Origin of the sequence: Thermovenabulum gondwanense, from assembly GCF_001601575.1 — a bacterium.
Classification (GTDB): domain Bacteria; phylum Bacillota; class Thermosediminibacteria; order Thermosediminibacterales; family Thermosediminibacteraceae; genus Thermovenabulum; species Thermovenabulum gondwanense.
In genome coordinates this window covers 1-115,343 of the sequence record NZ_LOHZ01000025.1, presented here as the reverse complement: position 1 = coordinate 115,343, position 115,343 = coordinate 1, and the positions used below count along the sequence as shown (strand labels likewise).

Here is a 115,343-nt window from a genome sequence, read left to right as displayed (position 1 = left end):
TAGCAGGAGTACTAAATCCAATATTACTTTTAGGGAAAAGATTAACCATTTCTTCCTTTAAGGCCGATTTTAATTCATCTGCATCTTTTATCTTATTGGCTTTCACTTTATCTTTGAGTTTTTGAATTAAATCCTCCGTGGCCTTCACACCAATATCTGCTGTAATAAGCGCCTCTTCGAGTTCCTCCAGAATGTCATCATCAATTTTTACCGATAACTTAAATATCCCCTCTAATTTATTTACCAGACTGTTCCTGGTTTTTGAAAGACTCTCTTTAATTTTATTGAAAAAACCCATAATACACCTCCTCAAACCTTTAAAGACACCACTTTTGAAACGGCGGTTTCCTCCATGGAAACTCCGTACAGAGCATCCGCTATCTCCATTGTACCCTTCCTATGGGTAATAATAATAAATTGAGTATTATCGGACGCTTTTTTTACGTAATTGGCAAATCTTTCAATATTGGCATCATCTAAAGCGGCTTCAATCTCATCCAAAATACAAAATGGAGTAGGTTTAACATTTAAAATGGCAAATAGTAAAGCTATTGCCGTGAAAGATCTCTCTCCACCTGATAGTAGATTTATATTTTGGAGTTTCTTCCCCGGGGGTTGGGCTACAATCTCAACCCCCGTCTCCAGCGGTATAGATTTATCTATTAGATAAATATCGGCCTTGCCTCCTCCAAATAGTTCAACAAATACCTCCTGGAATTCCTCTCGTATTTTTTCAAATGTCGCCAAAAACATTTTTTCCATTGTTTTTGTGATTTCTGCAATCAAATTAGTTAATTTTTCTTTTGCATTTATCAAATCCTGCTTCTGGGAAATCAAAAATTCCTGCCGTGATTTAATTTTTTCATATTCTTCTATTACTCCCAAATTTACTTGTCCTAATTTAGAAATCTCCTCTTTTACATTATTTAACATTTCCTGAAGCTGTTCGATCTCTCCTAATTCTTTTTTCAATTCTAAAGCTTGGGCGGGAGTTAACCTGTATTTTTCGTAAAGGTGGTTCTCCAGGAAATTTTTTTCCATTTCATGTGATGCTTTTTTTATCTTTATATCATTTACCGAAGTATCACATTTCTCTATTTTTTTCCTATATATCAAAATCTCTTTTTGTAAACTTTTTATTTCATTCTCAATTTCTATAAAATTTGTCCTTAATTCCTCATATTCTCTATCCACAAGATTTTTTTTTGAAGATATTTCAACTAAAAATTTTTCTCGAGCCATTTTCTCATTTCGAATACTTTCCTGTAACTCGTACAGTCTTGATAATTTTTGATTGTACTCCAAAGCCTCATTTTTTATTAAATCCATACTTTCCTGTAAATGTTGTATTTCTAACCTTAGACCATATTCCTCATTGTTAATTAAGGAAAGCCTATTGTTAAGTTCTTCTAATTTCTTCTCTTTTTCTTCTTTTTCTGCAAAAACAGCCTGCATTCTATCTTTTATTTTTTTAATTTCCTGCTGGTTCTCACATATTTTTTTATTTAGTTCATCTATATCTTTTCTGGCTACTATAATCTCGGCATCTAATTCCCTTAAATCCTTTTCTACCTGGTCAAGCTCCAAGCAAAGGATATGTATCCTATCTTTTCTTTCCTCCAAAACCTTGTTTTTCTCGGCTTTTTCCTGATTGAATTTAACTACTTCTATAGTTAGTTTTTCTAAGCTTTTCTTAAGGTAATTTAATGCATAATTTTTTCTTTCTATTTTTTTATTAACCAAGAACATTTCATCTTTGATTAATTCTATTTCTTTATTTATTTTGTAAATATCGCTGTTCAATAAGTTAATTTCTCTTTTTCTGCTTAATAAAGATAAGGATTTTTTAAAGCTTCCCCCGGTTATCGAACCCGAAGGATTTATAATCTCTCCATCTAAAGTAACAATTTTAAATACAGGATTCTTTCTAAAAGCAATAATCGCAGAATCCATATCTTCAAAAACAATTACCCTGCCGAGTAAATTTAAAATGCAGTTTATATATTTTTTATCATATTTTACAAGGGATTCTGCAAGTCCTACAAATCCACTGGAAGTCTTGAATTGTAATAGTTCCTCATCTTTTATAATCTTTGGCTTCATCAAAGTTAGTGGAAGAAATGTGGCTCTTCCTAAATTATGCTTTTTTAAGTATTCCACAGCTTTTTTCGCGGAATCTTCATCCTTACATAAAATATCAATAAGAGAACCTCCTAAGGCCGCTTCAACAGCTAATTCGTATTCTTTTTCAACATAGATAAGTTCGGCTAAGGAACCGTATATACCTTCGATATTAATCTTTCCGTTTTTCAAATCTAATAGTAGATTCCTTACACCTACCGGATAACCCTCATAATTATTTTCAAGTTGTTTCAGTGCTTTTAATCGTGAATTAAGTTCGTTGTATTTCGCCGCCTTATCCGATAGCATCTTTTGTAAATCACGTAATTTGTCTTCTAACAATGATATTTCTTTGCACAATCTATTTAAACCAGATTTTAAAATCGCAGAATTACTATCAAGCATTTTCACTCTTTTTTCAATAGCTTCGATTTCCTGAGAGGTAATCTGGTTTGTTCTTTGTAATCGTTCTACTTCCCCAATAATCTGTTCTTTCCTTTTCTTTAAGGAATCATTCATGGTGTTAAGGCTTGACAATATGTTTTTTCTTTCAGCTGTGGAGTTTAATAAATCTATTATATTAGATTTTAAATCTTCAATCCTTTTTTCTTCTTTTAAGATTTTATTCTTTATTTCTTCAACATTTTCTTTAAGCCTGGATATTTGACCTTCCACCGAATTCCTCTCTAATTTTTTCCCTTCTAAAAGCAATATTTTTTCCTTTATAATATTTTTACAGTTTGATTTTCTATCCGACAGTCCCTCAATTTTTACCAATAATTCTTCCTTTTGAGTTTGATAATCCCTCAATTTTTCCGTATAAAACTCTATATCCTTTTTTAAATTAGCAATCTGAACATTTTTTTCCTGGGATTCCTCTCTTAATTTCTCTAATTTGAAGGATTCTTTTTCATATTGTTCATTTTTATTTTTTAATTTTTCTTCAGCTATGAAGAGTACATCTTTTAATCTTTTTAATTCCTCTTCATTCCTTGCCAGTTCTTGTTCATAGTTTTTTATTTTCTTTTCCACGTTGTGCAATTTTATCAAAATTAAATTTACCTCAAGTTCTTTTTCCGCTTCAGAGAGCTTTTTATACACCAGAGCTTTTTCCTTTTCTTCATACAAGGACTCTAATTGATACTCCAGCTCATTTATCAAATCATCCAGTCTTGAAATATTCATAGAAGTTTCTTCCAGCTTTTTTTCTGACTCTTTTTTCCGCGCCTTATGTTTTGTAATTCCGGCGGTTTCTTCAAATATCAACCGTCTTTCTTCAGGTTTTGAAAGTAAAAACTCATCTATTTCTCCCTGGCTAATAATTGAATAGCCATCCTTACCTATGCCAGTATCCATCAAGAGTTCCTGTATATCCTTTAATCTGCATGGCACCTTATTTAAGTAAAATTCGCTTTCGCCAGAGCGAAATACCCTTCTTGTTATAGAAATCTCAGTAAAATCAAGAGGCAAAAAATGGTCTTCATTATCCAGTACCACCGTTACTTCAGCCATACCGAGGGGTTTTCTTTTTAAGCTTCCGGCAAAAATAATATCTTCCAATTTGCTGCCTCTTAAACTTTTAACGCTTTGTTCTCCCAAAACCCATCTTATGGCATCAGTAACGTTACTTTTCCCGCTTCCATTAGGTCCAACTATGGCATTTATTCCTGGTTGAAACTCTATTTGTATCCTGTCGGCAAAGGATTTAAATCCCTGTATCTCTATCTTTTTTAAAAACATCTTGCTCCCCCTACCGGTATAAAACCTTAAACATACAGTAATAAAATTTTATCATAAAACCGACTAACATAAAACCGACAAAAAATAAAAATACCTGTCTATAAAAGACAGGTATTTTACTTCACTGCAGTTTAACGGGGTTCAACGATAAATTTTATTGCTGTTCTTTCTTCTCCATCGATTTCAATCTCTGCAAAGGCAGGAATAGCTACTAAATCTAATCCATTTGGAGCAACAAAGCCTCTTGTAATTGCAATGGCTTTAACAGCCTGGTTTACAGCACCGGCACCCACTGCCTGAAGTTCAGCAACTCCTTTTTCCCTCAGAACAGCTGCCAGTGCCCCAGCAACAGCTTTAGGTTTTGATTGAGCTGATACTTTTAGTACTTCCATTACACATGTACCCCCTCTAAAGTATTTTTATTATTTTATATTCTATGAGACTTATAAAATTCCTTCTTTATCTATAAAATAATTACCAAAATTTATAATTTTTATCAAGTTGATCTATTGCTTCCTTTGCTGCTCGTTGTTCCGCTTCTTTTTTGCTCTTACCCTTTCCGCGCCCCAGCACTCTATTTTTCCACTTTACTTCGACGTAAAAAGTTTTATCGTGATCAGGACCTTCCTCTTTTACCACATTATACATTATCCTATCCTGAGATCTCTTCTGTAAAATTTCCTGAAGGGTGGTTTTATAATCCGCAACAAAATTCCCAGCCTTTAATTTATTTATTATTCCTTTAAATTTACTTATTACAAATTGTCTAACTTTTTCTAAACCTTGATCAAGATATATAGCACCCAGTACTGCTTCAAATGTGTCAGCAAGAATTGATATTTTTTCTCTGCCCCCGCTTAATTCTTCCCCTTTACTCAAAATTAAATAATCTCCCAGGGATAACTCCTTTGATATTAAAGACAAGGTTTCTTCACATACCAAAAAAGCTCTGATCTTTGTCAATTCGCCTTCTGAGTGCTCAGGAAATTCTTCAAAAATCCACTGACTAATTACAAGTTCCAGCACCGCATCACCTAAAAATTCCAGCCTTTGATTGTTTTCTTCCAATTCGGAACGCTTTTCATAGGAAAAAGAAGGATGAACCAATGCTAGATTGAGTAATTCTAAATTATAAAAGCTTATCCCGAGTATTTTTTGAAGCTCATCGAGCTTGGCTTTTCTTTGTTCATCCATTTTTTACCTTCCTTAAACATAATAATTTATTATTTTTTATCATCCCGGTATTTACCAAATATCACACTGGCATTATGTCCTCCAAAACCCATTGAATTGGAAAGTGCAAAATTAACTTTTGTTTTAACGGATTTATTAGGAACGTAATTTAAATCACATTCGGGATCTTCGTACTCATAATTTATTGTCGGATGGATTTCATCGCTGTATACCGATAAAATAGTAGCTATGCCTTCAACAGCTCCTGCTGCCCCAAGAAGATGACCCGTCATGGACTTAGTAGAGCTAATATAAAGTTTATAGGCATGTTCTTTAAATACCCTTTTTATAGCAATTGTTTCGAATTTATCGTTTAAAGGAGTTGATGTGCCATGAGCGTTAATATAATTTATATCCTCGGGTTTTATATTGGCATCCCTTATAGCAATCTCCATGGCCTTAGCTGCACCTTCCGCATCGGGTGCAGGCTGTGTTAAATGATAAGCATCTGCGGTAGAGCCGTAACCTAAAACCTCCGCATAAATCCTGGCATTTCTTTTTAGAGCATTTTCCAGAGTTTCAAGAACCAGCACCCCGGCTCCTTCTCCCATTACAAAGCCATCCCTTTCCCGGTCAAAGGGTCTTGAAGCTCGCTCGGGTTCGCTATTTCTGGTTGATAAAGCTTTCATTGAAGAAAAACCTGCAATGGAAAGAGGTGTAATTGGTGCTTCCGTTCCACCGGCTATTATTACTTCAGCTCTACCATCCTGCAGCATTTTAAAGGCCTCTCCTATCGCAGTAGTGCCCGATGCACAAGCCGTAACCGTAGTTATATTTGGACCTTTAAAGTTAAACTCCATTGAAATTTGTGCTGAAGCCATATTGGCTATCATCATCGGGATAAAAAAGGGGCTAACCCGTTTTGGACCTTTTTCCATAAGTATTTTATGCTGTTCTTCCCAGGTAATTACTCCTCCTATTCCTGAGCCCAGAACTACACCTATCCTCTCCCTATCTACTTGGTCTATGTTTAATTTTGCATCTTCAATTGCCATTTTCGCAGCAGCAATAGCAAATTGCGTAAATCTATCCATTTTTTTTGCTTCTTTTTTGTCTATAAATTCCTCCGGATTGAAATCTTTTATCTCTCCACCGATTTGAACCGGTAAATCAGATGTATCCAGGGACTCAATTCGGCTTATCCCTGATTTCCCATTTATTAATGAATCCCAAAACTTATTAACTCCTATCCCAACGGGTGATACAACTCCCAGTCCGGTTACTACTACCCTTTTTTTCATCCAATAATCTCCTCCAAATAAATTCTTTATACTATTTTAAAGAAAGTCCCGTAGATTTCCACGGGACTTACTGATGTTCTTTTCTATTTTACATAATGACAAATTAACCGATACGATTTTTTATGTAATCCACCACATCCTGCACGGTTTTAATTTTTTCTGCATCCTCATCAGGGATTTCCAAATCAAATTCTTCTTCAAAAGCCATTATGAGTTCTACAATATCCAGCGAATCGGCTCCCAGATCATCTATAAAAGAGGCATCGGGAGTAATATCATCCTCATCCATTCCAAGCTGATCGGCAATAATCTTTTTCACTCTGTCTAGAATTTCCATCACTTCACCTCCCTTCAGATATAGGTTCTCTTAGTTATAATATTATACTACTAAAAATTTATTCTAATATTCAATAATAAGATTATTACAAAGTTAAACCACCGTCAATAGCAATAACCTGTCCGGTAATATATGAAGCCTCATCTGAAGCAAGAAAAGCAACTAAATTTGCCACATCCTCCGGGAGACCGATTCGCTTTAGAGGAATTCTTTCTATTATTTTTTCTTCTGTTTCTTTTTCGATAATTGGTGTGGTCATGTCGGTTTTTATAAATCCTGGAGCTACTGCATTTACTGTAATTCCTCTGCTTCCCAGCTCTTTTGCCAAAGATTTGGTAAATCCTATTATACCTGCTTTTGCAGCGGCGTAATTTACCTGTCCTGCATTACCGTAAATCCCAACGATTGAGGATATATTTATTATTCTTCCAAAACGTTTTTTCACCATATATTTTACCGCAGCTTTTGTTACGTTAAAGGTTCCTTTTAGATTTGTATCTAAAACTTTGTCGAAATCTTCTTCTGTCATTCTCAAAAACAGCGTATCTTTTGTAATTCCCGCGTTATTTACCAATATATCAATATTATTAAATTTTTTATATACTTCTTCAATCAGCTCCTCTGCTTCTTTAATTTTTGATACATCTTTTTTTACCAGATATGCACTTTGGCCCATATTCTCAATTTCCCTTGCAACTTCAAGGGCAAAAGATTCGTTTTTTACATAATTTATTACTACATTACAACCTTTCTCTGCCAGCTTCATACAAATACTTTTTCCGATTCCTCTTGATCCACCTGTAACTATAGCAATTTTACCCTGCAGATTCATATAGTATTCCTCCTAATTGATTCAAAGTTTTTTCTAAGCTCGCTATATCTTCTACGTTTAAGACTTCTGCGTTCCTATCTATTTTTTTTACGAATCCGCTCAAAGATTTTCCAGGGCCTACTTCAATAAAGATATTTACTCCCTTATTTGCCATCCTCTTTATACTATCTTCAAAGAGAACGGGTGAACTTACCTGTTTTATCAATAATTCTCTAATTTTTTGAGGTTCATCTTCACTATCGGCTGTTACGTTAAAAACCACCGGAATTTTAGGAGCTTTTATATTTATCCTTTCAAGATCATATTTCAGCTTTTCTCCTGCCCCAACTAAAAGACTTGAATGGAAAGGTGCGCTTACGTTTAACATTGTAACCTTTTTTGCCCCAAACTCTCTGGCAAGTTCCACGGCAAATTTCAGTGCAGCAATTTCTCCCGATATTACTATTTGTCCGGGGCAGTTAAAATTTGCTATTTCCACTACACCTTCCTTTGAAGCCGTTTTTATTAATTCCTGAACCTGTTCCCGGGTAAGTCCCATCAAAGCAGCCATACCACCGGTGCCAATGGGAACTGCTTCCTGCATATACTTTCCACGTTTTTTTACTATTGAGACAGCATCCTCAAAAGAAAGGGCATCTGCTGCTACCAGCGATGAATACTCGCCCAGGCTAAGACCACAGGTAATATCCGGATTTACACCGTAGGATTTTAATATATTAAAGCAGATAATACTATGAACAAGGATTGCAGGCTGTGTGTTTTCAGTTTCCCGCAATTTTTCTTCAGGTCCCTCAAAACATAACCTTGAGATGGGCAATCCTAATACTTTCTCGGCTTTATGGAATAGCTCTTTTGCTATAGCAAATTTTTCATATAAATCTCTTCCCATACCGACATACTGGGCTCCCTGCCCCGGAAATATAAAAGCTATTTTTGACATACTTCCCACAACCTTCCTGAGTTAATAGATCTCACAATTTCATCCGCTTCGCAAATAATATCTTCTATTATTTTTTTAACCGGCTTTATATCCTTGATAAGCCCTGAAATTTGTCCTGCCATTAAAGAACCGTACTCGATATCTCCTTCGACCGCAGCTTTTAATTTGCCCGTCCCCAGAGCTTCATAATCCTCTATCGGAGCGCATTTTTGTTCCAAAATTTCAAATTCCCTCGATAATTTATTTTTCAAAACCCTGACAGGGTGTCCTGTAGGTCTCCCCGTAACTACAGTACTTCTGTCTTTTGCTTCAATAATAGCTCTTTTATAATTATCATGGACCTTACATTCCTCCGAACAAATAAAGCGCGTTCCCATCTGTACACCTTTAGCCCCCATAATTAGCGATGCTAAAAAGCCTCTTCCATCCCCAATGCCCCCGGCTGCTATCACGGGTATTTTAACGGCATCAACGATCTGGGGTAATAAAGCCATGGTGGTGATTTCTCCTATATGTCCTCCGCATTCCATTCCTTCCGCTATTACAGCATCTACGCCTATCCCTTCAAGCCTTTTTGCAAGAGCCACAGATGCTACTACAGGAATCACTTTAATACCCGCTCTTTTCAAAGAATCTATATATTTTCCGGGATTTCCTGCTCCCGTAGTAATTACTGGAACTTTTTCTTCTATCACTACTTTAATAACCTCATCAACAAAGGGTGACATAAAATAAACATTTACTCCGTAAGGTTTATTTGTTAATTGTTTTACCTTAAAAATTTCTTCTCTTAATCTCTCCGGTGGCATGTTCCCTGCCCCTATTATTCCAAGTCCTCCTGCATTGGAAACTGCTGCAGCAAGCTCTGCTGTCGCAACCCATGCCATGCCCCCCTGGATAATGGGGTATTTTATGCCCAAAAGGTCGCATATTTCGGTATGAAACATAGCCTCTCCTCCCTCCGGCAATCAACTGTAAAAAACTACCCCTATTACTCCCGGTCCGGTATGAGTACCAATTACCGGTCCTAAATTAGCAGTAATTATCTCTTTTACTTGAAATTCATTCAACATCAGGTTTTTTAATTTATCCGCATCGTCAGGAGAATTTGAATTCATAATAGCCACATGTAGCGGTCCTGCTATATTTTCCTGTTTTACCAATTCCAATAACCGGCTATATACCCTGTCTTTTCCTCGGACTTTGTCTACAGGTACAATTACGCCTTCTTTCAATGTCAAAATGGGTTTTATATTTAATAAACCACCCAGGAATGCTGCTGCCTTTCCTATTCTTCCGCCTTTTTGCAGATATTCCAAGGTATCAACGGAAAAATAAATTTTCATTTTTTCTTTTAAGCTATAAATCAATTCAATTATTTCTTCCCTTGATTTTCCCTCAAGAGATGCTCTTGCAGCTTCCCTTGCGATAAAACCTACCATAATTGAAGCCCCTTCTGTATCTATAACATCCACAGGTATATCCACCATTTTTTTTGCTACTAATGCCGAATTATATGTACCGCTTAATTTGCTGGAAATATGGATGGATATAATTCTATCCGCTTCACTTTTTAAACTTTTGTAACATTCCAGAAAATCATAGGGTGATGGTTGGGAAGTTCGCGGGTGATAGGGTGAAGTTTTTAGCATCTTATAAAATTCTTCAGATGTAATATCAATGCCATCCCTGTACTCTTCTTCTCCAAAATATACTTTGAGGGGAACCGATGTAATTTTGTATTCTCTTAACGTTTCCGGGTCTAAATCACAGGTACTGTCGGTTACAATTTTTATCCGTTCCATTAAAATCACTCCTTTTTAAATACCCCATTCTATCAGGGCTCCACCCCAGGTCAATCCTGCCCCAAAACCCAGAAGCATAATTTTATCATTCTTTTTCACCTTTCCAGACTTCACTACTTCATCTAAAGCTACCGGTATCGAAGCAGCAGACATATTACCGTATTTATCAAGATTAACAACCACTTTATCTATCGGTATATTCAACTTTCTAAAAGCCGAATCTATAATTCTCATATTCGCTTGATGTGGTAAAAAATAATCAACTTCTTCAACCTGACAACCGCTTTCTTTTGTTATCCTTTTAACCATTTCTTCAATTATCGATACAGCAAATCTAAATACTTCTTTTCCATTCATTTTAATATAATGTTTTCTATCTCTTATGGTGTCAATAGTGGCCGGTTCTTTCGAACCCCCTGCCGGAATATATAAAAGTTCCGATTTTGTTCCATCAGCTCCTAACAATTTATATATAATACCTCCTTCATTAACTCTTCCAATCACACAGGCGCCCGCGCCATCGCCAAAAAGAACGCAGGTATTTCTATCTTCCCAGTCCACTATCCTTGATAAAGTTTCTGAACCGAAAATTAAAACATTATTGTACATACCGCTTTTTATAAATTCATAGGCACAGACTAATGCGTAAATAAAACCCGTGCAGCCTGCTGATAAATCAAAACACGCAGCGTTTTTTGCCTTCAATTTTTGTTGCACCAAACAAGCGGATGAAGGGAATAACATATCGGGGGTAACCGTTGCTCCTATTATTAAATCTATCTCTTCAGGCTTCAAATTTGCCATTTTTAAGGCTTCTTTTGAAGCCTCATAAGCCATATCAGATGTGGCTATATTTTTTTCTGCAATTCTTCTAAAACTAATACCGGTTCTTTCCTTTATCCATTCATCGGAGGTATCTACCATTAATTCCAGGTCAAAGTTTGATAACACCTTATCCGGTAAAAAAGAACCAACTCCTAAAATGCCTATTTTATCCGTCAATCTTTTACCTCCTTTAACCCAGAGAGAGCTTCTTTCATTTTAGATGTAATATCATTCTCAACAAAATTCAATGCAGCTCTTATTCCGTTGAAAATGGCCTTGCTATCAGATGACCCATGGCATTTAACCAGCACTTTATCAAGTCCTAAAAGGATTGCTCCACCGTATTCGCTGTAATCCAATGAATCCTTTATTCGCTTTAAAGCAGGTTTTAGTAATAACCCTCCAACTGAATAAGTAAAACTTTTCTTTATTTCCAACTTCATTTTGTCAAAAAGAAATTTTCCAAAACCTTCTATTGTTTTTAAGAAAATGTTACCGGTGAATCCATCACATACAACTACATCAAAATCTCCTTTAAAAAAGTCTCTGGCTTCAACATTTCCTCTGAAGTTTAAATTATTTACCTCCTTTAACAGGGCGTATGCGCTTTTGACCACAATATTTCCTTTTTCTTCTTCAGTGCCTATATTTAAAATTCCCACTTTTGGATCTTTTTCTTTCATTGCTACTTTGTAAAACTCACTTCCCATTACGGCAAATTCCACCAGGTTTTTTGGTTTTACATCGCTGTTTGCTCCCACATCCAGCAAAAGAACCGGTTTTTTCTCCGTGGGTATTAAAACCGCTATAGCCGGTCTTTCAATCCCGGAAAGCCTACCGAGAATAAAAAGCCCTCCTGCCATTAAAGCTCCGGTGTTTCCTGCTGAAACAAATGCATCTCCTTTTTCTTCTTTTAAAATTGTAAGCCCTTTTACAATTGAGGAATCCTTTTTGGACCTTATAGCTTTAACGGGAGATTCATCATTGGTAATAATCTCATCGGCATTTACTATTTCAAACTTTCCTTTAAAATCTCCCATTTCTTTTTTTATAATCTCTTCCCTGCCTACCAATATTATTTCACAATTAAATTCCATTAAAGCTTTGATTGCCCCTTTGACCACTTCCCGGGGAGCAAAATCCCCTCCCATAGCATCAACAATGATTCTCATGAGCTCACCTCTCCATCTAATGAAACTAAAATAAATTTTCCTCGGAAAACCTCTTTTTCTTTATGAAAAACCCTGACAAACACAAAGTGCTTATTTCCTCTAACCCTGGTCACTTCAGCCTTTGCTACAAGCTTCTGTCCAGCGACTACAGGATACTTATACTTAATATTCGCAACACCGGTTAACGCTACATTCGCATCTATAACAGCTATTGCTAAGGAATTAGCAAAAGCAAAAATATACTCACCTTTTATTATTTTTGTTTTTTCAAAGGTCATATCGTCCGTGGTTTCTAAAATGGATATTGCCCTTTTCCCCAGTTCTAAATCTACCAGTTCTCCAACTATCTCCCGGGCGCTTAATGCTCGGACCTTTGAATAATTTTTTTGAGCTACACTTTTTATGCGTTCCCGGAGTTCCGGAATCTTTAATTCCAGCCGATCAAGTCTTATTGTTTGAATGCTTACATCAAAAATATCTGCTAATTCTTCATCGGTCAAAAACGGGTCATTTTCCAGTAAATTTTGAAGCTCCTGCTGCCTTTCTTTTTTAGGAAGATTTTTTTTGTTCAATCTTCTCACCTCAAAATTATTAACAACAATTATGAGTTGGTACTAATATTTTATACTATTAGTAGTTAAAAATCAATAAAAAATAAAAGGAGAGAACAAAATTATTCTCTCCTTTTATTCGATATTCTCTTATTCAGCTTCTACCTTCATCACCTGACGGTGATTGTAATAACCGCAATTTGGACATATCCTGTGAGGCATTTTCTTTTCATGGCACTGAGGGCATTCCATCAAGTTTGGTGCGGTTAATTTCCAATTAGCTCTGCGTTTGGCTGTCCTTGCTTTCGAAAACCTCCGTTTCGGATTGGCCATAAATACACCTCCTATAACCGTTACTTGTTGTAGTATTTTTCCAGAGCGCTCAGCCTTGGATCTACAGCGCTTTTAAAACAATCGCAATTGCCTTCATTTAAATTTTTTCCGCATTTTTCACAAATACCCTTGCAGTCAGGGCTGCATAATATTTTTGCTGGATAGTTCAGGATAATTTCATTTTCGATTAATAAGTCTAAATCAATATTTTCACCGATAATTGGGTATATTTCATTTTCCGATTCATCTAAATAGGGTTCTTCATAACTTGACCTTACATTTTCTCCAAATCGAAAAGAAAAATCTACATCCAGCTGTACATGGGTAACTTTCAAACACCTGTAGCAATTATCCTCTATGGAAGCTTTAATGTTACCTTCTACCAGATAAATCTTTTTACCCAGATTCGTTATTTTCCCTTTTACCAGCACCGGCGAAGTGAATTTTAAAGTTTCGCCTTTGTAATCAATCCTTTTAACATCGTATTCAAACTCAAATTCAAGGGAAGCTCCAACCTTATTTTTAATTTCCGATATACTTATCTGCAAGTGTTCCACCTTCATCAAAAAATTGTCTTTTTTATTATAAGGTTATTAAAAGCTTATGTCAATATTTATTTGATAAGGGCTACTGTATCTCTTGCAATCATCAATTCTTCGTTTGTTGGTATGATTAACACCCTTACCCTGGCATCCTCTGCAGAAATGTCAGTTTCTTTACCCCTGACGTTATTTTTATTTTCATCGATCTTTATTCCTAAAAAGTCCATGTTTTCGCAAACCATCTTTCGAACCAAACTGGAGTTTTCGCCTATTCCTCCTGTAAACACTACAGCATCCAGGCCGTTCATTGCAGCTGCATATGCCCCTATATATTTTTTTGCTTGATATGTGAATACTTCCAATGCGAGCTTTGCTCTCTTATTTCCTTCCTGTGCAGCCTGTTCAATATCTCTAAAATCGCTGCTAACCCCCGAAATACCCAAAACGCCGCATTTTTTATTTAGATAGTCGTTTATTTTATCCAAACCTACCCCTTCTTTTTCCATAATGAAAACGGGTATATAAGGGTCCACATTCCCGCATCTTGTGCCCATAGGTATTCCTTCTAAAGGTGTAAAGCCCATACTGTTTTCTACCGATTTGCCGTATTTAACCGCTGAAATACTGGAACCATTCCCAAGGTGTAAGGTAACCAGTTTAATATTTTCTATCGGTTTGCCTAAAAATTGTGCCGCTCTAAGAGAGACATACCTGTGGGATGTACCGTGAAAACCATATCTTCTTACTCCATATTTTTGATAAAGCTCATAGGGTACTCCGTAAATATAAGCGTATTCCGGAATTGTTTGATGAAACGCGGTATCGAAAACTCCTACCATTGGCACATCCGGTAAAATCTCTTTAACAGCCTCAATGCCATAAATGTTTGGCGGGTTATGTAAAGGAGCAAGGTTTATACACTCCTTTAATACGTCCATTACCTTATCATCGATAATCACAGATCCTGAAAATTTTTCTCCTCCATGTACAACTCTATGCCCAACAGCAGAAATCTCTTTAATATCTTCAATAACACCGTATTCTTTGTGTACTAAAGCTTCAAGCATAACTTTTATTGCAACTTTATGATTAGGAATTTCTGCCGAAATCTCTACCTTGTCCTTTCCTGCCGGCTGATGCTTTAACATAGAACCTTCTAAGCCAATTCTTTCTACAAGACCTTTTGCCATAACCGATTCGTCTTCCATATTAAACAGCTGATATTTTAAAGAAGAGCTGCCACAATTGATCACCAGTACTTTCACCAAATAACACCCTTTCTTTTCTTTTATTTTACTCTTTAATTTTTGTTTTATAATTTATTTTACTAAATTCTGTGCCTGTAATGCGGTTATAGCCGCTACATTTACGATATCATCACTGCTGCATCCCCTTGATAAATCATTAATCGGCATTGCAAGCCCCTGGCTAATTGGTCCTATAGCTTCCGCCTTTGCCAGGCGCTGTACCAATTTATATCCAATATTCCCTGAATTCAAATCGGGGAATATCAGGATATTAGCTCTTCCAGCTACCTCGCTACCCGGGGCCTTAGTTTTTGCTACCTTTGGTACAAGGGCTGCATCTGCTTGCAGCTCGCCGTCCACTTTGATTTCCGGCGCTTTTTGTCTTAAAATATTAGTTGCTTCAACTACCTTGTCCACCGTTTCATGCTGTCCACTTCCCTTTGTAGAAAACGAAAGCATTGCTATAATTGGCTCTTCATCCATTAAAGCCTTCCAGGTTCTCGAAGAAGCTAATGCAATCTCTGCTAATTGCTTTGCATCGGGGTTTGGGTTTATTGCGCAATCCGCAAAAAGTATAATGCCGTTAGAACCGTACTCACAATTTGGAACCACCATTATAAAAGCACTGGAAACTACACTCACTCCTGGAGCTGTTTTTATTACCTGAAAAGCCGGTCTAAAAATATCAGCGGTGGCGGTTATAGCCCCAGCAACCATTCCATCCACATCACCATTTTTTACCATTAAGGTGCCGTACCAAATAGGATTTTTAGCAAGTTCCATTGCTTTTTCTTCCGTCATACCTTTGTCTTTTCTGAGCTGATACAAAAGTTCAGCATAATCCCTGGTTTTTTCCGAAATTTCCGGGTCAATAATTTCAATCCCCGAAAGATCAATTCCTCCTGCTATTTCTTTAATTTTCTCTTCCCGTCCTAATAGTATAACCTTTGCTATTTTCTCATCCCTGATGGTTACTGCTGCTTTGATTACCCTTTCTTCAATTCCTTCTGCAAGAACAATAGTTTTATTGGTGGCTTTCGCCCTTTCTCTTATTTTTTGAATTAAATCCATATGTAAATCTCCTTTCAGATTATTATTTAATCCAACCAAAAATAATAATATATCATCTTGGATACTAAATACAAGTGATTTAAATCACAGATTAATAGATTCTATAAAAAATTTGATTTTCCTGCTGAATAATTTTATTATTTTAATTGTAGTAAAAAATCCATTTGCCTCAGGAGGTAAATAATGAAAATAATCGGAATTGTTGCTGAATACAACCCTTTTCATAACGGGCATTACTATCATTTGAATAAAATAAAAGAAGAATTTAACCCGGATGCAATAATAATTGCAATGAGTGGAAATTTCGTCCAAAGAGGAGAACCAGCGATTTTTGATAAATGGGCAAGAACTTATATGGCTTTAAAAGGTGGAGCAGATATGGTAGTAGAATTACCGGTAATATTTTCTGCAAGCACTGCTGAAATTTTTGCCGAGGGTGCCATCAATTTATTGGGAGAAATGAAGATAGTTAATTATTTAAGTTTTGGAGTGGAGGAAAAAAAAGAAAAAGAATTAATTAAAATTGCAGAAATCCTTACAAATGAGCCCCCACCCTTTAAGCAGGAATTAAAAAGCAATCTAAAAAAAGGGTTGTCCTTCCCATCTGCAAGAGAAGCCGCTTTAATTGAATTACTGAAAGATGAATTCCCCAAAAATGATCTTTCAATTTTATTGAAGAAGCCAAATTTTATACTTGGAATTGAATACTGTAAAGCTATTTTGAAAAATGGTTATACCATTGACATTCTTCCCGTTTTACGAAAAGGCTCATCCTACCATGAATTAGAAATAAAACCTATTCCCAGCGCTACTGCTGTAAGGCGATTTTTAAAAGAAAATCCAAATATCCAAAATATTGATGAAAACCAGGAATTAAAAAATTCTCTACCTTATTTTACCTTAGATATCATAAAAAATGAAATTGAATTAAAAAGAGGACCGGTGTTTTTTGAAGATTTTGAGGAGATAATATTCGCAACACTTTTAAAAATGTCCCGGGAAGATTTCAATTTGTATTTTGATGTCAAAGAAGGCCTCGATAGAAGAATTCAAAAAGCCGTTAAGAAATCAAAAAATATCCTCGAGTTAATAGATAATATCAAGACTAAAAGATATCCCGAAACCAGAATAAGGAGAATTCTCACTCAAATACTTTTAAATATTACCAAAAATGATTTAAAATACCGTAAACCTAATTATATTAGAATTCTCGGTTTTTCCAAAAAAGGTTTTTCTCTAATTAAAGAAATTGAAAAAAGCTCTTCTTTGCCAATCGTCATTTCAGCTAAGGATATAAATAAATTGAAAGATGAACAAAAGAAACAAATAGAAAAAGATATTTTGGCATCAGATATTTATTCGCTGGCAAGACCTTCCAAAGAGCAAAGAATTTTCGGTTTAGATTATTTCAAAAAACCTATAATAATTTAATAAACCTTATTTTCACATTGATCTTAAATAATTCAATACTTCATCTATATTATTCACCGGAATAATTTTTATATTTAAGTTTTTTGCTGCTTTTTTAGCATCTTCAGCATTTTTAACGGGCACAAAAAATATTTCCGCTTTATCCCGGTAAGCTGCTAAAACCTTTTGTTTTACTCCGCCTATTTCTCCAACAGTTCCATCCAAGCTTATAGTACCCGTTCCGGCTATTTTTTTACCTTTTGTTAAATCCTCAGGTAAAAGCTGGTTTAATATTTCCAGAGTAAACATTAAACCTGCCGACGGGCCACTTATTTCACCTGTATTTATAATAATTTTTTTTGGCAATATAGGCTTCCAATCCATGGTGGTAATTAGAAGTCCTACCATTGCTTTACCTTTTTCCGTTTTACTCTCAATAGTGGGAATCGTTATAACCTTTTTCTCACCTTCCCTGTCAATTTCTAAAGTTACGGGATCCCCCACCTTTCTATTTGAAACTTTTTTTATCATTTCTTCCGCTATATTTATTTTCTCCCCATCAACTTTTTTCACTACATCTCCGGGAAATATTTTCCCCTTAGCCGGGCTATCTTCAATTACTTCCACTACCTTTGCTCCATTTCCTAAAATTTGTGGATTATAACCGGCTTTTTTAAGAGCCACTACCTCGGCAATTTTTTGACTTTCTTCCATCCACTGCTTCATATACTCGATGTATTTCTTCATATCCCAGCCCGGAGGTATTATATCTTCTTTTTTTTCTATCTCTACAGAAGGACTTAAAAAAGCATAAAGGAAAAGAGGAATATTTATATCCCTTGTAGAGACTGTAGTCAAATAAAATGCCCCTTTTTCTTCTTTGTCTCCTCCTTCAACAGAGACAATCTGTTTTAAATCAACGGTAATTCCAGGTGCAATAATAGAATAATTTTGACTTAAATAAAAGTTTAAAGCAAAAAGTATTACCAAGGTAATTATTAATTTCTTTAAATTCCTCTTTAAAAAATTATTCATAGCTTTTTTCCTCCAGCAATGATAGTATACGGGGAATTGCTTCTAAGGTAGCTCTCTTCCCTTCTTCTATACAATATTCGGGTTCCCCAAAAGCCATAGGATTCACTTTTTCTAAACGAGGGGTAATTAAAACATCACAATCATACCCTTTTAAATTTTGAATTTCCCTGCCCATTATATCAAAAGTTTCAAACAATATATCGTATATCGTATTTAAATTCTTTCGTTCGCTAAATCCCAGTTCCACACCGATCACGATATCAGCACCCATTTCTCTGGCCGCTTTACCCGGTACCCTTTCTAAAACCCCGCCATCAACTAAAATTTTTCCATCATGAGTAAAGACAGGGTTAAAAATACCCGGTATGGATATGCTGGCTCTGACTGCGAAAGCCACATTGCCTTCCTGTAAAATTAAAAGTTTTTTTGATTTCAGTTCCGTTACTGCAACGCCCAGGGGGATTTGAAGCTCTGAAAAGTCTTTATCCTTTGTAAGCAATCTTAACATCTCGTATATTTTATTGCCAGCGACTAATCCCGAGCGCGGTAGAGTAATATCAAGAAAATGGCGTCTTTTTATATTATATGCTAAACCTTCAATAATTTTAATATTTATTCCTGAAGCATATAATGCCCCGATTAAACTTCCTATACTTGAACCTGTAATTATATGTACAGGTATTTTGTATTCCTCCAGAACCTTTAATACACCAATATGGGCATATCCCTTAGCAGCTCCTGAACCCAGGGCAAGGCCTATTTTTTTTTCCAAAATTTTTCCCCCTTATAAACGAATATCGTAAAAAATACAAAAATATATATTTCTATATAAAATAAAGTTCACTTATCATTAAATTTTTTTAGGAGGCATTACTTATGCGTTTTAAAATACAAAAAAGCCGCTTATCTAAAATAAGCCAGCTAATATTACCGCTAATTGCTGTAGTGATTACCGTTTCTATAGTTCGATACCCCGAAGAAGCCTTTAAAGCTGCTTTTGAAGGATTAGATGTATGGTTTAATATTGTTCTTCCGGCTCTCCTTCCATTTTTTATAGGTTCCCAACTATTAATGGGACTGGGTGTTGTTCATTTCATGGGAGTACTTCTTGAACCAATGATGAGGCCTATTTTTAATGTCCCCGGTGCCGGTTCTTTCGTCATGGCAATGGGTTTAGCCAGCGGTTATCCCCTCGGAGCAATGCTTACAGGAAAGTTAGTAAAGAAAAAAATTTGTAACACTTATGAGGCGGAAAGGTTAATGTCATTTACCAACACTGCAGACCCTCTTTTTATGGTAGGTGCCGTAGCCGTTGGAATGTTTAAAGATGTTCGATTAGGTTCAATAATAGCATTATCTCATTATATTTCAGCATTAATCTTAGGGATAATTTTAAAGTATTATGCTTTCAATTCTCCCAGAACCGAATCTATCGGATCTGTTAAAAAAAAGGAAAACATACTATTAAAAGCTGTAAAAGAGCTCTTAAGAGCGAGAAAAGAAGACGGGAGACCAATTGGAAAAATGCTCGGAGACTGTATAAAAGATTCTATAAACTCTTTACTTTTGATTTTAGGATTTATAATACTTTTTTCAGTAATAATTCGTATACTAACCGTAGCAGGGATTATTTCGCTATTTGTTCCTTTTATCGGGAAGGTGTTATCATTAATAGGAATAAATCCAAATTTATCCCAGGCCGTAATCAGCGGAACCTTTGAAATCACATTGGGCACTCAATTGGCAAGTCAGGCTCAAGCACCCTTATTGGATAGGGTTATTATAGCAAGTGCTATAATAGCCTGGAGCGGACTTTCGGTGCATTTTCAGGTAATGAGTATGGTTAGTGATACGGATATAAAAATTACACCCTACGTAGTGGCAAGATTTTTGCATGCAGTTTTAGCGGGTATAACATCCTACATATTGATGGGTATTCCGATAAATAATTATAATGATCTGTCCTTACCCGTCTTCGCGGTTGCTCCCAAAAATACTCCGGAAAGCTGGTGGTCAATTTTTTCGATTTCAAGTCAGGTTTTTGCTTTACTAATATTCATACTAATTATATCTTCAATAATAATTTACCTTTGGAAGGGGTTCGAAGTCTTCGGATTTAAGGTAATTAAAAAGTAACTATAATTTGTTGTTTAACTCTTCCCTTCCCTTTCTAACCGATTGAAGAATTTTTTGCAATTGATTTTCCAATTCTTCTAAAACTTCATCCGCATATTTGTTAGCACCAACTCTTATTTCCCTTGCTGTCTTTTTTGCATTGGTCAATATCTCTTCGGATTTTTCTTTTGCAAGCTTGATAATCTCATTTTGATCCACCATCTTTTCAATATATTCCTTTGCTTCTTTTATAATCATCTCTCCTTCTCGCTGAGCCTCAAGTAAGATGTTTTGTCTTTCTTCTAAAATCTTTCTGGATTTTTTTATTTCTTCCGGGAGGGATTTAATCAATTCATCCAGTAATTGTAAAATTTTATCGTGATCGATTACAATTTTGTTGGAAAAAGGAAGTTTTGAAGCTTCAGCTAACATTTTTTGGATTTGTTCAATATAATAATAAGTATCCATAAGATTCCACTCCTTTAAATTTTGCATATTTTTTCTTTTAATTTAATTTCTACATGAGGCGGTACCAAATCCTTTATGCAGCCGCCAAAACCTGCAACTTCTTTTACCACGCTGGAACTTAAGTAAGAATATCTAACATTTGTCATAATAAATACCGTTTCAATTTCACTGTCTAATTTTTTATTCATTAAAGCCATTTGAAATTCATATTCAAAGTCGGAAACCGCTCTCAATCCTTTTACGATAATTTTGGCATTTTTCATCCTGGCAAAATCTACCAGCAAGCCGGTGAAGGATTCCACTTCCACATTTTCTATATTTTTTGTTGCTTCTTTTATCATGTCAATTCTTTCCTCTACCGTAAATAAAGGCTTTTTGTTGGGATTTTTTAAAACCGCAACAATAATGCGATCAAATAGTTTAGAACTCCTTTCGATCACATCAATATGCCCGTTTGTAATAGGATCAAAACTACCGGGATAAATCGCTATTTTCACTTCAATTCCTCCTAAAAAAAACAAGTTTTGTAATGCCGTATTTTTTTTCTTTAATTACAGTAAATTCTTCAGTTAAATTTATTTTTTCATTAAAAGAACACTGTAAAATTACCAGGGTATTGGTTTTTATAAAACCTTCCTCTTTCAGAGCATTTATACAGTCAATATTAAAATCTCCATAAGGTGGGTCAAGAAATATAATATCAAAATCATCTTTTTCCGTAAAACTATAAAAGATTTCCGGAATTTTTCCTCTTATAATTACCGCTTGTTCTTCAACTCCAAGAGTTTTTATATTTTCTCTTATCACTCTGCAGGCTTCTTTGTCCTTTTCAATAAAATATACTTTTTTAGCTCCCCGGCTTATTGCTTCAATGCCTACTGCTCCTGTCCCTGCATAAGCATCGAGAAATATAGAATTGATCACTTTTTCTCCCAGAATATTAAACAAAGCTTCCCTGACCATTTCTGAGGTAGGCCTTGTTTTGAGTCCCTTCAGGGATTTTAATTTCCTTCCTCTTAAAGTACCACCTATTATTCTCATTTTATTCCACCCGCCAAAAATCTCATTATAATTTTAACACAACAATTTTTGTTTTTAAATAAAATTGCTCTTTATTTTATGTAAAATATGGTATAAAATTTATTAAAATGAATATTATATATAATGAAATCCCCATAAGCTCTTCCTCCGGTTTCTCCTCTCCCATGCCGGCAAAATTGCCGGCTCTTTTTTTAGAACATAAAAGAACAGGCTCGCTTTTTAAGCTGAGCCTGTTCTTTTTTATCTATTTTTTACTGAGTAGGCGTCCCGCCACTCAAACGTCTTTCATAATCCTCAATCATTCTTTTTACCATATGGCCTCCTACTGCACCGCAATCCCTGGCAGAATAATTGCCCCAGTATCCATCCGGAGGAGCAGTGATTCCAACCTCGCGTGCGATTTCAGCTTTGAATTGTTCCATAGCTCTCCTTGCTTCGGGAACTACGAGTTTATTTCTCTTTTGACCAAGTGCCATCTTTTTTTCACCTCCTTTTTGCGTTTTCTACTATTATCATTCCACGCAAAAAGGACTACATACTAGAACTATCTGGATATTATACCAAAGTTTATTAATAATTATTTTTCTGAATTTTTTTATAAATGTCTTATTCTCTCGGATACTATTTCTCTTATTTTTTCAAACTCCTTAGTCTTAATCAAACCCTTATCGTAAATGAAATCAGCCAGTTTTTTCGTCTCCTCTATCATTTTCAAATTATTTATGTATCCTGCAAATTTAAACTCCGGAAGTCCATGCTGTTTTTCTCCTAAGAATTCTCCGGGACCTCTCAATTCCAAATCTTTTTGCGCGATTTCAAAACCATCGGACGTTTTCAAAAGTACTTTTAATCTTTCTCTCGCATCCTCTTCCCGGGAATCGGTGATCAATATACAGCACGAATCTAAATTTCCTCTGCCAACTCTCCCTCTTAATTGATGTAACTGGGCAAGTCCAAATCTTTCTGCATTTTCAATAATAATCAAAGTAGCGTTTGGAACATCAACTCCTACTTCTACAACTGTGGTACTAATAAGTACCTGAATTTTTTTTGATAAAAAATCTTCCATGACTTTGTCCTTTTCCGCATTTTTTAGTTTTCCGTGAAGAATGCCTACTTTTAAATCAGGAAATTCCTTAACTATTTCATCGTATTTTTCTTCAACACTTAAAAGACCAAAATTATTTTTTTCTACAGCCGGACAGATAATATATACCTGATGGCCTTTTTCAACTTCGGAAATCATAAATTTATACACTCTATGTTTTAATTCGCTATTTACCAAATATGTAGCAATTTTTTTTCTACCCTTAGGCATTTCATTAATTATCGAAATGTCAAGATCCGCATATAAAGTAAGAGCTAAGGTTCTTGGTATGGGCGTAGCACTCATTACCATTACGTCGGGATAGAATCCCTTTTTTACTAATTCTTCCCTTTGCCTGACACCAAACCGGTGTTGCTCATCTGTTATAACAAGTCCGAGATTAGCAAATTCCACATCTTCCTGTAAAAGAGCATGGGTACCGACAACCACACTGATTTGATTTTTTTTAATCTTTTCTAATATTTCTTTTCTCTTAGCACCCATATTCCCTTTCAATATTTCTACTTTAGTTCCAAAAGGATTTAAGAATTTATTTAAATTTTCATAATGCTGTTGGGCTAAAATTTCGGTAGGAGCCATAAATGCACTTTGATATCCGTTTTTATATGCAAGGTAAATAATGGAAGCTGCTACAACTGTTTTTCCCGAGCCTACATCCCCCTGTAAAAGCCTGTTCATTACTTTCTCACTATTTAGATCCTGAAGAATTTCTTTTAAAACCCTTTTTTGTCCCCTGGTTAATTTAAATGGAAGGTTATTTAAAAAAGGGCTGAGATTAAAATCCCTATATATATTGCTCCTCTTTTTTCCGAGGAGATATTCCTTAGTAGCTCTCATCCCCATTTGAAAGATTAATAATTCTTCAAAGGCGAGACTGTCTTTTGCCTTTTTAAGACTATCCCAGTTTTTTGGAAAATGCATTTCATAAACAGCTTTTGCCTTGGGCATTAAATCGTATTTTTGCGTTATAAATTGAGGTAATATTTCTTCGCTTTTCAGTAATAAATAATAATCCCTAAAAGCTCCTTCTATTATTTTTTGCAAATTTTTCTGGGTTAATCCCCTGGTAAGGGAATATACCGGTAAAATTTTATTTATTTTTTTTATATCTTCCTTCACCTTATAATACTGAGGACTTAGTATTTCATATTCGCCAAAATTCTTCCTTAATTTTCCAATAACTATTAATTTTTCATTTTTGAATAGATTACTTTTAATATAAGGCTGATTAAAAAAAACCAAATTTGCATTGTTTTCCCCATCCGTCACAGGAATTTTCGTTAATACAATACCGCTTCTGGTTATTAGATCTTGCCCCGGTTCCTTCACCTCAAGAAAAAAAGTGGTCTTTTGATCTTCTATCGCTTCCTTCAATTTCACTGGTGTGAGATCGATATAGTCCCTTGGAAAAAAAAATAAAAGGTCTTTAACGGTTTTTATATCAAGGGCTTTTAAAAGTTTCGCCCTTGCCGGTCCGACCCCTTTTAAATAGCGAACATCCAAATTAAGGTCCAAAAATACCACCTCTCGTCTATTCTAAGGAAAGAATATAATAATAAAGATTTTGCCCTCCTTCATAAATTTCAACCTCTAAATCCGGAAAATTGTTTTCTATCAGGTCTTTCATTTCATTTTTTTCCTGTTCATTAATGTCATTCCCCGTATAAATAGTTAACAAATTGCCATTCTTTTTTTCTATCATGTGAAAAATCATAGGTAATAATACATCTTTACAGTTACTACCAACTACCTTTAGCTCTCCATCTACTATGCCCAAAATATTCCCCTCTTTTATCTCATGCCCGTTCCATTTAGAATCCCTGACTGCAAAAGTTATTTCTCCAGTAACCGCATTGTCAAAAGCTTTCATCATATTTTCTATATTGGTCTCTATGTCTTCCTCGGGATTAAAGGCCATTAGCGCAGAAATTCCCTGCGGAAATGATTTTGTAGGTATTACATATACCTTTTTTTCGCTTATTTTTTTTACCTGCTCCGCAGTTAAAATTATATTTTTATTATTGGGCAATAAAATTACATTGTTAGCATTTTGGTTTTCAATTATTGATAAAATACTTTCCGTACTGGGATTCATAGTTTGCCCGCCTTCAATAATTATATCCGCACCCAGGGTTTTAAATATTTCTTTTATCCCTTCACCCGATGCCACCGAGATTATCAACGTTTCTTTTACTGTCTCCTCAGAGGTACTTTGTTCTTTTTGCGCAATGTATTCTTGATGCTGCAATTTCATATTGTCAATTTTGACGGTCCTCAATTCACCGTATCTTAAAGCCTCTTCCAATACCTTCCCCGGATGGTTTGTATGAATATGTACCTTGGCCAAATTATCCATTCCAGTTACTATGAGGGAATCACCCAATTCGATAAGGGAGTTTCTAAGTCTCTCTACAGGAATTTGATTTTTGCTTTCCACTATAAACTCCGTACAGTATAAAAATGTTAGCTCAACTTCTTCGAATTGGATCTTATTATCAATTTTTTCTTTTTCAATAGAAGGTAATAATTCTTCCTTTATATCTCCGGTGTTTTTAAGTGCTTTTAAAAAACCTTCTGCAAGAAATATAAGCCCCTTTCCGCCGGCATCAACTACACCGGCTTCTTTTAATACCTTCAGCATTTCTGGAGTTTTTTCAAGCACCTTCTTGCCATGTTCTATTGTTACTTCCAGCACTTCTATAATGTCTTTGTTTTTTGAAGATTCCATCTGCATTTTTTGGGCCATCTCCCTGGCTACGGTAAGTATTGTTCCCTCTACAGGTTTCAAAATCGCTTTGTATGCTTCTTCAACCCCTTTTTGAAAGGAATTGGCAAGGTCCTTAGCTTTTAAAATTTTTTTGTCAGAACCTATAGCGGCAGCAAAACCCCGGAATAACTGAGAAAGAATAACCCCTGAATTGCCCCTGGCTCCCATCAAAGCTCCCCAGGCAGCAGCATCTGCCAATTTTTTTAAGTCATTTTCAGGCATCTTTTTCATTTCTTCCACTGCTTGCTCTATTGTCAACGACATATTGGTCCCCGTATCGCCGTCCGGAACGGGATAAACATTTAATGAATCAACAATTTTTCGATTATCCGACAGATTTTTTGAAGCTAAATATAAAGCCCTGCGAAAAAGCTCTGCATCAATGTATTCAAGCTGCAATGTATAAACCCCCTTTTACTTTACGCGTACGGTTTTTACTATGACATTTACTTTGTCAGGAACTATTCCCAGGTATTTATTTAAATTATAATGCACTTTTTCGATAACATTATGAGCTACTTCGCTAATTTTAATTCCGTACTGGACAGCGATGTAAATATCAACAATCAGATTATTTTCATCAATATGTACCTCTACTCCCTTACCCAAATTATCCCTTCCAAGTAATTCTATAATACCATCGCTCATTTTTTGGGATACCATACCCACCAGTCCATAACATTCAATAGCTGCATTGCCGGCAACTACCGCAATAACCTCCCGGGTAATATTTATTGTTCCAAGAGGAGTTTTAATTAAATTTTTCAAAACGGGCCCTCCTTCTAACATAGCCTTTGCATATTTCAATTATAATATATTTTTATTATTTTTTTAAGACAACATGTCACTTATTATTGAAGTCAATTTTGCATTATGATAAAATTACTTTGTTGTCATTAAATATATAGTTATATTCATAATTAAGGAGGTGTTAATAATATGGCAAAGTGTGAAATTTGCGGGAAAACTCCCCAATCAGGTATGCAAATTAGCCATTCTCATATTAGAACAAAAAGAAAGTGGCGCCCAAATATCCAAAGGGTAAATGCTATTATAAACGGATCTCCCAAAAGAATAAATGTTTGTACCCGTTGCCTGAGGTCTGGAAAGGTAAAGAGGGCAGAATAATAGCGTGCTAAAATTTAAGCACGCTTTTATTTTTCATAAAACTAATTCTTATTTTTCGTAAAAATCTTCATAACCTTTTTTACAATATTGCTTATTTTTTTGGGAATTTTAATGACATATATTCTCATTTTAATCCCCCGCATATTTTAATTTTTCAGTATAATCATTCCAAAACCGATCAATAACATTCCAATCAAGCACATCCAAATCCAGGAAGGAAGAAAAAAGAGTAAAAGTAAAGCTCCAATACCGATTGTAAAACCACCTATAATTCTCTTATACCTGAAATATTTAAATCTAAAGTTCCATAACACCCGATCACCCCCGGGCTTTTTCCACATAATTTATGTATCAGTACATATATTATATTCACCTTCGTGAAGCGCTGACACTAAAAATCCCGGAAAATAAATTTCCGGGATAACTTTTTTTAATATACAATTAATTAATTTATTTATATTAATTTCAATTTTTTTATTACCCCCTTGGGGTCGCAACTTTTGTATATCGCGGAACCCGCAACCAAAATATCCGCTCCAGCTTTTACAATTTTTTCCGCATTATCTTCATTGATTCCACCATCTACTTCGATTAAGGTTTTATAATTATTTTTTAAAATAATTTGTTTCAGCGTGGAAATTTTTTTTAATGCGCTTTTTATAAAGCTTTGCCCTCCAAATCCAGGATTCACTGACATTACCAGGATTAAATCCACTTCTTCCAGTATATCTTCGATTAAACTTACCGGTGTTGCAGGGTTAATAGCAACCCCTGCTTTTATCCCCAATTTTTTAATGTCCTGTATAGTTCTATGAACATGATGTGTAGCCTCCTGATGAAAGCTTATTATATCAGCTCCCGCTTCCGCGAAATCCTTTAAGTACCTTTCGGGGTTTTCGACCATCAGGTGAACATCAAAAGGAAGATTTGTCACCTTCCTAATACTTTCTATCACACAGGGTCCAAGGGTTATATTCGGTACAAAATTACCATCCATTACATCAATATGAATAAAATCTGCTCCAAAATCTTCTACCTTTTTTATTTCTTGTTCAAGATTAGAAAAGTCTGCCGACAAAATCGAAGGAGCAATTTTCGCCAACTGTATACCTCCCTGTAAATCTTTTTCAAAAACTACTTTTATACCATAACTCGCCATCTACCCATACTTCTACATCAATAGTCCCGGTTCCTTCTACAGGAACGATTACCGGACTGTCTTTTGAAGAGTGTTTGTTTTCATAAATAGTTCTTTTTCCTTTATCGTCGGTCACTACCACTTTTACTGCAAATTCCCCCTCCCTTTGGGGTAGCGGTATGGATAGATTAAATTTTTTTGTTTCTACTTTACCCGAGCTTACCGTCAGGTTTACTATAGTGCCGTTATCTACTTCCAAACCCGCTTTAGGATTCTGATCTATAACGAAGTTTTTTTCATAATCGGAAGAAGGTTTGTAACTTATTTGCCCGATGCTTAAATTAGCCGTTATTAGTTCATTTTGAGCTTCGGTCAAACTCTTCCCTATGAGATAGGGTATAATTACCTTCTTTGCTTCGGGCCCAAGGCTTATAGTGATATTTATTTCTGTATTTTCAGGTAACAGTAACCCTTCTCTTGGATTTTGGTCCATTACTACTCCTTGAGGATATTCAGAGGAATTAGCCCGTTGAATTTGACCTACTTTAAAATTAGATGAAGTTATAAGATTAATTGCTTCTGTTTCGGAAAGCCCTATTACGCGGGGCACCTCAAAAGTTCGAGGCCCCTTACTTACAATAAGGCTTACAGGCGGATGATTAATTTTTACTACTTCTCCCCCTTTTGGGTCCTGATCCACCACTTCGCCCACAGGCTCATTGGAAAATATCCTTTCAGTTACCTCATACTTTAAATTTTTCTCTGCTAACTTCTTTGCTGCTTCTTCTTCCGATAATCCTATGACATTTGGAACGGTTACTTCCGGGACATCGAAATATTGTTTTGCAATATACATTCCTAAGTAAGAGAACGCAATGAATAAAATAATTAACGAAGATAAAATTAAGAATACATGGAAATAACTCCTTTTTCTATTTATTTTTCTCGCTGTAGCTTTTATTTTTTCTCCCTCTTCCATGCCTTTAAAAATCATAGTTTTTTCCGATTCAGGAAGAACAAAGCCCGATTCTTCCAATTTCTTTTGTGCTTTAATAATATCTCTTTTTAACTCCGAAATTGTCTGATATCTATTTTCCGGTAATTTTTCAAGACATCTGCTTATGATATCTTCTATAAAATCAGGGAATCCAGAAAGCATTTTAGATATGGATGCCGGTTTTTCTTGCAAATGTTTTAATGCTACCGACACAGGACTGTCTCCCGTAAAGGGCAGTTTCCCGGTAAAAGCTTCGTACAATAATACTCCAAAAGAATATATATCCGACCTTTCGTCAGTATAATCCCCTTTTGCCTGCTCCGGTGAAAAATAGTGAACCGAACCAACAATACCACCGCTGTTTGTAATGGTAGAGCAGTTTATAGCACGGGCAATACCAAAATCGGTAACTTTAACCCTTCCTTCCGGAGTAATTATAACGTTATGTGGTTTGATATCCCTGTGAATAATTTTATTCTTATGAGCACATTCAATAGCATCACATATTTGTCTTGCAATTTCCAGTACCAGCGGAGCGGGTAACGGCCCTTCTTCCTTAATAATTTGTTTTAATGTTTTACCCTCTACGTATTCCATTACAATATAATGTATCCCATCTTCCTTACCCACATCGTATATACTAACAATGTTAGGGTGAGATAAACTCGCCGCAGCTTGTGCCTCTCTCCGAAATCTAATAACAAAATCATCATCATTAGAATACTCGGGCCTCAATACCTTTACGGCAACCAATCTATTCAAAAGGGTGCATCTGGCTTTATATACTATCGCCATGCCGCCCCCACCAATTTCCTCCAGTATTAAATACCTATTACCCAATTTCCTTCCCAGCATAAACCTATCATCTCCATTTAATAATCGATGATAATTGTAACAACAGTAATATTGTCATATCCACCTTTTTCGTTTGCAAAATTAACTAATTCTTTGCATATTTCCTCAGGATCTTTGTTTTTTTCCACCACATCTTTAATTTCCAAATCTGAAAGCATCGAAGTCAATCCATCGCTGCAAATTAATATTACATCACCTTTTTCCAGATAAACTTTTAAAATATCAGGATCTGAGAATTCCTCTATCCCCAGAGCTTTTGTAATTATATGCTTCATCGGATGTAATTTCATTTCTTCAAAGTTTATTTTACCTTGCTCCATTAATTCCCAGACAAGGGAATGATCTTTTGTGATTTGATTAATGTTTTGATTTCTAATTATATAAAGCCTGCAATCTCCTAAATGTCCTACAAATAATTTCTTTTGCACTATAACCGCTACGGTTGATGTAGTTCCCATACCTAAACACTCTGAATCACTATAGGATTTTTCCAGTATTTTTTTATTTGCAAAATAAAAAGCCTCTTTAATCAGTTCTTTAATTTCATCCTCTTTATAAAGTTTTTCTTTCTTGTTATATAAATAGGATGAAATCTCGTCTACAGCTATTCTGCTCGCTATTTCTCCGCCATTATGACCGCCCATACCATCGGCAACTATAAAAACCAAGGGTTCTTCATTATTATCCGGCATAAAAAAAGCATCTTCGTTATTGGGCCTCAATTTACCTTTATCAGTTATTCCCCAAAATATCATCCTTCCACCTCTTTTAATAAACTCCACCGGAGCTGACCGCATGCCGCTTCAATGTCGCTACCCATTTTAGCTCTTATAGTTATAGGAATACGATTTTCCTCCAGAACCTTTTCGAACCTTCTTATTGCTCTCGGATCGCTACCTTTAAATAGCTTTTCTTTTACAGGGTTTAAAGGAATCAGATTGACATGACATAACATTCCCCTTAAAAGGTCGGCAAGTTTTTTAGCACACTCTTCTCCATCATTAACTCCGGAAATTAAAATATACTCAAAACTAATTCTCCTTTTAGTTTTCATTATATAAAAATTACAGGCTTCGAGCAATTGGGAGATATTATATTTTCTATTTATGGGCATTAACTTGTTTCTTAAATCATCAAAAGGTGCATGAAGTGAAATGGAGAGGGTTATTGGCATGTTTTCCTCGGCAAGTTTGTAAATATAAGGGACAATTCCGCACGTGGAAACAGTAACTTTTCTTAAGCTAATATTGAGGCCAAGGGGGTTATTTAATAATCTTAAAAACTTAATCAATTCTGTATAATTTAAAAGAGGTTCTCCGCTTCCCATTACCACCACATGGCTCACTCTTTTATTAATTTGTTTTTCAATCTGTAGAATTTGATCCACCATTTCCCAAGCCTCTAAATTTCTTACTATTCCTCCTAAGGTGGATGCGCAAAAAGCGCACCCCATAGCACATCCCACCTGGCTTGACACACATACGCTGACTCCATAAGAATATTCCATTTTCACACTTTCAATAATATTTCCATCCTCTAAAAGAAAAATATATTTAGAGGTCTTATCCTTTTTTGAATCAACTTTTTTTAAAATTTTTATCTCGCTTATATATGCATATTTTTTTAATTGTACAATCAGGTTTTTAGGAAGGTCGCTCATTGATTCAAAGTCTGATACTCCCTTGTAAATCCACCTATAGATTTGCCTTGCACGAAAATCCTTTTCTCCCAGGGTTCTTACATATTCGGTAAGTTCGTTAAGGTCCATTGATTTAAGGTTTTTTTTCTCCATTATAAATCCTCCATTATTTCACCCTTTTTATCCTTGCTATGAAAAAGCCATCTATGCCATGAATATGGGGAAAAGTTTGCAAAATCCCTTTATTTTTAATATAAGGGTGCAATTTTTCGGGCAATAAAGGTTTTAAATCATCAAGCTGAAAATCTTTATTTTCCATCAAAAATGAATATACCACATCCTCATTTTCACCGGGTTCTAAGGTACAGGTGCTGTAAACAATTACTCCTCCCGGTTTTACATAGTTGGAACAGGTTTTCAAAAGTTTCAGCTGTTCATTTCTTAATAAAAGTATATCCTCAGCCTTTTTTGACCACTTAATATCGGGCTTGCGTTTTATTACTCCAAGCCCACTGCAGGGAGCATCTACCAGGACCTTATCGAAATACGCTGTATATTTTTCATCGATAATAGCTGCATCCTTTTGTTCTGTTTTTACGATGGAAACACCCATTTTTTCGCAAAGTTTGTCAATTAAATCCAATCTATGAGGATGTATGTCCCATGCAATTATCTGTCCCTCGTTTTCCATTAGTTGAGCAATATAAGTGGTTTTACCTCCCGGGGCTGCAGCAGCATCTAAAACCCTGTCTTTTTTGTTAACTCCCAGCGCTCTAACTACTAAAAGAGAACCTTCATCTTGAGGTTGAAAATAGCCCTTCATAAAACTTTCTGAGTCGGTAAAATTATGAGCCTTCACAAGATATAATGCTTCATCAATAAAGTATCCTTTATTTACTTCGTACCCTTCTTTCTCAAGAATGGTTTTTAGTTCATCCACACTTACCTTTAAAGTATTTACCCTGATACATAGTCTTGGCTTTTCATTTAAAGCCTGAATTAGTTCCTTTGTGAATTCATAACCGTAAAGTTCCATCCATCTCGCAATCATCCACTTTGGAAAAGAGTAATATATACTTAAAAACCTTTCAGGTTCCTTTTTTTCATCGGGGTACTCGATTTCATTTATCTTTCTTATAACATTTCTTAATACTGCATTTACAAATCCCGCAGAAAATTTTCTATACTTTTTGGCAAGTTTCACCGATTCATTTACTACGGCATAGGAAGGAATTTTATCGAGAAATAATATTTGATAAACGCCGATGCGAAGAATGTTTAAAACAATATTATCAAGTTTCCCCACCGAAATACTGGATACCTTTGAAATAATATAATCTATACGAATGCGATTTTTAATCACTCCGTAAACGAGCTCCGTAGCAAGATTCTTATCCTGTTCACTTAAATCTTTTTTAAATTGAGCATTCAATTCTAAATTAGAATAAGAACCTTTTTCTACCTTTTCAATAACTTTGAGTGCAACCTCCCGGGGATTAACCTTTCGCTTTTCAATTTCCAAATTCATCACCTTCTGAGATAGGATGCCCTATAACATAATCCCATGCTTTCATTCTCTTTCTCCCGGTTTCCTGAAGTTCAGTAATTAATAGGGTGCCATCACCTGTACCCACCAAAATCCCCTCATTTTTTAGAATTTTAATTATTCTTCCGGGGTTTTCGCTTTGATCCTTTCTATATTGTGCTTTCCAAATTTTTATTTCCTGTCCTTTAAAAAATGTATAAGCCCCGGGCCAGGGATATGTGCCTCGTATTAAATTATATATATCCTTAGCACTTTTATACCAGTGTATTAGTCCATGTTCCTTTTTTAAAATAGGAGCATATGTCGCTTTTTTATCCTCCTGGGGAATTCTTAAAAGATTACCCCTTTCAATCTCCTTTAGACTCTTTAACAAAAGATCCGCTCCCAAATTGGAAAGCCTGATCGATAAATCCTCGCTGGTCCAGTTATCTTCAATAACTATCTTCTCCTGTAAAAAAATATCACCGGTATCCATTCCCTCATCCATCCACATTATGGTTACACCGGTTTCCCTTTCCCCATTAATTATTGCCCATTGAATGGGGGCAGCTCCTCTATATTTAGGGAGAAGGGAGGCATGTACATTAATACAGCCAATAGCAGGTATTTTCAATATGCTCTGAGGAAGGATTTGCCCAAAAGCTACTACTACAATTAAATCGGGTTTTAACTCTTCTAACTTTTTTACAATATCCGGTTGTTTTACCTTTTGAGGCTGCAGAACGGGAATATTAAATTTTAGTGCCTGTACTTTTACCTCGGGTGGAGTTAAAATTTGTTTTCGCCCTTTTGGTTTATCCGGTTGAGTCACTACCGCCATAACATCGTAGTTATTTTCCAGCAAAACATTTAGTGAAGGAACGGCAAATTGTGGGGTCCCCATGAAAATTATTTTCATATCTATTCATCACCTTTTTTTTCTTCGATAATATTATTTGCTTTGTCTATGAATAAAACACCATTTAAATGATCTATCTCATGGCAAATAGCCCTTGCAAATAGACCCTCTGCCTCAAGTTCAAATTCCAAACCCTTTTCATCCTTTGCCTTCACCTTTAATCTTTGAGGCCTTGCCACTTCACCATAAACTCCCGGGATGCTCAAACAACCTTCCACATCTATTATTTCACCATCCATTTCAATAATTTCCGGATTTATAAAAACGTTCAAACCTTCCCCTATATCCACTATTATTACTCTTTTTAATATTCCTACCTGAGGCGCAGCAAGACCAATACCGTTTGCTTTTTTCATGGTCTCCGCCATATCTTCTATTAGCATCTTGAGCCTATTATCAAAAATAGTTACCTCTCTTGCTTTTTTTCTTAATATGTCATCTCCTAATTTTCTTATTTCTCTGTAAGCCATGGCTTGCCTCCTTAAAATATTCTTGAATTTATTTTCACCATAAAATCACTATAAAAGCTCATAAGGATCTAAATCCCAGGAAAAGTTAACCTTATCCTCATTAACAGAAATTTCTTTAAGCTGTTTTTGGGCTTGAATTAAAGGTGTATATTTCTTACTTTTCATAAGTATATTGTAGCGAAAATTATCTTTAATTTTAAACCGTAGAGCAGGTATGGGCCCTAAAATTTCTACTTCCTCCTCAATACAACTTTTTAACATCTCACATATTTTCCAGGATAAATTTTCCACATACTCCTTATCCGTTCCCGAAAGGGTTATGTTTAAAAGATGACAGAAAGGGGGATAATTATATTCTTTTCTATTCTTCAGTTCCTGTTTAAAAAAATTATTTAAATCGTAGCTTACCGCCGCCTTAATAACATAGGATTCAGGACAATAGGTTTGAATCAGAACCTTACCACCGGTAAGTCCCCTGCCTGCTCTACCCGCCACCTGGGTTATAAGCTGAAATGTCCTTTCTCCCGAACGAAAATCAGGAATATTTAATGTTATATCTGCCAAAACTATTCCTATTAAAGAAACCTTTGGAAAATCAAGGCCTTTTGCGATAGTTTGGGTCCCTATTAAAACGTTGGCCCTTCCCGTTTTGAATTCCAACAATTTCTCTTTTAACATCATTCCTTTTTTAGAAACTACATCGGCATCAATTCTCACAGTTTTGATTTCCGGAATAAATCTTTTTATTTCCTCCTCGATTTTTTCTGTTCCCGTTCCGTAATACCCTATTTTATTACCTTTACATTTCGGACATGTTTCTAAAGCCTTTACTTTAAAGTCGCAGTAATGACATTTTAAAGATTTATCTTCTAAGTGATAAACCAGGGATATGTCACAATGAGGACATTTTGCCACATATCCGCAATCCCTGCATAAAACAAAAGTTGAATAACCTCTTCGGTTTAAAAACAAAATAGCCTGTTCTTTTCTTGCTACTGTATTTTCTAATTCTTCAATCAAACGGCGGCTGAAAATACTTTTATTACCTTTTTTCAATTCTTCCCTCATATCAATAATTTCAAAGGCGGGCAAAGGTCTATTATTAATTCTTTTTCTCATTTTTACTAACAAGAAATTACCTCTTTGCACCTCATATATACTTTCCAACGAAGGAGTAGCACTTCCGAAAATTAATAATAAATCCTCTTTTTTTGCTCTCAATCTGGCCACAATCCTTGCATCGTAAAAAGGGTACTCCGATTGCTTATAAGAAGTTTCATGCTCTTCGTCCAGCACTATAATTCCTAAATTTTTTACAGGAGCAAAAATGGCTGAACGAGCTCCTATAACAATATTTACTTCCCCTTTTAAAATTCTTACCCATTCGTCAAATCTTTCTCCATCAGTAAGTGCGCTGTGTAAAATCGCGATTTTCCCCGGAAATCTCCTTTCAAAGATATCCACTACCTGAGGTGTCAGGGAAATTTCCGGGACCAGGATAATGGCGCCTTTGCCTCTTGATATTACCTCCTCAATCACTCTTATATAAACTTCCGTCTTTCCGCTGCCCGTTACGCCGAATAACAGAACAGGTTTTTTTTGTTCGTCAAAATTTTTTAAAATAGTTTTAACGGCATCTTTTTGCTCTACTGAAAGATTTATTTCATGAGAATCGAAATTATAGTCATTATAATTCCCCAAGGAATATTTAATTTTTGCCCTATTGGCAGCATCGTATTCTTTAAAAACAGCATTTTTCTTATAAAGAGCATTGAGCCCATTTCTCACTTTTTCTTTTTCTATTCCCGTTGCTCTTGATACTTCCTCGACGGAAGCTCTTTCCTTATCCAGTAAAAATAAATATATTTTTTTTTGAATATCGGAATTCAAGCTATCGGTAAATTGTCTGTTAATCTTATATGTTATTGTTTTCTTTAGTCCACTTTTTACTGGACACATCAATTTTAAAAAATCAATTAAATAAGCCCCATAGTATTCGGAAAGACTTTTAGCCAGATCTATTAAAGCTTCCGGTATTGCTACCTCTTCTACTTCGATTATGCTTTTTAATTTATTTCTCAGTTTTTCATCTATCAACTCTTCCTCTTCAAAATCAACAACAAATCCCCGGGTTTTTTTATTATTAAAAGGCACCAATACCCTGCTACCAATTCTAATTTTTTCTTTTAATTCCTCCGGAATTATATAAGAATATTCCCCTTTGACCCTGGGGTGTTTAACATCTACCGCAATTTTAGCTATTTTTTTCAACCCCGTACCTGTTTACTCAAAGTACCAAAAAGGCACATTTGAGGCTGGGCTATTTTTGTCCGCCTTTTTAAGCGTGCTTCTTCCCAGCAGGCGGATTTAAGCACGCTCTTTTAAAATCGCCTTTATTCTATCTAAAATCAGATGAGCTACTTCTTTTTTACTCAGTAACGGAAATTCTTCTATTTTTCCACTCTTGTATAAAATTTTTACAATATTAGTATCCACCTCAAAACCGGCACCCTGTTTTGTCACATCATTTAAAACTATCATGTCAAGGTTCTTCTTAATTAATTTCTCTCTTGCATTTCCTTCAGGAAGATCCGTCTCGGCAGCAAAACCTACCAATATTTTTTCTCCTTTTTTTTCTCCGAGCTCCTTTAAAATATCGGGATTTTTAACAAGTTCAATAACAATTTCCTCATCAGATTTTTTTATCTTATGTTCACTTTTATGCTTTGGTCGATAATCGGAAACAGCTGCTGCTTTTATAATTACATCAGCCCACTGAAAAAGCTCATTGACCTTATTTTTCATTTCTTCAGCCGTTTCCACTTTATGAAATAAATGTAATTTTTCGGGAGGGGAAATACTTACCGGCCCGGAAATCAACGCAACCTCGGCTCCTCTTTCTAAGGCAGCTTCCGCTATTTTATAACCCATTTTCCCCGACGACCTATTTGAGATAAATCTTACCGGATCAAAATACTCTCTCGTCGGTCCTGCAGTTATCAAAATCTTTATCCCTTTTAAATCTTCCTGTTTTACTGCAACTTTTTCCACATAGTCAATAATATCTTCAGGGGCCGGAAATCTTCCTTTACCTACCTTGCCACAGGCCAAAAAGCCCTCATCCGGTTCAATAACATAGCATCCGTTCTTTTTTAAAATATTTATGTTTCTCTGGGTGATGGGATTTTCATACATATTTACGTTCATAGCCGGAACTATAATTTTTGTAGCCTTTGTAGCTAAAAATGTGGTTGTCAGCATATCATCCGCAATTCCGGAAGCTAATTTTGCAATAATATTAGCTGTAGCGGGAGCAATAACAAATATATCTGTTTTATCCGCGAGGGATACATGTTCAACTTCCCAATTGGAAGGCTCTTTAAACATATCTTTTATTACGGGATTCTCGGAAAGTATCTGAAAAGTAAGGGGAGCTACGAATTTACAGGCCGATTCCGTCATTACGACCTGCACATAAGCTCCCCTTTTTTTAAAAAGTCTTGTTAATTCACAAGCCTTATAAGCGGCTATGCTGCCGGTTACTCCTAATAATATGAATTTACCTTTTAGCATCTCAAATCCGTCCTTTTATTTTGTTTTAATTCGTTCTACTTTAATTTTACCCGCATCCAATTCAAAAAGTGCTATGGAAACGGGTTTGGTAGTCTTCACATCTACTAATTTGGGAGCTCCTTCCACCAGTTGTCTTGCTCTTTTTGCAGCAGCAACCACAATGGTATATTTACTATCGAATTTTGCAGTTAAAGAGTCGATTGAAGGATACATCATATATTACCCTCACCCCTTAATGCATTTTATTTATCAAGTCCTTATTCCTGTAAACCCTGCATTTTTCAGCCAGAATTATGGCTTGTAATTTTTCTACTGCTTTATCTATATCATCATTAACGATTACATAATCGTAAGACGAAAGGGCTTTCAATTCGTCTAAGGCACACATCAATCTAAGCCTTAATGATTCTTCTGTTTCACTCCCCCTCTTTTCAATCCTCCTTTTTAATTCTTCCAGGTTAGGAGGAAGTATAAAAATAAAAACAGCATCCTTCCAGTTTTGTTTTATTTGTTTTGCTCCCTGTATATCAATTTCTAAAATTACATCCTGTCCGTTTTTTATCTTTTCTTCTACGAACTTTTTTGGGGTGCCGTAGTAATTGTTATATACATTTGCCCATTCTAAAAAGCATCCTTCTTTAATCATCCTTTCGAAATTCTCTTTATCTGTAAAAAAGTAATTAACCCCATTTTTTTCTCCGGGTCTTGGAGAGCGAGTGGTATAAGAAATGGAAAGGGCGATATTGGTGTTTTTTTCCAGTAACTTGCTGCAAACTGTTCCTTTACCTGCCCCAGACGGTCCCGATAGAACTATAAGCATTCCCTCATTATTCATAATTTCTACTCTCCTATTTTACTTCTTCCTCATCAATTTCCTCTTCTTCAATTGCCTTTTCGCTTAATCTATTCGCTACCGTTTCCGGCTGCACGGCAGATAAGATAACATGATCACTATCGGTAATAATTACAGCACGAGTCCTCCTGCCGTAAGTAGCATCAATAAGCATTCCTCTGTCTCTTGCTTCTTGAATAATTCTTTTTATAGGTGCAGATTCCGGGCTTACTATTGCAATAATTCTATTGGCAGAAACTATATTACCAAAACCAATATTAACTAATTTTATGTCCACAAGATATTCCCTCCTGGTAATATTATTCTAAATTCTGAACCTGTTCCCTTATTTTTTCAAGCTCGCTTTTAATGTCGATAACCTGTTTTGAAATTTCATAATCCGCACTTTTTGCAGCAATGGTATTTATCTCTCTGAACATTTCCTGAGCAATAAAATCCATCTTTTTCCCAACGGGCTCATCGGAATCGAATAAATTAGTGAATTGAATAATATGGCTTTCGATTCTCACCAATTCTTCATTTATATCTGATCTCTCTGCAAAATAAGCAACTTCCATCTCCAATCTCTCATTATCAAGGATTTCTTTTTCAAGAATTTCCGATATCCTTTTTTCCAATCTGCTCTTATATTCTTTTAAGTTAATTCCCCTTCGGGATCTTATTATTTCTAATTTCTGGTTTATAAAATTTAATCTTTTTGAAATGTCCGCCAATAAATTTTTACCCTCTTCTTCTCTCATGTGGTTTAAATTCAATACAGCTTCTTCCAAAACCGGTTTTAAAGAAAGCCACAACTCTTCATCTTCCACATTTTTTTCCACTTTAAAAATATCCGGAAGAAGGGAGAGGAGCTGTAATGAAATTGGACCCTCAAAGCCTATTTTTTCTTTTAATTCTAAAAGCTTTTTGTATAATGCTTCAATAGCCTTATCATCGGTTTTAATCTCCCTCTCGAGATTAAAAGAACTGTAACCGATAAATACATCTACCCTTCCCCGCGAAATACGCTCTTTTATAAATCCTCGTATCTTTTCTTCTAAATATAAGCAGGGTTTCGTAAGCCTGACGTAGATGTCTAAAAATCTATGGTTTACCGTTCTTATTTCAACTTCCCAACCCGGCTCGTTCAGTGATTTTCCTCTCCCATACCCCGTCATACTTTTTGCCATTTAATCACGCCCTTTTTTTAAAAAGAAATTTTTTTGATTCTTTCCATTGCCTCCATCAATCTGTGGTCAGGGGTTGTAAGAGATATTCTCACATAACCTTCCCCGTATTCTCCATAAGCGCTTCCGGGGGTTACAACCACAGCAGCCTGCTCTATCAACTTTTCCGCAAAACTCGAAGAAGAATACCCTTCCGGAACTTTTACCCAAATATAAAATGTAGCCTTGGGTGATTTTACATCTATACCAATTTCTCTTAAAGTATTGACAACCAGGTCTCTTCTCTTCTTAAAAATATCGTTCATCTCTTTTATGCTATCCTGAGGCCCGAGTAATGCTTCAATGCCCGCTTTTTGTATAGCTGTAAATTGACCGGAATCCACATTTGTTTTAACTATGCCCAGACCTTGAATTATTTCACTGTTGCCCACAGCATAGCCAATCCTCCACCCGGTCATTCGATAAGGCTTCGACAAAGACCCGAACTCAACCGCTATATCCTTTGCTCCCGGGAAGGAAAGAATGCTTGGGGCTTTATATCCATCATAGGTAATTTCAGCATAAGCGCTATCATGACATAAAATTATATCATACTTTTTAGCAAGTTCTATTGCCTCCATAAAAAACTCTTCACTTGCCACGGCCCCTGTCGGGTTATTAGGATAACATAAAAACATTAATTTGGCTTTCTTTAATATTTCTTCATCTATTTTAGAAAAGTCCGGGAGGAAATTATTCTCTTCCAGTAACGGCATTGTATAGGGAATTCCTCCGGCAAAAATTGCAGCAGTTTTGTATACGGGATATGCCGGATCCGGTATTAAAACATAATCTCCAGGGTTTACAAAAGCTAAAAATATATGAGCAATTCCTTCCTTTGATCCGATTAAAGCCATTACCTCACTCCTGGGATCCAGACTAACGTTAAAGCGATTTTTGTAATAAGTAGAAACTGCTTCTCTAAATTCGAGAGAGCCTTCATAATCCGGGTACCTATGGTACTCTTTGACTTCCACCGCTTTTTTCATCGCTTCTACTATATTTGGTGGTGTCGGAAGATCGGGATCTCCAATTCCTAAACTTATTACATCTATACCCTTGCTTTTAAGTTCAGCTATTTTTTTGTCAATTTGCGCAAAAAGGTAAGGTGGTATCTTCTTTATTCGTTCTGCACGTTCCAACTTTAACCCCTCCAAATTTATGTAAGTTTTTTAATTATATGATTATAAATATGATAGTTCCAGTTCTCCGCTAAAGACTTCTTTTGCAGGCCCAGTCATGAATACTTTTTTATCTTCCATTATTTCTATAAATAAGTCACCTCCCGGCAATTTTACTGTAACTTTATCCTTAACAAGTCCTTTTTTATGGGCAGCAACCGCGCTTGCACAGGCACCCGTACCACATGCCAGTGTAATTCCCGCTCCCCTTTCCCACACTTTCATCTTCAATTGGCTGTCAGAAATTACTTCAACAAATTCTACATTCGTTCTCTTTGGAAAATATGGGTGATTTTCAATTTTGGGACCCAAACCCTCTAATTGAATACTTTCCACATCCTCGGTAAATATTATGCAGTGGGGATTCCCCATGGAAACAGCGGTGGCTTTAAAACTACTATTATCTACAATTAAATCAAAATCAACCGCTTCTTCCTTAGTATTTCCCTGCATAGGAATATCTTCCTTTAATAAACTGTAATGTCCCATGTCAACTTTAACCGCTTCTACTATATCCTTATTGACTATAATTTCGGGTTTTATAATTCCTGCTAAGGTTTCAATTTCCATTTTCTTTTTATTAACTATTTTTCTCGTATAGGCATAAAGGGCAAAGCATCTGATCCCATTTCCGCACATAGTAGCTTCGCTGCCGTCGCTATTAATTATCCTCATTTTTAAATCAGCAATATCGGAAGGCAACAAAATTAAAATACCATCTGCACCAATACCAAAATGTCTATCACAAAGAATTTTTGCTTTTTTTTCAATGATGGATATATCTTCTTTAAAACCATCAATTACAATAAAATCATTTCCAAGACCGTGCATTTTTGTAAACTTCATTTTTCACCCTCGCCCTCTGTTTTACGCTAAAAATCATTAGTATTTATTATATCATTTAATTTTTTTCAATACAATATTTGTCATTTATGCAAAATTTAAAATAAAAATTATGTATAATATGTATGATATAATTGAAAAAGATAAAAAAGATTTTTAAGTAAAATCTGAGGTGAAAATTATGCCCCTTGACGGAATTACTCTTTACGCTTTATTATCCGAAATAAACAATAAAATTATAGAAACTAAAATTGACAAGATATACCAGCCCAGCATCCATGATGTATTATTTTTTTTGAGAAAGGGTCGAGAGGAAATAAAACTCCTTTTATCCTGTCATCCTTTGGATTTTAGAATATCCTTACTTGGGACGGATGAAAAAGAAAATCCCATTACCCCTCCTCCATTTTGCATGTTATTGAGAAAACTACTGCAGGGCGGAAGGATAATTAAGATATCTCAGCTTAGTTTGGAAAGGATTATAACCATAAAAATTGAAAATCTCAACGAATACGGAAAAATTAAGAATTATTTTTTAATAGCAGAACTTATGGGAAAACACAGCAATATTATTTTGATAGACGAGGAAGGAACCGTACTTGATGCTATAAAGAAAATTGGATCGGATGTTAATAGGGTAAGGGAAATACTTCCCGGGCAAAAATATGCTTTTCCACCCGCAATCGAAAGGATTAATATTCTAACAGAAAGTGAAAACAAACTGTATCAAATGCTGAAATGCAAGGAAAAAGAAGAGGATTTCTATTTTGAAAAATGGATTCTGGATAACTTTTGCGGTTTCAGTAAAGTAGCTGCAAAGGAAATTTTGTATAAATCATCGATAGAAAATAAGGAAATCCCACAAATTTTTTTAGAACTCAGGCACAACTTGATGGAGAGAATTTTTATTCCAACTATTTTTTATGAAAAAGAAAGCAGAAAACCTTTTGACTTCTGGATTTTTCCGGTGTTGCATTATAAAAACCGCTACATCGAGAAAAAAGTAAACACGGTAAACGATGCTTTAGAGGTCTTTTATAAAGAAAAACATAAATATGAAGAATATACCCAATTGAAGAACAGTTTATTAAAGCTATTACATGACTACTTAAAAAAGCAGATAAAAATATTATCTCAAAAACAGGAGAATCTTTCCGAAACAAAAAATAAGGAAACATATAAAATTTACGGGGAACTAATTTTGGCAAATTCCTTCAAAATAAAACAGGGGGATAAACAAGTAATATTATATAACTTCTACAATAACGCAGAAGAATTTATTACACTGGATGAAAAATTAACTCCCTCACAAAATGCACAAAAATACTTTAACCTTTATAAAAAACTCTCCGCCAAAGAATCGATAATAAAAGAGCAAATAAATAAGATAACCCAGGAAATCTATTATATTGAAAATACAATTTTTTCTGTAGAAAATGCGGAAAACTTAGAAGAGCTTTACGAAATTGAAAAGGATCTGGAAAAGGAAGGTGTTATTAAAACCTCCCATATAAGAAACGAAAAAGTTAAACCTTCAGAGCCTCTTAAATTTATCTCGTCCGAAGGTTTTACAATACTTGTGGGCAAAAACAACAGGCAAAATGATTATATAACTTTTAAAAAAGCATCTCCTGAAGATATCTGGCTACACGTAAAGGATTTTCCTGGCTCCCATGTGGTCATTTTGACCGAGGGAAAAAATGTAAGCGAATCCACGCTTTTAGAAGCTGGAATCCTGGCAGCTTTTTACAGCAAAGCAAGACATGGAAGTAAAATTGCTGTAGACTTTACATTAAAAAAATACGTAAAAAAACCTCAGAGAGCAAAACCGGGATATGTAATATATGATAATTATAAAACATTGTTTGTTACCCCTGAGGAAGAAATAATAAATAAGCTATTTTTGAAAGATTAATACGCAGTCTTCACCATCAATTTCTTGAAGTTTTACTTTTACCACCTCATCGTTGGATGTAGGTACATTTTTCCCCACGTAATCAGGGCGTATGGGCAGTTCTCGATGGCCCCTATCAATTAAAACGGCTAATTGGATTGCCTTTGGCCTTCCCATATCAATTACAGCATCGAGGGCTGCCCTTACCGTTCTTCCCGTATAAATAACATCATCTACCAAAATGATAATTTTACCTTTGACATCAAAAGGTACATGCGTAGTATTGATTAGTGGTTTTTCGGATAATTCGGAAAGGTCATCTCTATAAAGGGTAATATCTAAAATTCCTACCGGTACTTTTATCCCTTCGAACTGATATATTTTATTTGCAATCCTTTCAGCCAGCGGAACTCCTCTCCGCTTTATACCAATTAAAGCAATGTCCATGGCTCCCCGGTTTTTTTCCAATATTTCATGGCTTATTCTGGTAATTGCTCTATCCATTAATTTCTGGTCCATAATCCTTGCTTTTTCCAGCATGACCACACTCCTTTCTCAAAAAATCTAAGATTTGTTTTATATCCTCCGGTAGCGGGGCCTCAAAACTAACAAATTTCTGCGTAGAGGGATGCCAAAAACCTAATTTGTAAGAGTGTAAAGCCTGACCTTTAATATTGAAGGGATTCTTTTTTTTAGAATACAAAGGGTCTCCTACGACGGGATGCCCTATAAAGCTCATATGAACCCTTATTTGATGAGTCCTTCCAGTCTCCAGATTTACTTCTATAAGAGTGAAATTTTTAAACCTTTCCAGCACTTTAAAGTGCGTTACAGCCCTCTTCCCATTTTCTACTACAGCCATTTCCGTTCTTTTGAGGGGATGCCTTCCAATAGGTGTATCTATTGTAGCCTTTTCTTCGCTTATTACCCCAAATACGAGAGCTAAATAGGTTTTTCTAACTTTTTTTTCCTTGAACTGCATTACCAAATTTCTATGAGCCCTATCATTTTTTGCTACCACCATTACTCCAGAAGTATCCTTATCCAATCTATGGACAATTCCAGGTCTTATAAGTCCATTAATACCCGATAAATCCTTAGTATGATACAATAAAGCATTCACAAGAGTTCCTGAATAATTACCCGGTGCGGGATATACTACCATCCCCCTGGGTTTATTTATCACCACAATATCCGAGTCTTCATAAATTATATTCAAAGGAATGGGTTCGGGGTCTATACTGTATTTTTTGGGTTCAGGGATTTCAGCAACAATTAAATCACCGCTCTTTACTTTGTAATTAGCCTTGGAGATTTTCCCATTTACTTTAATCCATCCTTCCTCGATTCCCTTTTGAATATAACTTCTCGAGATATCATCTATTTTTTCCGTTATAAATAAATCAAGCCTTTTTTTGACGTCCTCTTTATCTACAACGAATTCAAAGTATTTATTCAAAAGAAGCCCTCCCGAGCTTTAAACTTAAAATATTTTTATTTCGTCCTTTTCAAAAATTAATATATACGAAAGAATCAGAACTCCGAACACCACAGCAATATCCGCCACATTGAAAACCGGCCAAACTCTCAGGTCGATAAAATCAACTACATAGCCCAACCTTATCCTATCCAAGAAATTTCCAATTGAACCACCGAGAATTAAAGCTAAGGAAAATTTTGTGATCTTTGAACTTTTAATACCTTTGACCAATAAAAATAATATAAATAAATTAACAATTAATGAGACAATAGCAAAAAAAGGAATATTCCCCTCTAACAAGCTAAAAGCTGCACCTCGATTTTTTACATATGTAATATAAAGAATTGGATTAATGACAGGAAAAGATTCATAAGGATTCATTCGGGTTTTTACAATAAATTTAGTAATTTGATCCAGCAAAACAACGATTGCTGAAAATATTATAAATACCACTTAATATTCCTCCTGGATTTTAAATTGTTATTCACCGCAAAGGTTTAATTAATTTTTATTATACTATATATTTTCCTATTATTGATATACCTAAACAGTATTAAAAAAATCCCGCATCAAAGCGGGATTTCATCTTCCAAGCTCGTTTTTCTCATTTTCATCAATATCATTGTTTTTTATGATTTTATCTGCCCTATCGGTAATTCCCCTCCTTTCATTTCCATCAGTATATACATCTTTATAATCCCTGCTTCCAGGTTCATCCTGGGGAGTGTTTGCCGTGCCGTAACGGGCTACATCCTGCCATGCATCTTCTCCATCATAAGCAGCATATTCGGTATCATTAAGAAAGCTTCGACCAAAAGGAAAGCTCAATGTTTCCTCTTCCACCGGTCTTGACCTTCTTGATAAATCCTTCTCTTCCTTTCTATTGCAATCGGCGCACAGGGTGGTGTAAGGAATAATTTCCAACCTTTCTTCCTCTATTTTTTTGCCGCAGCTTTCGCAAATACCGTAATTTCCTTCTTCCAATTTCTTCAAAGCGTTATTTACCTTAATAAGCATAATTCTTGCATTATCTCTGATACCAAGATCTTTTTCCCTTTCAAAAGTTTCATTGCCCAAATCCGACGGATGATTATCGTAAGAAGATAGTTCTCCGACGGATTCTTTCAAAGCATCCGAACCTCTTTTATTTAATGTATCTATTTGAGACTCCAATTCCTGTTTTAAATCCAATAGTTTTTTTTTGTAATAATCCGGGTTTTTCATTCTCTCACCTTATTTTGTTGATAATTCGTTCTGTACAATTTTTATTATATCCGCTATAAAATCACCAATAACCGGCAGTTTTAAAATAACCATTTTTTGCAAAACATATATAACCAGAGCTCCCAATAGAGTAAAACCTATTGCCATCCCAAATCCCCGGGCTACCCCTGCTAAAAAATTCAGATAAAGAAGCCTTGACGGATTTCTGTATAGCTCCAAATACTCGGTCAAATTTAATTTTTCAATTCTAACACTTAATTCTTCCATTTTTTCAATTATTTTATTGAATAACGCATTTACATTATCATCGTTTAACATAATATTTCTCCTTATTAGGATTATCAAAACATAACTTATTTATTCCCACTTAAATAATTTCGATTAAACCTTCCACAATTTCCGCCGAAGTCTTAGAAGCTAATTCAACGAATTTTTTGTAATCTAAAAGAGCAATGCCATCCGCTTTATCGGAAATACTCCTTATCACGACAAAAGGTATCCGGTTCAAGAAGCAAACATGAGCAATTGCCGCACCTTCCATCTCAACACAAAATCCATCAAAATTATTTACGAGATATTCTACCATTTCTCTGCTGTTTACAAATTTATCCCCCGTTAATATCCTTCCTTTAATTATTTTATTATCTTTTAAAATTTTTTTGCCGGTATATAGCGTTTTTTCCACAAGTTCTTCATCCGCATTAAAAACCTTTACTCCCATATTGGGTATTTCGCCCACTTCATGTCCAAAAACAGAAGCATCCACATCGTACTGTATTAAATCCTTTGATACAACAACATCTCCCGTTTTCAGGAAATCCAAAAGACCTCCTGCAACCCCTGTACAAATTATTCTTTCCGGTGAAAATTTGTCTATTAAAAACTGGGTACATAAAGCAGCATTGACCTTTCCCACACCGCTTTTTACAACTACAACCTTTTTTTGCCTAATTTCCCCAAAATAAAAATCTAAATGCAAATGGCGTAATTCCTTAACATCGCTCATTCTATCACGTAGTAGTCTTATTTCTCTATCCATTGCACCTATGATTCCAATAATAAGCAATCATCCTCTCGCTTTAAGCTTATACCGTAACGGCAGATTTTACCTTTACTCCATTAATTTTCCCCAGTTTTCCCGTCAATGCCCCCAGTTCATCGGTGGTGGCATCAACAATTAACGCAATTACCGAAATCCCTCTTTCCCTGTAAGGAATACCCATCCTTCCCACAATAAGATGTGCATATTGGGAAAGAAGGGTATTTACTTTTTCTGCAGCTTTTTCCCTGTCAAAAACTACAATTCCAATAACGGAAACCCTTTTCGTATCCTCCATAAGGTCACCTCTTAAATAAAGAATCTTCATCGCAGGTAAAAGCTGCTTCCTTTAAAGAACACGTTTTCTCATCTATAAAAAATTCAAGACCTATTGTATCGATTGTTTCCAACTGGGCTTTTAAAAAATTTACAAACCGCGTTTTAAAAATTATAAATTGTTTTATTATTTCTTCCTGCTGTACCAAAATACGCTTCCTTTTATTTTCAGCATCAGATATAATATCCTTGGCTTTACTTTCTGCTTCTTTTAAAATTATCTCTTTTTCTTTCTCCGCATTTATCCTTACTTCTTCTGCAGTCTTCTCGGCCAATACTATAGCCTTTTTTAAGGTAGTTTCCAAATCTTCATATCCTCTCACTCTTTCGGATAATATTTTTATTTCTTCTTTTAATTGCTGGTTTTCTTTATAGATCTTTTCATAAGCTTCAGATACTTTTTCTAAAAAATCTTTTACTTCCGTCTCATCAAATCCCCTGAAAGATTTTTTAAATTCCTTCTTTTGTATATCAAGCGGTGTTAAACTCATAAATCAACTCTCCTTAAAGATCATTTCTTTTTATTAAAAGGGAGCAATTCCCCCTCATTTTCCTTCATTGTATTTTCTATATCCATTCCCGAAATGTCAATATTACTGGGTGTAAATACAAAAGTTCCGCTACCAACTTTTTTTACACTGCCATCTAATGCATATACGCTGCCGCTTAAAAAATCTATTATTCTCTTTGCATTCTCTTTGTCAATACTCTCTAAATTCACTATCGCCGCTCTCTTGCTCTTAAGCTCATCCGCTATTTCTTCTACATCTTCAAAACTCATCGGTTTAAAAACCATCATCTTATTTTTTGGAATTTGATGGATGTTTATTATTCTACCTTTTTCCCCCTTTGAGTTTGAAACATTAAATTCTTCCACCTTTTCTTCCGATAAATCGTCATCAATTCCTAAAAAGTAGAGGATTTTTTTAAAAAAACTTTTATTCCCCATTTTCACCTCTTCCTTTCTCCAAAAATTCCGGTGCCAATTCTGACCATATTTGCGCCTTCCTCTATTGCCACATCAAAATCATGGGTCATCCCCATGGAAAGGTATTCCATTTGCGTATTATGTAATTTTTTTTCTTTTATCCTTAGAAAAAGTTCATACATTTTTTGAAAATAAGGTCTGACTTTTTCGGTATTTTCGCAAAAGGGCGGTATTGCCATTAGTCCTTTTACCTTAACATTTTCCAATGAAGCTACATTTTTTATCAATTCTTCAGCTTTATCGTAAGTTATTCCTGATTTTGTAATTTCGTTTCCTATATTTACCTGAATTAAAACATCCATAATTTTATTTTTTTCTTTTGCCCTTTTATCAATTTCCTTGGCTAATTCAAAATCGTCCACCGATTGTATCATGGAAAATAATTCTACCGCGTACTTTACTTTGTTTCTTTGAAGATGACCTATCATATGCCACTGGGCTTCATTTTTCACCTTCTCCTTTTTTTCTTTTGCTTCCTGAACCCTGTTTTCTCCTACAACCTTAATACCGCATTCTATAGCTTTATCGATTTTCTCCGGGGTGACGGTTTTGGTAACTGCCACTAATATTATTTGCCTCGGATCTTTATTAGCCTTAATCGCCGATTCATGAATTTTATAACTTATTCTTTTAATATTTTCCTCTATCAAAAAAAGTTCATCAAAGCCTCTTTGAAATTCCATAACAATCCCCTCTTGACGAGAATTATATCACCGGGTTTTAGGCCTCCGACCACTACATTTTCGCCCTCTTCAAAAATAACCTCCACGGGTTTATATATTAATTTGTCCCTTTCTCTAATAAAAACCCCGTCCTTATCCCCCACTCTTATTATAGCAGATTTTGGCAAGGTTATCCCTTCATAACGTTGTAAAATTATTTTAAATTTTTCTTTTCTCTTTTCATAAAGGCCAGGTAAATCTTCGTTAACATAAAATAGCAGTCTATTATTTCCTAAAATTTTCTCCAGCTTAGCAGCAAAATTTTCTCCCGATGATGATTGCATATTATAGTAACGGCCCTTTTTTAAATTTTTTTCTTTGCATTCAGCCAGTATGTAAATATTAAAATTATCTACAATTTTTAACACTTTTTCGTTTTCTTCCACATAATCCCTTTTCTCTATTTTGGTATCCGTATTATTAACTGAAAAAAAATCAATCTTTCCCAATTCATCTTCCTTATCAAAACTCAATTTTTCTTCAAAACCATCTAAACAGAAACTTACGACACCAGAAATCGGGGAATAAATAACCGGTTCAATTAAACTTTTTTTATTTTCTAATTCGGAGATCTTCTCTTGAATTATTTCAATATTTTTTTGCCTTTCTTTTAATAATCTTTCTCTTTCTTCATATAAGGATTTTAGTTTTGCCTTCAACTTAAATTTATCTTCATCTTTTACTTTACCGCTATAAAGAATTTTTTCCAGTTCATCAATAGATTTATTTAATGTTTCTAATACGGGTATTGATGAATTTTTTTCATCTTCCAGCTGTCTTCTCAAATTTGATAAATCTTCTTCTATTTTTTTTGTCATTTCAAAATCCGTAACTACTTTAAAAAGCGGAGTCCCCACCCTTACCCTTTCACCGGATTTTACGAGATATTCGATTTTTCCCCTGTAAGGGGAAGTGATCACCTTTTCATTTTTTAGTATTATACCTTCCGTTTGTATAAAATCACTTACTTTGTTAATCCCGGCTATTACATACTTATTTGAAAATATTAAAGATAAAAGGAAAAATATTAATAAAAAACATAAGAAAAGATATATTATAAACCTTTTGCCGGACTTTTTTCTTCTTTTTAAAATCACTACTTTGCTGTTATTTACACTCATATTACTCACCCGTAAATTCTGAAATTATATTTTTAAAAACTGCCATTTTTCACTTTTTAAACGATAATAATATAATATTGATCTTACAACCCAATCTATAAACATAGCAATCCATGCTCCTATGATGCTTAGATGAAAATATCTCATAAATACCGCGGTCAGGCTAAGTCTAACAATCCACATCCCCACAATATTAACGTATAGTACAAAACGAGTATCTCCGGCCCCCTTTAATGCTCCCGAAATCACAAAACTTATAGCCTCAGGAATTTGGGTAAAAGCGACTATTCGCAATAGCACAACAGCCCTTTTAATTATTTGCGTATCATCGGTATATATTCTTAAAAAAAATACAGGAAAGATAAAAAATAAAAAGCCCATTATACCCATTGTAATAACAGCCATTCTGTTCGAAATGGATACACTTATCCTTGCCCCCTGGAAATCCTTAGCCCCAAGTTTTAAACCGGTTAATGCCGTTGCCGCCGTAGCAAAACCAATTCCCGGCATATATGAAAAAGATTCCACATTTATACTAATTGAATGAGCAGCATACAAAAGCGTTCCTAAGGATGCCACTTGTCTGGCATATTGCATTTGCCCTGCAGAACTAATGATCCTTTCCAAAGCTGCTGGAACGCTTATGTATATTATCCTTTTAAATAAATCATAATTAAATCTCTTTACCAATTTCAAAAATTCAATATATAGAATACCCTCTGGGTTTTTTAATTTATAGAAGATAATCAGTGCGCCTATAAACCTCGATATGGAAGTTGAAATACCTGCTCCCAGCGCTCCTAAGGCAGGAATCCCAAACTTCCCAAATATTAAAATATAATTTAGTATTATATGGATGATATTTAATTGTAAATTCACAATCATTGGAGTTTTTGTATCTCCAACTCCCCTTAAAGCTGCAGTGATGATTGTAAATAAAAAGAAAAACATCATTCCGGGCATCATGGCTCTAAAATAAACCGCCCCTATTTCTTTTACCTTTTCTTCTGCATTCATAAAATCCAATATTTTTTCTGCAAATATAAACCCCGAGATTACCAAAAGTAATCCAAGTATACAAGAAAAAATCATTGATTCCACCAAAACTAATCCTGCTTCTTCATCATTTTTGGCACCTTTTGCGCGGGCACAAAAGGTAGTCGTACCCACTGAAAGGCCCATAATTATTGAATTAATAAGCATGAAAGGCTGCATCGATAAACCAACGGCTGCGACAGAAGTGGCGCCCAGTCGTCCAACCATTGCCATATCAACTACCTGAGAAACCATCGCAAGAGTTTGCTCAATAACTACGGGCCATGCGAGATTCCAAATAGATTTTAATACGGGATACGTTTCCTCATTTATGTTAAACACTTTTTTAAAAAATTCTTTAAAAAATTTTTTCAGCGGTAAATCCTGCAAAGTTTATATCCTCCTGATTATATAGATAGAGATTATATTTAGAAATATAATATTTATTTTCTACAAAACAGGAAAAACTCCTTTTAAAAAACTATATAAATTGTCTTACCAAAAAATTTTGTTATGCCCTTGCAAAATTTATAAATATCAATTATAATAATACCTGTAGTTAATCGGGCTGTAGCGCAGCTTGGGAGCGCACTACCTTGGGGTGGTAGGGGTCGTGGGTTCAAGTCCCGCCAGCCCGACCATTTTTATTTTAGCAATTATTTAGTATAAAAAAGTAATAAATGAGGCAGGTTTATTACCTGCCTCATTTATTACTTTTTTATTATAATATTTTTATTTCTTTCCGATATTAAGTGCATACACTTACTCCCTCATTACAGGGATTCAAAATCAAGTATTTTGCTTTTATGCCAAAATTGTTAAAAGTGCCTACCATAAACTTCCCTGCTTTCTCCGCATCTTTTTTATCACATATTCCTGCAATCGAAGGACCTGCACCGCTTAAAAAAACACTTAAAAGTCCTTTTTCCATTCCTCTATTTATAATTTCCTCCATACCCGGTATTAGAGAACTTCTGTAAGGTTGGTGCAATTTATCCCTGCAGAGCACATCCAAAAAGGAAAAGTCCTTTTGTGCCACACACGCAACGAAGAGTGCAGTTCTGCTCATATTGTAAACTGCATCTTTTAATGAAATTTTCTCAGGCAGTACCTTTCTTGCATCGGAGGTTTTTAAATGAAATTGGGGTACTGCAACAACAAAACACAGTTCTTTTTCAGGTAAACTAAATTTTTTATAAAAAACCTTTTCTCCATCAAACAGGGAAACGGTGAAACCCCCTAAAAGAGCCGGAACTACATTATCGGGATGCCCTTCTATATTTGTAGCTATGTTGATAATTTCGTCCATTGAAAGGGGTTTTCCCAAAAGTTCATTTACAGCTACGACACCACCAACAATTGCAGCAGCACTACTACCAAGTCCCCTGGCAAGCGGAATATTATTTATTAGTCTTATATGTAATTTTCTTTCAAAACCAAAACGGTCTATTACTTTTTTTGCCGATTGGTAAACCAGATTTACTTCATTCTCAGGTAAAATATTTTTACCTTCATTTAACACCTCTATTTTTAACTCATCAGAAAAATTCATTTCTATTATATTAAAAAGGGAAACAGCTACTCCGAGGGTATCAAAACCCGGACCCAAATTTGCTATAGTAGCAGGAACTTTTACCCTTACCATTTTCATCCATCCTTTGATACTAATTCTAAATTACAACCACATAATTTTTACTTAAAAATTATTTTCACCAATTCATTTATATCCGGAGCTGAAACTGTAAAATCCTTTTCTAATTTCATAGCCGTTTCTGGGTCCTTCAAACCATTGCCGGTTAATACGCACACTATTTTTCCCTTTTCCTTAAAAAATCCTTCTTTGCAAAGTTTTATAACACCGGCCACCGAAGCGCACGAGGCGGGTTCTGCAAAAATTCCTTCTTTTTTTGCTATTAAAGAATAGGCATTCATTATTTCATCATCTGTAACCTTGTCTATAATTCCCTTTGATTCTTCCTTTGCCTTTACAGCCTTTTCCCAGCTGGCCGGATTCCCTATTTTTATAGCTGTAGCTATGGTCTGCGGATTTTCTATTATCCTGCCTTCCACTATGGGTGCCGAACCGGCCGCTTGAAAACCAAGCATTTTGGGAAGCTTAGATATTTTTTTAAAAGAATAATACTCTTTAAAACCCTTCCAGTAAGCGGTGATATTTCCAGCATTACCAACGGGAATTGCTAAAAAGTCCGGAGATTCTTTTAGCTCATCACATATTTCAAATGCAGCAGTTTTTTGTCCTTCTATTCTGTCAGGATTAATAGAATTTACCAATGTTATCGGATAATTTTCCGAAATCTCCTTTACTCTTTTTAAAGCAATATCAAAATTCCCTTCCACTGCTATTATCTTAGCGCCATAAGCTACTGCCTGGGATAATTTCCCCAATGCTACCGAATTATGGGGAACCAAAACCGTACAGCTAATGCCCGCTCTTGCAGAATAAGCTGCCGCCGATGCTGATGTATTTCCGGTAGAAGCACAAATTACCGCTTTTTTCCCATTTTCTTTTGCCTTGGAAATTGCCACCGTCATACCCCTGTCTTTAAAAGAGCCGGTTGGATTCATGCCTTCATGCTTCAGGTAGATCTCGCATTTAGTATTTAAATATTCTTCTAAGTTATATGCCCTAATTAGTGGAGTATTACCCTCATTCAGCGTTACAATATTTTTCTTTTCCTTTACTGGAAGGTAGTCAAAGTACCTTTCGATTATTCCAGGCATTTTTTCAAACCTCCTCTTTCACTCTAATTACGTTAGATACTTCAGCTATATCGTCCAGGGAATTTATTTCATCCACAGCCTTTTGAATATTTTTAAAGGTGGTTTCATAAGTAATTACCACTATTTCCGCAATATTATTAATGGAATTTTTCTGTATCACCATATAAAGATTTATATCGTTCTTCCCAAAAATTCCCGAAATTTTAGAGAGCACACCGGGCTTGTCCATAGCTTTTATTCTAAAATAATAAGCCGAACGGAAAAGTTCGATAGGTAATACCCTTTCATCTCTGAAACATGTGCAATTTAGTCTATTTTTTTCATCGGTTTTTAATGCCTTTATAATATCCGAAACTACAGCGCTGGCAGTAGGCATTTTCCCTGCGCCTTTTCCATAAAACATGAGCCTTCCCACCGCATCTCCTTCTACTATTACCGCATTATACACATCTTTTACCGCACTTAGCGGATGCTCTTTCCTCAAAAGAACCGGTGCCACCAAAACAAAAATTCCATCTTTTGTACGCTGTGCTTCTGCAATCAGTCTTATTGTAAATCCCAGTTCCTGGGCATAATTAATATCGGTATAAGAAATACCATTTATTCCCTCAGTATACACCTTATCCGGCGTTATCCTTACGTTAAAGGCTATTGACGCGAGTATCGCTATTTTTCTTGCGGCATCAAGGCCTAAAATATCAGCAGATGGATCGCTTTCTGCATAACCCTGCTTTTTTGCCATTTCCAGCGCCTGCGAAAATTCTACCTTATTTTCTTCCATCTGGGTTAAAATAAAATTGGTGGTACCGTTCAAAATCGCCATTATATTGCCGAATTCATTGGCTATGAGACTTTCTTTTAAAGGTATTATTATGGGTATTCCTCCTGCTACACTTGCTTCAAAAAGGAGGTTCACTTTATTTTGTAGTGCCAATTCCAATAATTCCCTGCCATGTTTTGATATTACTTCTTTATTTGCCGTAACCACGTGTTTTTTATTTTTCAACGCTTGTCGAATATATGTTAAAGCAGGTTCTTCTCCTCCCATTACTTCCACTACAAGGTCAATTTCCGGATCGTAAATGATATCTTCCGGCTTATATGTAATAAGTTCTTTAATATATTCAGGTCTTTTTTTTACTTTATCCTTTACAAGGATTTTTTTTATATTTAAGGTTAAACCACCTTTTTTTTCAATATTGCCGTTGTTTTTTAAAATCAGCTCCACTACTCCGCTTCCTACCGTCCCGAAACCCAAAATTCCAATGTTATACAACTTTATCCTCCTTTTTGATCTTTTTATTCCTGGGCTAAAATTTCTATTTTTTGTACCCCGGGCTTTTGTTCTAAATTTTCGAGAAGTTCCTCAATATTTTTTGACAGTTCCTTGGTATCAAAGGAAATAGTTACACTTGCCGAACCCTGGATGGGTATGTTCTGATTTATGGTTAATACATTACCTCTCGCTTTCGCAATCTCTTCCAAAATGCCTGATAAAACCCCCGGCTTGTGCTCTAATATAAATGCGAGGGTAATAATTTTACCCAGACTGGCTTCATAAAAAGGAAAAATGTAATCTTTGTATTTGTAAAAAGCGCTCCTGCTAATTCCCACCCTTTCACAGGCTTCGTTTACAGTTTTAACTGCTTTTGTTTTTAATAGTTCCTTTGCTTTAACAGTTTTTTTTAACACTTCCGGTAGGATTTCTTCTTTTATAATGTAAAGCCCTTTAGTATCGGTCAAAGCTACACCCCCTGTCTACAGTATATATACATTTATCTATAATTGATAGACATTATATCACATAATGTTTCTTTTATCAATTTATAATTTTTATACTAAATTTTTACAAGAGACAAATTACAGCAATTTTTCTCAATTAAAATAAAAAAAACGCCTAATTTTTCTAATAATAGGCGTAAAAAAGAAGTTAAATTTCATCATTATTTTCCATTTTTTCAAGTTTGTAAATAATATAAGTAACTGCCAAAAGGTCCGCAGCTCCGCCCGGACTTATATTTTCCCTTATAAAATTCTTATCCATTTTCTCTATATATAATCGTCCCTGTTTGGTTGACATTCCACCTAAATAAATTGCATTTTTTGCATGGTCTTTCATAAGATATAAGCCTTTAAGGCCTTTTCTGTTTATCACAGTTGTATCTTCGACCTCAGCCATAATATGAATTAAAGAGTGGACTGACGAATCGTTTAAATTAAGTCCAATTTTTAATCCTTCCTCGAAAGCAGGAAGTCCATATTCAAGAACCGTGGGAAGACCCCTTTCCACCTCTCCTCTTATACCCTCAATCCCATACATTAAATAAAGCCTTTCTCCATTTGTAAGGTATTTATTCACATCAATATTCTTTAGCTCCCTTTCAACTATTCCTTTTGTTATATCTTTAATAATATTTGATATATTTTTTCTATCAAAAGAAAGATTTAATTTTCTGCACCTTCCCACACTTGCCCCTATAAGCCCACAAAGGAAAATAAGTCCCTTTTGAGTATTCACTCCAGAGGTCACACTAAACATATCCTTTTCAGCTAAAAAGCCTATTTTTCTTATTCTTTTTAAAATATCATCATCGTATTCAAGCCCTATCTGAACAAAATAGGGCATATATTTAGAAAGGGCAGCTGTACTTCTTAAAAAGGTATTGTAATCCATATCCCTATGGCTTCCCTTTGAAAAGGGTGAAACTAATCCCGGGGATGGATGGGACTTAACTTCAACAAGCATTCCTTCGGTCAAAATCCTGCCAACATTTTTTGAAAACTCATCTGTTAAAAGACTTTGTAACAAACCGCATCTTCCTTTACTAATTTTAAATTAATGCTATTTTATTGAAATTATTATCCTTTACTTATAAAATTTTGTATTTTTAAATTAATAGCCCTGACAACTTCTTCTACTTTGTGCCTCTTTTCCCTTGAACATTCCCTAACGTTTTTGCCGCAAAAGACGCATTTTCTCTCGTCAAATCCAAGTTCTCTCCTTGACACAGGAACTTCTCCTTCGTATATGTCTATATCAAAAATCCTTCCTAACGGGTGACTTTCTTCTATTTCAACACCTAACTTTTTTGCCTCAAACTTCTCCATATTTAATACGAGCAATAAGCTTTTTCCATCATAACCTTCATCTGTCTCCCTATGGATTATAAACTTTTTAAATTCTTTAATGAGTAGATAATACAACACATTAAAGGCAAGGTTTGCCTCTAATGTGTTTTTGTTATTCCCAGGGTAATTTATCTTTCCGCAAAGAACAGGAAGGTTATATTCTTCATAAAGCTTTAATATTTTTAAAAACCTTTTTTCCCTATCTTCAAGTATTCTTATCAATGGGGACTATCGCTCCTTTTTATTTTTTCTATTATTCCTTTTGCTTCTTCTGACACTAAAAAACTATATGTTGTCTCAGGAAGATAAATTTTTGTTTCTTCAATTCTTCCCTGCTTTATAAGACTTCTTACAAAGGATGCGCTAACTGGAGCATCTTTTATTTTCAATCTTTCAATTAATTTTACCTCAACTCCAAAGGAGGGTAAAATCTCCTTAAGGGCATTATTGTATGCATTTGTTACCTTGCAGTAAGGTTCTGTTCCTACATATCTTCTTTTTATATTAAATTCCTTTGCTATATACCTTCCAAATATTGCTGCATCAAGCCTTGCAAAAGCTGTTAATCTTTCATCTTCCCTCCTTAAAAAATAGCTTGGGAAGGTGGCTTAAGAGATTATATATTTTCCTCCAGACAAAACCTTTACATTCTTTAAATCCTTAACCCCTTCTTTTACAAGTTTTAATCTAACCTCAAAAGGGAATAAGGATTTATTTTCTTCAACTACGAAAACTACAACCTCATAATTCTCCCTCGATGCGGTTTCTATAAGGTATCTATGGCCTAATGTAAAGGGATTGCAGTTCACAACAAGGGCTGCCTTTTCATTTGAACTTAATCCACTTTTTAAAAAACTATTCTTTACATATTTTTGTATATTTGCAGCCCCTCCCTCAAGAAGAACAACATTTTCATTCCCTTCGACAAACCTATAGCCTAATCCTTCAAAGATAGCTTTATTTTCAGGTTTTGTAAAAATAAAAGTTTCATATATACCCTTGTCAAAAAGCTTATTTTGAATACTTGTTAAAAGCTTTGCTGCAATCCCTTCGTTTTGGAATTCTTTTGAAACTGCAAAATCCTTTATTATATACCCTGCCGCAGAACAAGTTCCAACTACTTTACCATCTTCCTTCGCAACCAAGGTTATTTCAACATCCTCATCTAGAGTGAGATCAAACTCCTTTAAAAAGTTTCTCACATCTTCTAAATCCTTTGTTTCAAAAATTTCCATAATTACCTCACCTGCCTTACAACATCAATGACGGTCCCATCCCTATACTCAATAACTGCAACTATTCTTTCATCAAACTCTATTTTTTCAGGAACACCTGTTAATCTCTCTGCCATGTTTTTAAGCTCTTCTATTGTGAATATCGGAAGATTTGAATCCTTTAGTCTTTCTAAAAGGTCCTTTCGTTTTGGGTTTATTGCAATTCCCCTTTCAGTAACAACGGCATCAATGGTTTCACCTGGGGTTGTAACTGTAGTTACCCTATCCACGATTATAGGAAGCCTTGCCTTTGTAATCTGAGTTACAACAATTGCAAGCTTAGCTCCTGCTGCAGTATCCGAATGACCTCCAGATCCTCCCATTATAATTCCATTTGATCCTGTTGTAACATTAACGTTAAAATCGGTATCTATTTCCGTTGCACCGAGTATCATAACATCGAGGTTATTTACAACTGCACCTTTATTGTGGGGATTGCCGTACATCGATGCTGACATTCCCTGATGGGCCTTGTTGTTTTTGTAAGACTCTACTGCTTTAAGGTCAAAGCACTGAACATCAAATAAGGTTTTAAACAATCCTTCCTCAAACATCTCCACTATATATCCCGTAATTCCACCTGCTGCAAAACTCCCCTTAATATTTTTTCTTTTCATAATGTCCTTTACATAGGCTGCAACAGCAAGGGAAGTTCCTCCCGCACCTGTTTGGAAGGAAAAACCATCTTTTAACAAACCTGATTCATCAATAAGCTGTGCAGCAAGTTTTGCAATTTTAAGTCCTACAGGATCCTTTGTTATCCTTGTAGTTCCAGAAACAATACCCTTAGGATCCCCAATTGCATCAACCTTCACAATATAATCAACATATTCCTGACTTATTTCAATAGGGCATGCTGGATAATCAACAAGATTATCTGTTATAGCAACAACCCTTTCAGCATACATCGCATCGGGAATAGCATAGCCTAAACTTCCGCAGGCTGACTTTCCTTCAACTCCGTTTATGTTTCCGTAAGTATCACAGGTTGGCGCTGCAATAAACGCAATATCTATACGTAGGTCTTTGCTTTCTATAGCTCTTGCCCTTCCTCCGTGGGTGTGCATAATAGCAGGATATTTTAAGAGTCCACAAGATACAGCCTCAGCGACAGGTCCCGACATATAAATTTGTATAAATTTGAGTTACAACTCCATTTTTAATATGTTCAACTAACGGGGCGTGGCATGGGAATATTGAGCTTGCCGCAACCTTTATATCTTTTATCCCCAGCTTTGCAACTTCCTCTAAAACCATGTTTAAAACATAATCCCCGTTTCTTAAATGATGATGAAAGGATAAAGTCTTTCCATCCTCTATGCCGCACTTTAAAAGTGCATCCCTTAATGAAGGTAGAACTTTATTTTCACCAGGCTTTACGCTTTTTATTTTTACTGAAGTTTTTTTAACTTCACCAATATTTTCATAAGCTCCTATAAAGGGTTTAACCTTTCCGTAGCCTTCTATGTATTCAGGAAGTTCCCTCTTTACTGTATTTATCATGCTATCACCCCTTTATAAGGCCTATGGCCTCTGCCTTCTCTAAGACATTCTTAGCCCTTGCAAGTACAGGAGCATCTACCATTTTACCATCAAGGGAAAATACTCCCTTTCCTTCCCTTTGTGCCTCATCATAGGCTGCAATAACCCTTTTTGCCCACTCTATATCCTCCATGCTTGGTGAGAAAACTTCGTTTATTATATCTATCTGCCTTGGATTTACAGCAGCCTTTCCTGTCATGCCTATAAGTTTTGCTCTTTGGCAATCCCTTTTTAATCCTTCAAAGTCATTTATATCCGTAAAGGGAGTATCTATTGCATCAACTTTTAGAGCTTTACATGCAGAAACGATCCTGCTTCTTGCATAAAAAATTTCCTCTCCTTCCTTTGTCCTTTTTACTTCCATATCAGCTGTTAAATCCTCAGCACCAAGCAAAACCGCAGCTACCCTTTTAGAAGATTTAACAATGTTGAATACATCCTCAACCCCAAAGGCAGTTTCTATAAGGGGAATAAGTTTTATACTTCCTAATTTAAAGCCTTCTTCCCTTTCAATAGTCGAAATAAGCTCATCTATCTCCTCAATTGCATCCTTCGTCGCCTTTGGAACCAAAAGGGCATCGGGCTTTACCCTTGCAATAACATCGATATCCTCATACCCAAGCTCAGTATTTAGAGAATTTATCCTCACAACTTTTTCACACCCATTAAAATCAAGCTCTAAAAGGGCATTTCTGACCAAAAACCTTGCCGAATCCTTTTCATCTACGCTAACCGAATCCTCAAGGTCCAAGATTATACTATCCGCCCCAAGTACAGGCGCATTTTGAATCATAGACGGATTATTCCCAGGAATATAAAGCATACTCCTTCTCATAAGGTACCACCTTTCACAAGTGCCATCCACTTTGGCATTTTGAAATTAGGATATTTCCATTCTTCGCTATTTTATTGCTCTTTTTATCGCTGTTTCTACCCTCGCTCTTATTGTATAATCAAGAGCACCCCTATCCTTTGCCACCACAAGGGCGTTTTCAACTTCAAGCTCTTTTAAAGTATCCATAATAACCTTTTCAATCTGCTTTCCAAACTGCTTTAAAACTATGCTATCAAGCTGAATTTCATTTCCTTTTTCGTTTGGATATACCATGATGTAGATATCGTTTGATTCCATCGTACCTGCCTTAGCAGGCTTAGTTATTTTCATAGCACCCCTCCCATTTTTTTGTTTATTCTTTCCCTATTTTTTGATAATGTTAATACCCTTTGCATTTCATTGTAGACTATCATAAATCCTTCATCAACACCCATTCCCGGTTTTGCAAGGCACTGGTCCGCATCACATGCTATAGCTATATTTGTTAAAACCTGTGCTGATCTATCAGTTTCATTGCAAGTTCCTCCGCAGTACGCTCCCATTTCGTGCTTTTTGCAGTAAAGTATTGCCTCCGCAACATTGTTTATTCCCCCAAGATCTGGAGTCTTTATCTGAATCATATCAGCAGCACCTTCATCAACAAATAGTTTAATATCTTCCAGGGTATTGCACCATTCATCCGCAACGATTTCAACTCGAATTCCCTTTTGCTTTAAAAGGTTTCTAAGTTTTTTAAGTGCTTCAAGCTGCCCTTCCCTATTTTCCACATCCACAGGCCCTTCTATCCTTAATTTAAATGGCTTTGCTATTTCCTCAAGTTCGCCCAAATAATTTGCCATTTTTTCATAGTCCATGTTAAAAGCTATTCCAATGGTTCCGTAAACATCTATATGAAGAATTGGATTATAGTCCTCTGAAGTTCTTAATTTTAGAATCCTATCCTTAAGCCAAGCTATATACCCTTTTAAAAGCTCTCCCTTTTCCCCAAGCTTTTCCTTTACGTTGTTTATAAGGCCATGCGGCAATACATCTGCACCCTTTAGAATCATCTTATCAACATTGATGTATCTATCATCGCCGGTGTCACCGCCGGTATATAATTGACCCAGGAGCAACGAAAAGGAATTGACCCACCCCCTGGCGAAATATCCCTCTGATACCAACACAGATCGGAGGGAAATAAGTGCTAGGGAGTGGATCTATTATCATGTTACACGAACTAAAAGCAAAGGGCAAGAGCATTCGTGCAATAGCACGAGAAGCCGGCCTTTCAAGAAATACAGTGAGGAAATATCTCAGAGCGCAAGGAATTCCTGAAAGGAAGCCTCATCCAAAAAGAGGCTCAAAGCTTGACCCATACAAGGATACCATTCAGGAGCTCATGAATCTCGGTATATTCAATTGCGAAGTCATCTATGAAAGGATAAAAGAAAAAGGCTATACCGGCGGACGCACTATCTTGAGGGACTATGTAAGACAATTCAGGCCTCCAAAAAAGGCCCCTGCCGTATGCCGCTATGAAACCAAGCCCGGCCAGCAGGCTCAAGTCGACTGGGGTGAATACACATACATTGACGAGGAAACCGGCGAAACACGTAAGCTTTATCTTTTCGTCATGGTGCTGGGATATTCAAGAGCCATATATGTGGAATTCACAAACCGGTGCGATGTCAATACTTTTATCCGCTGCCTCATACACGGATTCGAATACTTCGGCGGAGTAACCGACGTATTGCTCACCGACAGGATGAAAACCGTAATAATCGGCACTGATGAAAACAAAAAACCTGTATGGAACTCCATTTTTGAAGACCTTGCTGCGACGCTCGGCTTTACCCCTAGAGTTTGCAAAGCACGGCGCCCTCAGACCAAAGGCAAAGTTGAAAGCGGGATAGACTTTGTCAAAAGTAACTTTCTGCCGGGCAGGAAATTCACAGACTATGGCGACTTGAACCGGCAGGCTATAGTGTGGTGCGAAAATAAAAACAGAAGGATACACGGCACTACCGGGGAAAGGCCCATTGATCGCTTGAAGGAAGAAAAACTCAAACCCCTCCCCAATTATGACAGATACCAGAAGTTTATGGAAGAAGTGAGGAAAGTCCATAAAGATGGCCTTTTAAGCTTCGGCGGTGTAAGGTATGGCGTTCCCTGGCAGTATAGCGGAAAAGAGGTGGTTGTAAGGGATAAACACGGTAAAATTGAAATCCTCTATGATGGGAAGGTGATAGCAACCCACGAAAAGCAATACCGCTCAAGGGCCACGGTTTATGCCAAAAACCAGTATACCGGGCTAAAAGAAGCCGAAGGTATGCTCTATCCTAACCCGCGTGCATACAAGGTCTCTTCTCTGGAAGTTGAAAAGCGTTCTTTAGGGGTTTATGAAAGCCTGCTGGGGGTGGGCACAATATGATAGAGCTTGAAAAAGCAAAATCCAACCTTGAAGAACTGGGGCTTTTAAACGCAGCGGTTTTCATCGATGCTATTCTTGAAAGAGCTCAACACGCGAACGCGACGTATATTGAGTTCTTAAACGGCCTGCTCGAAGCTGAACTTAGCGAAAGACAAAGGCGGAACATCGAAGTGAGGTCGAAACTTGCCCGGCTTCCGTATAGAAAGACCCTGAGTGAATTTGACTTTACGTTCCAACCCAGTATTGATGAAAAGTTGATAAGAGAACTTGCAACAATGGCTTTTGTCTACAGAGCGGAAAACGTGATATTTCTTGGCCCACCCGGAGTAGGGAAGACACACCTTGCAGTAGGCCTTGCAATAGAAGCCCTGTCTCAGGGTATGTCGGTATATTTTACACGCCTTTCACGGCTAATTGAAGACCTCAAGAAGGCCAACAAGGAGAACCGTTTGGAAAAGAGGATGAGGATTTACACTGGGCCTAAACTTCTAATTATCGACGAAGTAGGCTATCTTCCGCTTGATGATCTTGGGGCTAACCTCTTTTTCCAGTTGATAAGCGCCCGGTATGAAAGGGGTAGTATTATACTCACCAGCAACAAAGGTTTTGGAGAATGGGGAGAGCTCATGGGAGATACCGTGCTTGCGACTGCAGTATTAGATAGGCTGTTACATCATGCTCATATAATCAACATACGGGGCAACAGTTATCGCCTGAAAGACAGGTTAAAGACAGGATTGTATGGCAACCCACATAACAATGCTTAATTTCTTAATTTAAAGAGGCCAGAGTGGGTCAATTTTAAGCCGTTGAAAATGGGTCAATTTAAACCCGCTATTGACATAAGTGTCACCGCCGGTATACAATTGACCCAGGAGCAACGAAAAGGAATTGACCCACCCCCTGGCGAAATATCCCTCTGATACCAACACAGAACGGAGGGAAATAAGTGCTAGGGAGTGGATCTATTATCATGTTACACGAACTAAAAGCAAAGGGCAAGAGCATTCGTGCAATAGCACGAGAAGCCGGCCTTTCAAGAAATACAGTGAGGAAATATCTCAGAGCGCAAGGAATTCCTGAAAGGAAGCCTCATCCAAAAAGAGGCTCAAAACTTGACCCATACAAGGATACCATTCAGGAGCTCATGAATCTCGGTATATTCAATTGCGAAGTCATCTATGAAAGGATAAAAGAAAAAGGCTATACCGGCGGACGCACTATCTTGAGGGACTATGTAAGACAATTCAGGCCTCCAAAAAAGGCCCCTGCCGTATGCCGCTATGAAACCAAGCCCGGCCAGCAGGCTCAAGTCGACTGGGGTGAATACACATACATTGACGAGGAAACCGGCGAAACACGTAAGCTTTATCTTTTCGTCATGGTGCTGGGATATTCAAGAGCCATATATGTGGAATTCACAAACCGGTGCGATGTCAATACTTTTATCCGCTGCCTCATACACGGATTCGAATACTTCGGCGGAGTAACCGACGTATTGCTCACCGACAGGATGAAAACCGTAATAATCGGCACTGATGAAAACAAAAAACCTGTATGGAACTCCATTTTTGAAGACCTTGCTGCGACGCTCGGCTTTACCCCTAGAGTTTGCAAAGCACGGCGCCCTCAGACCAAAGGCAAAGTTGAAAGCGGGATAGACTTTGTCAAAAGTAACTTTCTGCCGGGCAGGAAATTCACAGACTATGGCGACTTGAACCGGCAGGCTATAGTGTGGTGCGAAAATAAAAACAGAAGGATACACGGCACTACCGGGGAAAGGCCCATTGATCGCTTGAAGGAAGAAAAACTCAAACCCCTCCCCAATTATGACAGATACCAGAAGTTTATGGAAGAAGTGAGGAAAGTCCATAAAGATGGCCTTTTAAGCTTCGGCGGTGTAAGGTATGGCGTTCCCTGGCAGTATAGCGGAAAAGAGGTGGTTGTAAGGGATAAACACGGTAAAATTGAAATCCTCTATGATGGGAAGGTGATAGCAACCCACGAAAAGCAATACCGCTCAAGGGCCACGGTTTATGCCAAAAACCAGTATACCGGGCTAAAAGAAGCCGAAGGTATGCTCTATCCTAACCCGCGTGCATACAAGGTCTCTTCTCTGGAAGTTGAAAAGCGTTCTTTAGGGGTTTATGAAAGCCTGCTGGGGGTGGGCACAATATGATAGAGCTTGAAAAAGCAAAATCCAACCTTGAAGAACTGGGGCTTTTAAACGCAGCGGTTTTCATCGATGCTATTCTTGAAAGAGCTCAACACGCGAACGCGACGTATATTGAGTTCTTAAACGGCCTGCTCGAAGCTGAACTTAGCGAAAGACAAAGGCGGAACATCGAAGTGAGGTCGAAACTTGCCCGGCTTCCGTATAGAAAGACCCTGAGTGAATTTGACTTTACGTTCCAACCCAGTATTGATGAAAAGTTGATAAGAGAACTTGCAACAATGGCTTTTGTCTACAGAGCGGAAAACGTGATATTTCTTGGCCCACCCGGAGTAGGGAAGACACACCTTGCAGTAGGCCTTGCAATAGAAGCCCTGTCTCAGGGTATGTCGGTATATTTTACACGCCTTTCACGGCTAATTGAAGACCTCAAGAAGGCCAACAAGGAGAACCGTTTGGAAAAGAGGATGAGGATTTACACTGGGCCTAAACTTCTAATTATCGACGAAGTAGGCTATTTACCGCTTGATAATCTTGGGGCTAACCTCTTCTTCCAGTTGATAAGTGCCCGGTATGAAAGGGGGAGTATCATACTCACCAGCAACAAAGGTTTTGGAGAATGGGGAGAGCTTATGGGAGATACCGTGCTTGCAACTGCAGTATTAGATAGGCTGTTACACCATGCCCATATAATCAACATTCGGGGCAACAGCTATCGCCTGAAAGACAGGTTAAAGACAGGATTGTATGGTAACCCACATAACAATGCTTAATTTCTTAATTAAAAGAGGCCAGGGTGGGTCAATTTTAAGCCGTTGAAAATGGGTCAATTTAAACCCGCTATTGACACCGGATTGTGTAAAAATAGGAATCTTTTTAAATTCAACGCCAGTATTATATTCATCTCTTATTACTTCCGCCATAGTAACCTTTCTTGCCTTTGCAACTGCATCTAATATAGCCTGAGTTACCCCGTATCTTATTGCAGTATGGAGCCTTTTCCCAGCTATTTCCATATTGTCTATTTCTTGGGCCATTTCTTTAAAGGTTGTTATTTCCCTTCCTATAAGCTTTGGTGAAATGTATTTTTCAATAACTGGAATAAACTCTTCAGCTAAAAACAGAGGGTCTCTTCCACCTGCACCTGAGTATTGAACAGCTGCACAATCACCAAAGGCAATTTGACCATCTTCTAATATAAGCATAATAGAAATAGACTCTCCAGCCATTCTTATGGTCTTAAATCCTTCAGTTACAGGCTCTCCTATGTAAACAAATCCATCGTGAAAAGCACCCTTTTTTATAGCCCTTTGGTCATCAAAGAAAAATCCCGTCCTTCCTGCTGATATTAACACATCTACAATTTTCATAAAAATCCCCAACCTCTCTCACAATGTTTAATTAATAATTTGGCCTTCCTACTAAGAATCCCTTCCCGACAGCATTAATATCATCCACCACCATTTGGAATCCTATTTTCCTCTTTTCATACCTTGCCCTTTCCTCTAAAAGGCTTCTATGAAAATCCTTGATTTCCTTTGTAAATGGGAGGTTTCCAAATTCAAGGATTCTAACTGCACCATTGTTGTCCCTTGCAGGAAGTACTTTACCTGCATTGAACTTGCTTGGCGCAAAGGGAATGTCTAAAATTCCCATTTCAAAGGCCTTTACAACCCCTACAGCAAGATCGCCTTTCCCAACCTCAAACACCTTATCAAGTATGCACTTTGTTTCCATTTTAATAAGTTTGATTTCTTCCTCTAATTCCTTTGGCATAGGGAGCCTCTGACCTCTTAATAAGTTTAACGTCTGCTTTGTTGCCTTAATTCCAGCTGCATTAGCTTCTTTGGTTGGAATTCCAACAGCTTCATGAGGAGTCTTTACTATAACCTTTGTAGCTCCTGCGAGGGCTGCTGTTGCTGAACCCCATGAAATAACTCCAAAGGCCTTTGCCTCATCCTGTGGGAATCCTCCCATCCATTGATGGAATACAGTTGTAAGCTCTACATCATATCCGTATTCTTTAAAGTATTCATTAGCCTGCTCCTCTAAAGCCTTCATTGCTGCGACATCCTGAATTAAATTTCCACACTGTCCATATCCTAAGGTGATATTCTTAACACCCTGTTCCGCGGCAAGTAATCCTTCTATTATAGCAATTGCATTTGATATACTGGGTGGAACTAAGGTTCCTGTTAATGGTCCAAAAGGCTCTCTATTTAAAGAAATTCCCATCTCTTCATAAAGTCCAACTAATCTATCGCAGTACTGCCAATCAAGTATTGACTTTTCGAGGCTCACGTTCTTTGCATAAGGAATATTGTATGAAATTGCACCGCCTTCGTTTGAAGTCCACCCTGCTGCATGTATTATTTCAGATAAAAGCCTTGCGTCCGGTGTTCCATGCCTTGCTTGAAGTGGAAGGTCAATCGCCTCAAAGACCTTTCTACATCCTTCAACACCGTGGTTTACCGCAGGAAATCCATTTAGCATCGAACGGCCGGCCTTTCTACTCTCTTCAAGCCCTATTTCACATTCTTTATATCTATTTTGTCTTGTGTAGCTGTCAATAGTTGTCGGCAATAGGTCTGCTTCCCCTTCATCTTGAAGATATTTTAAGAGGTTTATATGATCCTCTATCAATGCAACACCTGCCCTTGGCTGTGCTAAAGTTATTCCTTGTTCCTTAGCCTTTTTTAGCTTAAAAGGAAAACTTTTATGCTCTGGCACTTTCCTTAAATATTCTGCAGCCTCCTCTAAATTCACTCCTTTTCCCGTTGGCCACTGGTTTAATACTTCTTCTCTTGCCTTAAAAAACTCATCTTCAGTCCACTTCTTATTTTTAAGTTCCACATTATTCCCCCCTTAAACCCTTACTATATACTTTTTAATAATCCTTAAAGCCTTATCCGGATACTTTTCAGCTAATAATCCCATAGCAGACAATATATACTCTCTATCCACTAAAATTTCAGGATTTACTGGCTTTAAATAATTCGGAAAAGCAGGATTGAATTTCCCCGTTGAAAGTATTTTTTTAGGGTTCTTACTATGGACTATAACTCCTCCTGTTCCAATCAAATATTTCACATTCAAAAGATCCTTCCCTACCTGAGAGTAAATTGTCCCCAAAGGAGTATATAAGCACTCGATTGTTCCCACATGCCTTTCCATAACAATTTCTGTTGCTACCATTCCAAGACTTTCATCAAATTCCAAATCTTCCTCATTCTTAGGGACAAAACTTATATTGGATTGAAGAAATTTACATCTTTCTTCAATATCGTATTTGCTATTAGGTATGAACTTACTAATTCTTTTAATTCCTGCAGTCTCCAAAAGGGATACTGCGCTAACCCTCATACCAAGGTCTCCTTCAACCGTTCTTTTTGCGTAGGGTTCCGGAAGTCCTTTTAAAGTTACTCCGGCCTTAGAAGGCTCTCCACTTGCTATAGAATGAACGTCTGTAGTTGCCCCTCCAATGTCAACAACAATAAGCTCTCCTATCCCTTCTTCTTTATCTGTTCCATCGGCGAGTATCTTTGCAGCCTTTAATACTGCTGCAGGAGTTGGCATCAATATGCCGTTAATAAACTTTTCTGCCCTTTTCATCCCTTTGGCTTCGACTATTTTTTCCATGAAAATTTCTCTTATAACTTTCCTCGCAGGTTCTACGTTTATTTGGTTAAGCTTTGGCATAACGTTCTCGGTAATCTTATAATAAATATTGTATTTATTGAATATATCACTTATCTCATCCTGCGCATTTTTATTCCCAGCAACAACTATTGGAACATTTTTTATATATTTTGCTATAAGTTTTGCGTTATGGATAATACAGTCCTTGTTACCACCATCCGTCCCACCTGCGAGAAGAATTATATCTGGCTTTTTATCTATGATCTCCTCAATCTCAAAATTTGTAAGTTCGAAGCTATATACGTCAAGAATTCTCGCACCGGCACCAAGGGCAGCCCTTTTTGCAGCCTCAGCTGTTAATTCAGGCACTAATCCAATAGCTACCATCTTTAGTCCACCTGCAGCAGAAGAACAGGCCAATTTTTCCACAAAGTTTACCTTATTTAAATTTATCTTTTCCTTTAACTTTTCAAAGGCATTTTCAAATCCTATCATTATATCTGTTTGAACTGTTGTTAAGTCCTTTGCCGTTGCAAGTATTTCCTCATTTTCTAAATCAACTGCGGTAAGTTTTGTGTACGTGCTTCCAAAATCTATCAAAAGTGCTGCATCCATGATACCACCTAATCCTCTATCCCTAAATCTCTTTTGAGATCTCTTATACCTATCTCCGGAGATGTTCCGGGTGGATAAACCCTGTTAAAGCCCATCCCTTTAAACCTTTTTTCAACATCACTCCAATCTTGTTTTCCAACCACAAGATTTCCACCTATATAAAGTAAAATATTTTTAAGCCCTGCTTCATCGCACTTTTCCCTTAAACCTCTACAGTCTATTTCCCCATGGCCGTAGAGGGACGAAACCAATATTGCATCCGCGTTTGTTTCAATAGTAGCATTAATAAATTCCTCTTGTGAACACATAACTCCTATGTTTACAACATTAAATCCTGCTTCTGAAAGAGCTCTTTCAAGAATCTTATTCCCTACAGCATGGCAGTCAGCTCCAATAACACCTAAAACAACAGTTTTTTGCATATAATTGCCTCCTTTCCAGTAATAATAAAAAATTTTAATTAATTCATTTTTTAAATTGTTTAATTTTCTTTAGTCTTTATAGTATATACCATAGCTTTTTTAGAATTATTGGATAAAGTATATTGTATACAAGAATTTAATTTTTTATATAAACAGAAAAGCAATTCTTGTATTATTATTTACATTTTTTTTTATTTTAATATAAAATACAAATAAATTTTTTGTCAATCCCTAAAAAACAAAAATATAAGGTTGGCTTACCACCAACCTGTAAGAATCTTAAATTTTTTTGATTTACAAAATAATACATATGATGCTCCCACTTCCTTCATTGACGATTCTCTGCAAAGTTTCCTGAAGCTTTACTTGAGCTGCTTCGGGCATATGTTGTAGTTTGTTCTGTATTCCCTCCCTAACGAGCTCCTGTAAAGATTTGCCAAAAATATTTGTCTGCCATATTTTTTCAGGGCTTCTTTCAAACTCGCTCATTAAATAATTTAACAGTTCTTCACTCTGTTTTTCCGTACCTATTAAAGGAGAAACTTCAGTCTGAATATCGGCTCTTATCATATGAATTGAAGGAGCCACCGCCCTTAATCTTACTCCGAAGCGGAATCCCTGTCTTATAATTTCCGGTTCTTCCAGGGTTAGCTCATCTAATTGCGGTGGAACAATACCGTAACCTACCCGTTTTACATCATCCAAAGCTTTTGCAACTTTGTCATACTCTTTCTTAGCTTTTGAAAATTCTTTTAATGTTTTAATTAAACTATGATCGTTCGTCACTTCAACGCCGGAAATTTCACTCAGTACCTTATAAAAGAGCCTATCGGGTGTGGACATTTCGATATCCGCTTTTCCTGTTCCCGGATTTAGTTCTTTCACTCTGACGCTTTCTATCAAATCACAGGCTTTGAAAGATTCCAATACCTTTTCTACATCCCTCAGGCGATAGATATTCTTAACATTTTCCCGGATGGTCTCTTCAATATTTTTCTTTAACCAGTGCTCTTTTTCAAGGGCATCCACCCATCTTGGCATCTTAATATTGATTTCCATTACTGGGAACTCATAAAGAGTCTTTTCAAGAATTTCATAAATATCTTCTTGTCTTAGGTTTTGACAGTCGTACAAAAGAACCGGTACATCGTATTTTTCCTCCAGTATCTCCCTCAGCTCCTTTGATAATTCATCTTCGGGCTTTGCTGAATTCAAAACCACCACGAAGGGTTTTCCGATATTTTTCATTTCCTTTATAACCCTTTCTTCTGCCTGAACGTAATTATCCCTCGGAATATCCGTGATTGAACCATCGGTAGTAACCACAATGCCTATTGTAGAATGCTCTTCAATTACCTTTCGAGTCCCGATTTCTGCTGCCTCCTGAAAGGGTATTTCCTTCTCATACCAGGGCGTACTCACCATCCGAGGTCCATTTTCATCTTCATAACCCAGGGCTCCTCTTACGGTAAAACCGACATTATCCACAAGTCTTACTCTTAATTTAATGTTATCCTTTATAGTAATTTCCACGGCCTGACTTGGAATAAACTTCGGCTCTGCTGTTGTTATTGTCCTTCCCGCACCGCTTTGTGGCAGTTCGTCTTTTGCCCTCAGCTTTGCATTTGGATCATCGATATTTGGAAGCACCAAGAGTTCCATAAACTTTTTTACAAAAGTTGATTTTCCGGCCCTCACCGGACCTACTACCCCGATGTAAATATCTCCCTTAGTTCGTTCAGCAATATCCCTGAAAAGATCAAAATTTTCCATCATCTCCCCTCCTTGGCCTAAGATTTACTTTGAACGAAGAATTCCCATTCATTTATCACTAATATATATATGGACACCTTTTGGGGAATATTACAAAAGATTGCTAAAAAGTTAAGGGGTATTTGCATGGGTATTTGGAGCCTTCATAACCTTTTTGGTATGAAAAAAGGAAGCTGGAGAGAAAAAGCTTTTAACACATAAAAAATTTTGTTTAAAAAATTTTTACCGGGGTTATTTATTAAACCCCGGTAATTTAAATTATTAATATACTTCTATTTTCCCCCGCCTTGCCATTAAATCATCTACAGCTTTTTTGGGGTCTTTATCCTCGAATAATACTTTATAAGCCTCCTGAGTTATCGGCATTTCCACGTCATATAGATCCGAAAGCTTTTTTGCAGCTTTTGTAGCATATATTCCTTCAATCACCATTTTTGTAGATTTAACAATCTCATCAACTTTTTTGCCCTTTCCAATCTCAATTCCCGCTCTTCTGTTCCTGCTATGCATGCTGCTGCAGGTAACAATTACATCACCAATACCAGATAGTCCGGAAAAAGTGGAGTTTTTAGCCCCAAGCTTTTTCCCCAACCGCATTATTTCAATAATGCCCCTGGTAATTAAAGCTGCCCGCGTATTATCTCCATACCCCAGACCTTCCGAAACTCCGGAACAAATGGCTATAATGTTTTTTAAAGCTCCTCCCAACTCTACTCCTATTACGTCATAGTTTCGATAGACTCTAAAGTAATTATTAATAAAAACCTCCTGTAAGACTTTCAAAACCCTTTTATCTTTGGAAGCTACTACAACAGCAGTGGGATATCTTCTTATTACTTCTTCCGCATGACTTGGACCAGAAATAACTGCAATTTGAGAATTTTGGGGTATTTCCTCTTTTATTACTTCAGACATGCGCATAAGGCTTTCGTTCTCTATGCCCTTAGAAGCATTTAGAATAATAGTATCATTTTTAATATATTTTTTTGCTTCCCTTAGAATGGACCGCAGGGCCTGAGAGGGTGTGGCAAGAATCACTATTTCCGAATTTTTTACAGCATATTCTAAATCATGCGTAACCACAATACTCGAATTTATTTTGGCACCAGGCAGATATTCCCTATTTTCTTTTATTTGGTTTATCTCTTCGGCTAATTCTCTCCTTCTTGCCCATAAAATTACCTCATGTTTATTATCGGAAACTACATTTGAAAGAGCCGTTCCCCAGCTTCCCGCACCCAGAATTGAAATTCTCATCTTAGATTCTCCTTAGAATTTATTTTTTCTTTTCCTTCTTTTTTATTTTGAAAAAGATAGGAGTGCCCTCAAAACCAAATTTTTCTCTTAATTTGTTCTCCAAATAGCGCTGATAAGAAAAATGCAGGATTTCGGGATCGTTTACAAGAAAACTAAAGGTAGGGGGTTTTATACCTATTTGCTCAGCATCGTAAATTTTCAATCGTTTCCCTTTAATTACCGGAGGAGGTACTATTGTCATAGCTTCATCCAAAAGTTCTCTCAGTATCTTTTTTTCTACTCTAAAGGTATAGTAATTCATTACAAATTCTATCAGCTCCAAAATTTTTGGCACCCTTTTCTTCGTAAGCGCCGAAACAAAAACAACAGGTGCATACTCAGCAAATTTAAATTCTTCTTTTATTTCTTCAGTGTATTTATTCATAGTTTTGTCGTCTTTTTCCACCGCATCCCATTTATTTACCACAATTATCATTGCTTTACCTTCTTCATGGGCAAGTCCTGCAATCTTCTTGTCCTGTTCCGCTATTTTTGAAGTGGCATCTATCACCATTAAAACCACATCAGACCTTTCTATAGCACCAATAGCCCTTAAATTACTGTAAAATTCTATGTCCTCCTTAACCCTGCTTTTCCTTCTCAAACCGGCCGTATCTATCAATACCATTTTCTTCCCCTGATATTCAAACAAAGTATCGATAGCATCCCGTGTGGTCCCGGGAATGTCGCTAACAATTACCCTTTCTTCTCCTAAAATTGAATTAACAAGAGAAGACTTACCCACATTGGGTCTACCCACCACCGCTATTTTAATTACATCTTCGTCGTATTCTGCAATCTCCTCGTCCGGAATATATCCTACAATCCTATCAAGTAAATCACCAATATTTACACCATGAGCGGCAGAAATCAATATAGGATCCCCAAAACCTAATTTATAATACTCGAATGCAGTTTCCGATTGGGTTTCAAAATTATCTACTTTGTTTACTACTAAAATAACCGGTTTTTTACTTTTCCTTAAAATCTGGGCCACATCCTCATCAATTGGGGTCAATCCTTCCTTCCCATCCACAAGAAATACTATTACATCGGTGCTCTCCAAAGCCAATTCCACCTGGTGAAGAACTTTTGAAAAAATTATATCTTCATTTCCCGGCTCTATTCCGCCCGTATCTACCAATGTAAATTTTTTATCTCTCCACTCCACCTGCCCGTAAATTCGATCCCTTGTCACACCTGGTTTATCATCAACAATGGAGACTCTTTTCCCGATTATTCTGTTAAATAAGGTAGATTTTCCTACATTTGGCCTTCCTATTATGGTTGCTGTAAATCCCATGTTTTTCCCCCCAATCTAATATTTATTATGCTGTTGAGGAGGGCCTTGCCGTTGACAGGAACTACTTTAAAAGGTGTATTTAGATTTCTTGATACCTGTTCTACGGTTACATCATCAAGAAACTTACCTTCATTTACCATAACTGAAGGAATTAGCACTTCATCACCCAAATCCTCATCTTTCAGCTGTGAGATAATATCCATTCCTGCTATTAGTCCTGCCACGGTGACCGATTCACCAAAAAAGTTGTTTTTTACAGCTTTTATTTCCAATCTTAAATTTTCTATGTTTTTCATAAAAGCCAGTTCATTTTTTAAAATTTTGTATGCAGAACATCCCGTTACAATTGTAACATGCCTCTTTTTAAGCAGTTTCCCGGGTAGCTTGTTCTTATGACAACTAATCTGATGCCGTAATAATGAAACCATACCGACTCCATTTTCCCACTGAGCAAAATCTTCATAAGTTTTATAGTGAGGAAAGTTTAAGCTCGCTTTTTCATAAAACTCATCGGCCGCAAAAACAAGCCTTTTACCAAATTTTCTCAAATTATCTTTCTGATAATTTTGAACAAGTTTGATCACCTCAAGAGCTTCCATTGATGTAAAATCCCTTAATGGAAATAAATTTTCCCTGAATCGGGTAAGCCCGACCGGTACAACGGCTATCGAAAGAATTGCGGGGTAAAGTTCCGTAAGGTCCTCTATAGTTTTTTTAAGCACTTCTTTATCATTTATGCCCGGACAAACAACAATTTGAGTGTGAAAATTAATCCCATTCTCTTTAAATTCTTCCAAACATTCAAGAATATTTAAACCATTTTCAACTCCCAGCAAAAAATTTCTTATTTTTACATCCGTTGCATGAACAGAGATATAAAGGGGGCTTAAATGCATATCGTATATTTTTTTCTTGTCTTGAAGAGTTAGATTTGTAAGGGTGATGTAAGTGCCTTTAAGAAAAGATAAACGATAATCATCATCTTTCACATAAAGTGAGGAACGTAAACCCTTTGGCATTTGATCAACAAAGCAAAATATACACTTATTTTTACAGACCTTTATTGTATCAATAATGGGATTTTTGAATTCGATTCCCAGATCCTCATCAAAATCCTTTTCAATATATACCTTTTTTTCCCCTTCTTTTGTCTTAAGCAGTATTTCAACTTTTTCTTCAGTGGAGTAAAACTTGTAATCCAGAATATCTTCAATAGGTTTACCATTAATAGAACAAATTTCGTCTCCTATATTTATTCCTGCTTTTTTCGCCAAACTATTTTCTTTTATATAATAAACCTTTGCCTTTCCCAATTTTTATCCCCTTTTACCCAGAAACTTTACAAACTTTATTATTAATTAAATTAACCTTCAAGTCAAGAAATTAATTTCATTGAATTTTTTTTTAACTTCTTTTACCAGATCGACAAAATCAAAATACCTTTCCTGAATACCTTTTATAGTCAACGGTCTTCCAGGAAAAACGAGCCCGAGTCTTCGGGATAAAATCCCACCAATTTTTGTCTTTAAATTTACCAGTTGTAAGGTGCCAACCATATATATTTGGTTATGATCAATCCCGCACTCTTTTAGATAGGAAATTATAATTTTCTTTATCAATTCTCTTTCATTGGTCATGCCTATGATAAAAATTTCATTTTCGAATTCATCCTTACCCATAAAAAAAGGGGTGCCTATTTCATTATTTTTTGTTTTATCGTAATAGGGTAATTTTATAAATTCTTTATACTCCGGTATTCTATCCATCGGAAGATATCCTGTATGAATGGCAGCTGCCACTACCGAAGAATGAGCACTTCCATAACAATAGTAAAATATTTTCATTAAACATCACCATATTATTCTCTAATTTTTAATATTAACTTTTTCAATTCTGTAAAATTTTTCTTTATTCCGTAAATGATAAGTTTTTGTCCAATGCTTTTACAATTCATTTTTTTACAAAAAAATTCGCCTGCTTTAATATAAATATTTTTATAATTAGATAAATCTATAAAATATAAATTATCTTTTCCGATATCGTAAATCTCAGAAATTCCTTTTAAAGCCCTTTCCACAATTTTACCGGATTTTTTTACTCCCAAAATATAAACCTTTCTACCCTTTTTATCGGTTCCAAAAAAAATGAGCCTCCCCTGTTCTTTACAATTTCTATCGCAAAACTCCTGTAAATTTATTAATTTATCATAATTGTACTCAATAATAAGTCCTAAATGAATGGAAGCAGCTACTACAGAAATGTAGCTGCCCCAGTAATCAGCATATATTACTTTCATAAAGTCCACCTATAAATTATTTTCTTCCTTTTTATTTTCTTCTTCCGTTTCAGTTTTATTTTGATCGGATAAAAGCTCCGCAGCTTCTTTTTCCTCTTTTTTAATTTCTTCTTGGTTTTCCTCTAAAATAGACTTTTCTTTTTTTACAAATATATTTCCCAGGAAATTAGAGAATTCCGAACTACCGAACTTTTTCACTTTGCTTTTAAATTCATTCCAACCCCCTGTGCTGATAATCATATATCCTACAATTCCTAACACCACGATAAAAATTATCCAGAATATTGTTGCACCTGCACTTTTTCTTTCTCCGGGCACCTGGGTAACCAAGCCTTGAGGTGCTGATTCTTTTTGATAATCCGCACCGTAAACGGTCGCCATTATTACATCCGCCAGATGTTGAATACCTTCTTCAGCCTTTTCTCTATGATTTGTGTAAGTCCCGGCTTCCACCAATATTGTCCTGGGGAAAAGGTCCTGATTGTAGTTACCCTTACCGTAAAATATCCCCTTAAAAAGACCGGGGTATTTTTTATCTGCAGTAGCTTTAATCTGCCAGGCAAAATTATTTATCATTTTTATCTGCGGGTTTTGTCTTCCAACAACGAGCCTTACCTGCGCTACAGGCCTTCCATTTACACTGCCGGTATACTCTTCGGCGGGCACTGCGTCCCTGTGAATATCTAAGACGGCATCGGGCTTGTTTTTTAGAAGCTCCATGGCAGTGCGCCTGGAGCGATGGTAAGCACCCGCATCATGGGGGTCATGGGGTTTTTCCGATTGAATCACCTTTACTCCCTTTTGCTCTAAGGCTTTTTTTAGAGCCTCTCCAACTTTAAATATTCCTCCCCGGTATGGAATACTGGATTTACCATCGGTAGGAACATAAGATTCATCACTGTGGGTGTGATATATGACTATTACTTTTTGTCCTGCTTCTTTAAATGCTTCCTGAACACCTTCCTGTTCATTGGTTTGAAGAGCACTTTCAATATCAATTTTTTCTATAAATTTTGCAAAGGCTATATTACCCTTTACCTCTGTAACTTCGTACAAATTATTTTTTTCATCTAAATATTGATCTCCCACAGTTACAAACATGCTGGTTCGAAATATAATATCATTGGTACCCTCTTCATAAACCGTAAAATATCCTTCTTTTGTTTCTTCTTCAGCGTGAACAATTGAAAAAAATGAAAAAACAATAAATATTATTAACAAATAAATATATAATCTCTTTATTTTACTCCTCATTTTTTTCATCCCCTTCTTGTGTAGAATCATCTTGAGTATCAATATTTTGAGTTGCTTCCTCTTGTTTTCTTGTATTCAAATTTGCTTTTGCCGTTCCTCCCTGAAGCTTTTCCCTTGTCTCCCCAACTATTTCACATAAAAGAACCGCAATCACACCCGAAATTATTGTAGCATCAAAAACTCCTGCTCCTCCTATTACGGTACCAATGGGTCTTCCCGCTACCCCAAAAACGTATAAAAGATCCCCGATTAAAATACCCATTATACCTGCAATAAAAGCCCCGCGCCTTGATCTGCCGAAAATATAGGCAACTATTCCAGCGATTATTGCAAAGGCAAAAAGAGGATCTATTATCATTACATCGGGTTCTGCGGGTAATAGCCTACCCGCCAAAAATACTGCAATACCACTGATTACAGAAGCCACTATTGCTCTTATTTTTTCCGCAGCTTCATCTGCTGTTACAATTAAATATAAAGCTAAGATTATCGGCACTATTCCTCCACCAATATTTATCGATAAACTTCTACTTAAAGGAATTGCCGGTAAAAAAAATCCTACTACCATTATTGCTAAAAATAAGAGGGCTGTTTTATCGTTCAATTTCATCCTATCAAGAACCCGATGTAAAACACCGAAATATATTAAAATGGCTACTGCAACAAGTAAAATTATTCCAAAAGGCATTTTATCACCTCTAAATACAAAATTTTTTCTTTTTTAGCTTTCCACGGGTAAGATAATTTATACAAAATAAAAAGCGCCTTGTCAGCGCTCTAATTGTTTAACTCTTTTTTTTCACCGGTAACCAAAAATATTAACCATTCACCAATATTAGTAGCATGATCCGCTATTCTTTCTAAATACCTGCCCACAAATAAGAGCGATGTAGCCTGCGAAATGGTTTTGGGGTCCTGCATCATAATAATCAACAATTCTCTGAAAATTTGTGAATACAAATGATCAATTTCATCATCCGCTTCACATACTTTTTTTGCTGCTTCCACATCTTCATTCACATAAGCATCAAGGGCATTTTTTACCATTTCCTTAGCTAAGTGAGCCATACGCGGGATATCAATTAAAGGTTTTATATATTCTTCATTTAACAATCTTATAGTGGTTTTTGCTATGTCTACCGCATTATCTGACATTCTTTCCAGGTCCGTAACTATTTTTACTCCCGTAAAAATTACTCTCAAATCTTTGGCTAAGGGATGCTGGGTTGCAATAAGTTTAATGCATTTATCCTCAATCAAGTGCTGTAAATTATCCACTATATCATCATCCTCAATTACTTTTATTGCCAGTTTCTCATCTTTTTTCACCAGAGATTCCACCGCATTAAAAATCTGCTGCTCTACTACACTCCCCATTTTCAGTATATCCTGCTGCAGTAATTCCAGTTCTTTATTGAACCCGGATCGTAAATTTGTCAAAGGCTTTCCCTCCTATCTTTATTATCCAAAACGCCCCGTTATATAATCTTCAGTTTTTTTATTCTTAGGGTTATAAAAGACTTCTTCCGTTATTCCGTACTCTACTAATTCTCCGTTTAAGAAAAATGCCGTAAAATCCGATACCCTTCCTGCCTGCTGCATGTTATGGGTAACGATAACAATAGTGTATTTTTCTTTTAAATCTATAATCAGTTCTTCTATTTTCATTGTAGAAATAGGATCCAGGGCGGAACAGGGTTCATCCATTAAAATTACATCAGGTTCCACAGCTAAAACCCTTGCAATGCAAAGTCTCTGCTGTTGTCCCCCCGATAGACCCAGAGCAGAACTTTTTAGCCTATCCTTAACCTCATCCCATAAAGCCGCTGCTTTTAGACTTTTTTCCACAATTTCATCAAGTTTTGTCTTATCTTTTATTCCATGAATTCGAGGACCGTAAGCCACATTATCGTAAATAGACATGGGAAAAGGATTTGGCTTTTGAAATACCATTCCCACCTTTTTCCTCAATTCCACCACATCCACGCCGGGCTCATAAATATTTCTCCCATCCAATATGATCTTACCCGACACCCTCGATCCTTCAATTAAGTCGTTCATCCTGTTTAAAGTCCTTAAAAATGTGGATTTACCGCATCCTGATGGTCCTATCAAAGCGGTTACCTTTTTATCTTTTATCGTCAAGTTTATATCTCTTAAAGCTTGATAATTTCCGTAATAAAAATTTAGATTTTCTGTTATTATTTTATCTTCTATTTTAATCTCCCCCTCGAGCAGTAAATTAATTATTTTTATTTTATTAAAAGCATGTTAAATACAATTTTACAATTTGTTAATTTTTTGTGATTAACTTTTAAAGGTAATAATAAATTTAGTTCCTTGATTCAACCTGCTCTCCACCTTTATCTCTGCTCCCAGGGCTCCTGCTAAATTTTTTACAATAGCAAGGCCTAATCCACTTCCTCCGCTTTCACGGCTACGGGCCTTGTCAACCCTATAAAACCTTTCAAAAATCCTCCCTATATGCTCCTCGGGTATTCCAATTCCGGTATCACAAACTTTTATTATTACTTCTCCATTTTGCCCTCCCGATTCTATCCATATTTTACCCCCTTCGGGAGTGTATTTTATAGCATTGTCTACCAGGTTAATCAATATCTGCATTAATTTGTCTCTGTCACTAATCATTTCACTTATCGAACTTTTATAACTAAATTCCAAATTTTTCTCTTCAAAACGTTTCTTAAAAATCAAATTTATTTCTTCAAAAACTTCCTCCAATTTTAATTTTTCATTTTTAATCTTTAAATGCCCCGATTCAATTTCAGAAAGATTTATTAAATCTACAATAAGCCTGTAAAGCCTACCTATCTCAAAATCGATAATATTCAAAAATCTCAATGTTATTTCTTCGTCTTTGAATGCTCCATCCAGCAATGTTTCAATAAACCCTTTGATTGAGGTTATGGGAGTTTTAAGTTCATGGGAAATATTCGCTATAAGCTCGGTTTTTACTTTCTCCATATTTTTTACATAAGTTAAATCTTTAATTAATATTACGCAGTTTATTATTTTTAAATTCTCTTTAACCGGAATAATTAATACCTTATAGGTACCTTCCTTTATTAAATAACTCAAATTCAGCTCCCTAATTTTCCCATCCCTTAAAGCTTCTTCCGTTTCCTTTATTATTTCGTAATTCCTTATAACACTCAATAAGCTCTTTCCGGTAATTTTTTCTAAAGGGATTCCTAACAATTCGGTAGCTCTTTTATTTAAAAAAAATATTTTTGTATTGCCGTAAAGAAAAAGGACACCTTCTTCAATACAATCTAAAAGTTGATAAAAGTTTTCCTTTAAAAACGAATATTCCTCAGTCAACTGCCGGAATCTCTTTCCTAGCCTGTTGACAGCATTGCTCAAATCACCCATTTCGTTTGACCACGAATAATGAATTGTTCTTTCAAAGTTCCCCAGAGCAAAGTTTTGTAATATTTTCGTGATCTTTCGTACGGGAAAAATAAGCTTTTCTTTTGCCCGAAAATAAGCATTAAATAAAACGTAAATATTTACAATTACCAGGATTAATTTCCCAATAACAATCCATGGCAAAAAATTAAATTTTGCAAAAACTTTCAGTATGCCTTGTAAAGATAATAATATAATATCAAGGGCTAAAAAAAGTGTAACAATACCTTCAAAAATGAAAAAGAATTTTATTTTTTTATCAAGCATTTAAGGCACCTTCCCCAAAATTCACTTTTCCTTGAACTTATATCCTATTCCTCTAATCGTTTCTATATATTTAGGTTCATCCTGTTCATCTCCTAATTTTTGCCTTAAATGCCTTATATGCACATCTACGGTTCTCGTATCCCCTAAGTAATCATACCCCCAGATTCTTTCCAGTAAATAATCCCTTGAAAAAACCCTGCCCGGGTTTTGGGCAAAAAGTTTTAACAGTTCAAATTCTTTTGGTGTTAGATCAATTTTCCTTCCATCTACGGTAACTTCAAATTTATCAACTTCTATACAAATATCCGAAATCCTTATCGTATTTTCTCCCTTATCCTTTTTTTCCACCCTGCGAAGTACGGCCTTCACCCTTGCAACCAATTCCCTCACGCTGAAAGGTTTTGTAATATAATCATCAGCTCCAATTTCTAAGCCCAAAATTCTGTCTATTTCTTCGTTTTTTGCTGTAATTAATATTATAGGTATTTCTGAAGTATCGGTTTTTCTTCTTAGAATTTTACATAATTCATATCCATCTATTCCCGGAAGCATAACATCCAAAAGAATTAAATCCGGTTTTTCTAATTTTATCAATTCTAATGCTTGTTCACCGTTTAAAGCTTTAATTACTTTAAATCCATTGTTTTCTAAATTAAATTTTAAAAGTTCCAATATATTGGGCTCATCGTCTACTATCAATATTTTTTCATTGGCCATAATTTTCCCCCTTGTCAAACCAATTCTATAATGGCAACAAGGCTGCCCGCCTTTTCTTTTTCTCTTCTATAGGAGAATAATAAATCCTGATTACAAAAAGTACAATAACCACTTTCTATAATGTTTTTTTCTTTTACCCCTGCTTCCATAAGGATGATTTTATTTGCCAGAGTAAGGTCCATCATCCATTTTCCTTTGCCTTTATATAAGGTAAAATCCTCGCAATTGAAATTTTCCTTTCTAAAGACATCTATCACTGGCTCATCTACCTCAAAACAGCATCTTCCAATACACGGCCCTATCCCGGCTAAAAGATTTTCCGGGTTTGTTCTAAAATATTCTACCATTTTCAAAATTGTTTTTTCCCCTACCCTTTTTGCAGTCCCCCGCCATCCAGAATGGGCAAGACCAATTGCAGGTTTTTCTTTATCCAGGAAAAATAGCGGAACGCAATCCGCATAAAATGTAACAAGAGCGACATTTTTTCTATCCGTAATAAGGGCATCCTGTCCCTTAATATCCGAGTCCTTAAAAATTCCTTTTCCCCTATCTTCTTCTTTTGCATAATATACTTTATCATCGTGAATTTGATCAGATAACACAAGGTTTTCATGGTTAACCCCTAATATTTTACAGAACTCTCTAAAATTCAAGATGGCTTCATTTCTTTTATCCTGCTTTTTAATAGCAAAATCTAAAGGTTTTGCTGAAAAACCGTGTCTTACAATCCCCGTAGATTCAAAGGCTGGAATAATAAAAAACTTTATCCCATTCCTTTCTCTTAATTCAAAAGTCATTTTTTGCACCACCCGTAAAATCATTTTTCACAGATCATACATAATTTACATTTTTCTTTTGTGCAGGGGCTCGTACTTTCTCCTTTCAAAGCCTTTTTATATTCTCTTTTTAGTAACTCCTCATCGAATCCCATGTTAATTATATCCCACGGTAGTTCCTCGTATAAATCTAAATTTCTATAGGCATAAAAATATATATCTTTTCCGTTAATATCAATGTTTTTAAAGTCCGAAGTTTTGCCTCCTCTTTGGTGGGCTTTTAAAATCAAATTCCCGCTCTCCCTGTCTCCTCTTGCTAAGGATGCTTGTATTACGGATAATCTCGGGCTTTCATTTATTACCTTTATCCCCGAGGGTTTTAAAGTGCTTTTTATCCTTTTTATCCTTTCTTCCAATATATTTTCTTTTTCCATACCAAACCATTGGAAGGGAGTAAAAGGTTTGGGTATAAAAGGATTAATGCTGACTGTAAGTTCCCCGGTTTTGTTCCCGATATTTATCATAAAGTATTTCAGATTTTTTAAAAAAACTATCATCTCATCTATATCAGAATCTTTCTCGGTAGGGATACCTACCATATAATAAAGTTTCAGATTTTTAATTCCGAATTTAAATGCTCCCTCTGCCGCTTTATAAATGTCCTCCTCTCCTATTCCTTTATTTATAATCTTCCTAAGCCTTTCCGATCCAGCCTCAGGCGCAACGGTGAGAGTTTTATGATTGCTGAAAGAAAGTCCCTCGAGGAGAGGAGAAACCAGGGAATCAGCCCTTAGAGAGGAAACAGAAAACTTAATATTCCTTTTCATCAATTCCCGGGAAAGTCTTTCAATATCCGGGTAATCCGATACCGCCGCTCCTACAAGACCCACTTTGTCGGTAAATTTTTTGGCAAACTCCGCCCTTTTCAGGACAATTTCTAAATCCCTTATCCTCGGAACTCTGTAGCAGTATCCGGCCATACAGAACCTACAGTTCCTACCGCAACCGCGGGAAATCTCAATCAAAAACATATCCTTAAACTCGTTATTCTCTGTAAATACCGCGGTTTCCGTAAAAAAATCATTAAGATTCCTCAAATAGCGCTTCTTTACCCTGCCTCTATCCTTTTGATAAAGTAACGGAACGTATACCCCTTCTATTTGAGAAAGCATTTCTAATATGTCATTTTTTTTTGCTCCTTTATTATTCTCCAATACTTCCATTATTTCATGAATTACCTCTTCCCCTTCACCAATAACAAAAAAATCAAAAAAAAGTGATAAAGGTTCCGGATTAAATGTAACGGCAGGCCCTCCTGCCATAACTAATGGAAAATCCCTATCCCGGGCAAGTAAAGGGATATTTGATTCCTTTAATACCTCAAGGATATTTATATAATCCATCTCATAAGATATAGAAAAACCTATAATATCATATGAAGAAATTTCCTTTTGCGCTTCAATGGTATAAGGTTTGAATCCCTTACCGAAGAAAAAAGCCCTATGGCATAGAGAATCTTTTCTTTTATTTACTTCCCGGTATATAGAATGAAATCCCAGATTCGTCATGCCGATATTATAGGTATTCGGAAAAACCAGGGCAAAATTCACCAAAGCAGAACCATACTCTTTAATCTGAATTAAAGGAAGCTCCGAATCTCTAAGTTGCTGTAATTTCTTTTTTATTTCCCAGCGCAATACTTATTCCCCCTTATTGCTTTCATTTCAATTATAATCATTAATACAAAAAATAAAAAGGCTTTTAAAGCCTTATAATCCTTTTTTTAATGTATCCTGATATTCTACAAGTATTACATCCTCTCCTATTTTTTTTACCTTTTCCCAGGGTATTTCAATTTCTTCACTCCTCAAAAATAAATTGAACCCTCTGGAAACCCCGGGCAATACAATAGATTTTATCTTCCCGTAGTCCGTATCAATATCTATATCCATAATAAACCCCATTTTTTTACCATCAAAAATATTTATTACCTCCTTTTGCCTCAAATCGGTAGCTTTTAACATATAATTCCCTCCATTTTTTCTAAGTTCTAATAAATATTTTATTAAACCATTTTTTATAAAATGAGAAAAAATAAAAAGCCTTTTAAAGGAGGCTTTTCATTCTTCTTTTATTTGCATTACTACCTTTGTCTTTGAGGTATTATCAAAATTCAAATTATTTGTGTTATAGGCCACAATGGATTTTGGTATTAAATAATACAATACGAAAATAAGCATTATCAGTACCAATGCTATTAATCTTTTCAGCAACTTTCTCACCTCTTTTAAATGTACTTTCTCATATGTTTTAGAGCGGATTTTTCAAGCCTTGATACTTGAGCCTGGGAGATTCCTATTTCCTGAGCCACTTCCATTTGAGTTTTACCTTCAAAAAACCTCATCATTAAAATCATTTTCTCCCGCTCATTTAACTTCTGCATAGCCTCTTTTATAGCAATACTTTTCAACCAATTTTCATCGTTATTTTTATCATCGCTGATTTGATCCATTACAAATATGGGATCCCCTCCATCGTGATAAATTGGTTCAAAAAGAGAAACGGGTTCCTGTATTGCATCCAGAGCTAAAACTATTTCTTCCCGGGGAACTTCCATTTCTTCTGCTATTTCATTAATGGAGGGCTCTCTGGAATTTTTATTTACAAGATTATCCCTGATTTGCAAAGCCTTGTACGCTACATCCCGCAAAGACCGGCTTACCCGGATTGGGTTGTTATCCCTTAAATATCTCCTGATTTCACCGATAATCATGGGAACTGCATAGGTGGAAAATTTAACATTTTGGCTTAAATCAAAATTATCTATTGCCTTCATAAGCCCAATACAACCCACCTGAAATAAATCATCCACATATTCTCCTCTATTAGTAAACCTTTGGATTACACTCAACACCAACCTTAAATTCCCGTAAATTAATTTTTCTCTTGCGTCTTTATCCCCATTTTTAGCTTTTAAAAAGAGTTCTTTCATTTTGCTGTTAGATAAAACCGGAAGCTTGGATGTATTCACCCCGCATATTTCCACTTTATTTAAACTCATAAAACTTCCCCCTAACTTTCCACTCTCTTATTTTAATTCTTGCCAGTGGGGGAAGTTTTTATGCATTTTAAAAATTTTTACATCATCCTTACGATTTCCCTTTTTAACCTCTTTATTATTCTTTTCTCCAATCTGGATATATACGATTGAGAGATTCCCAGAATTTCTGCTACTTCTTTCTGCGTTTTTTCTTTTCCTCCGTTTAACCCGTACCTGAGCTCCATTATGGATCGCTCTCTTTTGGGTAACTTTTTCAGGGCAATTCCTAACAATTCCTTTTCCACATCCTCTTCAATGCTTTTATATATTATTTCACCGTCTGTACCAAGAATGTCCGAAAGCAACAATTCATTTCCATCCCAATCGGTATTTAAAGGTTCATCAATGGAAACTTCCACTGTATTTTTATTATTCCTTCTCAAATACATCAAAATTTCATTCTCAATACATTTAGAGGCATAGGTGGCAAGCTTAATCCTTTTTGTTGGGTCGTAGGTGTTTATCGCTTTAATAAGCCCAATGGTTCCGATGGATATCAGGTCCTCAATGGGACAATAAGTGTTTTCAAATTTTCGCGCAATATAGACTACCAATCTTAAATTTCTCTCAATTAATACATTTCTTACCGAAAAATCTCCTTCTTCCAATTTTTTTAACAGTTGAGCTTCTTCCTCCAATGTTAAAGGTGGTGGCAAAGTATCTGCTCCGGAGATATAATAAATCGGTTTTTTAAAAAATCTTAAGAGTTTTCTCTTGATAAAAATCCTGATACTATAAATGTGCTTTTTAAAAAAATCTATTATTATTTTAAACACAAATCTCCCCCCTGAATTGATTAATATTTTCATTCATATAAAATCGTAATTAATTAATGCTCTGTAACTACCATCGGGTGAAAGTGTCCCTTCAAACAATCCCAGGATAACATTTTCTAAAATTGAGGTTTTCCCTTTAAAGTTAATTTTCAAAAAATCTATCTTTATACCAATTAGAATACCGTTCATATTACCGATGGATTTATAGGGAATTATCCTCAATCTCTTTTTTATTTCATCACTAATATTATTTACCAAACAATTATAATCCGGATTTATATAAAATTTTTTTATTATATCAAAGTCTTTACGTTCTAAAATGTCTTTAATTTTTTCTAATTCAATAATTACTACCAAAAGCCCATCTATCGGTTCTTTTAATTCATGTCCAGTATCCAGTAATGCTTTTGCCTTTCCACTCTTATTATTTAAAGCATATTGAATATCCAGGATCATATCTTCTTTATTCACTTTTTTTAAAAAATTAGGCCATATCTCTTTTAAAAATAAGACAATGAATATAGCAGATAATAGTAATAACCACCATTTTATAGAAATATTATTTATAATAGGATAGCTAAACACATAGTCCAAATTAAAAAGATAATAAAAAGCTAAGGTAATTGCTCCTGTTAAAAAGGACATAAAAATAAAAACTAAGAATAATCTAATAAACTCTAATTTGCTTTGTGGATTAAAACTTGCTGTCACCACGGCAAAAGGTAGTAAAAATTTTACTATTTTCCCTAAATAATTTATTTTTTCCGGTAACAGCATTTCAATTAAGGCTAAATTACCTATAAAAGCCCCGAAAAGCATTTTCCGGAACTTAATTTTCTTTTGAAGGACAAAGGAGGTAGCCCACAGAATTATGAAATTCATGAACAAATTTATAAAAAAAACAACATCAATATAAATAACCATTTTTTCACTACCCGGCTATAAAAAATATATATTCATTTTTTCAGGTATTTATGATAAATTTTATCAACAAACAATAAAGAAAAATGTCGTTTTATATTAATAAAAAATAAAAAAGAGCGCATAATGCGCTCTTTTTTTATCTTTTTCTTCCCCGTCTTAGGAAGGCAGGAATTTCAAGATCACTTTCGTCAAAATTAATATTTATTATTTCTTCCTGCTTTGGAAGTTTTTCTTTTTGTTCAAATCCCGTGGCAATAACCGTTATCCTGATCTCATCCTGTAATTTTTCATCGATTACCGCACCAAAAATAATATTAGCATCGGGATCAGCGGCTGCGGAAATAAATTCAGCAGCTTCATTTACTTCTAAAATGCCCAAATTACTGCTTCCCGTAATATTTAACAGTACTCCTTTTGCACCTTCAATTGAAGTCTCGAGTAGAGGACTTGATACGGCCTGCTTTGCAGCCTCCAAAGCTCTGTTCTCTCCGGTTCCCCGGCCAATACCCATGTGCGCAAGACCCGTATCCATCATAATCGTCCTGACATCAGCAAAATCCAGATTTATCAACCCCGGAACAGCGATAAGGTCCGAAATACCCTGAACACCCTGTCTTAAAATATCATCGGCTATTCTAAAGGCTTCCAGAATAGAAGTCTTTTTTTCTGCAATTGACAGAAGCCGGTCGTTCGGTATAGTAATAAGCGTATCCACACATGCCTTTAAATTGTTTATTCCCATTTCAGCATGAGCCATTCTGCGCCTTCCTTCAAAAGTAAAGGGCTTTGTTACAACTCCTACCGTTAAAATTCCCATATTTTTGGAAATTTCAGCGACAATCGGTGCTGCTCCCGTGCCCGTTCCTCCCCCCATGCCTGCGGTAATAAATATCATGTCAGCTCCTTTAATTGCTTCTTCGATTTCCGCCTTACTCTCTTCTGCAGCTTTTCTACCGATATCGGGATTTGCGCCTGCACCGAGCCCTTTTGTCAATTTTTCTCCAATTTGTATTTTTTTGTCAGCCTTTGACAGATAAAGTGCCTGTGCATCGGTATTAATTGCTATAAATTCTACTCCTTTTAAACCGGCGTCAATCATTCTGTTTACGGCATTATTACCGCCACCACCAATCCCAATAACCTTTATATTTGCGAACTGCTGTAAAGGTACATCAAATTCTAGCACTTTATTACCCCCTTGAGCTGCTAAAAATATTCTCTTAAAAACCTTTTGGCCCTTTCTAAAAAGGAAACCCTTTGTTTTTGTTTTTCTATGATTTTCCTGTTAAAATTAATAGAAGAAATAACACTGCTCAAAAGCCCCAAACAAACGGTAAATGTTTGATCATAGCCGTACATTTCAGTTTTACCGCCTCTTAGAGGCATACCTAATATTTTTTGCGCCAGGTCGAGCGTGCCTTTTATGGGAAGCAAACCGCTACCAGTTATTACTCCTCCTGCAGCTAAGTTAATCTTTTGATTATCAAATTCCAGCTCTTTTCTTATCAAGCTTATTATTTCATGAACCCTGGGTTCAATTATTGAAGCCAGTTCTTTTTGGTTAATCCTTCTTGTAGAAACTTCTCCTATGCTTTGAATTTCAATTTCCTGCTTTTCAGAAGCCAAGCTTTCCTGAGCACAGGCATATCGTCTTTTAACGATTTCGGCATAATTAAAAGGTAGCCTCAATCCAACAGCAATATCGTTTGTAATATAATCTCCTCCTACAGGCAATGTAGCGTATTTTACTATATCGTTTCCTTTAAAAACTGCTATTTCGGTAATTGTAGCTCCTACATCTATCAGAGCTACTCCCATTTCAATTTCATCCCAGGATAATAGTATTTTTTTTACTGCAAAGGGTTTTAAGTAAATATTATTAATTAAAATACCCGCTCTTTGAAAGCATTTGTGAATATTTTGCATAACGGTTATCGGAGCCGTTACAATATAAGAATCAACCTCAAGCCTTGTCCCAACCATCCCTACAGGGTCATTAATACCCTCACAACCATCAACTATAAATTCTCTCGGGATTACCTGAACCACATCCCTGTCGGGAGAAATTGCAAGAATTTTTGCAGCCTGTATAACCCTTTCTACATCCTGATTGGTAATTTCACTGGTACTTTTGGGTATTGCTACAACACCTTTATTCCTTAAAATATCTACGTTCATCAAGGAAAGTCCTACCACAGCTTCTTCAATTTTAAGGTTGGCCATTGTTTCAGCTTGATTAACCGCATCGTTAATCGACCTGGTCAAACCTTCTATGTTAACCACATTGCCTTTTTTCAAATAAGAGGATGGAGAAATACCATATCCAAGAATATCCATATTTCCGGATTCATTTATTTCCGCAACTAAACAGCACACTTTAGAGCTTCCCAGATCAATTCCAGTTATTATTTCATTTCTTGCCAAACCTTCACCTCCCCTTTTTTGGGTAAGGCATATTAAAATTATTCCACATTTATGCGTAATTTCCTTTTTTATAAAAAATTATTTTTGATTTTTTAAAAATTTGTTGAGGAAATCCCGACGAATAATAGCTAAATTTTGGAATATACGTACACCAAATACAAAAATAGCAGCCAAATATATTGGGATTCCAAGTCTATCTCCAATATAAGCTAAGAACCCGGCAAGTAAAGCATTTGTAAAGAAGCCGGTAATAAATACGTATACATCAAAATTATTTTCACCTACAGCCTTTAACCCCCCAAAAACCGAATCCAATGCAGCAAGTACGGCAATAGAAACATACGGTGCATAATTAACGGGAATATAAATGGGATAAACAAGTCCTATTATAATACCCAGTAATAATCCGATTAGAGGTAGAAGCACATTATTCACCCGCTTTCTCCGGAACAAAATATTTAAATTGGATTGGCCCTGTATATGCAGGCATGTAAATTTTTTCCTGTTTCTTAATGCTGACCTGTATTCCAAAAACCTGGAGGGATTCTATAATACCACCTCTCATTTTCATCGAACTCTCAAGATATTCAGGATCCCCAATCGCATCAATAGTGAAAGGCGGAGCCATTCTGATAGAATTAATAATAATTGTAGGCCCAACACATCTTATTTCAGTAGTGGCTATTATCCTCTGCCCATTAACCGATACGGCTTCTGCCCCTGCGGCGAACAACTCATTTACAACTTTTAATATATCTTCATCGTGAATCAAAAATAAATTTGGGTCTTCTCCAGGTTGCCTGGGAACATTGCTATCATCTAAGGTGATCGTAATACCCGGTCCATAGCCCTCTACCAGACCCGCCACCATCCTCGCCCTTAAAAGTTCTTTTTTCATTGCTTCTGTGACACCGCTTATCTTTGATGCCGAATTTTCATATTCGGTGAGTCTATTTCTAAGCTCCTTCACTTCTCCCTGAAGTTTTTCTTTCTCATCCATTAAACTCTTCAGTTGTGCCGTTAGTTCCTGAACCCTTTGAAGCGAAGTAATGGCGCTACCGCTTTTTTCGGTGCTTCTAAACTGTGTAACGAGCATAAAACCCAAAATGAAACATATAATTGCAATCATAATATTTGCTCTTATCTTTTCTCTCATTCAAACTTTTCCTCCTTAGTCCTAAAAAAGAAATTAATAAAATTAATAGGGCCTAAAAACGGGAATATCTTGATTCAGGTCTATTTCCCCCCTACCCCTGCTGTTTTTTCTTATATCCTCTAAAATATTAGGCAGGTTTTTTAAATTATTTTGCTTTAACCTGTTTTGATTAAAACAAATTCTTATACCATCTACAGTATAAATAAAAAAATTCGTGCCTTCATCGGCTTTTTCGGCATGAATTTCTACAATTTGATTCTGGATTGGTAAAATTCCTTTTAGAACCTCAAAAGTGCTTGAAAATACTCTCTGTTCCTCCTGGAATGTCGGTATTCTTCCTATTTCAGCCTGTTTTACCGTAATTCCCGTTATGATAGGAACCGAATAGTTTTTTATATCCGAATCTATCTTAATAACATTTCCCATAACATCCAGAAGTAGAAAATCCGAATTGAAAGGCAACGCCGCTGCAATATTTCTTTCTTTGATTTTCACCAAAACAGTATTTGGAAATTTAACCGATATCCTTGCCTCTTCTAAGGGGAGGGAATTTATTAAACTTTTTTCGATTAGTCTTGGTCTGATAGTTAAAAGGTTCTTCTCTTTCAGGTAGGATAATTTTTCTTCAATAATTTCGGCTTTAATATTGTGATTTCCAGTGATTTCGATACTTTCTATTTTTAAATACAAATTTGAAACCCAGTAAATTAATGTAATTATACAAAAAAAGGCTATTATTCTCAATAGATTTTTCAGGTTACCCTTCTTTTTTTTACCTCTATCAAAATCCTTGTACCCCATAAAATAACTTGTCCTTCCTCCTTTAACAAAAAAGGGGCAATTTAATCTATTCTGGTAATTCTTGCTCCCAGGTTTTGCAGGTTTCTGTCAAAGTTTTCGTAACCCCTTTCAATATGACTAATCCCTTCAACCACCGTAGTGCCCTCGGCACATAACCCTGCTATCACCAAAGCCGCCCCTGCCCTTAAATCTTTTGCTTCCACTACGGCACCCGTTAGTTTTTTTACACCTGTAATTATTGCCGTATTCCCGTTTATTTTTATGTTGGCACCCATCCTCCTGAGTTCTTCTGCATGTTTAAATCTATTTTCAAATATCGTTTCAATAATCACCGAGGTACCTTCTGCGATAGACAAAAGAGACATCATAGGAGCCTGTAAATCAGTAGGAAATCCGGGATAAGGAAGTGTCCTTAAATTCTCCAAAGCCTTCAGTGGTTCTTCAGCCGTTAATTCAATTCTGTCATTATAAGAATTTATATTGCATCCCATCTCTCTCATTTTTGCCAGCAGGGGTTCGATATGTTCACTAATTACATTCTCTAATATCACGTGTCCCTTGGTCGCTGCACAGGCTATAAGATAAGTACCCGCCGCAATTCTGTCGGGGATCACACTATATTCGTCAACGGGTTTTAAGTCTTCAATTTTGCAGCCTGTTATCTTTATTGTATCCGTTCCGGCACCTCTTATCTGGCAACCCATTCTATTCAGAAAATTCTGTAAATCTATTATTTCCGGTTCTTTTGCAGCATTCCTTATAACCGTTCTACCCTCGGCCAGGGCCGCTGCAATCATTAAATTTTCCGTAGCTCCAACGCTTGGAAAATCAAGGTGAATATCGTTTCCTTTTAATTTACCTGTTTCAGCAGTTATAAAACCGTAACCTTCTTTAATTTCCACCCCCAGGGCAGCAAGGCCTTTAAGATGAAGATCTATAGGCCTTGGCCCTATTTCACATCCTCCCGGGTAAGACACTCTCACCCTCCCGAATTTAGCAAGTAAAGGACCCATCAATATTATGGAAGAACGCATTTTCCTCATAAGGATTTCCGGAACTTCCCATTTGTCTACATTGGAAGTATCCACGATAACTCCATCATCTATTCTTAAAACTTTGGCACCAAGTATCCTTAAAATACTCATCATTACCGAAATATCTATGATATCCGGCATATTTTTTATTATATTTTTATTGGAGTTCAATATTGTAGCAGCAAGTATTGGTAAGCTGGCATTCTTTGAACCCTGGACTTTTAATTTGCCCTCCAATCTATAGCCCCCGTTTATAAGAAATGCCCCCACTATTTTCACCTCCGCATTTTAGCGGAATTAAATTTTATCCCACATCACGCACAGCAAATTTAAGGGATTTTAATAGTTCATAGGAAATTTTGTTTATATCTCCAGCACCAATTGTAATTACTAAATCACCGGGAACCAACTTGTTTATAAGAAAATTAATCACATCTTCTTTTTCTTCAATATACTTTACATTTACATTATTCTTTTTTAAGGCATCAACAATTAAGTGGGATGACACCTTAGGGATAGGTTCTTCTCCCGCACTGTAAAGTTTGGTTACAACTACCTCATCAGCATCAAAAAAGGCGGTTCCGAATTCATCTGCCAATAATTTGGTTCTCGTATACCTGTGAGGTTGAAAAACAGCATATATCCTTCTTGGATTTAAAAGTCTCGCCGTTTTTAATACCACCTTAATTTCTGTGGGATGATGAGCATAGTCATCAAAAATTTTTATACCATTAACTTCACCGATGCTTTGAAATCTTCTTTGAGCTCCTTTAAAAATTTTTAATGCTGAAGATATATCTTTAATATTTATTCCCAGCTGATGCCCTACCCCCACAGCTGCTGTGGCATTATATACATTATGAATTCCCGGAACATTAAGTTCAATATCTCCTAAAAATTTTCCTCTATAATATACACCAAAAATTGAAGAAATCCCCTTTAAGACAATGTCTTTGGGCATATAATCGGCATTGTACTTCATTCCATATGTGAATATTTTCTTTTTTAAACCGGCTAATATATCCCTTACGTTGTCATTATCCACGCATAAAAAAGCAAAACCTTCTTCTTTGACGTTCTCAATAAATCTTATAAATGCCTTCTTCATATTTTCCATATTTTTGTAATAATCTAAATGGTCATTTTCGATATTCGTAACAACTGCCACATAAGGCCTTAATTTTAAAAATGAACCATCGCTCTCGTCTGCTTCAGCTACCAGAAATTCACCTTTTCCTAAGATTGCATTTCCCCCTATGTCATTTAATTCTCCCCCGATGAGAACGGTGGGTTGATATCCATTCTTTTCTAAAATTAAAGAAATCATGGAAGTAGTAGTTGTTTTCCCATGAGCTCCGGAGATGGCTATTCCTTTTTTTTGACTCATTAACAAGCTTAAAAGGTCCGCTCGGTGAAGTATTGTTATATTTTGCTTTTGTGCTTCCATGTATTCAGGGTTGTTTTGGGGGATTGCAGATGACACTACTACGAGATCTGCCCCTTTTACATTTTGTGAATCATGCCCTATAAACACCTTTGCTCCCTGATTTTGAAGTTTATTCAGTATCTCCGAATATTTAATATCCGAACCCGAGACCTCGTAACCCATCTCCAAAAGAATTTTGGCTATAGCGCTCATACCGGAACCGCCGATTCCTATAAAATGAATATGTCTGAAATTGCCGATCAACACCCTTCTCTCCTTCCGAAACTCAATGTAAAGCATTTAAAATTCTATATTTATTATAATATGCCTTCAAATTGCTCCATGTTACAAATACTAACACAAAATGCCATAATTCTGTATGGGAAAATTTACTTATTTTTTGTAGAGAAGTCCTATCGCAATGTCCACAATTTTATTTAACGCATCCGGCTTTCCCAGTTCTTTACTGCACTGTGCCATTTTTTTATATTTATTTTTATCTCCAAGAATTTCCTTTATATACCTGAATAAAATTTCACCATTCAAAAACCTTTCTTCGATTACCAGGGCTGCATTGTTTTTTTCCAAATACCTTGCATTAAAATACTGGTGGTTATCCGCAGCAGAGGGTAAGGGTATTAGGATTGAGGGCTTTCCGCAAACCGTTATTTCCGAAATCGTTATGGCTCCCGCTCTGGAAACCACCAAATCAGCACAGGCCAAAGCATCCTGCATATTATAAAGATAGGGTTTTATTTTAATGTGTCCAAACCTATCCCAATTTATTCCTCTTCTTTCCAACTCTTTTAGAAATATATCGTAATTATTTTTCCCCGTAACGTGAAGTAATTGAAACTCTATTTTATCCTTTATTTTTACTATCAGGTCCATTACTGCTTCGTTTATTTTTTTTGCCCCCTGACTTCCACCAAAAGAGAGCACTAACGGAATATTGCTGTTTATGTTCAAAATTTCCGAAGCAGTTCTCTTATCCGCATTAATTATTTCCGGTCTCACGGGATTACCCGTTAAAACGCATTTACCCGATGGAAAGTATTTTACCGATTCAGCAAAACTTATAGCTATCTTGTCCACAAACTTACCGAGTATCCTATTGGTCACACCGGGTTTTACATTTTGTTCATGAATCAAAGTTGGTATTCCCATAAAGGCAGCAAAAAAAACAACGGGTCCGGCAACATAACCGCCCGTACCTATTACCAGATCGGGCTTTTCCCTTCTTAAAATCCTTATGGCGTCAAAACCTCCCAAAACCATTTCTTTCAATGTAATAAGTGTATCCATGGAAATCCTTCTCTTAAATCCTTTTACCCTTATTTTTTCCAATCGAAAACCGGACATAGGTACCAGTTCTTTTTCCATTCCTCTTTCTGTACCTACAAAAACCGCTTCAATATCTTCCAATTTACTCATAAGCCCTTTTGCAATTGCTATTGCAGGATATATATGTCCTCCCGTTCCGCCTCCCGCAAAGAGAACCTTTTTCCTCATTGTGTTTAAGCCTCCGTGAATCTTGAAATATTTAATATTATCCCCGCTTCAATAAGGGTCATTATTAAGGAAGATCCACCGTAACTTATGAAAGGTAATGGCATACCCGTAACGGGTAAAGATGCTGTTACTACAGCTACATGAATCAAAAATTGAATAGCTATCTGGCATATTATACCGGTGGCAAGAAATTTCCCAAAAACATCAGGAGAGTTAATTGCTATTTTAAAACCTCTCCAGATTAGAATTGTGAAAATTATTATTACAAATACAGCACCTATGAAACCCAGTTCTTCTCCTATTATAGCAAAAATGAAGTCCGTTTGGGGCTCGGGTAAATAGAAAAATTTTTGTCTGCTGTGGCCCAAACCCACCCCTAAAAGTCCTCCCGAACTTAATGCAAACAATGATTGGACTATATGATATCCCTTTCCCCTGATATCCTCCCATGGATTTAAAAATGATGTTAACCTTCTTACCCTGTACTCTTTGCCATATGCCAGCTTTATTGCAACCGCTGCACCTATTACCATTAAAGATAATATATGGGTAAACCTCATTCCGGCTACGAACAAAAGCATCATGGTTAATACTGCAATTACCACTGTTGCTGATAGGTGCGGTTCAACAAGCACCAGCCCACAGGTGGTAGCCATAATAATTAATACAGGTAAAACACCTTTAAAAAAGTTTTCAATAGTATCCATCCGTTTTTCTAAATAACTGGAAAAATATATAATCAATGCCAGTTTGGCTACTTCGGAGGGCTGTATAGAAAAAAAGCCCACACCTATCCACCTTCTGGCTTCATTAATTTTAACTCCAATACCCGGAATCAAAACTAAAATAAGCAAAAGGTAATTTAACAAGAGAAGAGGAAAGGCTACCTTTTTGATTTTCCTGTAGTCAAAGTTTATAAAATATACCATTGCTATTACACCGAATAAAGACCAGAGCAATTGTTTCTTTAAGAAATACAAACTGTCTTTGTATTGATAATAAGCCCAGGCACTGCTGGAACTAAATACCATTACTATTCCAAAACACAGAAGGATAAGTACACACATTAAAAAAGTAAAATCAGGAGGCCTTTTGTATTTCATATCTATACCTCCTTATATCCTTTCTCTTAAAGAATAAACCGCTTCCTTAAAAACCCTTCCCCTCTCTTCAAAATTCATAAACATGTCCCAGCTGGCACATGCAGGAGATAGCAAGACCGTATCCCCGGGAGATGCTGCATTTTTGGCTTTCTCCACGGCTTCTTTTAAAGTAGATGCCTTTTCAAGTTGGTAAAACCCTTCCTCCTTAGCGGCTTTTTCTATTTTATCCGCCGTCTGACCAATCAATATTGCTTTCTTTACTTTTCCCGAAAAAGCTTTGACAAAAGGTTTAAAATCAGCATTTTTGTCGTATCCTCCTGCAATAAGAATAATTGGATCTTCAATGGCCTCTAAAGCTTTCAACGCGGCATCCGGATTCGTCCCCTTTGAATCATTGATGAATTTTACACCATCTATGGTGTCGACGTACTCCAAACGATGTTCCACTCCTTTGAAATCTCTTAAAGATTCAGCCATTGTATTTAGATTTGTCCTTGCCGCCCAGCAGGCTGCTACTGACGCCAATGCGTTTTCTAAATTATGCGAGCCTTTTATCCCCACTTCTTTAGCCTTTAAAATGGGTAAAATTTCCTGGTTTTCCTTTATGACAATAACTCCATTTTTCACAAAAACTCCCTGGCTTAATTCTTCTTTTCTGCTAAAATAAATAATCTTACTTTTAGCAAATTTGGATAAAGAAAATACAATCGGATCATCATAATTTAATACTAAATAATCTTCTTCGGTTTGATTCTCAAAGATTCTTGCTTTTGCCCTTATGTAGTTGTCAAAAGTTTTATGGTAATTTAAGTGATCTTCTGTAATATTTAAAATCACCGCAATATGAGGTCTAAAGCTTATAATATGTTCCAGTTGAAAGCTGCTAACTTCCAGGACGATGAAATCTTTAATCCCTTTTTTATCCGCTTCCTGAATAAAAGGTATTCCAATGTTGCCCGCTACAGAAATATTTTTGCCATCATTTTTTAGTATTTCTCCTATTAACGTAGTAGTTGTAGTTTTACCATTTGTTCCGGTTACCGCAATAATAGGCGCTTTGTTAAACATATATCCCAGTTCCAATTCACTTAGTACGGGTATGTTTTTTTCTCTCGCCCTCTGAAAAAGTTCAATATCCAGCGGAACTCCGGGGCTTGCCACTATAAAATCCACATCATCTAAAAGGCTCAACGGATGATGCCCAAGGATTAATTTTATTTCTTTCCCTTCAAATTTTTCAATAACTTCTTTCAGTTCTTCTTCTTTTTTTATGTCCGTTGCAGTTACTTTTGCACCCATTTTTAATAATTCTTCACAGGCTGCCGTACCGCTCCTGGCTAATCCGACTACCAGAACCTTCCTATCCTTTACATCCATAATTAGTCCCCCCAAAAATTTTAAAACGACAGATTAAATATATAATACCCAATAGAACAGGACAGTAATGCAATGGCCCAAAAAAACAAAACTACTTTTATTTCACTCATTCCGCACAATTCAAAATGGTGATGAAGAGGAGCCATTTTGAATATTCTTTTGCCCGTTGTCCTGAAGTATAGGACCTGAATTATTACCGAAAGGGTTTCCATTACCAGTATAAAACCGAAAAACAAAAGATAAAATTGCGTTTTTGTTGAAATTGCTAAAAAGGCTAAAGCTCCTCCAAACCCCAAAGAACCCGTGTCTCCCATAAATACCTTTGCGGGGTAATGATTATAGAGTAGAAAGCCCAGAGCCGCCCCGCTAATTGAAGCCGAATAAAATGATACCTCATGGGAACCGAAATACAGTCCTATTAAAGTATAAAAAAAGCTTATAATTAACATAATGCCGGAAACGAGACCGTCCAAACCGTCGGTTAAATTCACACTGTTGACAACTCCCAAAACGATAAACAAATTAAAGGGTATGTAGAATAAACCCAAATCTACGGGTTTATTTAAAAAAGGGAATAAAACCCTGGAATCACCCGGAAATATATAATATGCATAAAGGGTAATTATTACTGAAAGTATCAATTGCATCAAAATTTTTTGGCTGGCTCTCAATCCTAAAGATCTTTTTTTTACTACCTTGATATAATCATCCATAAATCCTATTAATCCAAACCCAGTAGCAGCTATTACCGCAAGCAAAGAATTATTAGTTATTCCTGAAAAAATAATCGTTGCAATTATTACCGCGGGTATTATCATTATACCTCCCATTGTGGGAGTTCCCATTTTTTTTAAATGTCTCTTGGGTCCATCCTGCCTTACCGTTTGCCCGAATTTTAAATAAGTAAGCGCGGGGATTACAAAATTACCGGCAACTGCAACAATTGTAAAGGCTGTAGCTGCAGCAAAAAAAAGGTAGATCATTTTAAAACCTCCTGATTAGCATATTTACTATGTCTTCGAATTTCATCGCTCTGGACGCCTTTACCAGAATGATATCAATATCCTTTAACAAATCAATAATTTTTTCTTCTTCAATTTCATTTTTATTATCAAAGTAATATACTTTTTGCCGGGATAATCCATTTTTTATAGCGCCCTCTGCAATACTTTTTGCTCTCTTTCCCACAGCAATAAGTTTATCCACCTTCTCTGCTGCAAAGGCTCCTACTTCTAAATGGGCTTCTGTCGAAATGTCCCCCAGTTCCAGCATATCTCCTAAAACAGCTGCTTTAGTTTTATGCGTTCCTATTTTTTCAAGAACATCTAAGGCAGCTTTCATTGAATCAGGGCTGGCATTATAGCAGTCATCAATGATAATTTTCCCCGTATTCGTCTTTTTAAATTCCAATCGTCTTTTTGTGCTTGAAACCCTTAAAAGCCCTTCCTGAATCCTCTCATGCTCCAGCCCGATTATAAAACCTGCAGTAATAGCTGCAATGGCATTATAAACATTGTGCAATCCTAACAGAGGTATTTTAAATAAATGATTTCCGAAAATGCCTTCTATTTCAAACTCCATTCCACCGTGTTCATGGAAACGAGGATTTTTCCCCCTCACTTCTCCTTTTTCCATTCCGAAATAAATTACTTTTTTAGCAATATGGCCCTTTTTAGCATATAATTCCGGGCTATCTGCATTTAATATCAATACCCCGTCATCTTTTAAAAACTCTACAACTTCCAGCTTTGCTCTTGCTATATTTTCCTTCGACCCTAATTTTTCTATATGTGACACTCCAATGTTGGTAATAATAGCTATTTCTGGTTCTACAATAGATGACATCCTTCGGATTTCACCAAAACCGCTCATACCCATCTCCAAAACACCAAAATCATGGTGGGGTTCCAGATTAAACAAAGTTAAAGGAAGCCCAATCTCATTATTAAAATTCCCCTCGTTTTTTATTACTTTGAATTTTGTGGATAAAATTGAAGCGGTAAGTTCCTTTGTAGTAGTTTTGCCCACGCTCCCAGTGATGGCTACAAAAGGTATTGGAAACTGCCTTCGATAATAACCTGCTAAATCAAGAAGAGCAATTTTACTGTCTTTTACCAATACAATTGGAAATTCTCTTTCGGTGAGTTCTTTAACTTTATCCCTTGATTCTTCTTCACATAAACTTGCTGCCGCACCCTTATCAAATGCCTCTTTTATAAAATCATGACCATCATGGTTTTCCCCTCTAATCGGTATAAATAAATCTCCTTTATTTATCGTTCTGCTATCTATTGAAACTCCTGTAATGGTTCTTTTATAATTATTGAAAATATTGCCTTTAACAACATTAACTACTTCTAATAAATCTAAAGCTTTCACCCTATTTTTCTCCTCTCGCCTTTAAAAATTCCCTGGCCACTTCCCTGTCATCAAAAGGGATAATCCTATCTTTTATAATCTGGTAATTTTCATGCCCCTTCCCCGCTATCAAAATCACATCATCTTTTTGAGCAATTTCGATCGCTTTTTTTATCGCTTCTCTTCTATCAACTATTTTTTCATAGCTTTTTGCAGGATCCACTCCTGCCTCTATATCCTCAATTATTTTTACAGGATCCTCGGTCCTGGGATTATCCGAAGTGATGATAAAGTAATCCGAAAGTTCCGACACAATTTTCCCCATTTTAGGTCTTTTGGTTTTATCTCGATCGCCTCCGGCCCCAAAAACGGTAATAATGCGGCCTTTTGCAAAACTTTTTATGGTATTCAAGACGTTTTCAAGGCCATCGGGGGTATGAGCGTAATCCACGATAACACTGAAATTTTGTCCTTCTTTAATTGGTTCAAACCTACCCGGTACTCCTTTTACCTTGGATATTGCTTTTGCCGAAGTGTTTAAGTCTATGCCCAAAAGCAAAGCTGCCGATATTGCCGCCAGTGAATTATATACGCTAAATTTCCCCGGAACCTGATAGTTAATATTAATTTTTTCCCCCCTATAGATTAAATCATAGCTTACTCCATCTTCTGAAATTTTTACGTTATTAGCTTTTACATCCGCATCATTTTCAATGGCATACGAAATAGATGGTATTTTTATTTCATTCATTAACCTGTTTCCATGAAAATCGTCTGCATTGATAGCTGCTTTTTTAGAAAGGGAAAAAAGTTTTCTCTTTGAAAGATAGTAATCCTCAAAGTCCGGATGGAAATCTAAATGGTCCTGAGTCAGATTTGTAAATACCCCTACCTCGAAGGAAATATCGTCAACCCTTGAAAGTTTCAAAGAATGAGAGGATACTTCCATACTTACATATTCTATCCCGTTTTTCCGCATTTCATAAAAGGTTTTATGGAGTTCTAAGGATTCGGGAGTTGTTCTTTCGGAAGGGAAAAGTACACCGTTAACAAAAATACCCAGTGTACCTATAACTCCCGCATTTAATCCCGCATTTTGGAAAATTTCTTTAATAAGGTATGTGGTAGTTGTTTTTCCATTAGTTCCGGTAACACCCACAATCTTCATATTTTTTGATGGGCTTTCATAAAAATAGTCGGATACGGTCGAAAGAGCTTTTCTTGAATTTTCAACTACTATATATAGAATTTCCTCTTGCTTTATTTCCACTTCCCTTTCCGATATTACTGCGCATGCACCATTTATGATAGCATCGTTTATATATTTATGACCATCATCTTTAAAACCCGTAATCGCTACAAAAAGGCTATTTTTTTTAATTTTTCTTGAGTCATACTGTATATCTTCAATTGTTACATTTATATTTCCCGAAACCTTTTTAACTTCTTTTAAAATTTCAATTAGTTCATGACCCTTTATCATTAATAAATTTCCCTCCCAAGTTAAGGTTCAAAAAATACCTTTAATACCGTACCCTGTTCTACTTCCTCTCCCGGTTCCGGTATTTGTTTTTTTGCATACCCGGTACCGATAACTTCAACCTTAAGTCCTAAAACGTTTGCCACATTTGTAACTTCTTTAATATTTTTCCCGGTAAGATCCGGAACCACTATGGGATTTTTATCTGTTTTTGAATCCGTCAGCTTCAAAACAACCTTAGAACCCTTGTTTATTTTTATACCGGGTAATGGAGTTTGCTCACCCACTATTAAACCATTCCCCTCGGTGATTACATCCAGGCCTTTCTCCTTCAGAATTTTTTTCGCATCTTCTACGTAAATATTCCTTACATCGGGCACTTCAATGCGGTTATCTTCTTCGGAAGCGATTTCAGGTTTTACCCCTAAATACTTCAAAGAATCAGACATTACTTTCTGGAAAACAGGTGCCGCGATCTGTCCTCCATAATAAATTCCCGTTGAAGGTTCATCAATTATTACAATAGCTGCAAGTTTAGCATCATCCGCAGGAGCAAATCCTACAAAGGATGCTATATATTTGCCATCGGCATATTTTTCGGCAGTGCCCGTTTTGCCAGCTACTTTTATACCTTCTATTTTGGCTCTTCCGCCCGTACCGTTTGTTACCACACTTTCTAAAATCCTTTGCATTTCCTTAGCCGTTTCCTTTGATATTACCTGCCTTACCACCCTGGGTTTAAATTCCATTACTCTATTATTATCTTTATCCATTAAAGCTTTTGCTACGTGAGGTTCCATTAAGCGTCCGTCGTTTGCAACCGCGCTAACAGCAGTTAGAAGCTGAATTGGAGTGGTGGATATACCCTGACCAAAAGAAATGGTGGCAAGCTCTACGGGCCCAATTTTATTTGGGTCTAAGATTCCCTTTGCCTCACCCGGTAAATCTATTCCGGTGGTTTCCCCAAAGCCAAAAGCTTTTATGTATTTTAAAAACCTTTCCTTCCCCAACCTCATTCCCACTTCTATAAAGCCAGGATTGCAGGAATTTTGAACTACCTGAATGAAACTCTGGCTGCCATGTCCTCCTGCCCGCCAGCATCTGATTTTAACCCCGGAAACGATGATGTATCCCGGGTCATAAAAGCGATCATTAGGTCTTACTACACCCTCTTCGAGTCCTGCCGAGGCAGTAACAATCTTAAAAGTAGATCCCGGTTCATAAGTATCTGAAACCGCAAAATTCCTCCTCGCTTCCTGAGGATAATTCCTGTAATCATTGGGATCGTAATCAGGTTTATTCGCCAGTGCTAAAATTTCTCCCGTTTTTGGATCCATTACGATTATTGTGCCTCGTTTTGCCTTATTTTCAGCAATTGCCTTTTCCAGTTCCCTTTCAGCGATGTATTGAATAACTTTATCTATTGTGAGTACCAGATTTAAACCTTCTTTGGGTGGTATATACCTTTCATCTCCAAAGGGCAGTTCACGGCTCAGTGCATCCGTTTCTTTAATAATTCTTCCCGGAATGCCTTTTAAAAATTTATCGTAAATAAGTTCAACTCCATCCAATCCCTGACTATCAATACCGGTAAAACCAAGAATATGAGAAGCTAAGTTCCTCTCGGGATAAAACCTTTTGCTCTCCTCTGTAAAGTATATGCCTTTCAAATTTAATTGCCTGATTTTTTGAGCTTCTTCATCGGTTATTTTTCTTTTTATATATATAGCACCTTTCTTTTTCGCTTTAGCATCATTTATAGTGTTAATTAAACTCTCTTTGTTTATATTTAGGATTTCCGATAGCGCTTCTGCTATAGATTCCACATCCTTTATATCCGGTGGACTTGCCATAACGGAATTTACCTTCGCCGAAATTGCAAGGGGATTCATGTTCCTGTCAAAAATTGTCCCTCTCACCGGTTCCACAGGCGTATCCTTGGTCCATTGTTCCTCTGCCCTTGTCCTCAATTCATCTCCCCTTACGAATTGAATCCAAAAAACCCTTATTATCATAACACAACTTAACAACAAACAAAATAAAAGGAGAAATGCTAATCTCCTTTTAATTTTTAAAAGATTTTTAGCCATGGGTAAACCCCCTGTTGCTATTTCGAGCCTCCAATATATATTACCTGACTCGAAGATGGTTCCTGCATTTTAAGCTCATTTTTCGCTATTTGTTCAATGCGTGACATGGATTTTAAATCGGCTATTTTTATCTTCAACTTTTCATTATCATTTTTTATTTGAGATAGCTCGGTTTTCATTTTTTCAATCTTATAGGTGGCTTCGGTAATGGCTGCAGCTCTAAAAAGAAGAAAAAGTGATGCTAAGGTTAATGCAATGACGGTCAATATTAACCGTCCTTTTTTTAACTTTTTTCGGTTCTTAGAAGCAATTTTTTTAGATTCTTCAGCTGGATAATATTCAGAAATAAAATAAGGAGAATCTTTTTTTGCTAATATCACTTTATTCACTCCCTTTTTATTTTAGAACATCAAACTTCTCTGCAGCCCTTAACTTAGCACTACGTGCCCTTGGATTTCCAATAATTTCTTCTTCCTCCGGTACTACCGGCTTTGAAGTAAGAATCCGCAATTTATACGTCAAACCGCCTTCCTTTTTAAATTCGTTAAAAAGCCTTTTTACAATCCTATCCTCCAAGGAATGGAAAGAAATAACTACTATTCTTCCTCCATCCTTTAATAGTGAGATAGCGTCTTTAAAAGCTTGCTCTAAACCTACCAGTTCTTCATTTACAAATATCCTCAAGGCTTGAAAAGTCCTCTTTGCAGGATGTGGCCCTTTTCTTCTTGCTTTAGCAGGAATCGCATCTTTAATGACCTCAACAAGTTCAAGGGTAGTTTCTATGGGTTTATTTTTTCGCCTTTCTACGATGAAATTTGCTATACGTCCTGCGAATCTTTCCTCTCCGTATTCATAAATAATCCTTTTTAGTTCTTCCTTATCATAAGTGTTGACCACATCCCTTGCTGTCAGCTTTTGCCTTGTATCCATTCTCATGTCAAGAGGCGCATCTTTTTGATAAGAAAAACCTCTCTCTTCTTTATCCAATTGATAGGAAGATACACCAAGGTCGTATAAGATTCCGTCAATTGAAGATATGTTAAGATCCTTTAATATACCTTTTAAATTTTTAAAATTATCATGGACAAATATTGCGTTTTTATTATCTTTAAATTTTTCTTTCGCGTTTTCAATTGATTCTATGTCCCTGTCTATTCCTATAACAAGACCTTTTTCTCCCGCCTTTTTCAAAATTTCTTGAAAATGCCCCGCTCCGCCCAGAGTTGCATCCACGTATATTCCTTCTTCTTTTACATTTAAATAATTCAGAACCTCTTTTATCATTATTGGTTTATGGTAATATTGCATATCCTTCACCCTTTATATTCCAAGTTCCACCAAGTTTTCGGCTATTTCCTCATAAGACTCTTCCTGACCTTTGCTGTAAACATCCCATTCTTCTTTGCTCCATATTTCTACTCTATTAGAGACACCTATTATTACCACATCCTTTTCAATTCCCGCATATTCTCTTAAAATGGGAGGAATTAATATTCTTCCCTGTTTATCCACTTCAGCCTCTACTGCTCCGGAAAAGAATAAGCGTAAAAAAGCCCTTGCTTCCTTTTTCGCCAGAGGAAGTGCCTTAAGTTTTTCTTCAATTACCTTCCACTCATTCATAGGATAGGCAAAAAGACATCTGTCTAAACCCTTTGTCAAAATAAAATTTTCTCCCAAACCTTCTCTAAATTTTGAAGGCATTATTACCCTGCCCTTAGAATCAAGGGAATGTAAATATTGTCCGATAAACATTCTCTGCACTTCCCCTTATTTTTATCCCACTTTCTACCACTTTACACCACTTTATCTATTCTACGAAAGGTTTTAAAAATCCTTCAAAGATTAAAAAAAAATAGATGGGTTTTTGCCCATCTATTATGGTCAGTTTAGCCTTTGGGAAGAACCATTGAAATTGACATTCTATCCTCATCAAAAAAGCTTTCAATATAATTTACTACTTCATCAAAACTTAACTCTTCTAAGGCTAAGGGAAAATCAAACATATCAATTCCTCTATGGTAATAGGAAATAAATGAATGTGCTATAAAATCCAGGGAATTCAAACTTTGAATAAAATCTCCCTTAAATTTCCTCTTAATAATTTCGAAATCTTCCCTGCTTATTCCCTTAGTTTTAAAACTATTTATATTTTTTATTATTTCATTTGCCAATTTTTCTGGATCCCTGGTATTTCCACCTATTGTACAAAAACCGTAATCTTTATAAGCCTCAAAAGAAAAACCAAATCTATCATCAATTAATCCAGCTTCATAGAGCCGCTCATAGGTTTCAGAGCTTTTACCGAACATAATTTCCAGAAGTATACCTATTATAATATCTTTTTTTAATAATTTTTCTCCATCATAGCCCGTATCAACATCTTTGAAACCCAGGAGCAACAATGGCTGTGCCACCGAATGGCGTATTTTTATTTCTTTTTGAAAGACAGTTTTGGGTTCGTCAGGATATATCCTCTTAATTTCTTTTTGAGATTTCAGGTTTCGTTTTTCTTCGTGTTTTTCTACAAATTCTAAAACCTCTTTTGCATCAACGGGTCCAATTATGAATAATACCATATTACTTGGATGGTAAAAGGTATTGTAGCATTTATAGAGTAATTCCGTATTTATTCTTTGAATGGACTCTACGGTCCCACCTATATCAATCCTAACGGGAAATGCATGATAAAGGGATTTTAAGAGGTTTAAATATACCTGCCAATCGGGATCATCTTCGTACATTTTTAGTTCCTGAGTAATTATTCCCTTCTCCTTTTCTACGCTCTCCTCAGTAAAATAGGGTGTTTCTACGAAATCCAGCAGGACTTTTAAAGATTCGTAAAAGTTTGATGTTGTAGAAAAATAATAAGTTGTATTGTTATAACTGGTAAAAGCATTGCTTTCCGCACCTAATTCTGAAAATTTATCGAATGCATTTCCGTATTCCATATCAAACATTTTATGCTCCAAAAAATGAGCAATTCCCTCGGGTACTTTTATTTTTTCCTCAGAGCCCGGAAGTATAAATTCACTATCTAATGAACCATATTTTGTAGAATACACCGCAATGGTCTTATTGTAATTTTTCATGGGGAGTATAAAAACTTTTAGCCCATTTCCCAGAACCTTTTTTACCATGCCGTCTAAAAGCTTCATTAAATTCACCTTCCCGTACATTGATTTAGTCCTTTTTATTTAAAAAATAAATTGTATCGAGCTTAATATTTTGTGCAACCCTTACCACATCATCTTTTGTCACCTTTGTTATCTTGTCAATATAATCGTCAATATTTTCCTCTATTCCGTTTATTACGCCATCTAAAAATAACGATATTATAGATGGAGCGCTATCCTTGGCCTGCTTAAGAGAATTAATTAAATCCTTTAAAGAACTTTCGTATTCGTAATCGGTAATGTTTCCTTTTTTTATGTCTTCTAACTGAATTTTAATGATATCAACTGCTTTATCAAGATTTTCAAAATCTATTCCGCTGCTAATCAGCATTATACCTTTAGATTTTTCCAACCTGGAAAAGGCATAATAGGCTAAGCTCGCTTTTTCCCGTACATTTTGAAAAAGTTTAGAATAAGGACCTCCTCCAAGAATACTATTTAAAACTAATAATGCGTAAAAATCCTCATCACCGTATTTAACATTGGTTCTAAGACCAATAGAAAGTTTACCCTGATTTACATCCTGTTTTTCTTCCACAAATCTTTCTTCAAGGATTTCTTTTTTTACCGATACCGGTTTTAACGGTATTTCACTGCGCTGGAATTTAAATAAGCTATTTAGTTTTTCCCATATAGTTTCCGCGTCAAAATCCCCTACCGCGAAGACATCCATAGGTGATGTTTTTATAGTTTCCAGATAATACTCGTATAAATTTTTTTCATTGATACCAGCTAAATCATCAATACTACCATATTTATATATAGAATATGGCTCATCCTTGCACATTTCCTGCAAACACCGTTCTATAGCGTAGTTATATTTATCATTAAACAAGGACTCAATAATCCTTTTTAAAACATCTTTTTCTTGATCCACGTATTCTTTTTTAAAACTACCTTCTTCTATATAGGGGTCCAGTATCATCTCTCTGAAAATTTCAAGGCATTTATCTAAAAAGTCTCCATTCTGCCCTAAATAATCCGGATTTACCACATCCAAAAGTATTTGTATTATTTGCCTTTCACCCTTTTTTACCACATCAGCTCCCAGGTCAGCTCCATAAAGAGATTCTAAATACCTCGATAATTTTCTTGCAGTGGGTAAACTTTTTGTTCCCCTTTTTAATACAAAGGGCAATAATGCATTTTTAGTAGCATTCTCTTTTTCCAGATTCCTATGAATAAAAAGGGAAAAAGTCAAGGTTTTAAATTTTCTTGTCGGATATAAATAAACATTTAGACCATTATCCAATCTTTTTTTTATAAATCTTTCCAAAATCAATACCTCCCCGTAAAATGAGTTGGTTTAGCATAATCTGGAACATAGTTTTATAATAACCTTTTTTTAGTATATGTGAAAGAAAAATAAATATATAAACAAAAAATTTTTGTTCAAAATATATTAAAGAGGCCAATTTTTAATTAATGTGTTACTATTGAAATTCCCTTGGGTTTATAGTATAATTAAGAGCGTCGGGGCGTAGCGCAGTTTGGTAGCGCGTTCGGTTCGGGTCCGAAAGGTCGTGGGTTCAAGTCCCGCCGCCCCGACCATTTTTTTTTATTATTCAAACTTAAACCTGGAGCTGTCGTTATGATATACATTGATGATGCCGGAAGCGGAAGCTTAATAGGCGGTGTATGCATTGGATTTTACCATGAAGAAAAGGATTTTTTTTATTATGACTTAATTCCCGTTGAATTTTTCAACGATATTAATTTCAAAGAAAAAGAATACCAAAAATTTGCTGTAAACATTGTCAAAAAGTTTTTTCAATCTTACGGCGTAAACAGAAAAGAAGAAATCTTCGTATGCAGAGGATATATATTTGATAAGGTTAGAGAATATTTGTCTGAGCAGGGATATAATTTTAAAAGTATAAAAATTGAGGGAAAATTGCAAACTGAAGTAGAAAATGCTTTTTCAAATCATATCATATCCCTGGGACTTCCAAAGGACTATTTAATTTATACCAGATATCCCTTTCACTTTCATAAGCTTTTAAAATGGGTTTTTGCCGATTATGAAAATAGAATAAAACTTTGTAAGACCGGTTGGAAAAGCTGGAAAAAATACGGTAAAGTTGATATTAATATTAGCTACGGGATTTTGCCGGCTGATAATAATTTTATATGCTTAAAATGTGGAAAAAAAATCTTAAAAAACTCGCCGGTAAAAATTTTGAGGTTTTCTACAAATAGAGAAAATACCGTTTTCCTTCACAAAAATTGCCCTTAAAATTAAGGCTGGTAATATACCCAGCCTTAATTTTATTATATTACTTTTTTGAAAAAATAGAGCCAAACACAGTTTTTGCAGCGTTTACGGTTATATTTAAAAAGCCGCTATTTTTAGATAATATATCTTCCAGGGCGTTAAGAGCGTAATCAATATCCTCCTTTTCTATAATAAGCGGAGGCTCAAGTCTTATTACATTGGGATTATTTAAAGTATAAGCTGTTATAATTTTATGCTTATTCAATAGTTCACCCGCTACAATAGCCCCGGTAAATTCTCCGTAAAATTTATTTACGGCACCACCTGTAATGGTATTCAAAATTCCGCTCTTGGGCTGTTCGAACTCTATACCTATTAATAATCCCTTCCCTCTAACTTCCTTAATTATAGAATACCTGTCTTTTAAGGATTTCAGACCTTCGAGGAAATAATTCCCTAACTTTTCGGCTCTTTCCGAAAGATTTTTCTTTACAATAGCATTAATAGATGCTATGGCAGCCGCACAGGCAAAAGTATTCCCCCCAAACGTAGAAGTGTGCAGCAAACTTTTATCGAATCCTCCATACGCCCTTTCCCATACCTCATCCCTGGTTATAAATGCTCCAATGGGCATTACTCCTCCACCCAGGGATTTTGCCACACACATAATATCCGGTGTAATTCCTTCATGCTGGCACGCAAACATTTTCCCCGTTCTTCCAAATCCTGTTTGAATTTCATCCACAATAAGCAATGTTCCGTATTCAGTGCACAGTTCCCTTGCCCTTTTCAAATACCCAGAAGGTGGGACTATAACCCCGCCCTCTCCCTGAATTGGTTCAACTATAAATCCCGCTACATCGCGATTTTTTAATTTTTCTTCTAATGCTTTTATATCCCCATAAGGCACTCTTTCAAATTCGGGAACCAATGGCATAAAAGGCCCCTGATATTTGGTCCTGCCCGTCGCTGATAAAGCTCCAAAAGTCTTCCCATGGAAAGAACCTTCGCAGGAAATAATTTTCTTTCTCCCGGTAGCTGCTCTTGCAGTCTTTAACGCCCCTTCCACCGCCTCAGCTCCGCTATTGCAGAAAAAAGAATGCTTTAGACCCTGGGGAGCTATATTTGAAAGATTTGCACCCAGAGCAGCTGCAAAGGGATTAATTGTCGCCTGTAATAAATTTGGTCTTTCAAAAACCTCTTTTAAAACATCTATAACTTCATCGGGATTATGGCCTAAATTTATTGCTCCATAAGCACCCAGAAAATCTATATACTTCTCGCCTTCTTTATCCCACACGTATGCACCTTTTGCCCGGACGTAAACCCTGTCAAAATTTAATAATCCTATCATAGAAGCAAGTCCGGGATTTACGTAATCCGAATAAAGTTTCTTCACTTCCTGTCTATCTAATTCCTTGACATCATTAATGTCATACAGTTTCATGTAAAACACCCCTTATATTCTTTCTATAATTGAATATTAATAAAATTTATATTAAAAGTAAAGTAAAAAACGCTGCTTTGCTGCAGCGTCTTTTTGCACTACTCAAAAATAATTTTATTCTTTGCTAAATATCTTTTTTGGTAGTCCAGTATCAAAAGGTCAAGTTTTTGGCTCAAAAGGTAAATGTCTGTTTCCAGAAATTGCTTTTCTTTTAATTCTTCATACAACTCACTTTTTAATTCAAAGATTTTTTTCTCAAGAGAATTTTTAAAATGCATTGTAAATTTTTCCCCTTTATTTTTAATAACAAAGTAATTCTAACAATTTAGCATTCAATTAGCAAACTATCAATTTTTTAATATTTTAATATATATTGCCTGATGGCTTCATTTTTCATTAATTTTTTACAAATTATATCACTTTTTGTATTTTTTTTGCTTCAATAAAAAATTTGTCATGCATCATGCTGATTTAAAAAATTTAAATAAAGAGCACATTCAATTCTTTTTTTCTGCATCCTGCAAAATATTTTATCTGGTGTATTCAAATCTTTATTTTTTTTATAATTATAAGCACTGCATCCCCCGCTGCAGAAAAATTTCGCCCAGCAATTTGTACATTCTTCCTTTGAGAAAATATGCGTATTTTTAAATTTATCCCTTATAATTTCATCCAGGTCTCCCCGGGATACATTTCCCATTTTAAAATCTTCCAACCCTACAAATTGATGGCAAGGATAAATATCTCCCTCCGGTGATACAGCAAAATATTCCCTTCCCGCACCACAGGCAATTATCCTTTTGTAAATACAGGGGCCTTTATATAGGTTTATATTGAAATGGTAAAACCTGAATTTCTTATTGCTGTTTTTCCTACTTAAAAATTCTTTCACTATTTTTTCATACTGATCGTATATGATATTTAGGTGTTCTTCCCTTATTTCGTAATCCTCTTTTTCTGCGAGAACCGGTTCTAAGGATATTTCCGAAAATCCTAAATCGGAAAGGTGTTTTACATCTTCAACAAAATCAAGGTTATACCTTGTAAATGTTCCCCTTATATAATAGTTTTTATTATCCTTTTTTCTCAATTCCGTTAATTTTATTATATTTGGAAGAATATCATCATAACTTCCCTTACCATCAATTCTCACCCTCATCCTGTCATTTACTTCTTTTCTACCATCCAGGCTCATTACTATGTTGTCCATGTTTTCGTTGAGGAATTTTATTTTTTCATCATCTAAAAGCATTGCATTTGTCGTAATGGTAAACTTAATCTTCTTTCCGTAATTTTTTTCTTTAAAGCGTGCATACTCTATAATGTGTTTTACCGTATCGTATGCAATCAACGGCTCTCCACCAAAAAAATCAATTTCAAGATTCTTTAAATCCCCTGAATTTTTTAAAAGGAAATCAATAGCCTTTTCACCCACTTCTTTTGGCATTATGTTTCTTTTTAAATTATAATCTCCTTTTGAAGCAAAGCAGTATCTGCAAAAAAGATTACAATCATGGGCTATATTTAAACACAGGGCTTTCACCCTATTTTCATTTATTATCTTATTTACAATAATAGATTCTGCATTTGTTTCACCGAGAATAACACCTTCTTTGATTAATTGTTTAATCTCTTCCAGAGCCTCTTTAATTTCATTTAAATCAATTACTCCTGCCATTCTTTTAATAACTTCTTCTTCATTACAGCCTTCTTCTAATAGCTTAAACACCTCGTATGCTATATTATCCACCTCAAATATCGATCCGCTTCCCACATCCAAAACAAGATTTTTATCGAATATTTTAAAGGCGTGAATTTGCCCCTTCAAAACCTACACCCTTTCGCATTATATTTAAGATTTTATTAACTCATTAATACATTTTATCATAATAGCTTTTGAATTAAAACAACTTGACTATTATTTAAAAACAGAGTATAAATTTTATTGATAATCAATAATCTATATTTTTCAGGAGGTGCAACGACCATGCCAATGTATGATTATAGATGTGCAGTTTGCGGTGACTTTGAATACGAGCAAAATATAAAAGAATCTCCTCTGTCTTCCTGTCCAAAATGTGGAGGGCCTGTAAAAAGAATTATAAGTCGAAATGTCGGCCTGGTTTTTAAGGGATCGGGTTTTCATATAACAGATTATGTCCATAAAAATGAAACAAAATCTTCTGATAGTAGTAATTAGTAGTAATTCTATTAATGAAAACAATAAGTAATAAAGGCTGCTGATTTTTAATTCAGCAGCCTCTCTGAAAACTCATTATCCTATTCTCCTATGTTTACACTATAAAGTTAATTTTTTTGAAAATTACCATGGTCTTTTTATTGTTGTTCTCTTTCTCGAAGAGGATCCAAGTTTAGGAGAACATAAGAAAATGGCAGTTTTTTCTCCAGGAAGAAGAATTTTGTTTTATATCCACAAATTTTTATTATTTTTTCCACATCGATAAACCCTGTAACCGCCACTCCACCAAGAATTCCTTCGGAGCAGGGTATCGGAGTGGCATTTTCAATTATTTGCTTGCTTACTTCTTCAACAACTACAGTTTTTACTGAATCAACCATATTTTTTCCTCCTTTATTTTTGTCTAATTTATTCTTATGTAAATGAATTGTTTTATGTGCATGTCCTTTAATACATTCTATGAAAATAAAAAAGCTATTGGAAAATCTCCAATAGCTTTTTTATTTCATAAAAAATTGGCTCCCCGAGCAGGATTCGAACCTGCGACCCTCCGGTTAACAGCCGGATGCTCTACCGCTGAGCTATCGAGGAACTTTCACCCTCAAAACTGCACAGAGGTTTTTTACCTTTTTTTGGTCAAGCCCTCGGCTCATTAGTACCGGTCGGCTCAAGGCCTTACAGCCCTTACACCCCCGGCCTATCTACCTGGTCGTCTCCCAGGTGCCTTACTCCCTTTTCAGGATGGGATACCTT

117 protein-coding genes, 3 tRNA genes, 1 rRNA gene and 4 pseudogenes (1 of these 125 running past the window's edge) are annotated in these 115,343 nt (G+C 35.8%); 12 read left to right on the top strand and 113 right to left on the bottom strand.

Annotation, left to right across the window (positions count from 1 at the left end; genetic code table 11):
- The 17 genes from ftsY to pta form a co-directional block, all read right to left on the bottom strand.
- Positions 1-298, bottom strand: partial view of a signal recognition particle-docking protein FtsY gene (ftsY, locus tag ATZ99_RS05130; protein ID WP_068748163.1) — the beginning only. The gene continues 602 nt to the left of window position 1, outside the view; 298 of the gene's 900 nt are visible here — the first part of the coding sequence; it begins with the start codon at positions 296-298; its stop codon lies off the left edge, out of view.
- Between the two features lie 11 nt (positions 299-309).
- Positions 310-3,861: a chromosome segregation protein SMC gene (smc, locus tag ATZ99_RS05125; protein ID WP_083947355.1), complete on the bottom strand. Its 3,552-nt coding sequence runs from the start codon at positions 3,859-3,861 to the stop codon at positions 310-312.
- A 131-nt stretch (positions 3,862-3,992) separates the two neighbouring features.
- Positions 3,993-4,253 carry a stage V sporulation protein S gene (locus ATZ99_RS05120; RefSeq protein ID WP_068748162.1) on the bottom strand — a complete coding sequence of 87 codons (261 nt, stop codon included), beginning with the start codon at positions 4,251-4,253 and terminating at the stop codon, positions 3,993-3,995.
- A gap of 82 nt (positions 4,254-4,335) precedes the next feature.
- A complete protein-coding gene (rnc, locus tag ATZ99_RS05115) occupies positions 4,336-5,055 on the bottom strand; it encodes a ribonuclease III (protein ID WP_068748161.1) in 720 nt (239 codons plus the stop codon).
- 29 nt (positions 5,056-5,084) lie between these two features.
- A complete protein-coding gene (gene fabF, locus ATZ99_RS05110) occupies positions 5,085-6,335 on the bottom strand; it encodes a beta-ketoacyl-ACP synthase II (RefSeq protein WP_068748160.1) in 1,251 nt (416 codons plus the stop codon).
- A gap of 103 nt (positions 6,336-6,438) precedes the next feature.
- A complete protein-coding gene (acpP, locus tag ATZ99_RS05105) occupies positions 6,439-6,672 on the bottom strand; it encodes an acyl carrier protein (RefSeq protein ID WP_068748159.1) in 234 nt (77 codons plus the stop codon).
- 85 nt (positions 6,673-6,757) lie between these two features.
- Positions 6,758-7,504: a 3-oxoacyl-[acyl-carrier-protein] reductase gene (fabG, locus tag ATZ99_RS05100; protein ID WP_068748158.1), complete on the bottom strand. Its 747-nt coding sequence runs from the start codon at positions 7,502-7,504 to the stop codon at positions 6,758-6,760.
- Entirely contained in the window at positions 7,488-8,444 is a 957-nt protein-coding gene (gene fabD, locus ATZ99_RS05095; protein WP_068748157.1) for an ACP S-malonyltransferase, read from the bottom strand. Before fabD ends, fabG begins: the two co-directional genes overlap by 17 nt.
- Positions 8,432-9,391, bottom strand: a complete 960-nt coding sequence (gene fabK / locus ATZ99_RS05090) for an enoyl-[acyl-carrier-protein] reductase FabK (protein ID WP_068748156.1) — start codon at positions 9,389-9,391, stop codon at positions 8,432-8,434. The genes fabD and fabK overlap by 13 nt, the downstream gene beginning before the upstream one ends.
- A gap of 21 nt (positions 9,392-9,412) precedes the next feature.
- Complete coding sequence (locus ATZ99_RS05085) at positions 9,413-10,249, bottom strand: DegV family protein (protein ID WP_068748155.1); 837 nt, start codon at positions 10,247-10,249, stop codon at positions 9,413-9,415.
- Positions 10,250-10,264: 15 nt separating this feature from the next.
- A complete protein-coding gene (locus ATZ99_RS05080) occupies positions 10,265-11,251 on the bottom strand; it encodes a beta-ketoacyl-ACP synthase III (protein ID WP_068748154.1) in 987 nt (328 codons plus the stop codon).
- Positions 11,248-12,246, bottom strand: coding sequence for a phosphate acyltransferase PlsX (gene plsX, locus ATZ99_RS05075; RefSeq protein ID WP_068748153.1), 999 nt, complete (start codon positions 12,244-12,246; stop codon positions 11,248-11,250). The genes ATZ99_RS05080 and plsX overlap by 4 nt, the downstream gene beginning before the upstream one ends.
- Entirely contained in the window at positions 12,243-12,818 is a 576-nt protein-coding gene (fapR, locus tag ATZ99_RS05070) for a transcription factor FapR (protein WP_068748152.1), read from the bottom strand. The genes plsX and fapR overlap by 4 nt, the downstream gene beginning before the upstream one ends.
- Before the next feature lie 129 nt (positions 12,819-12,947).
- A complete protein-coding gene (rpmF, locus tag ATZ99_RS05065) occupies positions 12,948-13,130 on the bottom strand; it encodes a 50S ribosomal protein L32 (RefSeq protein ID WP_068748151.1) in 183 nt (60 codons plus the stop codon).
- A 20-nt stretch (positions 13,131-13,150) separates the two neighbouring features.
- A complete protein-coding gene (locus ATZ99_RS05060; protein WP_068748150.1) occupies positions 13,151-13,678 on the bottom strand; it encodes a YceD family protein in 528 nt (175 codons plus the stop codon).
- A 65-nt stretch (positions 13,679-13,743) separates the two neighbouring features.
- Positions 13,744-14,937 (bottom strand): acetate/propionate family kinase, encoded by a 1,194-nt coding sequence (locus ATZ99_RS05055; RefSeq protein WP_068748149.1) that lies wholly within the window; start codon positions 14,935-14,937, stop codon positions 13,744-13,746.
- 54 nt (positions 14,938-14,991) lie between these two features.
- Positions 14,992-15,990 carry a phosphate acetyltransferase gene (gene pta, locus ATZ99_RS05050; RefSeq protein WP_068748148.1) on the bottom strand — a complete coding sequence of 333 codons (999 nt, stop codon included), beginning with the start codon at positions 15,988-15,990 and terminating at the stop codon, positions 14,992-14,994.
- A gap of 183 nt (positions 15,991-16,173) precedes the next feature.
- Here pta and ATZ99_RS05045 point away from each other — a divergent pair, with 183 nt between their 5' ends.
- Complete coding sequence (locus tag ATZ99_RS05045) at positions 16,174-17,421, top strand: nucleotidyltransferase (protein WP_068748147.1); 1,248 nt, start codon at positions 16,174-16,176, stop codon at positions 17,419-17,421.
- Between the two features lie 12 nt (positions 17,422-17,433).
- Here the strand turns inward: ATZ99_RS05045 and ATZ99_RS05040 are convergent, their stop codons facing one another.
- On the bottom strand, positions 17,434-18,435 hold the full coding sequence (locus ATZ99_RS05040) for a SepM family pheromone-processing serine protease (protein ID WP_068748146.1): 1,002 nt from the start codon (positions 18,433-18,435) through the stop codon (positions 17,434-17,436).
- Positions 18,428-19,207 (bottom strand): patatin-like phospholipase family protein, encoded by a 780-nt coding sequence (locus ATZ99_RS05035; protein WP_068748145.1) that lies wholly within the window; start codon positions 19,205-19,207, stop codon positions 18,428-18,430. Before ATZ99_RS05035 ends, ATZ99_RS05040 begins: the two co-directional genes overlap by 8 nt.
- A gap of 104 nt (positions 19,208-19,311) precedes the next feature.
- Here ATZ99_RS05035 and ylbJ point away from each other — a divergent pair, with 104 nt between their 5' ends.
- On the top strand, positions 19,312-20,571 hold the full coding sequence (gene ylbJ / locus ATZ99_RS05030) for a sporulation integral membrane protein YlbJ (protein ID WP_068748144.1): 1,260 nt from the start codon (positions 19,312-19,314) through the stop codon (positions 20,569-20,571).
- On the opposite strand, the gene ATZ99_RS05025 is transcribed toward ylbJ, so the two are convergent.
- The 7 genes from ATZ99_RS05025 to ATZ99_RS04995 form a co-directional block, all read right to left on the bottom strand.
- Positions 20,572-21,018, bottom strand: coding sequence for an ATP synthase subunit B family protein (locus ATZ99_RS05025; RefSeq protein ID WP_068748143.1), 447 nt, complete (start codon positions 21,016-21,018; stop codon positions 20,572-20,574).
- 14 nt (positions 21,019-21,032) lie between these two features.
- Positions 21,033-21,515 carry a pantetheine-phosphate adenylyltransferase gene (gene coaD, locus ATZ99_RS05020; protein ID WP_068748142.1) on the bottom strand — a complete coding sequence of 161 codons (483 nt, stop codon included), beginning with the start codon at positions 21,513-21,515 and terminating at the stop codon, positions 21,033-21,035.
- A gap of 1 nt (position 21,516) precedes the next feature.
- Positions 21,517-22,059, bottom strand: a complete 543-nt coding sequence (rsmD, locus tag ATZ99_RS05015; protein ID WP_068748141.1) for a 16S rRNA (guanine(966)-N(2))-methyltransferase RsmD — start codon at positions 22,057-22,059, stop codon at positions 21,517-21,519.
- Between the two features lie 251 nt (positions 22,060-22,310).
- Positions 22,311-22,535: an alpha/beta-type small acid-soluble spore protein gene (locus ATZ99_RS05010; protein WP_068748140.1), complete on the bottom strand. Its 225-nt coding sequence runs from the start codon at positions 22,533-22,535 to the stop codon at positions 22,311-22,313.
- Between the two features lie 119 nt (positions 22,536-22,654).
- Positions 22,655-24,691 (bottom strand): ATP-dependent DNA helicase RecG, encoded by a 2,037-nt coding sequence (recG, locus tag ATZ99_RS05005; protein WP_245641312.1) that lies wholly within the window; start codon positions 24,689-24,691, stop codon positions 22,655-22,657.
- Positions 24,692-24,698: 7 nt separating this feature from the next.
- Complete coding sequence (locus ATZ99_RS05000; RefSeq protein WP_068748138.1) at positions 24,699-26,333, bottom strand: DAK2 domain-containing protein; 1,635 nt, start codon at positions 26,331-26,333, stop codon at positions 24,699-24,701.
- Positions 26,334-26,348: 15 nt separating this feature from the next.
- Entirely contained in the window at positions 26,349-26,702 is a 354-nt protein-coding gene (locus ATZ99_RS04995) for an Asp23/Gls24 family envelope stress response protein (RefSeq protein ID WP_245641311.1), read from the bottom strand.
- Between the two features lie 171 nt (positions 26,703-26,873).
- Between ATZ99_RS04995 and rpmB the strand changes: the two genes are divergently transcribed.
- Positions 26,874-27,062: a 50S ribosomal protein L28 gene (gene rpmB / locus ATZ99_RS04990; RefSeq protein ID WP_068748137.1), complete on the top strand. Its 189-nt coding sequence runs from the start codon at positions 26,874-26,876 to the stop codon at positions 27,060-27,062.
- Between the two features lie 146 nt (positions 27,063-27,208).
- Here the strand turns inward: rpmB and ATZ99_RS11835 are convergent, their stop codons facing one another.
- The 16 genes from ATZ99_RS11835 to dapF form a co-directional block, all read right to left on the bottom strand.
- The gene (locus tag ATZ99_RS11835; protein ID WP_157074717.1) at positions 27,209-27,376 is read right to left on the bottom strand and encodes a hypothetical protein; all 168 of its coding nucleotides are present in this window, start codon (positions 27,374-27,376) and stop codon (positions 27,209-27,211) included.
- A gap of 140 nt (positions 27,377-27,516) precedes the next feature.
- Positions 27,517-28,164: a ribulose-phosphate 3-epimerase gene (gene rpe, locus ATZ99_RS04985; protein WP_068748207.1), complete on the bottom strand. Its 648-nt coding sequence runs from the start codon at positions 28,162-28,164 to the stop codon at positions 27,517-27,519.
- Positions 28,165-28,189: 25 nt separating this feature from the next.
- Positions 28,190-30,052 carry a Stk1 family PASTA domain-containing Ser/Thr kinase gene (gene pknB / locus ATZ99_RS04980; protein ID WP_068748136.1) on the bottom strand — a complete coding sequence of 621 codons (1,863 nt, stop codon included), beginning with the start codon at positions 30,050-30,052 and terminating at the stop codon, positions 28,190-28,192.
- Between the two features lie 17 nt (positions 30,053-30,069).
- Complete coding sequence (locus ATZ99_RS04975; RefSeq protein ID WP_068748135.1) at positions 30,070-30,807, bottom strand: Stp1/IreP family PP2C-type Ser/Thr phosphatase; 738 nt, start codon at positions 30,805-30,807, stop codon at positions 30,070-30,072.
- Positions 30,804-31,844 (bottom strand): dual-specificity RNA methyltransferase RlmN, encoded by a 1,041-nt coding sequence (gene rlmN / locus ATZ99_RS04970; RefSeq protein WP_068748134.1) that lies wholly within the window; start codon positions 31,842-31,844, stop codon positions 30,804-30,806. The genes ATZ99_RS04975 and rlmN overlap by 4 nt, the downstream gene beginning before the upstream one ends.
- Before the next feature lie 13 nt (positions 31,845-31,857).
- The gene (gene rsmB / locus ATZ99_RS04965; protein WP_245641310.1) at positions 31,858-33,213 is read right to left on the bottom strand and encodes a 16S rRNA (cytosine(967)-C(5))-methyltransferase RsmB; all 1,356 of its coding nucleotides are present in this window, start codon (positions 33,211-33,213) and stop codon (positions 31,858-31,860) included.
- A complete protein-coding gene (gene fmt / locus ATZ99_RS04960; RefSeq protein ID WP_068748132.1) occupies positions 33,203-34,135 on the bottom strand; it encodes a methionyl-tRNA formyltransferase in 933 nt (310 codons plus the stop codon). Before fmt ends, rsmB begins: the two co-directional genes overlap by 11 nt.
- A gap of 2 nt (positions 34,136-34,137) precedes the next feature.
- Positions 34,138-34,605, bottom strand: a complete 468-nt coding sequence (gene def / locus ATZ99_RS04955) for a peptide deformylase (protein ID WP_068748131.1) — start codon at positions 34,603-34,605, stop codon at positions 34,138-34,140.
- A gap of 48 nt (positions 34,606-34,653) precedes the next feature.
- Positions 34,654-36,876, bottom strand: a complete 2,223-nt coding sequence (gene priA / locus ATZ99_RS04950) for a replication restart helicase PriA (protein WP_068748130.1) — start codon at positions 36,874-36,876, stop codon at positions 34,654-34,656.
- A 96-nt stretch (positions 36,877-36,972) separates the two neighbouring features.
- Positions 36,973-38,178, bottom strand: a complete 1,206-nt coding sequence (gene coaBC / locus ATZ99_RS04945; protein ID WP_068748129.1) for a bifunctional phosphopantothenoylcysteine decarboxylase/phosphopantothenate--cysteine ligase CoaBC — start codon at positions 38,176-38,178, stop codon at positions 36,973-36,975.
- A gap of 15 nt (positions 38,179-38,193) precedes the next feature.
- Positions 38,194-38,394 (bottom strand): DNA-directed RNA polymerase subunit omega, encoded by a 201-nt coding sequence (gene rpoZ / locus ATZ99_RS04940; RefSeq protein WP_068748128.1) that lies wholly within the window; start codon positions 38,392-38,394, stop codon positions 38,194-38,196.
- Between the two features lie 16 nt (positions 38,395-38,410).
- Positions 38,411-39,013: a guanylate kinase gene (gmk, locus tag ATZ99_RS04935; protein ID WP_068748127.1), complete on the bottom strand. Its 603-nt coding sequence runs from the start codon at positions 39,011-39,013 to the stop codon at positions 38,411-38,413.
- A gap of 13 nt (positions 39,014-39,026) precedes the next feature.
- A complete protein-coding gene (remA, locus tag ATZ99_RS04930; protein WP_068748126.1) occupies positions 39,027-39,308 on the bottom strand; it encodes an extracellular matrix/biofilm regulator RemA in 282 nt (93 codons plus the stop codon).
- A 22-nt stretch (positions 39,309-39,330) separates the two neighbouring features.
- A complete protein-coding gene (locus ATZ99_RS04925) occupies positions 39,331-40,200 on the bottom strand; it encodes a YicC/YloC family endoribonuclease (protein ID WP_068748125.1) in 870 nt (289 codons plus the stop codon).
- Positions 40,201-40,217: 17 nt separating this feature from the next.
- A complete protein-coding gene (locus ATZ99_RS04920; RefSeq protein ID WP_068748124.1) occupies positions 40,218-41,378 on the bottom strand; it encodes an LL-diaminopimelate aminotransferase in 1,161 nt (386 codons plus the stop codon).
- A 42-nt stretch (positions 41,379-41,420) separates the two neighbouring features.
- Positions 41,421-42,263 carry a diaminopimelate epimerase gene (gene dapF / locus ATZ99_RS04915; RefSeq protein ID WP_068748123.1) on the bottom strand — a complete coding sequence of 281 codons (843 nt, stop codon included), beginning with the start codon at positions 42,261-42,263 and terminating at the stop codon, positions 41,421-41,423.
- Between the two features lie 178 nt (positions 42,264-42,441).
- On the opposite strand from dapF, the gene ATZ99_RS04910 reads away from it, so the two are divergent.
- On the top strand, positions 42,442-44,175 hold the full coding sequence (locus ATZ99_RS04910; protein ID WP_068748122.1) for an Rqc2 family fibronectin-binding protein: 1,734 nt from the start codon (positions 42,442-42,444) through the stop codon (positions 44,173-44,175).
- Here ATZ99_RS04910 and pyrR read toward each other — a convergent pair.
- The 12 genes from pyrR to ATZ99_RS04850 form a co-directional block, all read right to left on the bottom strand.
- The gene (gene pyrR, locus ATZ99_RS04905) at positions 44,158-44,694 is read right to left on the bottom strand and encodes a bifunctional pyr operon transcriptional regulator/uracil phosphoribosyltransferase PyrR (RefSeq protein ID WP_068748121.1); all 537 of its coding nucleotides are present in this window, start codon (positions 44,692-44,694) and stop codon (positions 44,158-44,160) included. The genes ATZ99_RS04910 and pyrR overlap by 18 nt on opposite strands.
- On the bottom strand, positions 44,651-45,613 hold the full coding sequence (locus tag ATZ99_RS04900) for an RluA family pseudouridine synthase (RefSeq protein WP_068748120.1): 963 nt from the start codon (positions 45,611-45,613) through the stop codon (positions 44,651-44,653). Before ATZ99_RS04900 ends, pyrR begins: the two co-directional genes overlap by 44 nt.
- A gap of 24 nt (positions 45,614-45,637) precedes the next feature.
- Entirely contained in the window at positions 45,638-46,087 is a 450-nt protein-coding gene (lspA, locus tag ATZ99_RS04895; RefSeq protein WP_068748119.1) for a signal peptidase II, read from the bottom strand.
- A gap of 129 nt (positions 46,088-46,216) precedes the next feature.
- Entirely contained in the window at positions 46,217-46,858 is a 642-nt protein-coding gene (locus ATZ99_RS04890) for a TraR/DksA C4-type zinc finger protein (protein WP_068748118.1), read from the bottom strand.
- A gap of 9 nt (positions 46,859-46,867) precedes the next feature.
- Positions 46,868-47,125 (bottom strand): DUF5665 domain-containing protein, encoded by a 258-nt coding sequence (locus ATZ99_RS04885; RefSeq protein WP_425428288.1) that lies wholly within the window; start codon positions 47,123-47,125, stop codon positions 46,868-46,870.
- A gap of 100 nt (positions 47,126-47,225) precedes the next feature.
- Positions 47,226-47,924, bottom strand: coding sequence for a 5'-methylthioadenosine/adenosylhomocysteine nucleosidase (locus ATZ99_RS04880; protein ID WP_083947352.1), 699 nt, complete (start codon positions 47,922-47,924; stop codon positions 47,226-47,228).
- Positions 47,925-47,943: 19 nt separating this feature from the next.
- Positions 47,944-48,195, bottom strand: a complete 252-nt coding sequence (locus ATZ99_RS04875; RefSeq protein ID WP_068748116.1) for a TM1266 family iron-only hydrogenase system putative regulator — start codon at positions 48,193-48,195, stop codon at positions 47,944-47,946.
- A gap of 4 nt (positions 48,196-48,199) precedes the next feature.
- The gene (locus tag ATZ99_RS04870; protein ID WP_068748115.1) at positions 48,200-48,724 is read right to left on the bottom strand and encodes a DivIVA domain-containing protein; all 525 of its coding nucleotides are present in this window, start codon (positions 48,722-48,724) and stop codon (positions 48,200-48,202) included.
- 20 nt (positions 48,725-48,744) lie between these two features.
- Positions 48,745-49,182 carry a cell division protein SepF gene (locus tag ATZ99_RS04865; RefSeq protein ID WP_068748114.1) on the bottom strand — a complete coding sequence of 146 codons (438 nt, stop codon included), beginning with the start codon at positions 49,180-49,182 and terminating at the stop codon, positions 48,745-48,747.
- A 2-nt stretch (positions 49,183-49,184) separates the two neighbouring features.
- Positions 49,185-49,904, bottom strand: a complete 720-nt coding sequence (locus ATZ99_RS04860) for a YggS family pyridoxal phosphate-dependent enzyme (RefSeq protein WP_187694823.1) — start codon at positions 49,902-49,904, stop codon at positions 49,185-49,187.
- Complete coding sequence (locus ATZ99_RS04855) at positions 49,868-51,064, bottom strand: biotin/lipoyl attachment domain-containing protein (RefSeq protein ID WP_068748113.1); 1,197 nt, start codon at positions 51,062-51,064, stop codon at positions 49,868-49,870. Before ATZ99_RS04855 ends, ATZ99_RS04860 begins: the two co-directional genes overlap by 37 nt.
- 24 nt (positions 51,065-51,088) lie before the next feature.
- A complete protein-coding gene (locus tag ATZ99_RS04850; RefSeq protein ID WP_068748112.1) occupies positions 51,089-52,489 on the bottom strand; it encodes an MATE family efflux transporter in 1,401 nt (466 codons plus the stop codon).
- Between the two features lie 174 nt (positions 52,490-52,663).
- Between ATZ99_RS04850 and ATZ99_RS04845 the strand changes: the two genes are divergently transcribed.
- Positions 52,664-52,740: transfer RNA gene (locus ATZ99_RS04845), tRNA-Pro, on the top strand.
- Between the two features lie 107 nt (positions 52,741-52,847).
- On the opposite strand, the gene thrB is transcribed toward ATZ99_RS04845, so the two are convergent.
- From thrB to ATZ99_RS04790, 11 genes and pseudogenes are all read right to left on the bottom strand, one after another.
- The gene (thrB, locus tag ATZ99_RS04840; RefSeq protein ID WP_068748111.1) at positions 52,848-53,744 is read right to left on the bottom strand and encodes a homoserine kinase; all 897 of its coding nucleotides are present in this window, start codon (positions 53,742-53,744) and stop codon (positions 52,848-52,850) included.
- A gap of 47 nt (positions 53,745-53,791) precedes the next feature.
- Positions 53,792-54,841, bottom strand: coding sequence for a threonine synthase (gene thrC / locus ATZ99_RS04835; RefSeq protein ID WP_068748110.1), 1,050 nt, complete (start codon positions 54,839-54,841; stop codon positions 53,792-53,794).
- A gap of 4 nt (positions 54,842-54,845) precedes the next feature.
- Positions 54,846-56,117 carry a homoserine dehydrogenase gene (locus tag ATZ99_RS04830; RefSeq protein ID WP_068748109.1) on the bottom strand — a complete coding sequence of 424 codons (1,272 nt, stop codon included), beginning with the start codon at positions 56,115-56,117 and terminating at the stop codon, positions 54,846-54,848.
- A gap of 23 nt (positions 56,118-56,140) precedes the next feature.
- Complete coding sequence (locus ATZ99_RS04825; RefSeq protein WP_068748108.1) at positions 56,141-56,584, bottom strand: ACT domain-containing protein; 444 nt, start codon at positions 56,582-56,584, stop codon at positions 56,141-56,143.
- 187 nt (positions 56,585-56,771) lie between these two features.
- Positions 56,772-57,650: a triphosphoribosyl-dephospho-CoA synthase CitG gene (gene citG / locus ATZ99_RS04820; protein ID WP_068748107.1), complete on the bottom strand. Its 879-nt coding sequence runs from the start codon at positions 57,648-57,650 to the stop codon at positions 56,772-56,774.
- A 50-nt stretch (positions 57,651-57,700) separates the two neighbouring features.
- Positions 57,701-58,192 carry a citrate lyase holo-[acyl-carrier protein] synthase gene (citX, locus tag ATZ99_RS04815; protein WP_068748106.1) on the bottom strand — a complete coding sequence of 164 codons (492 nt, stop codon included), beginning with the start codon at positions 58,190-58,192 and terminating at the stop codon, positions 57,701-57,703.
- A pseudogene (gene citC / locus ATZ99_RS12120) lies at positions 58,189-59,205 on the bottom strand ([citrate (pro-3S)-lyase] ligase). Before citC ends, citX begins: the two are co-directional and overlap by 4 nt.
- A 2-nt stretch (positions 59,206-59,207) precedes the next feature.
- Positions 59,208-60,747, bottom strand: a pseudogene (gene citF, locus ATZ99_RS04805) (citrate lyase subunit alpha).
- Positions 60,748-60,751: 4 nt separating this feature from the next.
- Entirely contained in the window at positions 60,752-61,621 is an 870-nt protein-coding gene (locus tag ATZ99_RS04800) for an HpcH/HpaI aldolase/citrate lyase family protein (protein ID WP_068748105.1), read from the bottom strand.
- A gap of 66 nt (positions 61,622-61,687) precedes the next feature.
- Positions 61,688-61,951, bottom strand: coding sequence for a citrate lyase acyl carrier protein (gene citD / locus ATZ99_RS04795; protein WP_068748104.1), 264 nt, complete (start codon positions 61,949-61,951; stop codon positions 61,688-61,690).
- Positions 61,948-62,703 (bottom strand): annotated as a pseudogene (locus ATZ99_RS04790) (methylaspartate ammonia-lyase); the annotation flags it as partial. The pseudogene ATZ99_RS04790 and the gene citD, both read right to left, overlap by 4 nt.
- 101 nt (positions 62,704-62,804) lie before the next feature.
- Here ATZ99_RS04790 and istA (ATZ99_RS04785) point away from each other — a divergent pair.
- From istA (ATZ99_RS04785) to istB (ATZ99_RS04770), 4 genes are all read left to right on the top strand, one after another.
- A complete protein-coding gene (istA, locus tag ATZ99_RS04785) occupies positions 62,805-64,034 on the top strand; it encodes an IS21 family transposase (RefSeq protein WP_068748102.1) in 1,230 nt (409 codons plus the stop codon).
- Positions 64,031-64,801, top strand: coding sequence for an IS21-like element helper ATPase IstB (gene istB / locus ATZ99_RS04780; RefSeq protein WP_068748103.1), 771 nt, complete (start codon positions 64,031-64,033; stop codon positions 64,799-64,801). The genes istA (ATZ99_RS04785) and istB (ATZ99_RS04780) overlap by 4 nt, the downstream gene beginning before the upstream one ends.
- 182 nt (positions 64,802-64,983) lie before the next feature.
- Positions 64,984-66,213, top strand: a complete 1,230-nt coding sequence (istA, locus tag ATZ99_RS04775) for an IS21 family transposase (protein WP_068748102.1) — start codon at positions 64,984-64,986, stop codon at positions 66,211-66,213.
- A complete protein-coding gene (gene istB / locus ATZ99_RS04770) occupies positions 66,210-66,980 on the top strand; it encodes an IS21-like element helper ATPase IstB (protein ID WP_068748101.1) in 771 nt (256 codons plus the stop codon). The genes istA (ATZ99_RS04775) and istB (ATZ99_RS04770) overlap by 4 nt, the downstream gene beginning before the upstream one ends.
- A 75-nt stretch (positions 66,981-67,055) precedes the next feature.
- Here istB (ATZ99_RS04770) and ATZ99_RS04765 read toward each other — a convergent pair.
- From ATZ99_RS04765 to yfmF, 42 genes and pseudogenes are all read right to left on the bottom strand, one after another.
- Positions 67,056-67,577 (bottom strand): annotated as a pseudogene (locus ATZ99_RS04765) (methylaspartate ammonia-lyase); the annotation flags it as partial.
- 31 nt (positions 67,578-67,608) lie between these two features.
- On the bottom strand, positions 67,609-69,060 hold the full coding sequence (locus tag ATZ99_RS04760) for a methylaspartate mutase subunit E (RefSeq protein WP_068748100.1): 1,452 nt from the start codon (positions 69,058-69,060) through the stop codon (positions 67,609-67,611).
- A gap of 12 nt (positions 69,061-69,072) precedes the next feature.
- Entirely contained in the window at positions 69,073-70,461 is a 1,389-nt protein-coding gene (gene glmL, locus ATZ99_RS04755) for a methylaspartate mutase accessory protein GlmL (RefSeq protein WP_068748099.1), read from the bottom strand.
- A gap of 8 nt (positions 70,462-70,469) precedes the next feature.
- Positions 70,470-70,883 carry a methylaspartate mutase subunit S gene (glmS, locus tag ATZ99_RS04750; protein ID WP_068748098.1) on the bottom strand — a complete coding sequence of 138 codons (414 nt, stop codon included), beginning with the start codon at positions 70,881-70,883 and terminating at the stop codon, positions 70,470-70,472.
- A 294-nt stretch (positions 70,884-71,177) separates the two neighbouring features.
- On the bottom strand, positions 71,178-72,656 hold the full coding sequence (spoIVA, locus tag ATZ99_RS04745; RefSeq protein ID WP_068748097.1) for a stage IV sporulation protein A: 1,479 nt from the start codon (positions 72,654-72,656) through the stop codon (positions 71,178-71,180).
- A 261-nt stretch (positions 72,657-72,917) separates the two neighbouring features.
- Positions 72,918-73,913 carry an NAD(P)H-dependent glycerol-3-phosphate dehydrogenase gene (locus ATZ99_RS04740; protein ID WP_068748096.1) on the bottom strand — a complete coding sequence of 332 codons (996 nt, stop codon included), beginning with the start codon at positions 73,911-73,913 and terminating at the stop codon, positions 72,918-72,920.
- Between the two features lie 19 nt (positions 73,914-73,932).
- On the bottom strand, positions 73,933-75,255 hold the full coding sequence (gene der / locus ATZ99_RS04735) for a ribosome biogenesis GTPase Der (protein WP_068748095.1): 1,323 nt from the start codon (positions 75,253-75,255) through the stop codon (positions 73,933-73,935).
- Complete coding sequence (locus ATZ99_RS04730; RefSeq protein WP_068748094.1) at positions 75,234-76,568, bottom strand: DUF512 domain-containing protein; 1,335 nt, start codon at positions 76,566-76,568, stop codon at positions 75,234-75,236. The genes der and ATZ99_RS04730 overlap by 22 nt, the downstream gene beginning before the upstream one ends.
- A gap of 57 nt (positions 76,569-76,625) precedes the next feature.
- Positions 76,626-77,099 (bottom strand): DUF3189 family protein, encoded by a 474-nt coding sequence (locus ATZ99_RS04725; RefSeq protein WP_068748093.1) that lies wholly within the window; start codon positions 77,097-77,099, stop codon positions 76,626-76,628.
- Positions 77,100-77,113: 14 nt separating this feature from the next.
- Positions 77,114-77,551 carry a DUF3189 family protein gene (locus ATZ99_RS04720; RefSeq protein ID WP_068748092.1) on the bottom strand — a complete coding sequence of 146 codons (438 nt, stop codon included), beginning with the start codon at positions 77,549-77,551 and terminating at the stop codon, positions 77,114-77,116.
- Between the two features lie 9 nt (positions 77,552-77,560).
- On the bottom strand, positions 77,561-78,805 hold the full coding sequence (spoIIP, locus tag ATZ99_RS04715; RefSeq protein ID WP_157074716.1) for a stage II sporulation protein P: 1,245 nt from the start codon (positions 78,803-78,805) through the stop codon (positions 77,561-77,563).
- On the bottom strand, positions 78,795-79,493 hold the full coding sequence (locus ATZ99_RS04710) for a DUF1614 domain-containing protein (protein ID WP_068748091.1): 699 nt from the start codon (positions 79,491-79,493) through the stop codon (positions 78,795-78,797). Before ATZ99_RS04710 ends, spoIIP begins: the two co-directional genes overlap by 11 nt.
- An 89-nt stretch (positions 79,494-79,582) precedes the next feature.
- Positions 79,583-80,245: a phosphate signaling complex protein PhoU gene (phoU, locus tag ATZ99_RS04705; RefSeq protein ID WP_083947349.1), complete on the bottom strand. Its 663-nt coding sequence runs from the start codon at positions 80,243-80,245 to the stop codon at positions 79,583-79,585.
- Between the two features lie 21 nt (positions 80,246-80,266).
- A complete protein-coding gene (gene pstB / locus ATZ99_RS04700; protein WP_342669111.1) occupies positions 80,267-81,010 on the bottom strand; it encodes a phosphate ABC transporter ATP-binding protein PstB in 744 nt (247 codons plus the stop codon).
- Between the two features lie 102 nt (positions 81,011-81,112).
- Positions 81,113-82,501, bottom strand: a complete 1,389-nt coding sequence (locus tag ATZ99_RS04695) for a sensor histidine kinase (RefSeq protein WP_068748089.1) — start codon at positions 82,499-82,501, stop codon at positions 81,113-81,115.
- 21 nt (positions 82,502-82,522) lie between these two features.
- Positions 82,523-83,218: a winged helix-turn-helix domain-containing protein gene (locus tag ATZ99_RS04690; RefSeq protein WP_068748088.1), complete on the bottom strand. Its 696-nt coding sequence runs from the start codon at positions 83,216-83,218 to the stop codon at positions 82,523-82,525.
- 14 nt (positions 83,219-83,232) lie between these two features.
- Positions 83,233-84,015 (bottom strand): peptidoglycan editing factor PgeF, encoded by a 783-nt coding sequence (pgeF, locus tag ATZ99_RS04685; RefSeq protein ID WP_068748087.1) that lies wholly within the window; start codon positions 84,013-84,015, stop codon positions 83,233-83,235.
- A gap of 20 nt (positions 84,016-84,035) precedes the next feature.
- The gene (locus tag ATZ99_RS04680; protein ID WP_068748086.1) at positions 84,036-85,691 is read right to left on the bottom strand and encodes a radical SAM protein; all 1,656 of its coding nucleotides are present in this window, start codon (positions 85,689-85,691) and stop codon (positions 84,036-84,038) included.
- Positions 85,692-85,763: 72 nt separating this feature from the next.
- A complete protein-coding gene (locus ATZ99_RS04675; protein ID WP_068748085.1) occupies positions 85,764-86,018 on the bottom strand; it encodes a YlmC/YmxH family sporulation protein in 255 nt (84 codons plus the stop codon).
- Positions 86,019-86,114: 96 nt separating this feature from the next.
- The gene (locus ATZ99_RS11830) at positions 86,115-86,267 is read right to left on the bottom strand and encodes a hypothetical protein (protein ID WP_157074715.1); all 153 of its coding nucleotides are present in this window, start codon (positions 86,265-86,267) and stop codon (positions 86,115-86,117) included.
- A gap of 14 nt (positions 86,268-86,281) precedes the next feature.
- Positions 86,282-87,055 carry an RNA polymerase sporulation sigma factor SigG gene (gene sigG / locus ATZ99_RS04670; protein WP_068748084.1) on the bottom strand — a complete coding sequence of 258 codons (774 nt, stop codon included), beginning with the start codon at positions 87,053-87,055 and terminating at the stop codon, positions 86,282-86,284.
- A gap of 77 nt (positions 87,056-87,132) precedes the next feature.
- A complete protein-coding gene (gene sigE / locus ATZ99_RS04665; RefSeq protein WP_068748203.1) occupies positions 87,133-87,855 on the bottom strand; it encodes an RNA polymerase sporulation sigma factor SigE in 723 nt (240 codons plus the stop codon).
- A 48-nt stretch (positions 87,856-87,903) separates the two neighbouring features.
- A complete protein-coding gene (locus ATZ99_RS04660) occupies positions 87,904-88,794 on the bottom strand; it encodes a sigma-E processing peptidase SpoIIGA (RefSeq protein WP_068748083.1) in 891 nt (296 codons plus the stop codon).
- 136 nt (positions 88,795-88,930) lie between these two features.
- Positions 88,931-89,980: a cell division protein FtsZ gene (gene ftsZ, locus ATZ99_RS04655; protein ID WP_068748082.1), complete on the bottom strand. Its 1,050-nt coding sequence runs from the start codon at positions 89,978-89,980 to the stop codon at positions 88,931-88,933.
- 20 nt (positions 89,981-90,000) lie between these two features.
- Complete coding sequence (gene ftsA / locus ATZ99_RS04650) at positions 90,001-91,218, bottom strand: cell division protein FtsA (RefSeq protein ID WP_068748081.1); 1,218 nt, start codon at positions 91,216-91,218, stop codon at positions 90,001-90,003.
- Between the two features lie 78 nt (positions 91,219-91,296).
- Positions 91,297-91,644 (bottom strand): DUF1290 domain-containing protein, encoded by a 348-nt coding sequence (locus ATZ99_RS04645; RefSeq protein ID WP_068748202.1) that lies wholly within the window; start codon positions 91,642-91,644, stop codon positions 91,297-91,299.
- A gap of 1 nt (position 91,645) precedes the next feature.
- The gene (locus ATZ99_RS04640) at positions 91,646-92,374 is read right to left on the bottom strand and encodes a DUF881 domain-containing protein (protein WP_068748080.1); all 729 of its coding nucleotides are present in this window, start codon (positions 92,372-92,374) and stop codon (positions 91,646-91,648) included.
- 42 nt (positions 92,375-92,416) lie between these two features.
- Positions 92,417-93,175 carry a cell division protein FtsQ/DivIB gene (locus tag ATZ99_RS04635; RefSeq protein WP_068748079.1) on the bottom strand — a complete coding sequence of 253 codons (759 nt, stop codon included), beginning with the start codon at positions 93,173-93,175 and terminating at the stop codon, positions 92,417-92,419.
- Positions 93,176-93,216: 41 nt separating this feature from the next.
- Entirely contained in the window at positions 93,217-94,479 is a 1,263-nt protein-coding gene (gene murA, locus ATZ99_RS04630; RefSeq protein WP_068748078.1) for a UDP-N-acetylglucosamine 1-carboxyvinyltransferase, read from the bottom strand.
- A 34-nt stretch (positions 94,480-94,513) separates the two neighbouring features.
- Entirely contained in the window at positions 94,514-95,902 is a 1,389-nt protein-coding gene (murC, locus tag ATZ99_RS04625) for a UDP-N-acetylmuramate--L-alanine ligase (RefSeq protein ID WP_245641305.1), read from the bottom strand.
- 126 nt (positions 95,903-96,028) lie between these two features.
- Positions 96,029-97,147, bottom strand: coding sequence for an undecaprenyldiphospho-muramoylpentapeptide beta-N-acetylglucosaminyltransferase (murG, locus tag ATZ99_RS04620; protein WP_068748076.1), 1,119 nt, complete (start codon positions 97,145-97,147; stop codon positions 96,029-96,031).
- 5 nt (positions 97,148-97,152) lie between these two features.
- The gene (gene spoVE / locus ATZ99_RS04615) at positions 97,153-98,250 is read right to left on the bottom strand and encodes a stage V sporulation protein E (RefSeq protein WP_068748075.1); all 1,098 of its coding nucleotides are present in this window, start codon (positions 98,248-98,250) and stop codon (positions 97,153-97,155) included.
- Between the two features lie 12 nt (positions 98,251-98,262).
- Complete coding sequence (murD, locus tag ATZ99_RS04610) at positions 98,263-99,627, bottom strand: UDP-N-acetylmuramoyl-L-alanine--D-glutamate ligase (protein WP_068748074.1); 1,365 nt, start codon at positions 99,625-99,627, stop codon at positions 98,263-98,265.
- A gap of 20 nt (positions 99,628-99,647) precedes the next feature.
- A complete protein-coding gene (gene mraY, locus ATZ99_RS04605) occupies positions 99,648-100,610 on the bottom strand; it encodes a phospho-N-acetylmuramoyl-pentapeptide-transferase (protein WP_068748073.1) in 963 nt (320 codons plus the stop codon).
- A gap of 1 nt (position 100,611) precedes the next feature.
- Positions 100,612-102,006: a UDP-N-acetylmuramoyl-tripeptide--D-alanyl-D-alanine ligase gene (locus ATZ99_RS04600; protein WP_068748072.1), complete on the bottom strand. Its 1,395-nt coding sequence runs from the start codon at positions 102,004-102,006 to the stop codon at positions 100,612-100,614.
- Position 102,007: 1 nt separating this feature from the next.
- A complete protein-coding gene (locus tag ATZ99_RS04595; protein WP_068748071.1) occupies positions 102,008-103,468 on the bottom strand; it encodes a UDP-N-acetylmuramoyl-L-alanyl-D-glutamate--2,6-diaminopimelate ligase in 1,461 nt (486 codons plus the stop codon).
- Between the two features lie 20 nt (positions 103,469-103,488).
- Positions 103,489-105,555 carry a stage V sporulation protein D gene (locus tag ATZ99_RS04590; RefSeq protein WP_068748070.1) on the bottom strand — a complete coding sequence of 689 codons (2,067 nt, stop codon included), beginning with the start codon at positions 105,553-105,555 and terminating at the stop codon, positions 103,489-103,491.
- Positions 105,556-105,572: 17 nt separating this feature from the next.
- A complete protein-coding gene (gene ftsL / locus ATZ99_RS04585) occupies positions 105,573-105,935 on the bottom strand; it encodes a cell division protein FtsL (RefSeq protein WP_068748069.1) in 363 nt (120 codons plus the stop codon).
- Between the two features lie 16 nt (positions 105,936-105,951).
- On the bottom strand, positions 105,952-106,863 hold the full coding sequence (gene rsmH, locus ATZ99_RS04580) for a 16S rRNA (cytosine(1402)-N(4))-methyltransferase RsmH (protein ID WP_068748068.1): 912 nt from the start codon (positions 106,861-106,863) through the stop codon (positions 105,952-105,954).
- A gap of 12 nt (positions 106,864-106,875) precedes the next feature.
- The gene (gene mraZ / locus ATZ99_RS04575; protein ID WP_068748067.1) at positions 106,876-107,307 is read right to left on the bottom strand and encodes a division/cell wall cluster transcriptional repressor MraZ; all 432 of its coding nucleotides are present in this window, start codon (positions 107,305-107,307) and stop codon (positions 106,876-106,878) included.
- Between the two features lie 134 nt (positions 107,308-107,441).
- Positions 107,442-108,710 carry an EF-P 5-aminopentanol modification-associated protein YfmH gene (gene yfmH / locus ATZ99_RS04570; protein WP_083947346.1) on the bottom strand — a complete coding sequence of 423 codons (1,269 nt, stop codon included), beginning with the start codon at positions 108,708-108,710 and terminating at the stop codon, positions 107,442-107,444.
- Between the two features lie 25 nt (positions 108,711-108,735).
- Positions 108,736-110,004, bottom strand: a complete 1,269-nt coding sequence (gene yfmF, locus ATZ99_RS04565) for an EF-P 5-aminopentanol modification-associated protein YfmF (RefSeq protein WP_245641304.1) — start codon at positions 110,002-110,004, stop codon at positions 108,736-108,738.
- Positions 110,005-110,202: 198 nt separating this feature from the next.
- Between yfmF and ATZ99_RS04560 the strand changes: the two genes are divergently transcribed.
- Positions 110,203-110,279: transfer RNA gene (locus ATZ99_RS04560), tRNA-Pro, on the top strand.
- Positions 110,280-110,319: 40 nt separating this feature from the next.
- On the top strand, positions 110,320-110,964 hold the full coding sequence (locus tag ATZ99_RS04555) for a hypothetical protein (protein WP_068748064.1): 645 nt from the start codon (positions 110,320-110,322) through the stop codon (positions 110,962-110,964).
- 40 nt (positions 110,965-111,004) lie between these two features.
- Here ATZ99_RS04555 and ATZ99_RS04550 read toward each other — a convergent pair whose 3' ends face one another.
- From ATZ99_RS04550 to scfB, 3 genes are all read right to left on the bottom strand, one after another.
- On the bottom strand, positions 111,005-112,390 hold the full coding sequence (locus ATZ99_RS04550; RefSeq protein ID WP_068748063.1) for an aspartate aminotransferase family protein: 1,386 nt from the start codon (positions 112,388-112,390) through the stop codon (positions 111,005-111,007).
- Positions 112,391-112,488: 98 nt separating this feature from the next.
- Positions 112,489-112,668 carry an aspartyl-phosphate phosphatase Spo0E family protein gene (locus ATZ99_RS04545; protein WP_068748062.1) on the bottom strand — a complete coding sequence of 60 codons (180 nt, stop codon included), beginning with the start codon at positions 112,666-112,668 and terminating at the stop codon, positions 112,489-112,491.
- 176 nt (positions 112,669-112,844) lie between these two features.
- Entirely contained in the window at positions 112,845-114,218 is a 1,374-nt protein-coding gene (gene scfB, locus ATZ99_RS04540) for a thioether cross-link-forming SCIFF peptide maturase (RefSeq protein ID WP_083947345.1), read from the bottom strand.
- Positions 114,219-114,377: 159 nt separating this feature from the next.
- Here scfB and ATZ99_RS04535 point away from each other — a divergent pair, with 159 nt between their 5' ends.
- Complete coding sequence (locus ATZ99_RS04535) at positions 114,378-114,590, top strand: FmdB family zinc ribbon protein (RefSeq protein WP_068748061.1); 213 nt, start codon at positions 114,378-114,380, stop codon at positions 114,588-114,590.
- Between the two features lie 137 nt (positions 114,591-114,727).
- Here the strand turns inward: ATZ99_RS04535 and ATZ99_RS04530 are convergent, their stop codons facing one another.
- The 3 genes from ATZ99_RS04530 to ATZ99_RS04520 all read right to left on the bottom strand — a co-directional run.
- A complete protein-coding gene (locus ATZ99_RS04530) occupies positions 114,728-114,970 on the bottom strand; it encodes a hypothetical protein (protein ID WP_068748060.1) in 243 nt (80 codons plus the stop codon).
- A 136-nt stretch (positions 114,971-115,106) separates the two neighbouring features.
- Positions 115,107-115,181, bottom strand: a tRNA-Asn gene (locus ATZ99_RS04525).
- Positions 115,182-115,222: 41 nt separating this feature from the next.
- Positions 115,223-115,343 (bottom strand): 23S ribosomal RNA (locus tag ATZ99_RS04520); the annotation flags it as partial.

Coding starts and splice junctions, on each gene's coding strand:
- fabD (WP_068748157.1), bottom strand. CDS start 8,444: ATGTCAAAAATAGCTTTTATATTTCCGGGGCAGGGAGCCCAGTATGTC.
- plsX (WP_068748153.1), bottom strand. CDS start 12,246: ATGAGAATCATTGTTGATGCTATGGGAGGGGATTTTGCTCCCCGGGAA.
- ATZ99_RS04555 (WP_068748064.1), top strand. CDS start 110,320: ATGATATACATTGATGATGCCGGAAGCGGAAGCTTAATAGGCGGTGTA.
- citD (WP_068748104.1), bottom strand. CDS start 61,951: ATGAAAATAACTAAGCCTGCTAAGGCAGGTACGATGGAATCAAACGAT.
- thrB (WP_068748111.1), bottom strand. CDS start 53,744: ATGGTAAGGGTAAAAGTTCCTGCTACTATAGCAAATTTGGGTCCGGGT.
- ATZ99_RS04910 (WP_068748122.1), top strand. CDS start 42,442: ATGCCCCTTGACGGAATTACTCTTTACGCTTTATTATCCGAAATAAAC.
- ATZ99_RS05010 (WP_068748140.1), bottom strand. CDS start 22,535: ATGGCACTTGGTCAAAAGAGAAATAAACTCGTAGTTCCCGAAGCAAGG.
- ATZ99_RS04885 (WP_425428288.1), bottom strand. CDS start 47,125: ATGGAAGAATTAAGTGTTAGAATTGAAAAATTAAATTTGACCGAGTAT.
- ATZ99_RS04720 (WP_068748092.1), bottom strand. CDS start 77,551: ATGAAAGTAATATATGCTGATTACTGGGGCAGCTACATTTCTGTAGTA.
- gmk (WP_068748127.1), bottom strand. CDS start 39,013: ATGAATAATGAGGGAATGCTTATAGTTCTATCGGGACCGTCTGGGGCA.
- rsmD (WP_068748141.1), bottom strand. CDS start 22,059: ATGAGAATAATAGGTGGTACTTTAAGAGGAAGGAAATTAAAATCCCTG.
- ATZ99_RS04660 (WP_068748083.1), bottom strand. CDS start 88,794: ATGGTTATTTATATTGATGTTGTTTTTTTTATAAATTTGTTCATGAAT.
- der (WP_068748095.1), bottom strand. CDS start 75,255: ATGGGATTTACAGCAACCATAATAGGAAGGCCAAATGTAGGAAAATCT.
- acpP (WP_068748159.1), bottom strand. CDS start 6,672: ATGGAAATTCTAGACAGAGTGAAAAAGATTATTGCCGATCAGCTTGGA.
- fmt (WP_068748132.1), bottom strand. CDS start 34,135: ATGAAAATAATTTTCATGGGGACCCCACAATTTGCCGTTCCTTCACTA.
- glmS (WP_068748098.1), bottom strand. CDS start 70,883: ATGCAAAAAACTGTTGTTTTAGGTGTTATTGGAGCTGACTGCCATGCT.
- mraZ (WP_068748067.1), bottom strand. CDS start 107,307: ATGTTTATCGGACAATATTTACATTCCCTTGATTCTAAGGGCAGGGTA.
- ATZ99_RS04640 (WP_068748080.1), bottom strand. CDS start 92,374: ATGAGAGAAAAGATAAGAGCAAATATTATGATTGCAATTATATGTTTC.
- ATZ99_RS04860 (WP_187694823.1), bottom strand. CDS start 49,904: ATGGAATTTCAAAGAGGCTTTGATGAACTTTTTTTGATAGAGGAAAAT.
- murG (WP_068748076.1), bottom strand. CDS start 97,147: ATGAGGAAAAAGGTTCTCTTTGCGGGAGGCGGAACGGGAGGACATATA.
- ATZ99_RS04545 (WP_068748062.1), bottom strand. CDS start 112,668: ATGCATTTTAAAAATTCTCTTGAGAAAAAAATCTTTGAATTAAAAAGT.
- fabK (WP_068748156.1), bottom strand. CDS start 9,391: ATGTTTCATACCGAAATATGCGACCTTTTGGGCATAAAATACCCCATT.
- ATZ99_RS04975 (WP_068748135.1), bottom strand. CDS start 30,807: ATGATATTTTGGGGAATAACTGATAAAGGTAAATTGAGGCCCAATAAC.
- ATZ99_RS04855 (WP_068748113.1), bottom strand. CDS start 51,064: ATGAGTGTAAATAACAGCAAAGTAGTGATTTTAAAAAGAAGAAAAAAG.
- spoVE (WP_068748075.1), bottom strand. CDS start 98,250: ATGAAATACAAAAGGCCTCCTGATTTTACTTTTTTAATGTGTGTACTT.
- ATZ99_RS04800 (WP_068748105.1), bottom strand. CDS start 61,621: ATGAGAAGGAGTATGCTTTATATTCCTGGGAATAATCCGTCTATGATT.
- coaBC (WP_068748129.1), bottom strand. CDS start 38,178: ATGCTAAAAGGTAAATTCATATTATTAGGAGTAACCGGCAGCATAGCC.
- istB (WP_068748101.1), top strand. CDS start 66,210: ATGATAGAGCTTGAAAAAGCAAAATCCAACCTTGAAGAACTGGGGCTT.
- fabF (WP_068748160.1), bottom strand. CDS start 6,335: ATGAAAAAAAGGGTAGTAGTAACCGGACTGGGAGTTGTATCACCCGTT.
- rpoZ (WP_068748128.1), bottom strand. CDS start 38,394: ATGATGTATCCTTCAATCGACTCTTTAACTGCAAAATTCGATAGTAAA.
- pgeF (WP_068748087.1), bottom strand. CDS start 84,015: ATGACTTTTGAATTAAGAGAAAGGAATGGGATAAAGTTTTTTATTATT.
- ATZ99_RS04865 (WP_068748114.1), bottom strand. CDS start 49,182: ATGGGGAATAAAAGTTTTTTTAAAAAAATCCTCTACTTTTTAGGAATT.
- ATZ99_RS05045 (WP_068748147.1), top strand. CDS start 16,174: ATGAAAATAATCGGAATTGTTGCTGAATACAACCCTTTTCATAACGGG.
- ATZ99_RS04695 (WP_068748089.1), bottom strand. CDS start 82,501: ATGCTTGATAAAAAAATAAAATTCTTTTTCATTTTTGAAGGTATTGTT.
- fabG (WP_068748158.1), bottom strand. CDS start 7,504: ATGAATCTGCAGGGTAAAATTGCTATAGTTACAGGTGGATCAAGAGGA.
- murD (WP_068748074.1), bottom strand. CDS start 99,627: ATGGATGTAAAGGATAGGAAGGTTCTGGTAGTCGGATTAGCCAGGAGC.
- ylbJ (WP_068748144.1), top strand. CDS start 19,312: ATGCGTTTTAAAATACAAAAAAGCCGCTTATCTAAAATAAGCCAGCTA.
- rlmN (WP_068748134.1), bottom strand. CDS start 31,844: ATGGAGAAAAAAAACCTTAAATCAATGGACCTTAACGAACTTACCGAA.
- yfmH (WP_083947346.1), bottom strand. CDS start 108,710: ATGAAGCTTTTAGACGGCATGGTAAAAAAGGTTCTGGGAAATGGGCTA.
- glmL (WP_068748099.1), bottom strand. CDS start 70,461: ATGGATGCAGCACTTTTGATAGATTTTGGAAGCACGTACACAAAACTT.
- spoIVA (WP_068748097.1), bottom strand. CDS start 72,656: ATGGAAAATTTTGATCTTTTCAGGGATATTGCTGAACGAACTAAGGGA.
- rpmF (WP_068748151.1), bottom strand. CDS start 13,130: ATGGCCAATCCGAAACGGAGGTTTTCGAAAGCAAGGACAGCCAAACGC.
- ATZ99_RS04690 (WP_068748088.1), bottom strand. CDS start 83,218: ATGGCCAATGAAAAAATATTGATAGTAGACGATGAGCCCAATATATTG.
- rsmH (WP_068748068.1), bottom strand. CDS start 106,863: ATGCAATATTACCATAAACCAATAATGATAAAAGAGGTTCTGAATTAT.
- ATZ99_RS04870 (WP_068748115.1), bottom strand. CDS start 48,724: ATGAGTTTAACACCGCTTGATATACAAAAGAAGGAATTTAAAAAATCT.
- mraY (WP_068748073.1), bottom strand. CDS start 100,610: ATGATCTACCTTTTTTTTGCTGCAGCTACAGCCTTTACAATTGTTGCA.
- ATZ99_RS04875 (WP_068748116.1), bottom strand. CDS start 48,195: ATGGAGGATACGAAAAGGGTTTCCGTTATTGGAATTGTAGTTTTTGAC.
- dapF (WP_068748123.1), bottom strand. CDS start 42,263: ATGAAGTTTACAAAAATGCACGGTCTTGGAAATGATTTTATTGTAATT.
- ATZ99_RS05120 (WP_068748162.1), bottom strand. CDS start 4,253: ATGGAAGTACTAAAAGTATCAGCTCAATCAAAACCTAAAGCTGTTGCT.
- ATZ99_RS04710 (WP_068748091.1), bottom strand. CDS start 79,493: ATGCCTTTTGGAATAATTTTACTTGTTGCAGTAGCCATTTTAATATAT.
- ATZ99_RS04740 (WP_068748096.1), bottom strand. CDS start 73,913: ATGAGAATTTCAATTCTGGGTGCGGGAAGCTGGGGAACGGCTCTTTCA.
- sigG (WP_068748084.1), bottom strand. CDS start 87,055: ATGAGTTTAAATAAAGTGGAAATATGCGGGGTGAATACATCCAAGCTT.
- pta (WP_068748148.1), bottom strand. CDS start 15,990: ATGGATTTAATTCAAAAAATAAGAGAAAGGGCGAAAGCCACCAATAAA.
- ATZ99_RS04595 (WP_068748071.1), bottom strand. CDS start 103,468: ATGATAAAGGGTCATGAACTAATTGAAATTTTAAAAGAAGTTAAAAAG.
- ATZ99_RS04535 (WP_068748061.1), top strand. CDS start 114,378: ATGCCAATGTATGATTATAGATGTGCAGTTTGCGGTGACTTTGAATAC.
- def (WP_068748131.1), bottom strand. CDS start 34,605: ATGGCTTACAGAGAAATAAGAAAATTAGGAGATGACATATTAAGAAAA.
- ATZ99_RS04590 (WP_068748070.1), bottom strand. CDS start 105,555: ATGGCTAAAAATCTTTTAAAAATTAAAAGGAGATTAGCATTTCTCCTT.
- spoIIP (WP_157074716.1), bottom strand. CDS start 78,805: ATGAGGAGTAAAATAAAGAGATTATATATTTATTTGTTAATAATATTT.
- rpmB (WP_068748137.1), top strand. CDS start 26,874: ATGGCAAAGTGTGAAATTTGCGGGAAAACTCCCCAATCAGGTATGCAA.
- ATZ99_RS05025 (WP_068748143.1), bottom strand. CDS start 21,018: ATGGATACTTATTATTATATTGAACAAATCCAAAAAATGTTAGCTGAA.
- rnc (WP_068748161.1), bottom strand. CDS start 5,055: ATGGATGAACAAAGAAAAGCCAAGCTCGATGAGCTTCAAAAAATACTC.
- pyrR (WP_068748121.1), bottom strand. CDS start 44,694: ATGCTGGAAAAAGCAAGGATTATGGACCAGAAATTAATGGATAGAGCA.
- ATZ99_RS04925 (WP_068748125.1), bottom strand. CDS start 40,200: ATGGCAAAAAGTATGACGGGGTATGGGAGAGGAAAATCACTGAACGAG.
- istB (WP_068748103.1), top strand. CDS start 64,031: ATGATAGAGCTTGAAAAAGCAAAATCCAACCTTGAAGAACTGGGGCTT.
- thrC (WP_068748110.1), bottom strand. CDS start 54,841: ATGCCTGGAATAATCGAAAGGTACTTTGACTACCTTCCAGTAAAGGAA.
- ATZ99_RS04550 (WP_068748063.1), bottom strand. CDS start 112,390: ATGAAACTGTATGACATTAATGATGTCAAGGAATTAGATAGACAGGAA.
- smc (WP_083947355.1), bottom strand. CDS start 3,861: ATGTTTTTAAAAAAGATAGAGATACAGGGATTTAAATCCTTTGCCGAC.
- ATZ99_RS04890 (WP_068748118.1), bottom strand. CDS start 46,858: ATGAAAAACCCGGATTATTACAAAAAAAAACTATTGGATTTAAAACAG.
- ATZ99_RS05040 (WP_068748146.1), bottom strand. CDS start 18,435: ATGAATAATTTTTTAAAGAGGAATTTAAAGAAATTAATAATTACCTTG.
- ATZ99_RS05085 (WP_068748155.1), bottom strand. CDS start 10,249: ATGGAACGGATAAAAATTGTAACCGACAGTACCTGTGATTTAGACCCG.
- ATZ99_RS04635 (WP_068748079.1), bottom strand. CDS start 93,175: ATGGGGTACAAGGATTTTGATAGAGGTAAAAAAAAGAAGGGTAACCTG.
- ATZ99_RS04675 (WP_068748085.1), bottom strand. CDS start 86,018: ATGTTAAAAGCTACCGATTTGAGGCAAAAGGAGGTAATAAATATTTTT.
- ATZ99_RS04530 (WP_068748060.1), bottom strand. CDS start 114,970: ATGGTTGATTCAGTAAAAACTGTAGTTGTTGAAGAAGTAAGCAAGCAA.
- ATZ99_RS04725 (WP_068748093.1), bottom strand. CDS start 77,099: ATGAAAATATTTTACTATTGTTATGGAAGTGCTCATTCTTCGGTAGTG.
- pknB (WP_068748136.1), bottom strand. CDS start 30,052: ATGCTGGGAAGGAAATTGGGTAATAGGTATTTAATACTGGAGGAAATT.